The sequence below is a fragment of the Enterococcus raffinosus genome, from assembly GCF_018917525.1.
In the GTDB taxonomy this organism is placed as follows: domain Bacteria; phylum Bacillota; class Bacilli; order Lactobacillales; family Enterococcaceae; genus Enterococcus_A; species Enterococcus_A raffinosus_A.
The window spans coordinates 1-104622 of sequence record NZ_JAHLOS010000013.1 but is presented as its reverse complement, the minus strand read 5'-3'; the positions used below and the strand labels follow the sequence as shown (position 1 = coordinate 104622).

Annotated in this window: 91 protein-coding genes and 1 pseudogene; 75 read left to right on the top strand and 17 right to left on the bottom strand. The window is 40.3% G+C overall.

The genetic code is table 11. The features are described 5' to 3' along the window. The first annotated feature begins 121 nt into the window (after window positions 1–121). The 4 genes from KQI58_RS10525 to arcC are packed head-to-tail and all read left to right on the top strand — an operon-like array spanning window position 122 to window position 3870. Window positions 122–799: an amino acid permease gene (locus tag KQI58_RS10525; protein WP_367397930.1), complete on the top strand. Its 678-nt coding sequence runs from the start codon at window positions 122–124 to the stop codon at window positions 797–799. A 21-nt stretch (window positions 800–820) separates the two neighbouring features. Beyond that, window positions 821–1915 (top strand): agmatine deiminase, encoded by a 1095-nt coding sequence (gene aguA, locus KQI58_RS10520; RefSeq protein ID WP_216408962.1) that lies wholly within the window; start codon window positions 821–823, stop codon window positions 1913–1915. A gap of 12 nt (window positions 1916–1927) precedes the next feature. Beyond that, complete coding sequence (gene ptcA, locus KQI58_RS10515) at window positions 1928–2935, top strand: putrescine carbamoyltransferase (RefSeq protein WP_216408961.1); 1008 nt, start codon at window positions 1928–1930, stop codon at window positions 2933–2935. 11 nt (window positions 2936–2946) lie between these two features. Further along, complete coding sequence (gene arcC / locus KQI58_RS10510) at window positions 2947–3870, top strand: carbamate kinase (RefSeq protein ID WP_216408960.1); 924 nt, start codon at window positions 2947–2949, stop codon at window positions 3868–3870. Here the strand turns inward: arcC and KQI58_RS10505 are convergent. Beyond that, window positions 3857–4636, bottom strand: a complete 780-nt coding sequence (locus tag KQI58_RS10505) for a MurR/RpiR family transcriptional regulator (protein ID WP_216408959.1) — start codon at window positions 4634–4636, stop codon at window positions 3857–3859. The genes arcC and KQI58_RS10505 overlap by 14 nt on opposite strands. 87 nt (window positions 4637–4723) lie before the next feature. Between KQI58_RS10505 and argF the strand changes: the two genes are divergently transcribed. The 3 genes from argF to KQI58_RS10490 all read left to right on the top strand — a co-directional run bounded on the left by argF (window position 4724) and on the right by KQI58_RS10490 (window position 7853). Further along, the gene (gene argF / locus KQI58_RS10500; protein WP_216408958.1) at window positions 4724–5776 is read left to right on the top strand and encodes an ornithine carbamoyltransferase; all 1053 of its coding nucleotides are present in this window, start codon (window positions 4724–4726) and stop codon (window positions 5774–5776) included. A gap of 18 nt (window positions 5777–5794) precedes the next feature. Then, the gene (locus tag KQI58_RS10495; RefSeq protein WP_216408957.1) at window positions 5795–7171 is read left to right on the top strand and encodes an APC family permease; all 1377 of its coding nucleotides are present in this window, start codon (window positions 5795–5797) and stop codon (window positions 7169–7171) included. 151 nt (window positions 7172–7322) lie between these two features. After that, window positions 7323–7853, top strand: a complete 531-nt coding sequence (locus KQI58_RS10490; RefSeq protein ID WP_216408956.1) for a 5' nucleotidase, NT5C type — start codon at window positions 7323–7325, stop codon at window positions 7851–7853. 25 nt (window positions 7854–7878) lie between these two features. Here KQI58_RS10490 and KQI58_RS10485 read toward each other — a convergent pair whose 3' ends face one another. After that, window positions 7879–8754, bottom strand: coding sequence for a hypothetical protein (locus tag KQI58_RS10485; protein ID WP_216408955.1), 876 nt, complete (start codon window positions 8752–8754; stop codon window positions 7879–7881). A gap of 150 nt (window positions 8755–8904) precedes the next feature. Here KQI58_RS10485 and KQI58_RS10480 point away from each other — a divergent pair, with 150 nt between their 5' ends. After that, window positions 8905–9273 (top strand): MoaF-related domain-containing protein, encoded by a 369-nt coding sequence (locus KQI58_RS10480; protein ID WP_216408954.1) that lies wholly within the window; start codon window positions 8905–8907, stop codon window positions 9271–9273. A gap of 139 nt (window positions 9274–9412) precedes the next feature. On the opposite strand, the gene KQI58_RS10475 is transcribed toward KQI58_RS10480, so the two are convergent. Both KQI58_RS10475 and KQI58_RS10470 read right to left on the bottom strand, forming a co-directional pair. Beyond that, a complete protein-coding gene (locus KQI58_RS10475) occupies window positions 9413–10387 on the bottom strand; it encodes a 1-phosphofructokinase family hexose kinase (protein WP_216408953.1) in 975 nt (324 codons plus the stop codon). Beyond that, complete coding sequence (locus KQI58_RS10470) at window positions 10384–11145, bottom strand: DeoR/GlpR family DNA-binding transcription regulator (RefSeq protein WP_216408952.1); 762 nt, start codon at window positions 11143–11145, stop codon at window positions 10384–10386. The genes KQI58_RS10475 and KQI58_RS10470 overlap by 4 nt, the downstream gene beginning before the upstream one ends. A 291-nt stretch (window positions 11146–11436) precedes the next feature. Between KQI58_RS10470 and KQI58_RS10465 the strand changes: the two genes are divergently transcribed. The 7 genes from KQI58_RS10465 (at window position 11437) to KQI58_RS10435 (ending at window position 18388) form a co-directional block, all read left to right on the top strand. After that, window positions 11437–11895, top strand: coding sequence for a PTS sugar transporter subunit IIA (locus KQI58_RS10465; protein ID WP_216408951.1), 459 nt, complete (start codon window positions 11437–11439; stop codon window positions 11893–11895). A gap of 45 nt (window positions 11896–11940) precedes the next feature. Next, window positions 11941–12240, top strand: a complete 300-nt coding sequence (locus tag KQI58_RS10460) for a PTS sugar transporter subunit IIB (protein ID WP_216408950.1) — start codon at window positions 11941–11943, stop codon at window positions 12238–12240. Window positions 12241–12273: 33 nt separating this feature from the next. Further along, window positions 12274–13665: a PTS galactitol transporter subunit IIC gene (locus tag KQI58_RS10455; RefSeq protein ID WP_216408949.1), complete on the top strand. Its 1392-nt coding sequence runs from the start codon at window positions 12274–12276 to the stop codon at window positions 13663–13665. Window positions 13666–13693: 28 nt separating this feature from the next. After that, a complete protein-coding gene (locus KQI58_RS10450) occupies window positions 13694–13957 on the top strand; it encodes a hypothetical protein (RefSeq protein ID WP_216408948.1) in 264 nt (87 codons plus the stop codon). 17 nt (window positions 13958–13974) lie between these two features. Beyond that, window positions 13975–14727 (top strand): class II aldolase/adducin family protein, encoded by a 753-nt coding sequence (locus KQI58_RS10445; protein WP_216408965.1) that lies wholly within the window; start codon window positions 13975–13977, stop codon window positions 14725–14727. A 150-nt stretch (window positions 14728–14877) separates the two neighbouring features. Continuing rightward, window positions 14878–15630 carry a DeoR/GlpR family DNA-binding transcription regulator gene (locus tag KQI58_RS10440; RefSeq protein ID WP_216408947.1) on the top strand — a complete coding sequence of 251 codons (753 nt, stop codon included), beginning with the start codon at window positions 14878–14880 and terminating at the stop codon, window positions 15628–15630. An 808-nt stretch (window positions 15631–16438) separates the two neighbouring features. After that, window positions 16439–18388, top strand: coding sequence for a GH25 family lysozyme (locus KQI58_RS10435; protein ID WP_216408946.1), 1950 nt, complete (start codon window positions 16439–16441; stop codon window positions 18386–18388). Between the two features lie 125 nt (window positions 18389–18513). Here KQI58_RS10435 and KQI58_RS10430 read toward each other — a convergent pair whose 3' ends face one another. From KQI58_RS10430 to KQI58_RS10420, 3 genes are read right to left on the bottom strand one after another with little or no spacing between them, the layout of a single operon-like run. Then, window positions 18514–19974, bottom strand: a complete 1461-nt coding sequence (locus KQI58_RS10430; protein ID WP_216408945.1) for a PTS galactitol transporter subunit IIC — start codon at window positions 19972–19974, stop codon at window positions 18514–18516. Between the two features lie 21 nt (window positions 19975–19995). Beyond that, window positions 19996–20298, bottom strand: coding sequence for a PTS fructose transporter subunit IIB (locus tag KQI58_RS10425; protein WP_216408944.1), 303 nt, complete (start codon window positions 20296–20298; stop codon window positions 19996–19998). 41 nt (window positions 20299–20339) lie between these two features. Then, window positions 20340–20831, bottom strand: coding sequence for a PTS sugar transporter subunit IIA (locus KQI58_RS10420; RefSeq protein WP_216408943.1), 492 nt, complete (start codon window positions 20829–20831; stop codon window positions 20340–20342). Between the two features lie 155 nt (window positions 20832–20986). On the opposite strand from KQI58_RS10420, the gene KQI58_RS10415 reads away from it, so the two are divergent. From KQI58_RS10415 to KQI58_RS10350, 13 genes are all read left to right on the top strand, one after another. Further along, window positions 20987–21760 carry a DeoR/GlpR family DNA-binding transcription regulator gene (locus tag KQI58_RS10415; RefSeq protein ID WP_216408941.1) on the top strand — a complete coding sequence of 258 codons (774 nt, stop codon included), beginning with the start codon at window positions 20987–20989 and terminating at the stop codon, window positions 21758–21760. A gap of 35 nt (window positions 21761–21795) precedes the next feature. Beyond that, entirely contained in the window at window positions 21796–22224 is a 429-nt protein-coding gene (gene lacA, locus KQI58_RS10410; protein ID WP_216408939.1) for a galactose-6-phosphate isomerase subunit LacA, read from the top strand. A gap of 24 nt (window positions 22225–22248) precedes the next feature. Then, complete coding sequence (lacB, locus tag KQI58_RS10405) at window positions 22249–22764, top strand: galactose-6-phosphate isomerase subunit LacB (RefSeq protein ID WP_216408937.1); 516 nt, start codon at window positions 22249–22251, stop codon at window positions 22762–22764. A gap of 12 nt (window positions 22765–22776) precedes the next feature. After that, window positions 22777–23703 carry a tagatose-6-phosphate kinase gene (locus KQI58_RS10400; protein ID WP_216408936.1) on the top strand — a complete coding sequence of 309 codons (927 nt, stop codon included), beginning with the start codon at window positions 22777–22779 and terminating at the stop codon, window positions 23701–23703. A 12-nt stretch (window positions 23704–23715) separates the two neighbouring features. Next, a complete protein-coding gene (gene lacD / locus KQI58_RS10395; RefSeq protein WP_216408934.1) occupies window positions 23716–24702 on the top strand; it encodes a tagatose-bisphosphate aldolase in 987 nt (328 codons plus the stop codon). Between the two features lie 455 nt (window positions 24703–25157). Then, window positions 25158–25826, top strand: coding sequence for a response regulator transcription factor (locus KQI58_RS10390; RefSeq protein WP_216408932.1), 669 nt, complete (start codon window positions 25158–25160; stop codon window positions 25824–25826). Beyond that, window positions 25817–26911, top strand: coding sequence for a sensor histidine kinase (locus tag KQI58_RS10385; protein WP_216408930.1), 1095 nt, complete (start codon window positions 25817–25819; stop codon window positions 26909–26911). The genes KQI58_RS10390 and KQI58_RS10385 overlap by 10 nt, the downstream gene beginning before the upstream one ends. A 54-nt stretch (window positions 26912–26965) precedes the next feature. Continuing rightward, window positions 26966–28219, top strand: a complete 1254-nt coding sequence (locus tag KQI58_RS22680) for a hypothetical protein (protein ID WP_253295884.1) — start codon at window positions 26966–26968, stop codon at window positions 28217–28219. Further along, window positions 28216–28890 (top strand): ATP-binding cassette domain-containing protein, encoded by a 675-nt coding sequence (locus KQI58_RS10370; protein WP_216408927.1) that lies wholly within the window; start codon window positions 28216–28218, stop codon window positions 28888–28890. Before KQI58_RS22680 ends, KQI58_RS10370 begins: the two co-directional genes overlap by 4 nt. 51 nt (window positions 28891–28941) lie before the next feature. Continuing rightward, window positions 28942–30417, top strand: coding sequence for an ABC transporter permease (locus KQI58_RS10365; RefSeq protein WP_216408925.1), 1476 nt, complete (start codon window positions 28942–28944; stop codon window positions 30415–30417). A 12-nt stretch (window positions 30418–30429) separates the two neighbouring features. After that, complete coding sequence (locus KQI58_RS10360) at window positions 30430–31104, top strand: ABC transporter ATP-binding protein (protein ID WP_216408922.1); 675 nt, start codon at window positions 30430–30432, stop codon at window positions 31102–31104. After that, on the top strand, window positions 31097–32515 hold the full coding sequence (locus KQI58_RS10355; RefSeq protein WP_216408920.1) for a PASTA domain-containing protein: 1419 nt from the start codon (window positions 31097–31099) through the stop codon (window positions 32513–32515). Before KQI58_RS10360 ends, KQI58_RS10355 begins: the two co-directional genes overlap by 8 nt. A gap of 204 nt (window positions 32516–32719) precedes the next feature. Next, on the top strand, window positions 32720–33100 hold the full coding sequence (locus tag KQI58_RS10350; RefSeq protein ID WP_216408918.1) for a hypothetical protein: 381 nt from the start codon (window positions 32720–32722) through the stop codon (window positions 33098–33100). Between the two features lie 7 nt (window positions 33101–33107). Here the strand turns inward: KQI58_RS10350 and KQI58_RS10345 are convergent, their stop codons facing one another. After that, the gene (locus KQI58_RS10345; protein WP_216408916.1) at window positions 33108–34520 is read right to left on the bottom strand and encodes a PLP-dependent aminotransferase family protein; all 1413 of its coding nucleotides are present in this window, start codon (window positions 34518–34520) and stop codon (window positions 33108–33110) included. 113 nt (window positions 34521–34633) lie between these two features. On the opposite strand from KQI58_RS10345, the gene KQI58_RS10340 reads away from it, so the two are divergent. From KQI58_RS10340 to KQI58_RS10320, 5 genes are all read left to right on the top strand, one after another. Further along, entirely contained in the window at window positions 34634–35515 is an 882-nt protein-coding gene (locus KQI58_RS10340; protein WP_216408914.1) for a DMT family transporter, read from the top strand. 214 nt (window positions 35516–35729) lie between these two features. Then, window positions 35730–36590 (top strand): PRD domain-containing protein, encoded by an 861-nt coding sequence (locus KQI58_RS10335; RefSeq protein WP_216408912.1) that lies wholly within the window; start codon window positions 35730–35732, stop codon window positions 36588–36590. Between the two features lies 1 nt (window position 36591). Beyond that, window positions 36592–38436, top strand: coding sequence for a beta-glucoside-specific PTS transporter subunit IIABC (locus KQI58_RS10330; RefSeq protein WP_216408910.1), 1845 nt, complete (start codon window positions 36592–36594; stop codon window positions 38434–38436). Window positions 38437–38454: 18 nt separating this feature from the next. Continuing rightward, window positions 38455–39888 (top strand): family 1 glycosylhydrolase, encoded by a 1434-nt coding sequence (locus tag KQI58_RS10325; protein ID WP_216408908.1) that lies wholly within the window; start codon window positions 38455–38457, stop codon window positions 39886–39888. 2 nt (window positions 39889–39890) lie between these two features. Next, on the top strand, window positions 39891–40670 hold the full coding sequence (locus KQI58_RS10320) for a histidine phosphatase family protein (RefSeq protein WP_216408906.1): 780 nt from the start codon (window positions 39891–39893) through the stop codon (window positions 40668–40670). Between the two features lie 122 nt (window positions 40671–40792). Here the strand turns inward: KQI58_RS10320 and KQI58_RS10315 are convergent, their stop codons facing one another. Then, the gene (locus tag KQI58_RS10315; RefSeq protein WP_216408904.1) at window positions 40793–41410 is read right to left on the bottom strand and encodes an isochorismatase family protein; all 618 of its coding nucleotides are present in this window, start codon (window positions 41408–41410) and stop codon (window positions 40793–40795) included. A gap of 237 nt (window positions 41411–41647) precedes the next feature. Next, a complete protein-coding gene (locus KQI58_RS10310) occupies window positions 41648–42514 on the bottom strand; it encodes a LysR family transcriptional regulator (RefSeq protein WP_216408902.1) in 867 nt (288 codons plus the stop codon). A 107-nt stretch (window positions 42515–42621) separates the two neighbouring features. Between KQI58_RS10310 and KQI58_RS10305 the strand changes: the two genes are divergently transcribed. Then, window positions 42622–43182 carry a DapH/DapD/GlmU-related protein gene (locus KQI58_RS10305; protein WP_216408964.1) on the top strand — a complete coding sequence of 187 codons (561 nt, stop codon included), beginning with the start codon at window positions 42622–42624 and terminating at the stop codon, window positions 43180–43182. A 53-nt stretch (window positions 43183–43235) separates the two neighbouring features. Continuing rightward, complete coding sequence (locus KQI58_RS10300) at window positions 43236–43706, top strand: cyclophilin-like fold protein (protein ID WP_216408899.1); 471 nt, start codon at window positions 43236–43238, stop codon at window positions 43704–43706. A gap of 58 nt (window positions 43707–43764) precedes the next feature. On the opposite strand, the gene KQI58_RS10295 is transcribed toward KQI58_RS10300, so the two are convergent. Beyond that, a complete protein-coding gene (locus tag KQI58_RS10295; protein ID WP_216408897.1) occupies window positions 43765–44676 on the bottom strand; it encodes a WxL domain-containing protein in 912 nt (303 codons plus the stop codon). 349 nt (window positions 44677–45025) lie between these two features. Between KQI58_RS10295 and KQI58_RS10290 the strand changes: the two genes are divergently transcribed. Continuing rightward, window positions 45026–45715 (top strand): response regulator transcription factor, encoded by a 690-nt coding sequence (locus KQI58_RS10290; RefSeq protein WP_216408895.1) that lies wholly within the window; start codon window positions 45026–45028, stop codon window positions 45713–45715. Between the two features lie 3 nt (window positions 45716–45718). Continuing rightward, window positions 45719–46756, top strand: coding sequence for a sensor histidine kinase (locus tag KQI58_RS10285; protein WP_216408893.1), 1038 nt, complete (start codon window positions 45719–45721; stop codon window positions 46754–46756). Window positions 46757–46790: 34 nt separating this feature from the next. On the opposite strand, the gene KQI58_RS10280 is transcribed toward KQI58_RS10285, so the two are convergent. Further along, entirely contained in the window at window positions 46791–47387 is a 597-nt protein-coding gene (locus KQI58_RS10280; RefSeq protein WP_216408890.1) for a histidine phosphatase family protein, read from the bottom strand. Between the two features lie 570 nt (window positions 47388–47957). Between KQI58_RS10280 and KQI58_RS10275 the strand changes: the two genes are divergently transcribed. The 5 genes from KQI58_RS10275 to KQI58_RS10255 all read left to right on the top strand — a co-directional run bounded on the left by KQI58_RS10275 (window position 47958) and on the right by KQI58_RS10255 (window position 54415). After that, window positions 47958–48629 carry a DUF2922 domain-containing protein gene (locus KQI58_RS10275; RefSeq protein WP_216408888.1) on the top strand — a complete coding sequence of 224 codons (672 nt, stop codon included), beginning with the start codon at window positions 47958–47960 and terminating at the stop codon, window positions 48627–48629. Window positions 48630–49024: 395 nt separating this feature from the next. Beyond that, window positions 49025–51007 (top strand): HelD family protein, encoded by a 1983-nt coding sequence (locus KQI58_RS10270; protein ID WP_216408886.1) that lies wholly within the window; start codon window positions 49025–49027, stop codon window positions 51005–51007. Beyond that, the gene (locus KQI58_RS10265) at window positions 51007–51753 is read left to right on the top strand and encodes a MerR family transcriptional regulator (RefSeq protein WP_216408884.1); all 747 of its coding nucleotides are present in this window, start codon (window positions 51007–51009) and stop codon (window positions 51751–51753) included. Before KQI58_RS10270 ends, KQI58_RS10265 begins: the two co-directional genes overlap by 1 nt. 195 nt (window positions 51754–51948) lie before the next feature. After that, window positions 51949–53367 carry a glycoside hydrolase family 1 protein gene (locus tag KQI58_RS10260; protein WP_216408882.1) on the top strand — a complete coding sequence of 473 codons (1419 nt, stop codon included), beginning with the start codon at window positions 51949–51951 and terminating at the stop codon, window positions 53365–53367. A gap of 229 nt (window positions 53368–53596) precedes the next feature. Continuing rightward, window positions 53597–54415, top strand: a complete 819-nt coding sequence (locus KQI58_RS10255; RefSeq protein ID WP_216408880.1) for a histidine phosphatase family protein — start codon at window positions 53597–53599, stop codon at window positions 54413–54415. A gap of 41 nt (window positions 54416–54456) precedes the next feature. On the opposite strand, the gene KQI58_RS10250 is transcribed toward KQI58_RS10255, so the two are convergent. Beyond that, window positions 54457–56493 carry an FAD-dependent oxidoreductase gene (locus KQI58_RS10250; RefSeq protein ID WP_216408878.1) on the bottom strand — a complete coding sequence of 679 codons (2037 nt, stop codon included), beginning with the start codon at window positions 56491–56493 and terminating at the stop codon, window positions 54457–54459. A gap of 167 nt (window positions 56494–56660) precedes the next feature. Between KQI58_RS10250 and KQI58_RS10245 the strand changes: the two genes are divergently transcribed. Then, entirely contained in the window at window positions 56661–57629 is a 969-nt protein-coding gene (locus KQI58_RS10245) for an AraC family transcriptional regulator (RefSeq protein WP_253295883.1), read from the top strand. 54 nt (window positions 57630–57683) lie between these two features. Here KQI58_RS10245 and KQI58_RS10240 read toward each other — a convergent pair whose 3' ends face one another. Beyond that, the gene (locus tag KQI58_RS10240; RefSeq protein WP_216408876.1) at window positions 57684–58298 is read right to left on the bottom strand and encodes a GNAT family N-acetyltransferase; all 615 of its coding nucleotides are present in this window, start codon (window positions 58296–58298) and stop codon (window positions 57684–57686) included. Window positions 58299–58403: 105 nt separating this feature from the next. Between KQI58_RS10240 and KQI58_RS10235 the strand changes: the two genes are divergently transcribed. The 22 genes and pseudogenes from KQI58_RS10235 (at window position 58404) to KQI58_RS10130 (ending at window position 90916) form a co-directional block, all read left to right on the top strand. Then, window positions 58404–59384, top strand: coding sequence for a helix-turn-helix domain-containing protein (locus KQI58_RS10235; protein WP_216408874.1), 981 nt, complete (start codon window positions 58404–58406; stop codon window positions 59382–59384). Window positions 59385–59697: 313 nt separating this feature from the next. Next, window positions 59698–60141, top strand: a complete 444-nt coding sequence (locus KQI58_RS10230; RefSeq protein WP_216408872.1) for a PTS sugar transporter subunit IIA — start codon at window positions 59698–59700, stop codon at window positions 60139–60141. A gap of 86 nt (window positions 60142–60227) precedes the next feature. Then, entirely contained in the window at window positions 60228–60512 is a 285-nt protein-coding gene (locus KQI58_RS10225; protein ID WP_216408870.1) for a PTS sugar transporter subunit IIB, read from the top strand. Between the two features lie 26 nt (window positions 60513–60538). After that, the gene (locus KQI58_RS10220) at window positions 60539–61801 is read left to right on the top strand and encodes a PTS ascorbate transporter subunit IIC (RefSeq protein ID WP_216408868.1); all 1263 of its coding nucleotides are present in this window, start codon (window positions 60539–60541) and stop codon (window positions 61799–61801) included. 59 nt (window positions 61802–61860) lie between these two features. Then, on the top strand, window positions 61861–62481 hold the full coding sequence (locus KQI58_RS10215; protein WP_216408866.1) for an SIS domain-containing protein: 621 nt from the start codon (window positions 61861–61863) through the stop codon (window positions 62479–62481). Then, window positions 62481–63381: pseudogene (gene dapA, locus KQI58_RS10210) on the top strand (4-hydroxy-tetrahydrodipicolinate synthase). Before KQI58_RS10215 ends, dapA begins: the two are co-directional and overlap by 1 nt. Next, complete coding sequence (locus KQI58_RS10205; RefSeq protein ID WP_216408864.1) at window positions 63378–64001, top strand: bifunctional 2-keto-4-hydroxyglutarate aldolase/2-keto-3-deoxy-6-phosphogluconate aldolase; 624 nt, start codon at window positions 63378–63380, stop codon at window positions 63999–64001. The pseudogene dapA and the gene KQI58_RS10205 overlap by 4 nt, the downstream one beginning before the upstream one ends. 36 nt (window positions 64002–64037) lie before the next feature. After that, window positions 64038–66107 (top strand): BglG family transcription antiterminator, encoded by a 2070-nt coding sequence (locus KQI58_RS10200; RefSeq protein ID WP_253295889.1) that lies wholly within the window; start codon window positions 64038–64040, stop codon window positions 66105–66107. Between the two features lie 170 nt (window positions 66108–66277). Continuing rightward, window positions 66278–66679, top strand: a complete 402-nt coding sequence (locus KQI58_RS10195) for a VOC family protein (protein ID WP_216408860.1) — start codon at window positions 66278–66280, stop codon at window positions 66677–66679. A gap of 137 nt (window positions 66680–66816) precedes the next feature. Further along, window positions 66817–68343, top strand: a complete 1527-nt coding sequence (locus KQI58_RS10190; RefSeq protein ID WP_216408858.1) for a helix-turn-helix domain-containing protein — start codon at window positions 66817–66819, stop codon at window positions 68341–68343. A gap of 113 nt (window positions 68344–68456) precedes the next feature. Beyond that, window positions 68457–74645, top strand: a complete 6189-nt coding sequence (locus KQI58_RS10185; RefSeq protein ID WP_216408856.1) for a SpaA isopeptide-forming pilin-related protein — start codon at window positions 68457–68459, stop codon at window positions 74643–74645. Window positions 74646–74756: 111 nt separating this feature from the next. Then, complete coding sequence (locus KQI58_RS10180; RefSeq protein WP_216408854.1) at window positions 74757–75527, top strand: Cof-type HAD-IIB family hydrolase; 771 nt, start codon at window positions 74757–74759, stop codon at window positions 75525–75527. A gap of 263 nt (window positions 75528–75790) precedes the next feature. Continuing rightward, window positions 75791–76561, top strand: coding sequence for a Cof-type HAD-IIB family hydrolase (locus KQI58_RS10175; protein ID WP_216408852.1), 771 nt, complete (start codon window positions 75791–75793; stop codon window positions 76559–76561). Between the two features lie 103 nt (window positions 76562–76664). Then, a complete protein-coding gene (locus tag KQI58_RS10170; protein ID WP_216408850.1) occupies window positions 76665–77909 on the top strand; it encodes an MFS transporter in 1245 nt (414 codons plus the stop codon). Window positions 77910–78107: 198 nt separating this feature from the next. Further along, window positions 78108–78512, top strand: coding sequence for a pyridoxamine 5'-phosphate oxidase family protein (locus KQI58_RS10165; RefSeq protein WP_216408848.1), 405 nt, complete (start codon window positions 78108–78110; stop codon window positions 78510–78512). Between the two features lie 226 nt (window positions 78513–78738). Further along, a complete protein-coding gene (gene kdpA, locus KQI58_RS10160) occupies window positions 78739–80415 on the top strand; it encodes a potassium-transporting ATPase subunit KdpA (protein ID WP_216408846.1) in 1677 nt (558 codons plus the stop codon). 15 nt (window positions 80416–80430) lie between these two features. Further along, complete coding sequence (gene kdpB, locus KQI58_RS10155) at window positions 80431–82461, top strand: potassium-transporting ATPase subunit KdpB (RefSeq protein ID WP_216408844.1); 2031 nt, start codon at window positions 80431–80433, stop codon at window positions 82459–82461. A gap of 16 nt (window positions 82462–82477) precedes the next feature. Continuing rightward, window positions 82478–83008: a potassium-transporting ATPase subunit C gene (locus tag KQI58_RS10150; RefSeq protein ID WP_216408843.1), complete on the top strand. Its 531-nt coding sequence runs from the start codon at window positions 82478–82480 to the stop codon at window positions 83006–83008. Window positions 83009–83073: 65 nt separating this feature from the next. Next, window positions 83074–85635 carry a sensor histidine kinase gene (locus KQI58_RS10145; RefSeq protein ID WP_216408841.1) on the top strand — a complete coding sequence of 854 codons (2562 nt, stop codon included), beginning with the start codon at window positions 83074–83076 and terminating at the stop codon, window positions 85633–85635. Window positions 85636–85644: 9 nt separating this feature from the next. Continuing rightward, window positions 85645–86334: a response regulator transcription factor gene (locus tag KQI58_RS10140; RefSeq protein ID WP_216408838.1), complete on the top strand. Its 690-nt coding sequence runs from the start codon at window positions 85645–85647 to the stop codon at window positions 86332–86334. Window positions 86335–86575: 241 nt separating this feature from the next. Further along, window positions 86576–88759 (top strand): C39 family peptidase, encoded by a 2184-nt coding sequence (locus KQI58_RS10135; RefSeq protein ID WP_216408836.1) that lies wholly within the window; start codon window positions 86576–86578, stop codon window positions 88757–88759. A gap of 360 nt (window positions 88760–89119) precedes the next feature. Beyond that, window positions 89120–90916, top strand: coding sequence for a heavy metal translocating P-type ATPase (locus KQI58_RS10130; protein ID WP_216408834.1), 1797 nt, complete (start codon window positions 89120–89122; stop codon window positions 90914–90916). Window positions 90917–90969: 53 nt separating this feature from the next. On the opposite strand, the gene KQI58_RS10125 is transcribed toward KQI58_RS10130, so the two are convergent. Genes KQI58_RS10125 through KQI58_RS10115 form a run of 3 tightly spaced genes read right to left on the bottom strand, consistent with a single transcriptional unit; the run spans window position 90970 to window position 93743 of the window. Continuing rightward, window positions 90970–91569 (bottom strand): hypothetical protein, encoded by a 600-nt coding sequence (locus KQI58_RS10125; RefSeq protein WP_216408832.1) that lies wholly within the window; start codon window positions 91567–91569, stop codon window positions 90970–90972. A gap of 57 nt (window positions 91570–91626) precedes the next feature. Further along, a complete protein-coding gene (locus KQI58_RS10120) occupies window positions 91627–93063 on the bottom strand; it encodes a sensor histidine kinase (protein ID WP_216408831.1) in 1437 nt (478 codons plus the stop codon). Continuing rightward, window positions 93060–93743, bottom strand: a complete 684-nt coding sequence (locus tag KQI58_RS10115) for a response regulator transcription factor (RefSeq protein WP_216408828.1) — start codon at window positions 93741–93743, stop codon at window positions 93060–93062. Before KQI58_RS10115 ends, KQI58_RS10120 begins: the two co-directional genes overlap by 4 nt. Before the next feature lie 348 nt (window positions 93744–94091). Here KQI58_RS10115 and glpO point away from each other — a divergent pair, with 348 nt between their 5' ends. The 10 genes from glpO to KQI58_RS10065 form a co-directional block, all read left to right on the top strand. Then, complete coding sequence (glpO, locus tag KQI58_RS10110) at window positions 94092–95903, top strand: type 1 glycerol-3-phosphate oxidase (protein WP_216408827.1); 1812 nt, start codon at window positions 94092–94094, stop codon at window positions 95901–95903. 19 nt (window positions 95904–95922) lie between these two features. Then, window positions 95923–97431, top strand: a complete 1509-nt coding sequence (gene glpK / locus KQI58_RS10105) for a glycerol kinase GlpK (protein WP_216408825.1) — start codon at window positions 95923–95925, stop codon at window positions 97429–97431. 97 nt (window positions 97432–97528) lie between these two features. Beyond that, window positions 97529–98251: an MIP/aquaporin family protein gene (locus KQI58_RS10100; RefSeq protein ID WP_216408823.1), complete on the top strand. Its 723-nt coding sequence runs from the start codon at window positions 97529–97531 to the stop codon at window positions 98249–98251. Between the two features lie 62 nt (window positions 98252–98313). Further along, the gene (locus KQI58_RS10095) at window positions 98314–98841 is read left to right on the top strand and encodes a GNAT family N-acetyltransferase (RefSeq protein WP_216408822.1); all 528 of its coding nucleotides are present in this window, start codon (window positions 98314–98316) and stop codon (window positions 98839–98841) included. 47 nt (window positions 98842–98888) lie between these two features. Continuing rightward, the gene (dhaK, locus tag KQI58_RS10090; protein WP_216408819.1) at window positions 98889–99872 is read left to right on the top strand and encodes a dihydroxyacetone kinase subunit DhaK; all 984 of its coding nucleotides are present in this window, start codon (window positions 98889–98891) and stop codon (window positions 99870–99872) included. Window positions 99873–100058: 186 nt separating this feature from the next. Continuing rightward, window positions 100059–100637, top strand: coding sequence for a dihydroxyacetone kinase subunit DhaL (dhaL, locus tag KQI58_RS10085; protein ID WP_216408817.1), 579 nt, complete (start codon window positions 100059–100061; stop codon window positions 100635–100637). Beyond that, window positions 100630–100998 carry a dihydroxyacetone kinase phosphoryl donor subunit DhaM gene (dhaM, locus tag KQI58_RS10080; RefSeq protein ID WP_216408816.1) on the top strand — a complete coding sequence of 123 codons (369 nt, stop codon included), beginning with the start codon at window positions 100630–100632 and terminating at the stop codon, window positions 100996–100998. Before dhaL ends, dhaM begins: the two co-directional genes overlap by 8 nt. 158 nt (window positions 100999–101156) lie before the next feature. Further along, window positions 101157–102332, top strand: a complete 1176-nt coding sequence (locus KQI58_RS10075) for a M20 metallopeptidase family protein (RefSeq protein ID WP_216408814.1) — start codon at window positions 101157–101159, stop codon at window positions 102330–102332. Window positions 102333–102335: 3 nt separating this feature from the next. Further along, window positions 102336–103550, top strand: a complete 1215-nt coding sequence (locus tag KQI58_RS10070; RefSeq protein WP_216408812.1) for an MFS transporter — start codon at window positions 102336–102338, stop codon at window positions 103548–103550. A 160-nt stretch (window positions 103551–103710) separates the two neighbouring features. After that, the coding region (locus KQI58_RS10065) for an IS91 family transposase (RefSeq protein ID WP_216408810.1) at window positions 103711–104622 on the top strand (912 nt) is incomplete at its 3' end.

The window sequence follows — 104622 nt, the reverse complement described above, 5'->3', positions numbered from 1 at the left end:
ATGTATCCAGAATATTATAAGAACGTACTTGGATACGAATTTAGAATCAGTGATCGACAATAAAATGATTCATCTAAACAAAAAGTCCTCAGGAGCGGTTTTCTCCTGAGGTTTTCTTACCATCATCTTTTACATGTTAGCAGCTTCTGCGATTTTACTGGTCTTGCCTTCTAGTGCCATTAGCGAAACATCGGGGCTTTTTGACACGATCGTTGTGATGTTTGGCAGCAAATGGCTGGTTAATTTTATTGGAATGGTCACCTTTATCGGTTTCTTAGGGTATGTCTTTGGTTGGGCATTAGGCGGAAATAAGGTAGCACTTGAAGCCGGCGAAAGCGGAGAACTTCCCAAGATTTTTGCGAAGACGAATCGTGCGTATGCACCGGTGGGTTCGGCTATATTGCTGGGAATTGTATCAACAGGCTTGCTGATATTTTATGGAATCACTGCCAGCACGAGTGAAAATCTATTTTGGACCTTATTAGCTTTTACCTCGATTATCTTTTTCTTGCCTTATATCGTATTAAGTTTTACCTTTTTGAAATTGCGAAAAATGGACCCTGAGATCACCCGACCGTTTAAAGTACCTTTTGGAAAGAAAACGGCTTACTTGGTGGCCATTGTTCACAGTGTGTTCTTAATTTTCGGTAGTATTTCATTTTTAATCCCGCCGGAAGGAGAAAATCCTCAGCTTTATGTGATCAGTTTAGTTGTGGGCTTGATTCTATCAATCGGGTGTGGTGAAGGCCTGATCCATATGGCGATGAAACAGCAAAAAGCATCAGTTATCGATGCGTAAAAATAAAAGGAGTGTTTTTAAATGGCAAAAAGACTTGCTTCGACCCCTAAAAAAGATGGCTATCGGATGCCAGGGGAGTTTGAACCTCACAAGCAAATTTGGATGATTTGGCCGGAGCGTCCAGATAATTGGCAGCACGGCGGCACCGATGCGCAAAAAGCATTTACCGATGTAGCAAATGCGATCAGTAAGTTCACCCCAGTGACAATGTGTGTCTCTGCTAGACAATATGAAAACTGCCGTAATAAGCTGCCGGAGAATATCCGTGTGGTTGAGGTAGCGAATGATGATGCGTGGATGCGGGATTGCGGATCGACTTTTGTAGTCAATGACAAAGGCGATGTTCGGGCAGTTGATTGGGATTTCAATGCGTGGGGCGGTTTGGTGGACGGCTTGTACTTTCCATGGGCAGAGGACCAGAAACTAGCGCAAAAGGTTTGTGAGATTGAGTATATTGATACGTATCATACGCCGGATTTTGTTTTAGAGGGCGGTTCGATTCATGTGGATGGTGAGGGAACGGTGATGGTCACGGAAATGTGTCTATTATCGGAAGGCCGGAATCCACACATGAATAAAGCAGAAATCGAAGACATGCTGAAGGACTATTTGAATTGTGAAAAAGTCTTATGGATCAAAAATGGGATTGATCCGGAAGAAACCAACGGACACGTGGATGATATTGCTTGCTTCGTTCGCCCAGGAGAAGCGGCGTGTATTTACACAGATGACAAAAAGCATCCATTTTACGAAGTGGCCAAAGAAACCTACGACTACTTAAGCAGTCAAACTGATGCCAAAGGCCGAAAATTAAAAGTCCATAAGCTTTGTACCACGATCGATCCGGTGACGTACGGAGAAGAATATGAAGTCGATACTGTGGCAGGTAGTATCCCAAGACACGCGGATGATATCTGTATCACCTCTTATATGAACTTCTTGATCACAAATGGTGCAATCATCGCACCGCAATACGGCGATAAAAATGATGCGCTGGCATTGGAACAATTGCAGGAGATGTTTCCTGATTATGAGATCGTCGGCGTGCAAACAAGACAGGTCGTATACGGCGGTGGAAATATTCACTGTATCACACAGCAGCAGCCAAAGGGATAAGGAGAGAACAGAATGAGACACTTTATTGATACGAATGATTTTAGCAAACAGGAACTGATAGACATTATCGACTTATCATTACTGATCAAGGATTGTGTAAAAAAAGGCTATTATCCACGATTGATGCGGCGGAAAACGTTGGGAATGATCTTCCAGCAAAGCTCGACCCGGACGCGGGTTTCTTTTGAAACAGCGATGGAGCAATTAGGCGGACACGCGCAGTATTTAGGGCCGGGAATGATCCAATTAGGCGGACATGAAACCATCGAGGATACCGGGAAAGTTCTCTCTCGTTTAGTCGATGTGGTAATGGCGCGGGTGGTGGAACATCAGACGGTTGTTGATTTGGCTGAGGCAGCGACGGTTCCAATCATCAATGCCATGAGTGATTACAATCATCCAACGCAGGAAATTGGTGACCTGTGTACGATCGCGGAAAATTTGCCGGAGGGAAAACGACTGGAAGACTGTAAAGTAACTTTTGTTGGAGATGCGACACAGGTATGTGCGTCCTTGGGATTCATTACTACCAAATTAGGGATGCACTTTGTCCATTACGGACCAAAAGGTTATCAGTTGACTGAAGAATATCAAGCGATTTTAGAAAAGAATGTTCAGGAAAATGGCGGCAGCTGGTTGGTCACGGATGATCCAGAGCAGGCGCTGCCGGGGACGGATTTTGTTTACACGGATGTTTGGTATGGGTTATACGAAAGTGAATTATCACCGGAGGAACGGAATCGGATCTTTATGCCGAAATTCCAGGTCAATCGCGAGTTGTTGACACAATGCAGCTTAGGCGTGAAGTTCTTACACTGTTTGCCAGCAACTAGAGGAGAAGAGGTTACGGATGAAGTGTTAGATTCCTCAAGTTCATTGGCTTTTGATGAGGCAGAGAATCGGTTAACGGCGATGCGCGGTTTGCTAGTCTATTTGACTAAGTATCAACGTGATGGCAGCGAATATGAACAATTGGCGGCTAAAGAGAAGTTAGATGACTTTATGAAAAACTTAGAATAGGCGGGATTAGTATGGCAAAAATCGTAGTAGCGTTAGGCGGCAATGCATTAGGCAACTCTGTCAATGAACAATTATCACGTGCGCAATTAGCCGCAAAATCCATCGCAGACCTGATTGTTCAAGAACATAAGGTGGTAATTGCTCATGGTAATGGTCCACAGGTTGGGCAGATCCGTCTAGCTTTTGAGAAGAGCGGTGAAAAGGAAGTCATGCCGTTAGCGGAATGTATCGCTATGAGTCAGGGCTATATCGGCTATCATTTGCAACAAGCGATCGATGAGGAGCTGGTTAGTCGCGGTGTGGAGGATGTACCCGTGATCTCGATGCTGACACAGGTTGTAGTTGATGCACAAGACCCTGCATTTCAACAACCAGCCAAACCAATCGGTGGCTACTACACTGAGAAAGATGCGCAACGGTTAATGGCAGAGACCGGTATTTGTTATCGAGAGGATGCCGGCAGAGGTTGGCGCCGTGTCGTTCCATCACCGAAACCGGTGGATATTTATGAAAAGGTTAGTTTAAAAACATTGGTCGATGCTGGACAGGTCGTTATTGCCTGCGGTGGCGGTGGAATTCCCGTTGTCTATAAAGGAACCAGATATGAAGGAATCGATGCGGTAATTGACAAGGATTTTGCCGCAGCAAAAATGGCAACATTGATCGAGGCGGATGTCTTTGTAATTTTGACAGCTGTGGATTATGTCTATGTGAACTTTGGTAAGGAAAACCAACAAGCGCTGAAGGAAGTTTCCTTAACTGAGATGCAGCAATATATCGCTGAAAAGCAATTTCCAGCCGGCAGTATGCTGCCAAAGGTTGAAGCCGCTTGCGAATTTGTCAGCAGCGGCAAAGAAAAAACTGCCATCATTGCCAATCTCGAGCAGGTGGCTCAGGCAATCACAGCAGAAACAGGGACGATTATTCGTTCGTAAAGGGACGCTTCAAACGCTTATAAAGAATCAGCTCGACAATCGCGATCATGGAGATGCGGGAGGTCATGTCTAAGCTGTCATAAATGATCTCATCAGTGAAAATGTAAAAATCAATGTCGCATAAATTCTGTACGATATTGGTGACAGCTCTAGTAAAGGAGACGATCGTTGCCTGTGAGGATTGTTTGACAAGCTCGATCGTTTCAATAATCGCAGGACTATCTCCCGTATAATCAAAAACAAAGAGAATATCCTCATCTTTGATATTATGGATTGCATGACGAATCGCAGCTCTATCTGATAACAAGATCGAATGGAAGCCTTGAGCGGTAAATAACCAATCAATATAATGCAGAGCCTGCAAATCTAATTCTTCACCGATCAAATAAATGATTGGATTGTGATCCAGCAATTGATTAAAGGTTTCCATCCGTTCGCGGTCAGCCACGCGGATGGATTCCAACACATTTTTTAAATATTCTTCACGATAATCCTTTTGCTTCACAGAGTGGGGAATCGTTTGTGGTGCTTCAGGGGTATTCAACAGGCTATCAACGAAATCACTGTAGCCCTCAAAGCCCAATTTTTTAGTAAAGCGGAAAATAGTTGCCGAAGAGACAAAGCATTTTTTTGCCAATTGGCGAATACTGTAGTGCTTGGCTTCATCAAAGTTCTTCAGTACATATTGAAAAATCCGCTTTTCGGATTCATTGAGATGCGAAATGTTTTGATTGGCTGCGGTATAAAAATTTTTCGTTTCTGTCAAAAAACCACCTACTTTCTTAGTAACTCTATTATAACCTAACTTTTGATCATTAATTAATGCAATCTGACTAACTGGAGGTCTATCAAAATGAAATTGTCTCATGATAAAAACTACCCAACCAAGCATTTTTTAGATAACTATGATCTGTCAAAAGAAGAAATTCAAAATATTCTAAGTACCATTATCCAATTAAAGGAAGCCGCCTACCAAAATGCGATCCCGCAATTATTAAAAAGTGCGACTTTAGCGATGATTTTTGAGGAGCCATCCACTCGGACAAGGGTATCCTTCGAGACCGCCATGACTGAACTAGGCGGGCACGCACTTTATTTGAAGCCGGGGGAGATCCATTTTGGCTCACACGAAGCCATCAAGGACACTGCTCAGGTATTGTCTAGTATGTGTGACGGCATCATGTTGCGGACGGAGGATCATGAGTTGGTCTTAAATCTGGCTAAACATGCCACGGTTCCGGTATTTAACGCGATGACCTACTACATTCATCCAACACAAGGATTGGCGGATGTTTTGACGATGATGGAGCACCTGCCTCAAGGAAAAACCTTGGATGATATTCAGGTCGTCTTCGTCGGCGATTCAGGTGAAAATGGCATCATGTCGATGGAGCATGCACATTTAGCGGCGTCATTAGGTTTGAACTACACGATCGCTTCACCGGCGAAATATTCCATTAGCCAAGCGGAAATTGAGAAAGTAAACAAGAAAATGGCACTTACTGGCGGTACTTTGACTGTGACGGAAAATGTTGAAGAAGCTGTAAAAAATGCGGATTTTATTATTCCGGATGTTTGGTATTATTATGGGTATGAAGATGAAAAAGAGGAGCGGACAGAAGCTTTTTATCCCCGCTACCAATTGAATATGGAGATGTTGAAGATGGCACCTGAGCATTGCAAGGCGATGCATTGTCTGCCGGCCAATCGTGAAGTCGAGATCACCAGCGAGGTGCTGGATCATCCGACACGTTCCTTGGTTTTCCAGGAAGCGGAAAATCGGCTGCATGTCCAAAGAGGTCTGCTGGCCTGGTATTTGTATCCTCGGTTGAAAAGAGCCGATGAACAAACCAAGATCTATTATGAAGGAAAAATGCGGGCCTTTCTCGATCAAAAACTGAATTAGAAAGGGGAGTGACAAGCTATGGAAAATGTCAAAAAATTAGGTTTTATCGATATCGTTTCACTGTCATTTGCAGCGGTTTTCTCGCTTGAACTGATCGCATCGCAAGCATCGATGGGACCCTCATTGATTTTCTGTTTTATCGTACTTGGGGTGACATTCTTTCTTTCACACAGGTTGATTTGTGCGGAGCTGGGTTCGACTTATCCCGATCAAGGCGGAATCTACGTCTGGATCAAGCGCGCCTATGGCGATCGCTGGGCCGCGCGAACGACTTGGTGGTATTGGATCAACGTTGCCGGTTTTATCCCTTCGACCTTAGTGGTGATGGGCTCGATCCTGCAAATGCTGTTCTTCCCGAACCTTTCCGTTTGGGGTATGGTTATTTTCTGTATTATCTGTACCTGGTTTATCGTTGCTTTTAACTGTATCGACCTGCAAGACGCCAAGTGGCTGACGATGATCAGTACGATTTGCAAATTGATCGCTTGTCTGGCATTGATAGTTGGCGCCGTTATGACGCTGACTTCAAAAGGATCACAAACAGACTTTTCATTGAAATCGATCATTCCAAATTTTGATTTGGGTTTCTTTTCACTTGTGCCGGTTTATGTCTATGCCTTGACTGGATATGATTTGATCAGCTGTTCTGCGGGCGAGATGGAAAATCCCAGTAAAAATGTACCGAAAGCTGTTTTCTCTAGCGGTATATGTACGATCGTTTTATATATCATCGCCGCAGTATCGATGCTGATTATTTTACCAGTTGATCAAATTGATCCTGATTCTGGTCTGTTCACCGCTTTTGGTAATGTTTTTGGAACGCAGGTGATGGTGGGCGTGGCAATCATTTCTTTCATCGCTTTCTTAGGCTACATTTTCAGTTGGGCACTTGGCGGAAACAAGGCGGCGCTGGAAGCAGGATTAGAAGGTGAACTACCGAAAATTTTCGCGAAAACAAATAAAGTACATGCGCCAATTGGATCAGCGATTCTTTTAGGATTGTCCTCCACTGCGTTGTTGGTCTTTTATGGCTTGATCGCTTCTAGTAACGCCAACTTGTTCTGGACACTGCTTTCCTTCACATCAATTATTTTCTTTTTACCGTATATCGTTCTTTCCTTCGCTTTTGTTACTCTACGGAAGAAAGATCCAGACATCGAAAGACCATTTCGGATTCCTGGGGGTGATGGTGTTGGAAAGGTAGTTGCAGGTGTGCAATTCATTTTCTTTGCCTTTAGTACAATTTTCTTCTTTCTGCCGCCAGAAGGTGAGAATCCTGTTTCCTATGTGCTATTTTTAGTAGTTGGAGTTGGTTTGGCTGTAGTGGTCGGTGAATGGTTAATTGATAAGTCCATCAAGGAACGCACGTTGAGAGAAGCTAAGACAGAAGAATAACTTTCATAAAGAAAAACAGATCATTTAAGGATCAGTTTTCTTTTGTGGTTTATTATGAGGAAATTATAAAAAGACATCCCGTCAAGGCAACTTTTTAGTATAATGAGCAGTAAAGATGAGTGAAGATTAGAGAATTTTAGGAGGATAAAGAATGGTTCGAATCGCAATTGATATGGATGAGGTTATTGCCGATTTTACGGCAAAGCTTTTGAGACTGTACAATGAAAAATACGAGGCCAGTTATACGAAAGCTGATTTAGAAGGGATAAATTTACGGGATGTTCGCCCTGAACATGCCGAAGCTATTCGGGCGATGATCCGGGAAGAGGACTATTTTTCTGATCTGCCTGTGATTGAAGGGGCCCAAGAAGCACTGAAAAAATTATCTGAGAAGCATGAACTGTTCATTACCACGGCGGCGATGGATTTTCCGACTTCCTTCAATGCAAAATATGAATGGTTACAAGAGCATTTTCCATTCATACCAGATACTCATTATGTTTTTTGCGGCGACAAATCCATCATTTCTGCTGATTACCTGATTGACGACCATTCCCGTCATTTAAAATCGTTTAAAGGGCAGGGGATTCTTTTCGCAGCTCATCACAATGCCAATGAATCCTATGAATTAAAAATGGATAACTGGGCAGAAATTTCCAACTACTTTGAAAATAAATATTAGCAAACTTAAAGCTTGAGAAACGAATTTATTCGTCGCTCAAGCTTTTTTCAATTGGAGAATAGAGATAGGTCAACCATTCGGAATCTTTGCGACGATCATTGAAAGGCAGGTAGCCGGCATATTTATAGATATATTCAATTTTCCAACCACCTGTTTTGGTTTGTTTTTGCTGAATTAGCTGTAATAAATCTTGGGCACGTGGGTCTGTAGAACACTGACTTTTTTGAAGAATATATACTAAGTCCGTTAAAGAAAGAACGTAGCTTTGCGGAAACATACTTTCTGTAATGTGCGGGCTGATCGGCTGGGCATTGGATAATCGGCGATAGAGATTGTGCTGCAGCATGTACTCCACACCCTGATGAATTAGAGCATTGACTTTTTCATCTTGCTGATCAACTTTTTCTTGGTATGTCAGTAGCGCTCTCACGGTCTTTCCAATACCGATGTAACAGGGAACAGTCCTCATACAACCGCCAAATTTACAGATGCCTTTGTGGGGCCAAGGTGTTTTCTGCTGACGATCAAACACTTGATACTGTTTGATCCAATCAAGTGCATTTTGTGCGGCGTCTGATTTTCCCAATCCGAGTCGACAATAGGCTTCAAAGAGCATGGCGTTATAGCAGGGAACGATCTCTTCTAATTTTCCCGTGAAAGCGAAACCCTCTGGTGTTGCCAGATATTGATTCACAAAAGCGAGCAATTCCTGAGTGAGCGGGAGCTTTTCGGCGTAGGGAATTTCAGCTAGGCCGACTAACGCAAAAATTTTTTCTAGTGGTTTTAACTGGGTTAACTGACTGTATTTTTTGATGATTTCAGAGTGATTAAGATAGTCGAGAGGGTCTTCAATTGTTTCATTTTTTTCCACCTTCATCCGTAATTCCAATGCACGATCCATTTCGATTGCCGCCTTTCTTAGCTGTATATAAGTATTATCTCAAAACTAGAAATATTTAAAAGCTATTTTCAAATAAAACAGTGCAATTCAACACGAAAACCTGTATGTTAGAGCTAGTAGAAAATAACAGCGAAATGGGAAGGTGTAGTGATGAAGAAACATCCACTAGAAGGCAGAATAGCAAAAATACTATTTAATTCGGGACTGCAATTTCGCATTGATTTTTTAGCAGACAATCAATTGCGATGGACATCGATTCGAGAAGAAGATGCGGGGGCAACAGACGTTGAGACCATTCATATTGAAGAATATCCGGGCGGGATTTTTTCGATCGATTGGGTGGAAAAAGACGGTTTGTGTGTTTCGTATACCGTCGATACAGTCAATAATTACGTGAAAAGCTTTATGACGTTTACGGATGCTGCATATCGCGGTGGCCGCCGACCTTCTGTTCATGAAGGTCCGTTTCAGCTTATTTTGGAAAATGGCGAACCAGATTTAGAACCACTACAGCATTAATTCGATACTAGTAAGTCCGGTCACTGATTCAAGTGATCGGATTTTTTATTGCGTATTTCTTGTATAAGAGGAAGAGGGGGAAACGAATAACCCACACACTGAGCCTAAAAAATGCTTGGTGTGTGGGTTTGCTTTATCATTACGATCGATTCGTACTTAATGCTTCTACTTCAGTTATTTGAATACTCTCAATGAATTGACTTACTTGTGATTTATCAATCGTCCCGTTCGTTTCGAACAACGAGTTGGAAATGCCGCAGGCCATGGCATATTTGAGCGCTTCCTCGATGGAGTAGTTTTGACTTATCGCGTAAGCCATACCACCGACTGTAGAGTCGCCGCAGCCGGTTGTATTGACAATATCAACCTTGGGAATTTGGACATCGTAAATAATCATTCCGTGTTTAACGAGTGCGCCATCACCGCCTTGAGAGATCATAATTGTTTCTACATTATCAAAAATCGGTTCATGCAGGATGGTGATCAATTCTTCGGTTGACTGAATCCTTCTACCCATCAATTCCTCCAATTCATGCGTATTTGGCTTAATAAAGCTTGGTCGGACAGTTTGCTGAGTCAAGCAATACTCTAGCTGTTCCCCCGAAATATCCATTAGGATCGGGAAATTGTCGCCTACGATTGAGCGAATAAAACGAAGTAGCTTGTAGTGGAAGTAGGCGTCGTCTGAATTGACCGATCCAGAAATACAAATCACATCAACACTGTATTTTTTTAAGAGACTACCAATATGCTGGAAGAACAGGTGCTCATTGGCTTTAGAAAGATAAAGCCCTTTTTCTACTAGCTCAGTATGGGTGTTTCCATCATGCATGATCGTTATCGCATTCCGAGAGTTCCCTTCAACTGTCAGGAACTCAAGCTGATAGCGATCCTCAGCGATTAAGGTATCCAAAATCATTTTTCCGACAGGCCCGCCTAAAATACCTGTCAATATGACCTCTTCACCAGATTGTGCAATGACTCGGCCGGCATTGATACCTTTCCCACCGATGGAAGTATGCGGATTTTCAACACGATTAACTTGATCCAAATTCAGTGAAGAAACAAGATAATTATAATCCATCGAAGGGTTGAGTGTAATCGTCAAGATCATGCCTGTTCCTCCTTAATGATTTTTGTATAGGAGCTATAGTAGTCAAATTGTGTTTCCGGCAGCTTGTTATCGGTCACCAAATAATCGACGTCTGATAATGAGTAGAAGGTGTAGACATCGGATCGATTAAACTTAGAGCTGTCAGCAACTACGCATTTCTTGCGAGAGTGGGCAAATGCCACTCGTTGAATCGAGCCTTCAATTGAATTTGCGGTGGTGACATTATTATCAAAGACACCATTTGTTGCGGCAAAGGCAATATCGATGTTTAGGTTATCAAAGCTCTTTTCAGCAATTTCACCGTAAAATTCCTCAGTTGTTCGTGAAAACTCGCCTCCCGTCAATAGTACGCGGTAATCCGTATTATAAATTAAATAATTAAATGCTATCAGACTATTTGTGATCACAAATAAGTTTGCTTTTTGGATCTCTGGCAACGCATGAAGCATGGTTGTTCCTGCACCGATATAGATCGTGTCGTTATCAGAAATAATACTGTTCATGACTTTTCCAATAAACTTTTTCTCAAGAACATTAGTATCAATTTTTTCTTGGGTAGACAATTCCTGCTCGATTTTTTCAAGTTTTTGAGCTCCGCCGTAAATTTTTACGAGTAAAGATTTTTCGGCGAGCTCATTAATATCTCTGCGAATCGTCATATCGGAGACACCTAAACTTGAAGATATTTCTGGAATGGATAAGTAGTCATTTTCATGTAACAAATCCAAAATTCGTTCTTGACGCTCTTTTTTTAACATGAAATCACCTCTAATTAAGTAAGCTCTTACAATAAACCACGAATCTGCGGTTATGTTTATACATTAATTAATAGCATTTAAAGAAAGAAAAAGCAAGAGAAAAATGTTCATATGTGTTCAAGTTTGTTAAAAAATATAAAGTAGCAATCGAGAGCTACTGTTGCGAAGTGAAATCAATTGTTAAGTAAGCGTTGACAAACAAATTGAAGCGTTGTATATTTACATTATGAAACACATGTTAACAAAGTTTAACAAAATATTTCAATTTGTTTTGGGAAGGAGTGCAACATTGTGGACTATAAAGAAATGTTCGACAAGCAGCTGATCAGTTTAGAGGTTGAAGGTGAAAGTGAAGAGCAAGTGTTCGAACATGTCGCTGAACACTTAAAGGATCTAGGTTTTGTCAATGAAGGGTATTTAAAGGGAATCACGACGAGGGAGCAAAAATTTCCGACAGGACTGATTACGCAGTACCTAAATATTGCCTTGCCTCATTCAGATCCAGAGTATATTGAGAAACCGTTTGTTTACATTGCCCGTTTAAAAAATAAGGTAAAGGTCAAGCAAATGGGAGACAGTCAGGAAATGGACGTAAAAAACTTGTTCTTTCTTGGTATCAAAGATCCTAAGGGACAGGTAGGCTTGCTTCAAGCATTTATGGAACTATTTATGAAGGAAGAGTTTGTTCAAGCCTTTAAGCAGGAACAGGACAAACAGAATATCTATCAATTATTTACACAAAATATTTAATTACGGTTTTTAAACATTAAATTATAGAAGCTGGAGGAATTTAGGATGAAAAGAAGACTAATTGTTGCATGTGGAAGCGGAGTGGCTACAAGCCAAACGATCGCTAGTAAAATTGCTGGATTATTGGAAGATGACGGTATTGATTTTCCTGTTGAGGCAGTAGATTATAAGTCTATTCAAAATGAACTGCCATCTACCGGGATTTATGTATATGTTGCGCAGCCAGATGATGAGGTTTTAGAAAAAGCTGAGGAACTAGGAGTGAAGGTCTTTCCAGGAATTCCGTTTTTGACAGGTATGGGTGCAGATCAAATTTATGAGGATATCAAAGCGTTAGTTGAATAACGATAAAAATAATTAAGGAAAGAAGTGGAAAGCGTGGAAATATTTCAGGACATTATCAATTATATTTTAGGGTTAGGTTCAGCAATTTTTGTTCCATTGATTATTTTGATTTTAGGATTGGTCGCGGGAATGAAATTCAAAAAGGCCTTTATGTCAGCGATTACTTTAGGAATCGCCTTTACCGGGATGTCAATGGTCATCGGTTTTATGTCCAATGCCGTAAGTCCAGCTTCAGAAGCGCTGGCGAAAAATACTGGGCTTAATTTACCAGCATTAGATTTAGGCTGGACAGGAGCCGCAAGCATCACCTGGTCTTGGTCTTACGCCTTTGTTTTCTTTGCAGTTGTACTTGGTGTGAATTTCGTGATGCTGATCTTGAATTTAACGAAAACATTGAACGTTGATATGTGGAATGTTTGGGGGAAAGCATTAACTGCTTATCTTGTCTATTTTATTAGCGGAAGCTTGTTGGCCGGCTTTGCGACAGCGATTGTTCAGGTCATTTTAGAACTGAAAATGGGTGATATGTTCCAACGTCATATCGAAGATTTGACTGGCATTCCTTTGGTAACAGTAACGCACTTAATGAATATTTCGGCGGTATTACTGCTGCCAATCAATGCGCTTATGGATAAGATTCCATTCTTTAATAAACGGGCAGATACGAAGGCCTTGAAGAAAAAAATCGGTGTTTTCTCTGAGAATTCCGTTATGGGCTTCATCATTGGGTTAGGTCTAGGACTGGCAGCCGCTTACGGCGTTTCCGGGTCATTAAATTTGGCAATTCAAATCGCCACAGCAATGGCTTTGTTCCCAATGATCTCAAAAATGTTCATGCAGTCGCTTTCGCCGCTAGCAGATGCCATGTCAGAAATGATGAAGAAGCGCTTCAAGGATCGCGAAGTTTACATTGGCTTAGACTGGCCGGTCCTAGCAGGTCGCTCCGAGATTTGGGTAACTGCGATTCTACTTGTACCAGTATTTATTGGTTATGCAATCATCTTACCAGGGAATGCGGTATTGCCTTTGGCAGGCATTATCAATTATTCAATCGCTGTGGGTGGCTTGCTGTTAACGGGTGGAAACCTTGTTAGAATGCTGATTATGGGTGTGATCTCGATGCCGATTTATCTGTATGCAGCTACTTATCTAACGCCGATCTTAACCGGCTTGGCAGATAAAACTGGGGCAGTTGAAGGTATTAAAAAAGGTCAGCAAATTACTTGGTCATCCATTGAAGGACCGGAATTCCGAATTCTTTTCGCGGAAGCCTTTAAAGGAAATATTTTAGCAGTCGTTGGTGCGATCATCTTTGTCGCAATGTTTGTTTGGCTGTACAAATACATGAACAAGGCAAAAGTACCGAGTCAAAGATATGAGGAATTAGCAGACAAGAAAGTCAGTGGGATGAAAGTCGCTGGATAAGAGCCAGTAATGAAGGTGGGTAAGAGGAATGATTAAAAGAGAGAATAAAGAAAAAATGAAATGGCTGTTTGTTTTGTTTCTTGCGATCGTCAGTTTTATCCTAGCCTTCATGACACAGCAGCTGATCTTCAATTTTATCACTATCGGGTTAGCAATCTGTGTTTATAAATACGGTAATCCTATTCTTTTCAAAGAATATGACGAACGCCGGAAAAAGAAACACGAAGCTGTAATGCAAGTTAGGAATGCGGCTCAAACAGCAATTACGAGTAAACGAGTGTTCAAAAAATAAAAAAGGTGGTCTCGATGATGTCAGATGGACGGATGATTTTTGAAAGAGAGCGCGAGGATTTAGCGCGGATTGTGAAATTGATTTTTGCACGAAAAAATACGAATGTCGCTGGAGGTAACTTTTCGTTCAAAACAACAGATCAAGAAGGTAAAGAATATATTATCATGACACCGACAATGATGTCGGAAGCTTATTTGGGCGAGGTATCACCAGCTCAAATTTTAGTAGTTGAACCACATACTCGTCAGGTAATTGACGGTGTTGGCAAACTAACGCGAGAAATCAATTTACATGAAGCAGTGTACGATACAAACCCAGAAATTAAAGCTGTTTTACATGCTCATGCACCAAATTCCATGTTTTGGGCAACAGCTGGCTTGGATATGCCCAATTTAACCGAGGCAACACAAAAAATCGGTTACGTTCCAGTATTAGATTTTGAACCAAATTGTTCACCTGAATTAGCTGAATTAGTTGCCAACTACATGGAAAGCGAAAAGCTGGCGTTGCCAAATATGCTGCTGCTAAACAGTCACGGTGTTTTGATTAGCGCGCCAGGTGAAACGGGCATCGAGGCGATTCACAAAGCTCTACAGATTCTAGATACAACCGAATGGAACGCAGAAATTGCCTATAAGCAAACAATTTTTCAATCTTTAGGTTTACTAGACGGCTACTATTCAAAGGGCAAACAAATCGGTACGATTGAGGACTTAAAGGATCATACCCCAATCTATAATCGCGAAGAGATCTTTGCGGGTGGGGATTAAATTAGTTAAAGGTTCCTTGAATGGAAGAGGAGTAATCCTTCTTCTGTTCAAGGTTTTTTGTTTTTGTTTATTTTGGTGTTAGATTTAGTGAATTATCTCTAGTACATTTATCAAAAATTTGATACGCTAAGTAAGAAAAGAGGCGATGAAATGTTAAAAACGGATCGGTTTCAAGCAATCATGTCGTTGTTAGAGGTTAGTGGAACTGTACGAGTCAGTGATGTCATGGAAAAATTATCGGTATCTGATATGACGGTACGGCGTGATTTGGATGAAATGGAAAAACAAGGACTATTAGAGCGTGTCCATGGCGGTGCAAAATTGAAGGATTTCTATCGTCATGTCGAGCTTTCTCATACAGAAAAACAGATTATGCTGCAGGAAGAAAAGCAGCGAATTGTTGAAAAAGCCAACGAGATGATCAATGATGGTGATACGATATTTCTTGGCCCAGGAACAACGATCGAGCTAATGTCTAAGATCATTCGAGCGGATTCATTGCGGATCGTTACGAATTGTTTGCCTGTTTTTGAGGAATTGAATAAGCATAAGGGAAATCGGAAAATCTATTTATTAGGTGGCGAAATACGTGAAACGACACAATGTTTCGTTGGTGAGATTACAAATAAATCGCTAAATGATATGAATTTCCATAAAGCTTTCTTCAGCTGCAATGCCTTAAATGAGCAAAAAATTATGACTTCGACTTTTGAAGAGGGGCAGACCCAACAAATCGCGCTAAACAATTCTGTTGAACGTTTTTTGTTGATCGATCATTCGAAAATCGGGAAAAGAGATTTTTCAGTGTATTATAATCTGAATGATGTGACCGCAGTGATTACAGATGACGATGAACAAAAGCATTTTGAGAAGATTGAAAAAGAAGAGAAATATATTGTCTAAATGAAAAGCTGCTAAAATCTCAATGATTAGATTTCAGTGACTTTTTGCTCGGGATTTAATGGAAATAAAATAGCTAAATTTATTTCTAAAACTAAAAGGTTAGAATTCTTTGTACTTTTTTCTAGTCTTTATCATAGTACTATTTAAGAAAAAAGAGATTGTTTGTAATCGTAGAGGAGGATAAAAACTGTAATTAGTTAGGATTTTTTAGATGAAATTGTCTCGCAAATACGCGTATGGAAGTCTATCCTATAAAATGAAGTGATAAGAGAAAACTTTACTATGGATGACTTTAGTGTGCCTGAAGAAGTTCTTCGCTGATACACAAGATATAGAGTTCGCTAGCGGGGGATAATTTTCATAGTCAAAGAATCATCGGAACCTGCCATAAACAAAGCACAACATTCCATTATCAATTTATAAGAGGTCTAAAAGAGATAAACAGAAAGAACAAGATTATAAAGAAGGGTTATTAAATAAAGCCGATAAAAGAAAACCAATGAAAAGAATGGAAGTGTAAGCGGCAACTGGAGATCTGTGACTGTCAGACTATTATCTTTTAATTTTGAAAAATATAATTGGTATAATATAAAATATAGAGGCAACCTGTCGCTTGCAAAGCAATAGTAATGATTATTCGTTTTTTAATAACTAGTTTTGGCGTTTTTTTATTAAAACGCTACAAGTCAAAAAAGTCATTTTTGTCTTAGAATGACTTTTTTTATATTTCTATAGTTTAAACTTCTTTTAATATTTATTTTTTGTTAAAATAGAATTATGTTTTAAATAGAATTTAGGGAGGCACTCGATGAAAAACAAAAAAATTTTCTTAACTCTAATGATTGGAGGAATGATACTTTTTCCTATAACTACTAAAGCTTTAGAAGAATCAACTGAATCCATTTCGTCTACGGAAAATAAATTAAAATCACAAATTAGTTCAACTGTAGAATCAACAAGTAATTCTACAATGAGTGATAGTTCAACACTAGAAAAAAACGAAGCTACGGGAGAGTCTGACAACACGATCTCTAGTACTGAAGAGTCTAGTGATACGGAACAAGAAATGATTTTACCGACAGAAGGCGAGGCCGATTTTGGTGGCTATTCTTTACCAAGAAATCGATCCGATTTATCTAGCGCTGTTAACGGAAGAATGACTAGGGCTTCGATACCATCAGTACTAGCTTCAAATAAGAATACGCCAACTAAAAGTTTCGTAGATATCTCCTCTCATAACGGGACACTTTCGGTCAATGATTTTAATAATATGAAAAAATACGGAGTTACTGGAGTTGTTGTAAAATTAACAGAAGCAACAAGTTATAAGAATCCCTACGCGGCTTCACAAGTGAAGAATGCAAAAGCAGCTGGATTAAAAGTTTCCGCCTATCATTACAGCTGGTTTAAAACTGATAGTCAAGCAAGAGCCGAAGCTGATTACTTCGCGAACTTTGCTAAAAGTATTGGATTAGATAGTTCAACTGTAATGGTCAATGATATCGAGGAACCTCAAATAGCTGGAAAGGGAAATCATACCGCAAATTCTGTTGCCTTTGAAAACAGATTGAAGCAGTTAGGGTTTCCATCAATACGACACTATTCTTCTTTAAGTTGGTTTAACGGACTAATTAATGCTAATACTATTGGTAAGCAAAAGATTTGGGTCGCAGCTTACCCTTATACAATAACGAATAAAAATTACTATACGGATTATAGTTCATGGCAATGGAATTCGCGCTTGCGTTTTCCAGAAATAGCCAATAAGGAATTTGATATTTCCGCTGATTATAATAACTCATTTACAGGTTCAACTTCTACTCCAAAGCCTGATCCTAAACCGGATCCACAACCCGATCCCAATGCACCAGTATCTTATTCAAGTCATGTGAAGGATAAGGGGTGGCTTAATTTTGTCTCAAATGACAATGTTTCTGGAACTGTTGGTGAGGCTCGAAGAATTGAAGCGTTAAAAATGACTATTTCAAACAAGTTTTCAGGAAATATTGAATACCAATCCCATATCCAAAATATTGGGTGGGAATCTACTTGGAAAACAAATGGGCAAATATCCGGAACAACGGGACAAGCGAAACAAATTGAAGCTTTAAAAATAAGACTTACAGGTGAAGTTTCCAAGCAATATGATATTTATTATCGCGTTCACTCTCAAGCCTTTGGATGGTTAAACTGGGTAAAAAATGGAGAAGCTGCTGGAACAGAAGGGTTCGCTTATAGGTTAGAGGCTTATCAAGTGAAACTTGTACCCAAAGGTCAAGCTGCTCCTTCTGGACAAGGTAGAGGATTCTTCAAATATCAAGATGCGAGTGTTTCTTATCAAAGCCATGTTCAAAATAAAGGTTGGATGCCATCAGTGAATAATGGGCAGATTTCTGGTACGGTAGGAAATTCTCTGAGATTAGAAGCATTGAAATTGAAGATTTCTAATAACCCATTGGCTTTTTCAGGGAATGTTGAATATCAAACACATAGTCAATATATCGGTTGGCAAAACTGGAAGAGTAACTTTAATATGGCTGGTACTGAAGGACAAGGATTGAGGTCAGAGGCCGTAAAAATTCGCTTAACTGGTGACCTAGCTCTTCACTATAATGTTTATTACAGAGCTCATTGTCAAACATATGGTTGGCAAAACTGGGTAAAAGATGGAGAAGTAGCTGGTACTACGGGAAAAGGAAAACAAATGGAAGCCATTCAAGTGAAAATTATTCGTAAAAACAGTGCTGCTCCCAAATAGTTTGAAGTTTGTTCATGAATACAACGTAGAATAAAAGCCGTCAATAGGACTAGTCTATGTATATTCTTAGAAGATATGAATTAAGCACACTCGATTGTCTGTGATCGTCGAGTGTGCTTCTTCATTTATTTAGCTTCTGCTGCATAAGCAACATTCTTATGCGCTGTTGCTGGAGCAGCTTTTTCTTCTTTTTCAGCTGCGTAAGCGGCGTTGCGTTTTTTCATTTGACGTGCGTACCAGATAAAGATCAATAGGTAAGCGGCTAGTGCTAAAGCTGCGTAAATGACAAATTCGATTTGTCCTTGAGAAGCATTACCGACTAAATAGCCTAGGAATTTTTCAATCGGGCCTTCCATCGTGGTATGAGAGATCATGGCAGACCCGCTCAAGCCGGCTGGAAAGGCGCCTACTGCTTTGGCTGTTTGAGTGACGAATGGGGCGATCAAGGTACCTGACCATAAGAATAATGGTAATTCGATCGCACCGATCACGATCATTCGGATCAATTTGCCACGCGTGACAACAAGCAAAGCTGGGGTGACACCCATAGCGATAATTCCGCCAAGTGGTAATAATTTATTGCCGGGTAGAATGATTGCTTCCAATAACATGATTGGCGCTAAAACGTTAGCGGCAGCCCAGATTTCTGCGCGGCCAGCTAAGAAGGGCCAGTCCAAACCGATATTGATAGTACGCCCCTTTAAGCGTTTGTTGGCAAAGTCGGTGATTCCTTGTGATAAAGGTTCGACCGCAGCGATGAACCATGCGCCGATCAAAGAGAACAATTCCAAACAGACTGCAGCTGTAAAAGCGAGTGAAAAGATTTGTGTTGGTGTTTGTCCTGCTAATAACCCAACAAAAATCCCCAAATAGATTCCAATCGCAAATTTCGATCCCCAAAAACCGATTTTGCTGTTTAGTTTTGCAGCATCAAAATCGTATTTATCCAACCAAGGAAAGACTTTGTCAAAAATCTTGTCAAAAACCATGATGATCGGATTCATCATATAGTTCATATGTGTTGTCGTCATCGGGTTGCTATCCGGTGCGTTCAATAGGTCATTGAAGGTTGGTTTCATTAAGTCAGAGTTCCAGATTTTAAGAACCCCAATGAAAATAACTAATGCGGAAGCGATAAATAGGTTCGCACCGCAGAAAATCGCAAATAGTCCCACGATCGCTAAATGCCAGATGTCAAAGATATCAACATCTAAAGTGTTGGTTTTTTTCATTGCCAGCATAATGATATTGACGATCACCATTATTAATAGGAAGTAAAGGGTGTAAGGGGAGCCCCAAGTAATTGTCGCTAAAGGTGCCCAACCCACATCTGTGATGTTCAATGAGATGCCTGTTCGTTCAACAAAGGCAGTCATCGCGTCCGAAAAGGCAGTGGTTAAAATTCCAATAATGGCTCCGATCCCAGTTAAGGCGATCCCAAGTTTGATCCCGCCTTCGAGGGCACGTGACGGCTTCACTTTAAAAAATAAGGCAATAACAGTTAGTACGATGGTCATTAACGGCGCCGCCCCTAAATCAATTAGGGGGGTAAATACTTTATTGGCGATATCAATAATTGTATTCATATGCTTTTCCTTTCTTGGGTCCTATTTATTGATTGATTGGATTGCACTTTCCATGCTTTGGTATACAGGTTCAGCCATTGCAGGGATACGATAAAGGATAGCACCCGCATCAACGACAGGAATATTTACGTTGAAGCCTAAGTCAGTGTTGGCGATTTGTGCGAAAATGTCATAATGAGACAGCATTTCTTCATTGATATCTTTGATCATTACGGCGTCACAGGTGACTTGATAGCCACGATTTTTCAATTCAGTTTCCAAAGCGCTTTTGATTTGATGACTTGAGTTAACTCCTGCTCCACATGCTGCTAAAATTTTGATCATGATGATTCTCCCCTTAAAATAAGTTTATTTTTATTCTGCAGTTATGCAGAAACTTCCATAGTAAAGTGTTCATTTAAAAACTGGTAAATCGCTTCAGTGTCTTCTAATTTGAAGAAGGCACAAAGTTCCTCTTTATTGACTGAGTTAATAAAATCCATAATATCCGCTAACATGCCTGCCTGTGCTTCACCGTTTTCATTTAAGATCATAAAAAGAAAATGAACGGAGAGTTGATCGCTTGGCGAAATCATATTATGAAAGGTAATTTCATTTTTCAACTTGATTGGAATGATCCGGGTTGTTCGAACATATTCGCTTTCCGTATGGGGAATAGCAATGTCCGGCAATCCTTTAGAAACAGGGCTAAGATCCAAACCTGTCGGGTAATTGCGTTCTCGCTCCAAAAGACTCTCAAAAAAATCCTCAGTAACTAATTGTTTGTTTAGTAGATCCAAATAAACTTCCTCAAAAACTTCTTCCTGTGTGTTCCCACTAGAAACATAGATTGTTTCCTTGAAAAAAAGCTTTTTCAAACAAAACAGCTCCTTTCTAAGTTCGTTTGTGTTTGTTTATATGTTGAGTATAATCGCTTACAATTGCTTTGTCAACATAAAACAAAAATAAATAAACATATTGTGTTGAAAAATGTTTGATAATGTTTTATTATAGGATTGTGGAGGGACAACATATGCTGAAAACTGAGCGTCAACAATCAATCTTGGCTATGTGTGATCGCTATGGGACGATCACCGTGAAGTTTATTCAAGAAGTCTTAGATGTTTCTGATATGACCATTCGCCGAGACTTAGAGGAACTTGCTCAAAAGAAAAAGCTTCTACGGATTCATGGCGGTGCACAGAAAATGGGTAACGAAGAACCAGTTGCCTTTTTAGAAGCAAACGAACTATCTCATAATGAAAAGAAAAAGCTACATACTAAGGAAAAGGAATATATTGCAAGAAATGCAGCGGCTCATATTAAGAAAGCGGATGACACGATTTTTCTTGGATCGGGAACCACGATTGAGCTGATGACGCAGTATATTGAGTCTTCTTCATTGCGAATCGTAACCAATAGCCTGCCCGTTTTTAATCTATTAAGTGAAACAAAACAATTTGAGCTGTATTTGATCGGTGGATTGTATCGAGAAAAGACAGGTGCATTTGTTGGTTCGATCGCCAATGAGGCGGTTCAGAAAATCGGGATCAAGAAGGCCTTTATTGGAGCGAATGGTCTAAAAGGTGCTGAGGTTTCAAATTTCAGTATTGAAGAAGGAACGTTGCAGAAGATCGTGTTAGATAACGCGGCCGAAAAATGTTTGGTTTCGGATGCCAACAAATTCGATCATAGTGATTTTTATACGTTTTATGATCTGCGCAAGATCGATACTTTATTTACGGATTCTACTCTTTCAGCCGAACTGAAGAGTTATTATCAGCAATACACCAGGATTATTCAATAAGAAACGATGGATACAATCATAAGGAGGAAACAGAGATGCGTGTAGTAATTGGTTCAGACAGTGACGGGATGAGATTAAAGGAACTGATCAAGGCGGACTTGATCGAAAATGGCTTTACAGTAGTGGATAAAAGCGAGACAGCTTCGGAGGATTTTGTGGAGTCAACCTTAGCGATCGCTAATGATTTAAATGAAAACGAAGGCAGCTTAGGTATTGCCGTGGATGGTTATGGAGCAGGTAGTTTTATCACGGCGGTGAAAGTCAAAGGAATGGTGGCAGCAGAAGTCTCGGATGAACGTAGTGCCTACATGACTCGCGAACACAACAATTCCCGCATGATTACCCTCGGCTCAAAAATCGTTGGTGATGAATTAGCGTTGAACATTGTCAGAGAATTTCTGCAAGCGAGCTATGATGGCGGCCGTCATCAAGTTCGGGTCGACATGTTGAATAAAATGGCATAGGAAAAATGAGAGAGGATGAATGACATGAAAATCGCAATCGGCTGTGACCACATCGTCACAGATACAAAAATGGCTGTATCAGATTTCTTAAAAGCAAAAGGACATGAAGTATTGGATATGGGGACCTACGACTTTACTCGAACACATTATCCAATTTATGGAAAAAAAGTAGGTGAAGCGGTAACCAGTGGTGAAGCAGATTTAGGTGTTTGCTTATGTGGAACGGGCGTTGGGATCAATAATGCGGTTAATAAGGTTCCAGGCATCCGCAGTGCGTTGGTTCGCGACATGACGACTGCCATCTATGCCAAAGAACAACTAAATGCGAATGTGATCGGTTTTGGTGCACGGATCACTGGGGAATTTTTGATCTGTGACATTATTGATGCCTTCATTAAGGCCGAGTATCAGGAAACAGAGGAAAACAAGAAATTGATCGCGAAGATTGATCATGTTGAAAAAGCCCGTGCTGACCAGTCCGATCCTCACTTTTTCGATGAATTCATCGAAAAATGGGATCGCGGCGAATACCACGATTAAGAGGAAAAGCGAATGATTCTAACAATTACAATGAATCCTTCCATCGATATTTCCTATCCCCTGGAGGAATTCAATTTGGATACCGTGAACCGCGTTAAAAATGTTCAAAAAACTGCTGGCGGGAAAGGCTTAAATGTCACCCGAATCTTGAAGCAATTGGATGCGGAGGTAACTGCCAGCGGTTTGATTGGCGGATTTTTGGGCGAAGAAATCAAAAAGGATTTAGAGAAAAGTGGGATCACTCATAACTTTCTGCCCATCAGCGGGGAAACCCGCAATTGCATCGCTATTTTACACGAGGGTCAGCAGACGGAAATTTTAGAAAGCGGACCGATCATCACTGAACAGGAGGCGGCAGCTTTCTTACGACATTTTAAAAAGCTCGCAGACAAAGCGGATATTCTTTCTTTTTCTGGAAGCTTACCGAAAGGGTTACCCGTGGATTTTTATAGTCAAATGTTGCAGGCCTGCCAGCCAAAGCCAGTCGTTTTAGATTGTTCAGGGGCAGCACTAGCGGAGGTGCTTAAGAGAGATGCCAAGCCACGGCTAATCAAACCCAATGTCGAAGAGTTAGCTGGACTGCTAGGACGAGAAATCTCAACGGAATTATCAGAATTAAAAGCTGTTTTGTCTGATCCAATATTTGTAGGGATCGAGTGGGTAGTCGTTTCAATGGGTAGCGATGGAGCATTTGCCAAACACCACGAGAAGTTCTATCACGTGAGCATTCCAAAAATCGATGTCGTCAATCCAGTCGGTTCTGGCGATGCAACCGTTGCCGGCTTGACCGCCGCGATCGAACAAGGTCTCTCTGATGCGGACGTATTAAAGCAAGGGAATGTTTTAGGCATGTTGAATGCGCAGGAAGCGACTACTGGTTATGTTCAATTAGTCAATTATCAAAAACTATATGATCAAATTTTAGTGGAGAAAGTGTAGGAGGATACGGAAATGAACGAAGAAAAGCGTCAATATATCAAGCAATTATGCAATGAAGACGGAGTGATCGGAGCGTTAGCGATCGACCAGCGCGGAGCTTTGAAGAAAATGATTACGAAATTCAAGGGCAGCGAAGCAGAAGAATCAGAGATCGTGGAATTTAAGGAAATCGTCTCTTCGCAATTAACGAAATATGCTTCATCGATTTTACTAGACCCAGAATATGGCTTGCCAGCCGCTAATGTCAGAGCAGAAAATGCCGGTTTACTGTTAGCTTATGAAAAGACTGGTTACGATGCGTCAACTCCCGGACGCTTGCCAGATTTATTATCGATCTGGTCAGTTAAACGCTTAAAAGAAGCAGGTGCCGATGCTTGTAAATTCCTGCTTTATTACGATGTAGACGAAGCAGAAGAGATCAACGACCAAAAACATGCCTTCATCGAACGGATCGGTTCGGAATGTCAGGCTGAAAATTTACCCTTCTTCTTGGAGCTTGTTTCTTATGATGCGAATATCTCTGATGCGACTTCAAAAGAATATGCCATTAAGAAACCTCATAAAGTCAACGACATGATGAAGGAATTTTCTGATCTGCGTTATGGTGTAGATGTGTTGAAGGTGGAAGTGCCCGTCAATATGAATTATGTGGAAGGTTATGCGATGGGCGAAGCCGTGCATACAAAAGCCGAAGCCGCTAATTTTTTTAAAGAACAAGCTGAAGCTACCAACCTGCCATTTATTTTCTTAAGTGCCGGTGTAAAGGCAGAGTTGTTTCAAGAAACCTTGCGCTTTGCCAAACATTCCGGCTCAACCTTCAACGGCGTACTTTGCGGCCGTGCGACTTGGGCAGATGGTGTAGAAAGCTATATCGTTGATGGAAAAGAAGCAGCGATTGAATGGATGAATACGCAGGGGCGTAAAAATATTGAAGAATTAAATGCCGTATTGAAAGAAACTGCTACACCGGTGGAAGTGTTAACGAACTCTTTATCATAAGAAATCAGACTGTGAAGCACAATTGCTTGCAGTCTTTTTTTATACATAAAGCATAAGATCATGCTGCATTATTATGGGAACGAATTCAAAAATAGAAAGTGAGTTAAAACGAAGGGTCATTTCTTTAGATAGGTTTTCTTGCATGTGGTACTTGGGGACTTGATTACAATTTTCAGTGTTCTAACGAGGCTTATTGGTCATAGACCAACGAACTTTGAAAAGTATATACAAGAAAACTAAGCAAATAGAAAGTAGTGAGATTGGAGGAAAGGTTCCAGTCTTTTTCTATTCTAGATATTTTCAGACAGTAAAATCATTCTTAATTATGCGTTTTTTAACAGAATGTATGAATTTCTTCAAATCTTCACAAAAAGAGCGTGGACTTTGAAGAAGAGCGTGTACTATGCTTAAAAGCATAAGAGGAATTACTAAATCCATACGAGGAGTGAATATACATGCGTGTACTGGTGGTTGAGGACAATCGTGAGCTGGCTTTATCCGTAAAAAAGGGGCTAGAGCAGGAAAATATTTCTGTAGATGTAGCTTATGATGGCGAGTTAGGAGAAGAGAAGGCCTTCATCAATTCATACGATGGGATACTACTAGATTTAAATCTGCCTAAAAAAGATGGATTATCTGTTTTACAAAGTCTCCGTGCTGAAGAAGTCGAAAGTCCAGTTATCATTATTACCGCACGTGATGAGATTGAAGAACGAGCAAAAGGCTTGGATTTTGGAGCGGATGATTATTTAGTCAAACCTTTTGAGTTACTAGAATTAAAAGCACGGATACGCGCGGTTATTCGTCGTTATCATGGACGTGCACTGCCGCAGATTTCAATTGGTGCTTTGAAGATTGATCCATTAGGTCGAAAGGTCAGCTATCAAAAGACAGAGGTGCTCCTGAAACCCAAGGAATTTGATATCTTGCTGTGCATCGCTCAGCGTCATCCAGCAGTTGTTTCGTCTGAGGAAATTTCTGAACATGTCTACGATGAAGATTTTGATCCTTTTTCATCGGTTCTGCGAGTGCATCTGGCTCGTCTAAAAAAGAAACTGGCCAAAGCAGCTGAAAAAGAGGTTTTAAAAACCATTCGAGCAAAGGGGTACCAGCTATGCGATTAAATTTTAAAATGACGTTAACGATGCTGGCTTTTTCACTGTTGGTGACAGGCGTGATTTTAGTGAGTTTCTTCTTTCTGAGAAATAATTTGGAGGGAATCAGCATCGCATCTACCTTAGGTGAAGATGTTTATTTTATGGAAGAGGGTAAGACGGTTCAAGCAGAGACGCAGATGGAAGCTTCCAAATCTTCCAACAATCAATTTATGACTATTTCGATGATAGATAAAGCTTACCAGGATGAACTGTTTAAATATTTACCAGCGATGGTGCTGGTTATTTGTTCTGCCATCATGTTATTAACGTTTATTCTTTGGTTGGTTTTACGCAAAATTTACAGCAATCAAATCTTAGCGATTACGCGTGATTTAACGTTTATTGATCAAGTACCTAAAAATACTGTGAAGGACGAGGCGTTAAATGCGGCTTTTAATAAGCTAAAGGATAAGTTCGATGGCCATTTGGAGGATTATCGACGATTAAATAGTTATCTGACCCACGAGCAGAAAAATGCCATCGCTATTTTACGTACGAATCTGGAAATAGAACGGCAACATGCTGATCAAGGAAATTTAATGCTTTTAGATCGGATGACCGACAGTATTGACGATATTTTGACATTATCCAATAACTCAGAGGATCTTAGCACAGAAGTCGTAGACGTTTCACTGATCTGTGCGGAAGTTTGTGATGCCTACAAAAAGAATTATCCGAATCTTTTGTTTGCGTTTACTGAAGATCAACCAACCCTGATTTATGGTCGAGATCGTTGGATTTATCGAGCGGTTTCGAATTTAGTCGACAATGCAATCAAATATGGTGAAGGAAAACTGGTAACTGTCACCATTTCAAACCAAAAGGGCAGCGTGATTATTGAAGTAAAAGATCAGGGAATTGGCATTCCTCAGAAGAAACAGGCATCAATTTTTTCTCATCAGTACCGAGTGCATGGGCTCAAGCAGGATGGCTATGGTATCGGACTTTCTGTGGTGTCTCATGTTTGTGATCTCTGTCGCGGGTTTGTCTATTTGGAAAGTGAAGAAAAAAACGGCTCGTCATTCTATTTAAGTTTTCCTAGTATTGGTTAACATTCAGTTAACACTGGATTTGCTAAGATACGCTTATAGGAGGAGAAGTAAGCGATGATCATCATCCGACATGCTTGGCTAAATCTTAAACGCAACCGCTTCAGTCATCTAAAAAATGGCTGCTTCATTTTAATGATCTTGCTGTTTGTATTTTTGCTGCTGCAGGTTTATTTAACCGCTTCAGCCTATTTTTCAGATTATCAAGAGCAGACGGCAGCGATAATAAAAGGCGTGCAAGATTTAAAAAATGAACAAGCAAACAAATTTAATATGACCGATTACGAAACATTAAAAGCAAAGCCTTATGTAAAAAAGAGTCAATTAACGAGGCAGGGAATCATCCCAACTAGTTTGCAGCAACCGGAAGATCAAATGTTCGGCAGCTTTTCCAGCCCTTCATCGGAGCCAAATCAGGATGACTACTTATCAGTGTCAATGTTGGAGGATGATGCGTTAAAAACATTGTTGTCCACTAAAAAGGCTGAACTCCAAGGGAATATTCCTTTAAAAAAGAACAGCTGTGTGGTTAGTCGTTCTTTGGCTAAGATTAACAAGTTGAAACTAGGAGATACAATTATGCTGGGAGCAAAAGGGCAAGAGCAGAAGATTGAGATTGTCGGGATAGCTGAATTTTCAACGATGGAATGGGCGTCAGCACCAAGTAGCATCTTAATCAGCTGGGAAACAGGGTTAGAGGTGGAACAAAACATGGTTTCGAATTTTTCTAGCGTAATGTATCAATTGACCGATAAAAAGGAATTAAAAAATTTTGTAAAAGACTTTAAAAAAACAAAATCTTTTAAAAATTATTCTCTAATTAATCAAAGTTGGTCGCAAGGAATTTTAAAGTCATTTAAGGATACGCTTGATCTGTTGTTTAACGGAGTAGTTGTTGCACTGATTATAGGGCCTTTAGTGATTGCTGTTTGTTACACGTTAGCGATTAATCAGCGACAAGATTTTTATACGTTGCATTTGATGGGGATGAATCTCAAGCTATTATCGGCGAGCAGTTCATTAGAAAATAGCCTGCTTATAATTGGGCTCGGAGTGATTGCATTTTTAAGTTCTCGACAATTGAGCGGCTGGATTACTGGTGAGTGGCTAATCAAGCTGCAAAAGAGTTTGACTGAACAAGAGCCATTTGCTGACTGGACGATCCCCCATTTAGAGCAAAGTATGGACAGTTGGACAAATTATTCAGCAGTTCTTTTTTTAGGAGTCTGTCTATTTATGATGTTGATAATAACCAATCTTCGAATTGCTAAAATTGTTCGTGCTCCCTTACAGGTGGTGGCAAAGCCATGACAAAATGGAACTTGGATCAGGTTAACTATCGCTATAAACATTCAAAGATCCAGACATTTGAAAAGATTCGAGGCAGCTTTCAAACAGGAAAAAGCTACCAAATTTCTGGTGATTCTGGCAGTGGCAAGTCTACGCTTTTGGCCCTATTCGCTGGTTTGATCACTTGCTCTAGCGGTTCCTTAACTTACGATCATCAAGAAATTGCTAAGATTGATCGAAACCACTATCGAAGCCAAGAGGTCGCTTGCTTATTTCAAGAGGGCAGTCTCCTGAAGGACTCAGCCTTGGCCAATCTGGAAATGGAGACACTATTATCCGGTAGAAAGGTTGATAAGGACGTGTTAATACGCGGCTTGTTATCGATAGGTCTATTGGAAAAACAGTTAAACATTCCCTTGACTAAATTAAGTAAGAAAGATCAACAGCTCGTTGCTTTAGCAAAATTATTGCTGAAAAAGCGGGCGCAATTGATTTTAGTCGATGAGCCTGAAAAGGTTTTTAGTGAGTGCGGAGTATCTTTTGCCATGAATAAGCTTAGAAGTCTTAGTCTGCAGGAAAAGAAATGTTTCATTTTTACGACACAATCTACGCAATCGGTCAAATTTGCGGATGAGCTATGGGGGCTTAATGGAGGGAAGTTACTCTTCATCAAAGAGCAAGTCGAACTGTAGCATGATCTCGCTTTCCAACCATCTAAGTTCTTTGATAGGAAGGATGTTACGATGAATTTTTGGAAACGAGCAAAAAACAGTATCTTTAGAACAAAAGGGAAATCATTGATCCTATTTGCGGTCATTTTTGTATTAGGAAATGTCATTGCCGGAGCAATTGCGATCCAGCAATCAACAACCAATGTTGAAAAGAAGATGAAACAGGAGTTAGGAGCAACGGTCTCTGCCGAACCGGATTTAAACAAATTACTGGAGCAAAATGAAAATGGTGAGATACAGGCGTCCTCCCAGAACGAACGATTAAAGGAAGAAACCATTAAAAAAATGGGCGCGTCACCTTATGTAAAAGATTATGATTATAGCTATATGGCTTACTTGTATGTGAAGAAGTTCAAAACCTATGAACTTCAAGATCAAGGAGACATTCATTTCGCTACCCCCTACAATTCAATGACCTTAAAGGGGAGTAATAGCACCGAACCAATGGATTTCAAAAATAAAAAAGTTAAGCTGGTTGATGGCCGTATGCTGACTAAAGAAGAACTGGCGGGCAAAAAACCAGTAGCGTTGATTTCTAAGAAGGTGGCCGATGAAAATGGCCTATCCGTTGGTGACCAAATGGTTTTAGATACCGTTACTTTGCTTCCGAAAGAGGACGGCTCAATGGATACTCAGGATTCCACAGAGCATGGCATCAAGATCGTGGGCTTGTTTGAACCAATCAAGCTTGAAAAAAAGAAAAAAGAAGGACAAAACGGACAAGACGCTCTGAACCAGCAGATTACTGAATTGGAGCAATACAACACCGCTTTTGTTTCCAACGGTTTAGTACGGGAAATCAATAAGATCGAGATGGACAACCAGCCGGAAGAATTGAAGGAAGATTCTGAGGGGGAAGTGTCGCCGATTTTTACTCTGAAATCACCGGATGATGTGGCTGCTTTTAAAAAGGAAATGAAGCCGTTATTGCCAGATGGCTATAAAGCGGTTGCTTCCACGGATGAGTTTGACAAGGTAGGGGCAAGTGTTAAGCGCCTTTCTAAAATCTCTGGTTATGTTGTACTGCTGGCGATTCTAGCCTCCTTATTGATCATTACTCTCGTAGTCGTGTTGTTTATGAAGGATCGCCGACATGAGTGGGGGATTTATTTATCACTGGGAGAGCATCGAAAGAATATCATGAAGCAGGTCATTGCTGAATTGTTAGTGATTAGTCTAGCTGCTTTACTGATTTCCTTAGTATCAGGAAATATTTTAGGGAAAATGGTCTCTGAATCATTGATTGCAGGGGATGCGATGGATCAGTCTGCACAGGACATCGGTTCGCAAATGATTTCAATGGGCGGAAATGCTTCGGTTTTAGCTTCCTCGTTGTCAAATCAAGATGTCTTAAATAATTACGAAGTACGTTTTTCTATGACATACATTGCGACCTATCTGATCGCTGGTATCGGAACGATACTTTTAGCCGCTGTTTTACCTTTAACGTATGTGATGCGGTTGAATCCGAAGAAAATCATGATGTAGGAGGAATGGACAATGACGATTTTAGAAGCAAAAGACTTAAGCTATTTCTATCAAGATGGTGAAAAAAGACGGATGATCCTGCAAGATACCTCAGTGAAATTTGAAAAAGGGCAATTCTATACGATTTTAGGTGAATCAGGGTCAGGAAAAACCACCTTTTTATCCTTAATCAGTGCCTTAGATGCTCCGACAGCAGGTGAAATTTTATATAATGGTGAAGATATCAGGCACATTGGTTACGACCGTTTTCGCAGAGACGATGTCAGTATTATTTTTCAAAATTACAATCTGGTTCCTTATTTGACAGGATTAGAAAATGTATTGGTAGCCATGTCCATCACGGATAACGAAATGCCTAAAGATACGACTGAAATTGCCTACAATCTTTTGGATTATATTGGAATTAACAAGGTTAAGGCGGATCGATTAGTCAATCAGCTTTCAGGTGGTGAACAGCAACGGATCGCAATCGCACGAGCCTTAGCGACCAACGTAGACATCATTTTAGCGGATGAACCAACGGGCAATCTAGATGTTGGGATGGAAGAGGAGATTGTGACGATTTTCAAGGAATTGGCTTCGATTCATAATAAATGTGTAATCGTCGTGACGCATTCCAGAGAAATCGCGGAACAGTCTGATCAGACTTTTTACTTAAATCAAGGTGAGCTGCTGCCGTATGAGTGATTTTTTATCAAACTTTAACGGAGATAATTATGATCGCCGCAAGCAGGAAAAAGAACCGCGAGAGCCCAAAAAGGAAGCTCCTAAAAAAGTGAAGCAGGAAGTCTCGTCGGAAAAACAAGAGAAGGCGCCCGAACCAAAGCTTAGAAGTAGAAATAAAACAAATGAGGCTTCTGTCGAGATTGATCCTTCCTATAAAAAACAGAAAAGGAAGAAACGTCGCTGGGTCATTCTGGGAGCAATCGCCGCTGTTCTAGCTTTAGGGGGATTTTACTATCAGCAAACCCATGTTAAGGTTCCGAATTTTATCGGAAAAAGTTTATCTGATCTACAGGTTTGGGCTTCGGAAAATAAAATCAAAACCAAAATCAAGGAATCCTATGATTTAGCTAAAGATGCGAATACTATTCTTGCACAGGAACAAAAAAGTGGTTCACGGATTAAAAAAGGCGGCATTTTGAACGTCACCAACAGTCTGGGGGCAGACCCTAAAGAAAAAATTCCATTCCCTGATTTTATGCAGATGAACAAGCAGCAGGTGGAAAGATGGATCAAAGAGAAAAAAGCGGATAATCTTTCATTGATTGAGGAATACAGCGATACGATTGAAAAGGGACGGCCGATTCGCTTTGAAATTGCCAATGCTGAAGTGACACCAGAAACCTATCAACGAAAAGATGCTGCGAAGGTTTATTTTTCTAAAGGCGAACAAACCTATCAAAAGGATATCAAGGTTCCCGATTTTCTGCGTAAGCCGCGTAGTGAAGTTGAAACCTGGGCCAAAAATAATGAAATCGATATGACTTATGAGGAAAAAACCTCAAACGATATTCCAGCCGATAGTATCATGGAGCAAAGTATTGCCAAGGATGAAAAAATTGCCAAAAAAGAAAAGATGAAGGTTACTGTTTCTTTGGGCAAGGGCTATGTCGTACCTAATTTTTCAGAATACAGTTTGGACGATGCAAGCTCTGCCTTGGAGGGGGTACAAATTCAGGCAAAAGGCATCTACACGGAAAATCTGCCTTATGGTCAATTGGTCTCCCAAAGTGAAGAGGCTGGGAAGGTACTAAGCGCGAAGGATAATTTAACGATCAAGGTGTTGTATTCCTTGGGGCAACCTTATATGAAAGATTTACGCGGCACGATGGTGGAAGGCGGACTGCAAAAATACTTCCACGATGAGTTTCAATCCAAAGGTGCCAACATTAATTATGTCATTCGGCGGGTTGACTCCGATCAGCCGAAAGGGACTGTTGTGGGAATGAGTCATTTCAGTGATTATGTTCCGCTGAATCTTACGGTTTCCATCGATATTAGTTTAGGTAATTTGGGCTCCGCACCAACTAGTTTTCCTAATAATACGAACGGTGACAGTACAGATGACGGGAATCAAGCAACGCCTAATGAGTAGTTGTTGAGAAAATCCTCAAGTATCAGTCAAAGTCACTGTTTTAATAAAAAGTGAATAAAATGTATAAACCTATTCGATAAATCATCGGATGGGTTTATTTATGAATGTTTAAAAATAATTATTTGCAAAATAACAACTATTATATTAATATTAAATTATAGAAAATGTCATTTATTTGTTTTTGTTAAAATGGAGGCTTTAATAATGGAAGGGACTACACAGGAGCAAGATAAGATTCGTCGTGTGACACTGCTTATTTCAGTGCTGCTGCTATTGAGCAGCGTCGGAAGCTACCTGCTTTACCAACAATTTTATCAGCCTGAACTTCAAGTAACCTTTGTCAGCAAGAAAGTTTTACCGAATACTGGAACCATAAAGAAAAACGCTCAACAACCAAAGAAGACTCAAGTGAACAACAAGAATACGACGCAGAGAACTGTATCAAAGGATTTAATTCATGATCCTCTAGTACAAAGTTCAGATAAAAGGAACACTCGGATAGCTCAAATGAATTCAACTGGTGCGTCACCAACAATTTTCAAATTAAGTGATAAAATTGGTACTTTTCCAATAGTGAATGAGTAAGCTTGACTTATAGCCAGTTTGTCCAGGCCTTCTTTAGACGAGAGACACAATCTGGAATATCTGTTAGGTCGATTTTGCTAAAGCCTAGAAATAAGGTGTTGGGCGGGCAATCCGCTTTTTCCTGCCAAAATTTCATGGTGGAATAGACTTTTACACCATGATTTAATGCGCACTCAATCAATTGTTTCTGTTGAACGGGCTGTGTGAAGGTTAGAAGAAAGTATTGCCCACTCCCATTACTAGATATTTTAATTTTGTCTTTGACATCGGCCAGTTCTTTTGAAAATTGTTCCAGCCGCTTTCGAAAGGTCTGATTCAGGCGGCGAATGTGGCGCTCATAATGGCCTGTTTCAATCAAACGTGCGACAACATACTGATTAATTAATGGAACGGTACTATTGTAAGGTTCGAATAGTTCTAAATAGCGTTGATGTAATTGCGACGGCAATATCATGTAGCCCATCCGAATAGAAGGAGATAGCGTTTTAGAAAAAGTCCCCAAGTAAATCACCCGATTATTTTCATCAATCGATTGCAAAGCAGGAATCGGTTTAGCGTAATAACGTAATTCGCTATCAAAATCATCCTCAATAATGAATGAATCGTTTCTTTCTGCCCATTCTAATAATTCATAGCGACGATCAATAGTCAAGGTTGCTCCTGTCGGAAATTGATGCGAAGGGGTTGTGTAGATTGCACGAGCGTTTTTGTCGTAAGGAAGATCCGCAACAATCAATCCACTTTCATCAATCGGAACAGTTTTAATCTTAATCTTGTTCAACTTAAACACCGCACTTGCTCGATCAAAACCTGGTTCCTCCATCAAGAATGTTTGCTGTTCACAAGAGAGCAATTTACACAAGTAGTCAAGCGATTGCTGCAGCCCACAGGTAATAATGATTTGACGTGCATCACAGTGGACACCTCGTATTTTCCTCAAATAAGTAAGCAAGTTTTCCCTTAAATAAAGTTCTCCCTGCTTCTCCTGATAGGAGGTTAATTTTGATTCATCGGTAAGAAAGTCAAGGCATTCCATGGTATAACGCTTCCAAAGCTTTTTTGGAAATAGATCGCTAGTTTGACTGCTGTTAGTTAAATCGTAAATGATCTCGGGGGTTGCTTTCTGATCATCTCTAGACTTTGCTTTGCTTGTTTTCGTCATTTCTGCTTTAGTCGAGAGCGTTGGTACCTGCTTGATGCGCAGGCCGATTCCCTTTATTGAAACGACATAGCCTTCCGCAATCAATTGACCGTAGGCGGTATTCACCGTATTTCGACTAACCCCTAGCACATCCGCAAAAGCTCTGCTGCCAGTCAGGAGCTCATCTTCTTTAAGAGTTCCATTTAGAATTTCCAGTTTGATTTGATCGTATATTTGTGAATACAAAGGTATGTTACTTTCGCGATCTAAGTAAATCATCGTGATTCTCCTTTAGTGGACCCATACTTTTTTTCATTAGTGGGTCTTCTTATAGTACCAATGACAGTATATCATACTCTGTAAGCAGTTCAGATTATGATGGAGGGGAAACAATGATTCGTATAATTGACCGTACCAATGATACAAAAGATGTTTTTATTGAATTAATTGCGATTGCTTTTTTAGCGACAGGAGGAATTTTTGTAAAGCTAAGTAGTTTGCCGCCGATAAGCACAGGGTTTTATCGAATTTTATTTTCGCTGCCCTTGCTGTTACCATTCGCTTATAGGCAGTTAAAAACATTGACTAAAAAAGATATTTGGATCTTAGGCATGGCAGGAGTTTTCTTAGCAGGAGATATCGCTCTTTGGAATCTTTCCTTTAGTTATACTTCCGTCGCTAATGCCAACTTGCTGACAAATTTAACACCTTTTACCGTTATTCCAGTATCGTATTTTCTGTTTAAAGAACGAGTGTCGAAATTTTTTCTAGTGGGAGCCAGCATTACATTGATCGGTGTCTTTATTCTTTTAGGCGGGAAACTTGATCCTACGCCAGAAAGTTATGTAGGCGACCTGTTAGCGTTTTGCGCATCGATTTTCTACGCAGGCTTTTTATTGATTTCCTACCGTTTGCGGGATCGTTATCAAAGCAGCGTCATTATGTTGATCAGCGGAATCGGTAGTGGAATCACACTTGGTGTCGTAGCTCTGGTAACAGAAGGGATTCAGGTGCCAAGAGGAGCGATTGAAATTGCTCCATTGTTAGGACTAACATTCTGTTTGCAGGTGATTGGTCATAATTTATTGGCCCATTGTCAAGGGAAGCTAAGTGTAAATTTATCGACGGTTATTTGCCTGTGCCAGCCTGTTATTGCCTCGATTTATTCGTTTTTTATTTTTTCTGAATACTTATCTTTGAAGGAAATCGTTGGGATTATCATTGTGATGCTAGGGGTGTTTTTTGTTAAGGGGCATTACCAGACAAAACGATAGCCTTTTTAAGCGAGCTGCGAAATGTAGCCAAAGAAAACGTTGACATTGGAAAATTTCTCCCTTACAATGATGGTGAGAAAACTTAAATCAAAGCAACGGTGGTAGTTGCTGCTTTGAGTATGTTACTGATAATGCAGGCAGAACTCAAATTACCCTAGGATAAATACGCTATCCTTAGGTAATTTGAGTTTTTTTGTTTGAAAGGAGGGAAAGCATGATTATCAGTCAAATTTTGAACAATAATGTAGCCATTGTAAAAAAAGGAAGCAATAACCAAACTCGGGGAAACGAGGTCATCGTCTATTCAAAGGGTGTCGCCTTTAAAAGAAAAGTCGGAGATACCATCGAGGAAAAGGATATCCAAAAAACCTACGTCCTGGATTCTCATGATAAATTGGAGCATTTCAGCTATTTACTTTCTAATACCAAAGATGAATACCTTCAGATCGTCACCGAAACGATTGAATATGGGGAGAAAGTCATTCAGCAGGATGTTTCAGATTATCTGTATTTAGCCTTGCTAGATCATATTGATTTTGCTATTAAGCGCTTGAAAAAAGACCAAATTGTCAAGAGTCCGCTGGATTGGGAGGTTCGGAAATTCTATCCAGATCACTATAAGATCGGGCTTCATGCAGTGGAATTGATCGAAAAAGTCACAGGATTGAGCTGTCCGAACGAAGAGGCGGTGTCCATTGCATTGCATTTTATCAACCTGCAAACCAAGGGTAGTGAAGACGACAACATGATGAAAATGATGGAAGCTGTTCGAGATATTCTATCAATCATTAAATACCATTATCGCTTGGATTTTGAAGAAGAAAGCATCAACTATATCCGATTAGTGACTCATTTACAGTATTTCATCGTCCGAATGTTTAAAAACGAGGCGTTTACATCAAATGAGACTGAGCTCAATCGACAAATTCGCAAACTTTATCCAGAAGCTTACAGCTGCGTCAATAAAATACGCATTTATGTCAGAGACACGTTTGAAAAGGAATTGTCCGATGATGAGGAGGCCTATTTAATGCTCCACATCCAACGAGTCACAAAACGAGAAGAGGGGACTTAATATGAAATATCAAGAATTTTGTAAGCAGCTGATCGAACTGATCGGCGGGAAAGAAAATATTCAAAGTGTTACGAATTGTATGACACGTTTACGTTTTAAATTAAATGATCGCAAGCTTGCTAAAACTGAAGAAATCAAAGAACTGCCAGATGTGATTGATGTTGTTTCCAATGATGTCGCTTACCAAGTCATTATTGGTACACAGGTGCAGGATATTCGTCCTGAGATGAATCAAATTTTAGGGTTAAGTGGGGAAAGTAAAAAATCTGAATCTGCTGAAAAAGAGAAATTCATTACGATGGCACTTCGGATTTTATCTGAATCGATGGGGCCGATTTTAATTCCCATTATGGCCGCCGGATTGCTAGCGGGTATCTTATCCCTGATTTCTTTGACTGGACTAGTTTCAGCTGAAAGCTCGACTTATCTGATTCTGGATGCGATTCGCCAATCAGTCTTCTTCTTTTTGCCGGTCTTGATCGCTATCTCATTTGCTCGCCGGCTAGAGGTGAATGAATACCTAGCCGTTACGATCGCCTTAACCTTAATGTCAGATACGATCAATGGTGCGAAGGGGTTGGATTTTCTTGGTCTAAGTTTACCAGAAACCACTTATTCTAACTCCTTCTTTCCAATTATTTTAAGTATCATTTTTATGAAATATGTTGGTAAACTACTGGAAAAGATTATGCCAAAAGCGCTGCAATATTTCTTTAATCCAGTATTGATTTTGATTATCACCTTGCCAATTACCTTGATCCTTTTTGGACCTTTAGGAACATATATTGGTGATGGCCTAAACTTTGTTTTTGATTTCATCGGCAATACCTTCGGCAGCTGGAGCGTCGTGATGCTGTATGCAGCTTTGCAGCCGTTCCTGATTACAATTGGAGCCGGTAATTTTATTATTCCAATCTTCATGAATTCTTATGCGACTTTGGGCTACGATCCCGTCTTTACTGCTGCGTGGATTATTTCTGATATCGCTGTTTGTGGGGCCGTAATGGGGTATTTCTTCCGTTCAAAAGACAAAAAACAAAAGCAATTATTCGGGACAACTGCTTTCAGTGCTTTTATGGGAGTTACTGAGCCGGCAGTATACGGGGTATTTGTTAAGTATCGTCGTCCATACGTAGCGGTGATGATCGGCGGTGGACTTGGCGGTTTGTTCGCTGGTTTAATGAAAGTCGTTGGGTATGCGCCGGTAGGGTTATTTGGACTAGCTTCATTTATTGGAAAAGACAATTACCAAAACTTTTACATGATGCTGATTGCTGTGATCATTGGGTTTGTTGGCGCTGCTATCGCGGCATTTATCCTAGGAATTCCTGATGATGAAAAAGTCGAAGAAAAGCAAGCAGAGCCTGTTGAAATGAATGCAGAGGCAGTCACAAAATTATTGATTAAAGCGCCAGTTAAAGGGAAAAATGTCGCGTTAAGCAATGTGAACGATAAAGCCTTTTCGTCGTCTGCTTTAGGCAAAGGGCTGGGAATCGAACCGGAAGAAGACTTGATTTCTGCTCCTGTAAATGGCGAAGTTGTCAGTCTGTTTCCAACCAATCACGCAATCGGAATCAAAACAGAATACGGCGTGGAAATCTTGATTCATATTGGGATCAACACTGTCGAACTCGATGGCAAATATTTCGAAACATTCGTCAAACAAGGCGACAAGGTTTCAGTTGGCGATGCGATCCTAAAAGCTGATATGGCTGGGATTCGCAGTGAAGGGTATGATCCAGTCGTGATTACGGTAATTACTAATACGGCTGATTATCTAGATGTGTTACCGTCAAGTGACAGTAGCTTAAACAGTAAAGAAGACTGTTTGACAGTTGTCGTTTAGAAAAGGGAGGCAGAAACAGTGACAAAATTAGCGAAAGATTTTTTATGGGGCGGCAGTATCGCAGCTCATCAATTAGAGGGCGCGTGGCAGGAAGGCGGCAAAGGACCGGCGATCATGGACTTTGCCACGTCAGGATCAGTAACGACACCCCGAGAATATACCCAAACAATCGAAGCTGGCAGACATTATCCATCTCACGAAGGAATCGACTTTTATCATCGTTATAAGGAAGATATCAAGCTATTTGGCGAAATGGGCTTTAAGAGCCTGCGTATCTCCATTGACTGGTCACGAATCTATCCCAATGGTGATGATGTGAAACCGAATCAAGCGGGGATCGAGTTTTATCAAAGCGTTGTTGACGAATTACTGAAGTATAATATCGAACCGATCGTTACCTTGTATCATTTTGAATTGCCGATGAATCTGGTAACCAAGTATGACTCATGGAAGAACCGTCAAGTTATCGATTTCTATTTGAAATTTGTTGAAACAATGGTTGGTGCTTTAAAAAGCAAAGTCAAGTATTGGGTAACCTTCAACGAAATGAACCACATCGATCCGCAAACGGAAGCGTCGGATATGTTCACTTACATTTTGGCAGGACTAAAATACAGTGAGCTGGAAGGAAATAAAAAAGAAACGCTAGCGGTGATCGGATACAATATGACTTTAGCTGGTGTCAAGGCGACAAGGTTAATCCATCAGCTTGATCCAGCGAGTCAAGTCGGCTGCGTGTTTGGCATCACACCAAAGTATCCGGTGAATTGTGATCCAATCAATGTTATGAATGCTTTCAAGGATATGGATCGTGATTTCTATCAGATTGATGCGATGTGTAATGGCGAGTTTCCTAAATACAAGTTAAGAGAATATGCGGATATGAACATCAATATTGGAATAACTGAGGAAGATAAACGAGCTTTTGCTGAGGGCAAGCTGGATTACATCGGCATGAATTACTATATGACAGAGGTTACTCGCTATGAAGACGCTGAGGTTAATGAAGAATCATTGTTTGGCGGTGTTCAGAATCCCTATATCGAAAAAAGCAAATGGGGCTGGGGGATTGATCCGATCGGACTGAGATATTTGTTGAACTATACTTACCGCAGGTACGGGCTGCCGATCATTATTTGTGAAAATGGTTTAGGGGCTTACGATGAAGTCGGAGCGGACGGTGCGGTTCATGACGATTATCGAATTGACTTCTTGCAAAAACATTTGAGCGAGCTGAAAAAAGCAGTAGAAGAGGACAAAGTTGATTGCTTTGGTTACCTGATGTGGGGACCGATTGATTTGGTTAGTGCGACGACTGGTGAAATGCGGAAGCGATACGGTTTTATTTACGTCAATAAACATGATGACGGAACAGGAGACCTGGCTAGATCGCCAAAAGAGTCATTTTATTGGTATAAAAATCTGATTGAAACCAACGGGGAGGAACTTTAAAAATGAAAAAAGTATTTGGGGCGTTATTAACTTGTTTGTTGGGATTAGCATTAATAGGATGTTTTGCAAAGGGAGAAGAAGCTGACGCTGCGAAAAAAAATGAAGGAGTTACGATTTATCTAATCCGCCACGGCAAGACTTTCTTCAATACAACTGGGCAAGTACAAGGCTTCGCAGACTCTCCTCTGACCGATAAAGGCATCAGCCAAGCGAAAAAACTGGGGACTGGTTTGAAGGATATCAAATTCGATTTGGCTTATTCCAGTGATTTAGGACGTCAAAGAAATACTGCCAAATTAATACTCTCAAAAAACAATAATAAAAAACCGAAATTGATCGAACATGATGGCTTCAAAGAATGGAATTATGGCGGCTATGAAGGCAAGACCGACAAGGAAATGTGGACGCCAATCTTTGAAGCGAACGGCTTTAAATTAGATGATGACTGGTCTGATTATGATAAGTTAGTAGAGAAAATCGGGGATGAGGGAATTGCTAATGCGATTGCTGAAAATGATCCTTTGAATGCTGCGGAAAATTATGACGAAATCACCACTCGCGGTCAGGCAGCAATGGACAAAGTAGTCAAAGACGCCAAAAAGAAGAACGCGAAGAATGTCATGATTGTATCTTCCGGCGGAATGATCCCAACCTTGTTAGAAATGCTAGTTCCAGATGCTTATAATGGTGAAATGATGGAAAATTGCAGTGTGACGACGTTGAAATATAAAGATGGTAAATATACCTTAGATAAGATCGGTGACACACAATATATTGAGTAGGCGTTTCTTTATCTAAGTAATCTGTGAAAAGCTTCAATAGGACAAGATGAACATAGGACATCAATCAATAAGCTTAAAAAGTAGCTATGCCAAATATCGGCGTAGCTACTTTTTGTGTAACGCTATCTTAAGTTAGAAAAGGCACCGAATTTGGTCATCAATTCATCAAATCCTGGAACGGTGTCTTCACGATTCCAATCTCGTTGTAATTCGCAAGCGAGCTGGGCGATGGAGGTTAATTGTGCACCTGCCTGTTCGACACGACGTAAAGCAGTTTCATGCGCAATAGTTGAAGTTCCGCCGACTGCATCGACAATTGGGTAGACTTCATAACCTTCTTTTAGCGCATCTAAAGTTGGGAAGGTCAAGCAAGCTTCTGTCCATAATGCCAGGATCAGGATTTTTTTCCGTCCCGTTGCTTTGATCGCTTCGTTATATTCTTTGTCTTCCCAGGCATTGATGGAGCTGCGATCATAAGAAGGGACATCTTCACCAACAGCTTTTTTCAAAACAGGGATCGTATCGGTGTTCCAGCCTTTTTCAACATTTACGGTAGAAAGGACGATCGGGATATTATAAAGTTTTGCCAGCTCGATAACGATTTCTGTGTTACGTATCAATTCTGAGCGATTCATGGAATTGATCGAGTTGATTTGTGTCGGTTGATAGTCGATCACTGTCAACACAGTATTTTCTGGTGAAAGTAATTCGTCTTCGGTTCTTTTAGCATAGCTAGTCATTCTGTCCACTCCTAATTTCTAGTGATAGATTTAAATTTTCCTCTTCAGAAAAATTTAAATCGGGTGTTTTCAAGAAAATCTGGCTGATTAACGATCAAAAAGGCTTGAGAACGATTTTGCCGTTTTTTCTACGATTCCACAAATGATAATTAAGCCGTTGTGTGGATTTCGTAAACAGATTCTCTCATTAACACCACTATTGTACTGCTTATACAAAAAAATCACGAAGATTTCGTTTTATTGGTTCACTAGTATTTCAAGAAAAAGGGCGGCGGCGTTTGAAAAAACTTGCTTCTTTTTCCAAATGACACTAATGGTCGAAGTTAATGCAGGTTTGAGTGGGATAAAGACTAGTCCGCTGTCTTTCGTATTAAGAATCCCATCAATGCCAAAGGCGATGATAGCTCCTTCTTTAACTAAAAGAGAAGCATTGTAGAGTAAATTGTAGCTGCCGACAATAGTAAAATTGTTTAGGTTTCCACCTAGCCATTCTGATAGTTGATTGTTTACTAAGGTTTGGCTGGATATCATTAGCGGTTGCTTCTTCAAATCTGCTGGAGTAACGTACCCTTTTTTTGCTAACTTGTGCTCCTGATTAATTAAGATACCCCAGCGGTCAACAACAGGCAGCGAAACGTACTCGTACTTTTGCTTTTCAACTGGATCGATCACTAAACCAAAGTCAAGCAGTCCCTTATCGATTTTGTCCTTCACATCGTCAGCGTTCCCGCTATACATATGAACCTTGATATCGGGGTAATTTTCCATTAAATCGTTCAAAATAGCAGATAAAAATTGAAAGGCTTGCGTCTCACCGCCACCAATCATAATATCGCCGCCAATCACTTCATTTTTTTGGAGATTTGACGTGGTCGTAGAGACCAATGACAAAATTTCTTTGCCGCGATTTTGCAAATAAACGCCATCCTCCGTCAGTGAAATTTCACGATTTCCCCGAACAAAAAGCTGTACACCTAATTCTTCTTCTAGATCCTTCAACTGTTTTGACAGGGTGGGCTGAGAAAGATGCAGGACCTCCGCGGCCTTACTAATCGTTCCTTCTCTAGCAACCGTCAAAAAGTAATTCAGCACTCGTAATTCCATGGTTTCCTCCTATAACTAAAAGCGATAGTTGGGTATTCTGTATAAGTATTAGTCATCGTTAGTATAGCGAAGTATACTTATTTCAGCAACAATAGGAGGAAAAGATGATGATCAAGCATGAACTATTAGCGAAGATCCAAAAAATCGAGATTTTACAGGAATCAACTATTTATAATGAGATCCATGAGTTGAAAGCCAATAATGAAGAGCTAGTAATGGAAATGAATAGCGATTATCTCACACCTAAAGAAATGAGGAGGTATTTAGAAAAAATTACCGGTAGGAACGTTGACGAGTCTGTGACAATCTCTCAGCCTTTCTACACTGATTTTGGAAAGCACATCTCATTTGGAAAAGATATTTTTATTAATCAGAATGTGACGTTTGTTGATTTAGGCGGTATCGTAATCGAAGACCATGTATTGATTGGCCCCATGAGTCGAATTATTTCGATCAATCATTTAACTGATCCAAAAAAACGGCACGGCCTTTCGGTAGCTTCTGTTAAAATCGAAGAAAATGCATGGATCGGTGCCAATGTCACGATCTTACCTGGAGTAACCGTAGGAAAGAATGCTATTGTCGCTGCGGATTCGACGGTTACCAAAGATGTGCCCGATAATACAATCGTAGCGGGAACTCCCGCAAAAGTGATCAAGGAAATTTAGCTAATGTATAGTTATAGTTAATAGAAGCTTTTGACCGATACGAGGTGATGAGGATGAAATATTTCCACATTTTTCTATTCATGAGCCTGTTAAGTATTTTACTGTGTGGCTGTTCGCAAGAGGGAGCTCGAAAAACAACTACAAGTCAAATAACCGAAGACAGTGAAGAGAAGAGCTATAATCGGATGCGATTACGCATGAACGGGGAAGTATTTGAGCTAGAATTAGCTGACAATTCGACTGCAAAAGAACTGTTGTTGATAGTACCAGATAGATTTACGATGCGTGATCTCCATCAAAATGAAAAATACTATGATCTTCCTCAAAGTCTGCTGATGCACGAAGAGCAAGTTAACAGGATTGAAATCGGAGATGTGATGTTATACGGCAAGAACACTTTCGTAATTTTTTACCAATCATTTACAACAGACTATTCATATACTAGGATTGGCCACATAAGAGCCGCAGAAAAACTGGCGGATCAGTTAGGGAATGACGAAGTAGTAGTTGAGCGAGTTGATTAGTGAGAGAAAAATAAAAAAGTGTCCGTCTCAATGAGAGTCGGGCACTTTTCTGTAACTATTATTGGTTGTTGATGGCACCACGATTAGCATTGGCATTTGCCATGTTTGCTTGTGCGTCGGCATCATTGGCTAACGTCCAAACAACATTTGCTTGATAGACACCTGCTTGGATGTTTTCATTTTTATTGATCTTCAAGGTTGTGGTCTTTTGATCAACCATCACTTTAGTTGTGTTCATACCAGTACCTTTAGCTGCCGTTAAGACTGTTTTTGCTTCACCGTTTATACTGTCAAGGCCGGTTGATGTTCCTTCCACACCGTTGTCGCCGGTTAATTTAAGATTCAACGTAGCGTTCAGTGTATCACCGTCTTTGTCCATTAAGGGAGTGATAGCAGCAAATAAGGACCAACCCATGCTTTTATCGCTCATGGTCTTATCGTTGATTTCGATCAAACCATCTTTGTTGCCATCGAAGGCCATTTTTTCAGCGCTTGTGCCTTTATCGACTTTGTAGCTATCAGCCATTAAGGTAACATCGCCTTTTTTGATGTCTTCTTTTTTAGTATTGCTGAAAGAGATATTTGGTACGCCATCTAGACGAAGGGTTGCAGCATCCGGTTGTTTGCCGGCCTTTGCTGGTTCTAATTCAAAGGTCGTTCCTTTAGACGTTTTTGAAACTTTTACTTGAATCGTAGAAGTTGCACCAGCGGCACTGGTTCCAACACGGGGGCCGATGTACATTGAACCACCTGAGAAGTAACCTTTATTTGTTTCTGGCATTGAGATATTGTATTTCTTCGCCATTGTACTTCCAAGGGCTGCACCCATTGGATTACGCGTTTCTTTTTCTCCTTGTGTGAAGTTAGCCGCAGCGTGAACAGTAGTTGAATCAGTTTTGATAAACCCTCCCAATGCGATACTGCTTAGGATCGTGACAGCTGCCACCGTTCCAAATTTTCTTGTCGTCATAGTAAAGACTCCCTTTTTGTTTTGTGTGTTTCTCTTAACGGGTATAACTGTACTTCTGAGGAAATAAAAAAACAACGATGCTGTTCCTTAATCAAATCATAAGTCACAGGAAGAAAAAATTTCCAGCTATATAATTTGCCCCTTTTCGTTATTTTTTATCATATACTATAACTATTTACCCCTTTTGTTGACAAAAATAAGCGCTTGTTTTTTTATCATGAAAATGATCATTTAAGGATTGTTTATCATCCACTTAAGAAATAGTTAAGCCTTAATTTAAACTAATTTACGAATCAATTGAGTGCTTTTTTAGCACGTCTGGATTACTATAGGGCGAGAGGTGGATGTTATGCAAAAAATATTAGTAGTGGATGATGAGAAGGCCATTTTAGACATCGTATCACGTTATTTAGTAAAAGAAGGATACAAAGTTTTTTCTGCTAATAATGGTAAGGAAGCCCTGGCTTTCTTTCAAAAAGAATCGTTGGATTTGATTATTACGGATATCATGATGCCAGAAATGGATGGGTATGATTTTATCGAAAAGGTCCTTGAAAAAGCTGACGATACGCCATTCATCTTTGTGAGTGCGAAGGATCAAGAGAAGGACAAGATTTTTTCTTTAACCCTTGGTGCAGATGATTTTATTACGAAGCCCTTTAGCCCGCGAGAATTGACACTACGGGTGAAAAATATTTTACGGCGTGTTGGAAGAAAGGAAGACCGCCTATCAAATACTCTTGAAGCAGGTCCATTTAAGATCGATGAGGAAAAATTTCAAGCCTTATTGTATGATCAAAGACTAGAGTTATCAATTAAGGAGTTTCAATTGCTTCTATTGTTTTTACAAAATATTGGGAAAGTTTTCCCTAAATCTGAATTATATGAAAAAATTTGGCAAACAGAGTATTTTGATGATGCGAATACATTGAATGTCCATATTCATAGTTTAAGAGAAAAGTTGGAGACGACAGCAGATGGTTTACCTTATCCTCATATTCAAACAGTTTGGGGATTGGGCTACAAGATGGAGGGATAGACGATGAAATTAAGGAATATGTTAGTTTTATCCTTCTTATCGTCAAGTTTAGTGGTTATTCTGATCGTTTGGTTTAGTATTAGCAAAATGTATTTAACGGATCACGATGGCTACTTGATTATTGGTATCACGATCTTGGCTAATATTTTAGGAACTGGGTTAGGCTTATTCTTGCTTCGCAATACGTTTTCCTCCTTAAATAAACTTAGTCAGCAGACCAAAGTAATTAAGGAGAATCAGTTTACTGAGATTCAACTGCAACATGCGCCAAAGGAACTACAAATATTGGCAGATGACTTTAATGAAATGGTCGCTGCTTTGGCCGACAGCTTTACTGCGTTAGAGAAAAGTGAACAGGATAAGAGCAATCTGGTGTCTCAGTTAGGGCATGATATCAAAACACCGATCACCGCGGTCAAAAATCAGATTGAAGCGATCCAAGATGGGATCATCTCAAAGGATGAGATTGACAAAACACTGGAACAAATGGCGTTTCAAATTGATCGTTTGAGTTCATTAACCAAACAATTGATGGAAGTAGCGGCAATGGAAAGGGCATCGACACAAAGTTCGGTTAACCAAGAGCAGGTGATCTGGCTGGATCAATTTTTGCTGACGCTGTTATCTAGCTTTGATTATATTTTAAGGAAAAAACAGCAGAAGTTGACACTTGAAGTTGATCCACAGTTGAAAACTTTGACAACAGATGAGGACAAGCTGAATCGGATTCTAACCAATTTGATTGAGAATGCCAGTAAGTATTCTCCCAAAAATACAACAATCTATTTAAAAATAGAAACCAAAAAAAATCAAATTCTTTTTGCTATCAGAGACGAAGGACTAGGAATAAAAAAAGCCGATCAGCAGAAAATTTTTGAACGATTATATCGGGTCGAAAAATCACGAAATCCAGAGACAGGCGGCTCGGGATTAGGACTTTATATCAGCAAAAGCCTAGCCAAACAGTTAAAGGGCAACCTGGATGTACAAAGTGAAAAGGGAGAAGGCAGTATTTTTCGTTTGGTTTTACCAAAACACTAAAAAGCGGCGATCATTTTACGATCGTCGCTTTTTTTTAGAATAAGATGCTTTGCTTTGTTGATGGATCAATAATATCTTCTAACTCGAATTGTTTTTCCGCATAATTAAAAATAAAAATTGCGCAATTTGGATAAGCCCGAATCAACGCATCCTTGTTTTCCTGCTGGAGTGTTTGTAGAAAAGCGATGCATGCGCCGTTATGGGAGACAGCTAAGACCTGTTGATGATCCTCAATTGCCATAATTTGATGCAAAGTAGCGCTCACTCGCTTTTGAACAGCTGATAAGGATTCCCCGCCAAATTGTGAATAAAATGTTTCAAAATATTCGGCGCCATCAGGCTGTAAAAATTGTGGCTCTCCTTCATATAATCCATGATTCATTTCCTTAAGGCCCTTCAGTCGTTGATACTCTTTATTTTCAGTAATAACCTCTAACGTGTCGCAAGCGCGCTCCTGGGTAGAGGAGTAGGCATGATCAAAATTAATGCCATGTTCTTGAAAAAAGTCTCGGGCCAGCTGTGCCTGTTGAATTCCTTTTTCAGTTAGGGGTGAATCACAGGCTCCCTGAACTTTTTTCAAGACATTAAATAGCGTTTCTCCATGGCGCATCAAATATAGTTTTTTCTTCATTTTCGACCTCCGATCATTCACTAGTTAATAGTATCAAAATGAATCTGAAAACGCATTATTTTTTTAACTCAAACCAAGCTGGAGGTGGAGGACGCCATTACTTCATAAAAATTATGATCGGCAATATCGGTAGGAAAGCTTCTTATATGACGATTTTCAGCCTGTGGATAACATCAATTCGACTGTTTGGAAGGAACTTTCCAGTAAAAAATCGCCTTCAGATTTTTTGACTACGCATTTTTTTCGAAATTATTTTTTTATTTTTTTAACGGAATCGGCTAAAAAAAGTTTTTCTTCCCCTTAATGGTCAAACGATCCGCTTTGTATCGCTTTTGTTCATTTGTGAATTTCTCTTTTTGGTAGACATAAAAAAATTACGCCGTTGACAACGCTTGCAGGTTCGTATTAAATTCTATTTGTCAGTAAGCAAGAAGAAGCTGTGGAAACCATTAGTTGTTGTAATAAAACGGTTCTATTCATTAAATTACTTTACTAAGTTGAAAATATATTGTGGGTAGAAGTTGTTCAAGACGACGCCCTAAAAAAGACCAGATTGAGAGGAGAAAATTTATGCGCATGCTAATTGCTGTATTTGAAAATAGTGAAGGAAAAAATCATCGCTGGAGATTCAATAATCCTGATCCAAATAAATCTGCCGATGAAATCAAAGCCTTATTAGAAAAAATGACTAAATTAAATTTATTTGAAAAAGATGGAATAAAGTTATTCCAGAAAGTTGTTAGCGCGAAAATTGTGGAAACAACTGAAAAGCAAATTTTCGATGTAAATGAGGGAGTAACAGATGCCACGGAGGAGTCTGCCCAAAATCCAACAGGGGTTCAAGATGAGGTTGAGTCTGTCGAGGATGGTTTAATGATGAAAGTTACCGAAGAATCAGATGATGGTATCAAACAAATGGAAGTCCTTTTACCTAAAGGGCTAGATATTGCTGCGCTGTCCGACGAAGAGTTGCAGAAAATGTTTGCGGATAGTTTGACAGAAGATATGCTCTTGGAGGAGCTATATTATGATGAGGCGTATGAAGAGGTCGAGACACCGCCGAAAATTCAATCAATAGCAGAGGAAAAAAATCTGCCCTCTAAACATCTGGAGTCCTCGGAAAAGAAAACATCCTCTGAGCCCGAAAACGCTGCTAAAAAGAACGACATACAGAAAGAACAAAAGAAAAAAATCAATAAGAAAAAACGCCAGCTGTTAGAGCGTTTCAAAAAACACAAATAGCAAAGTAAAGGCTTAAATGGATCGGATAATCCAACGTTGGTATCCATCCTAGGCGAATGAAAAAGAGAAATAAAGATTAAATAAGTGAGTCGCAGTTTCGTGCTGCTCGCTTATTTGTGTTGGTTGTCCTCTTAATGCGAAATGTTAAAAAGAAAAAATTTGATCAAACAGACCTGTTTAAAATTTCAGGTCTGTTTTGTTGTAACTGCGTACTGCGTTCTAACAATGGTTTAGGAACTTGAATTCTCATTCATTCACTATTTTTTTGTCTGATAATGCCTTATCAATGACCGATAATTCTATTTCTCAATGTTTTTTTATTTTTAAACCCTCCACTATAACACCAACCCTGATCAGATTTGTTAAGATCAAATCTGATGAAAGGGGAGGATTTAATGAACACGACTACTGAAAAGAATTATTTAGCAGAAGTGACACACCAGCTTAAACAAAAAATCACAGAGGTTGAGGCTGCCCTGAACACCAATGAAGACAATTATAAAGAGTTGAAGCATTATACAATTGATTACAAAAATGAGCTAGATAAATATGAGGTCTACAATCATCAGCAAAATTTAAAATTTCTCGATAGCCGTAGTGTTTTAGAAGCAAATGTATTAAAGAAACTGAATTATCAAAAGGAGACTCCTTATTTTAGTAAAATTGCGTTTCAATTTGACGACGAAGAAGAGGTAGAGGACTTTTATATTGGTCGGTATGGATTTGCGGATCGCTACGGCGAACAACTGATCTATGATTGGCGGGCACCAATTTCTTCGCTTTATTATGATTTTTCGCTTGGTGAGGCTTTTTACGAATCTCATCAACGTAAATTTTTCGGACAATTACGTTTGAAACGACAATTTGAAATTAAAAATGGCGTGATCAGCTTTGTGGTAGATACAAATGATGCGATCAATGATGAACTGCTGATGCGGGAACTGGGGAAGAGTACCTCCAATGAAATGAAAACCATCATTCACACGATACAAAAGGAACAGAATCAGGCGATCAGAGACACGAAAACTAAAAATTTGATTATTCAAGGGGTAGCCGGTTCAGGGAAAACTTCTATCGCGCTTCATCGGATGGCTTATCTACTTTATCAGAAAAAAGAGGAGCTTGATGCTTCCGATATTTTGATCGTCTCTCCTAATCAAGTATTTGCCGATTACATCGCAACGGTTTTACCAGAATTAGGGGAAGATGAGCTGCCGCAAATTGATATCGTTAAATTAGGGTCCATGTTTATTGAAGAAAAATATCAGGTCTCCGATCGCCACGATGAACTGAAGGCCGCACTAGAACAGCCCAATTCCAAGCTGGCTGAAAATTACAGATTTAAGCAATCCAAGGAATTTTATGAGCTGCTGCAAAAGTATCTGGAACAATTGAAGGCACAACTGTATTCAGCAGAAATCAAGATTGACAATTATCATATTTCAGCAGCAGAAATCAAACGTTTCGTCGATCAGCAGTCAGAAATGAGCTTCGTTGAGCTGATCCAGGAAATTACGAAGCTTTTGAGCGAACGTATTCCGGCATTGAGCCGTGAACCCTTTGCCAAAAAGCTCGATCAGCTTTTCAAGAAACGCCTCAATACTACCGGAAGTTTAACAGATTATTATCACTTTCTGTCCGCAAACAATTTGTCGCATGCGTCTGAAAAAAATAGCATCAGGTATTCAGATCTATTTCCCTATTTATTTTTTAAATTAATGATTGCCGGGATTAAGCCGAACAAACAGATTCAACATTTAGTGATTGATGAGATGCAGGATTACTCCTTGCTACAGTTAGCCATGATCGAGCGCCTGTTTCCCTGTCCGAAAACGATTTGTGGAGATATTCATCAATCGTTGATCACGAGTGATTCAGATTTTCTAGCAGATATTCAAAAAAATCTGCCGCAATCACGAGTGCTGAAGTTTCAGACTAGTTATCGCTCCAGCTTTGAGATCATGAATTTTGCCAAACGTTTTATTGATGAGGAGGAGATTCAGCCGGTACAGCGTCACGGCAAGGAAGTTGAACTGCTTGAGTATAGTAAGAACACGCTCGCACAAAAGCTAGCTGATTTTAAATCAAGTACGTTCAAATCTTGTGGTATAATTTGTCAGAACTGGCAGGAAGTAGAAAAAATTGAGGCAGCTTTTCCCGATGAACAGCTGATTCGCTTTGAGAAAAATACCAAAAAAATTGCGGAAGGCATCATCGTGACCACTACACAATTTGCCAAAGGATTGGAATTTGATCAGGTTATTTTACCGGATATTCGTTCGAGTCAACTAACACAAAAAAGTACACTGCTTTACACCAGCTGTTCGAGAGCTCTGCATGAGCTGACGCTTTTAATAAATGATGGAAAGGATTTCTAATGAAAACCTATCGCACTTCCGAAGTAGCCGCTATTGTCGGGCTGCATCCCAACACGATCCGCCGCTACGAGGAATGGGAGCTGATTCCTATTCCTCCCAGAGCGGCCAACGGCTATCGTGTGTTTACCGATTATCACATTGAGACGATCAAAATTGCTCAGGTTGCCTTTCAGATTGAAGTCCTGCAATCGGGGCTGCGAATTTTGATGGTTGATATGGTCAAAGCTGTGGCTCGTTATGATTTTGCTGAGGCACAGGTCTTGCTTGATCGCTATCTTAACTTGGTTGATCAAGAGATAGCAAATGCTAACGATGTGATCCATGTAGTAGAAGATATTCTGGCTGGAAAAGCTGAAGAAGATGCTGTTTGTTTCACACGCCGAGAAACTGCCGAGTATCTAGGCGTTACTTCTGAGGCTCTGCGAAACTGGGAGCGCAACGGATTATTGTCGATCAAAAGAAGTAAAAATAACTATCGTGTTTATGATGCTGAGGATATAAAGCGTTTGAAGATTATTCGAACCCTGCGTTCAGCGAAGTATTCTTTGGCGGCGATTCTGCGTATGCTGAATGCGATTGATCAAGAAAAGCAGGATATCAAGCGATTATTAAACCCAACTGACCCGGATGACAGCATTATTACCGCCTGCGATAACTTGATTGATTCATTGGAAAAGGCCAAATCCAATGCCTGTGAGCTGAAAAAGCAGGTGGCTGATATGCAAAAGCGTTTTTTTAATAACTAATAGTAAAAAAGCGTTTGCATTTTTTGAAAGCGTAGTGCTATAATTCTGATAGAAAGAAAACCAAATGGATAGTGATTGCATCTAGCAAGCTAAACCTGTTGATAAATCAAGCGTGAGGAACGCTTATTTGTCGACAGGTTTTTGACGTTTTTAGGCTGCAATTACACCAAATTTAAATGAAACGAGGAAGCACAAATGACTTTTCCAAAAGATTTTTTATGGGGCGGGGCAACGGCCGCAAATCAATGTGAAGGTGCCTGGGATGTTGACGGAAAGGGTGCGAGTATTCAGGATCACATGCGTTCAGGTGGAAGAAAACAGTATCGAGTGATGACGCCAACAATTGAAGCGGGTAGTTATTATCCAAGTCATGACGGAATTGATTTTTACCATCGTTATAAAGAGGACATCGCATTGTTTGCGGAGATGGGCTTCAAAGTCTTCCGTTTAAGCATTGCCTGGTCACGGATTTTTCCAAAAGGAGATGAGCAGGAGCCAAATGAAGCAGGCTTAGCTTTTTACGACAAGGTCTTTGATGAATGTAAAAAGTATGGGATCGAGCCATTAGTAACGATCAGTCATTTTGAGTTGCCTTATGCGCTAGCTGAAAACTATGGCGGTTTTGCAAATCGTCAGACGATTGATTTTTTTGTGAAGTATGCGACGACGTTGTTTGAACGTTATAAAGACAAGGTCACATATTGGCTAACCTTCAATGAGATCAACTTTGGTACGCTGCCTTTAGGTGGTAGAAATTTATTAGGGATCTTAGACGAAGAAGACAATGAAGAGCGTCGGTTCCAAGCGCTTCATCATATGTTCATTGCGAGTGCCAAGGCGGTTAAAGCCGGACACGAAATCAATCCTGATTTTCAGATCGGCTGTATGCTGGCTTATATGACGATGTATCCGCTGACCTGTAAGCCAGAAGATGCGTTAGCCAATCAAGAGCTCGTAAAAAAATTAAATTGGTTCTGCGGGGATGTTCAGGTTAAGGGCAAGTATCCTTATTATATGAAGAGTTATTTTGCCAAGCACAACATTGCCGTTAAATTTGAAGACGGAGATGAAGAGATTTTAAAAGAAGGAACGGTGGATTACTACACCTTCTCTTATTACATGACCAGCTGCGTGACTGCCAACATTGAAGAAAGTGATGATCGAGTTGGTGGAAATCTTTTTGGCGGTGTGAAAAATAATTATCTGGAGACCAGTGAATGGGGCTGGCAGATTGATCCAGTTGGTTTACGCTTTACCTTGAACGAATTGTATGATCGTTATGAAATTCCATTGATGATCGTGGAGAATGGATTAGGCGCAGTGGACAAAGTGGAGGAAGACGGAGCGATTCATGATGATTATCGGATCGATTATATTCGTCGTCACATTGAAGAAATGAACAAAGCAGTGGAAGACGGTGTCGATTTGATCGGCTATACACCGTGGGGCTGTATTGATTTGGTTTCTGGCGGAACGGGTGAAATGTCAAAACGCTATGGGTTCATTTATGTTGACAAAGATGATGAAGGCAACGGCACCTTTGAGCGTAGCCGGAAGGACAGCTTTAATTGGTATAAAAAAGTGATTGCGACAAATGGAGCAGATTTAACGTAGTTTTTTTATCAAGTTTTAGTTCAATACTGCTGAAAATTTCGTGTTAATTAATAATTTCTGATGGATAGTGATTGTCTATGTGCAAGCTAAACCTGATGATGTGTACGCTTATTTGTCGTGCCGTCATCGGGTTTTCTTTTTTTGGAGAGGGGGAAGAAGTGGGATATTCATTCCATTGGAAACTATTAGTGATAAAAATCAATTAGCCATGTAAGGAGAGAAAAAAGAAATGCGCAAGAATTTCAAAGGGATTTTTAGTTTGTTGGCGATCATTTTATTGATGCTGACTGGCTGTAGTACCAGTGGAGCCAAAACAAGCGATTCAAATGCGAGTACAGATAAAACAGACGAAGTAGTGTTATACGTGACACGTCATGGGAAGACCATGTTCAATACGGTTCATCGGGCGCAGGGCTGGTCGGACACACCTTTAACAGAGGACGGAGTGAAGGTAGCGGAACAATTAGGAAAAGGGTTAAAGGAAAAGAAGATTACCTTCAAATCCGCGTATTCAAGTGATGCTGGTCGTGCTCGTGAGACGGCAAGACTAGCACTTAAGAATAATGGGCAGTCTGATTTGCAAGTGACGGAAAGTAAAAATTTGCGAGAAGTTTGTTTTGGGTCTTATGAAGGCGAACACGATGAGGTGATGTGGGGAGATGCTGGGAAAGAATTAGGCTATGATTCATACGAAGACTTCATGAAAGCTATCAGTTCTGGAGAAGCGACTGTTCCAGAAATGCTAAGCGCATTGAAAGAAATTGATGAGTCTGGCATGTCTGAAGATTGGGATGATGTCAAGCAGCGGATGCAAAAGGAATTAAAAGAGATCGCCGAAGAAACAGCCAATGATGGCGGGGGAAATGTTCTCGTTGTTGCTCATGGAATGTCGATTCTTTCAATGATCTCCGATATGACGGATGAAACGCCAGAAGGTGGACAGTTAGCGAACGCTAGTGTGACGAAGATTTCTTATAAAGATGGGAAATTCAAAGTAAAAGAAGTTGGCAATATGGACTATGTTGAAGCCGGATCAGGCGAAAAATAATCAAAAAGGGAAGTCATCATGACTTCCCTTTTCTCGTCTATCTACACCTTCATTGCCGCTTCATAGGCTTCCCAAATGGCATCCATTACATTGGTCGGTTTCTTGGCATCGCCTATCAAATGAACATTCTCTGCTTGGATTGCTTGATACAATGCATCATCTGGTGTATAGCCGACAGAAACAATAATATCGTCAGCCGGAATTTCATGCGCTTTTGGCATGCCTTGAACACCCAAAGCAAACATGTGCTGTGCTCGATTTGCAACATTTGGATAGTTCTTGATCGTTTCTGTCACATAAGCTGTGCCATCGGCAAATTTGTCGACCACTGAATTTTTCAAAACAGTTACTTGATAATAATCTAGCAGCTCCATCATCATATTGTAGTTGGCTGCTGACAAACCAAAGGCGTTCAAAATGGTTTCGCTGGCTTCGACGATTGTCACTTTCTTTCCTTTTTTAGCCAGATCATAAGCAATTTCGCAACCGGTTAGACCGCCACCAACGACCACTACATTGTCACCTGTGATTTCTTTGTGGCGTAACGCCTCAATAGCGTAAGTCACCTGTTCGCTGTCAAAGCCTGGTGTATCCAATCGTCGTTCATTCGCACCGGTAGCTACAAAGACTTCATCATATTCTCTTGTTTGCTCGGGCGTGATTTCACTATTCAATTGAACACGTACGATCAAATCATCCATCTGTTTCTTGTACCAATCTAACAAATGGCGATCGTCTTCCTTGAAATCAGGGGTCGCTGCCGCCACAAAGACACCGCCTAATTGATTGGTTTTCTCATATAAATCAACGGCATGACCACGAATTGCTGCAACCCGAGCAGCTTCCATTCCACCGATCCCGCCACCAACGACTAGAACCTTTTTCCGTGTTTTCGCAGGAGTCAATGCATAGCTTTTTTCTCGCCCGCAAGCGGGATTGACTGCACAGGAAATATCTTTAAATTGGAAAATTCGTCCTAAACAGCCTTGATGGCAATAAATACATGGGCGCACATCATCTAAGCGGCCTTGAGAGAATTTTTCAGGTGCGTATGGATCGGCCAATAATGGTCGGCCCATTCCCATAATATCCAGCTTTCCATCGGCAATCACTTGATCGGCCAATGCTGGGTCATCAAATCGCCCAGCACAAGCGACCGGAATCGAAACGACTTCCTTGACCTTCATCACGTCTTCTAAATTGCAGGCCTTTGGCATATACATTGGCGGATGAGCCCAAAACCAAGAATCGTAGCTGCCGTTGTCGCAGTTCAGCATATCGTAACCGAATTCTTCTAATTTTTTGGCAACGATGAAGGATTCCTCATAGTCACGTCCTTTTTCTTCAAATTCTTCGCCAGGGATCGCTCCACGATTAAAGTCCTTCACATAACTTTTCACACTGTAACGCATCGAAACAGGGAAATCTTGACCGCAAGCAGCTTTGATGGCTTCAACGATTTCTCGGATGATCCGTAGGCGATTTTCCAAGGAGCCGCCATATTCATCGGTCCGTCGATTAAAAAAGGAGATCGCGAACTGATCCAATAAGTAGCCTTCGTGAACTGCATGGATTTCGACACCATCACCGCCTGCATCCTGGACTAGTTTTGCACCTTTCGCAAAGTTTTCAACGTAGGTTTTGATTTCTTCTTTGGACATGCCGCGATCCGTTTTGGTCGGGTCCCAGACATTTTGAATCGGTGCAGGGGCAGGGCAGATTCCAACTAGGCCGTGATTTGCTCGTCCGGTCAGAGCGGTCAATTGCACAAACACTTTTCCACCGGCTTCATGAACCCCATCCATTAAATATTTCATGTCTTTGACGTAGCCTTCAGGATTACTCAAAATGCAAAAGCCCATATTGTCCACGACCGGCATCAAGCCAGTAATGATCAGTCCGGTGCCGCCCTTGGCTCTTTCGATATAATAATCAGCACCCTCTTTGGTATAAGCGATGGTTTCCATACTTAGCAGGCGTGGGGAAAAGACCCCCATCGGCATCATGGCGATTCGATTGGGAATTTCAACAGGACCAATTTTCAAAGGGGAAAACAAACTTTCAAATTTTGCCGTCATACAACTATTCCTCCTTTTTATCGAGTTATTATTTTGTTGTATACCAATCCACAAAATCAGGTTGTGAAATGCTAAACAACTTGTATAATTTAAGTATAGGATATCTGATCAAGATCACTATGATTTTAGCGCCCGAGGAATATAACTATTACGCGAGGGGAGCGGAAATGCCGATGACAGAAAAAGGAATTCATTGTTCTCAATTTTCCAAGTCACAGGATTATTCGTATGGTCTGTCTCAATTGAACTTTCAATATACGATCAATAGTCCCAACGAAACACTGTCCGTCTCTAGAATCTATCAATTGGATCATTTCGTGTTGACTCATAGTATTATCGATCGCTCGCAGGGTATTTTCACTCGTTGTTCCGAAGCGCAAAAGGATTACTTAGGCTTTCGATTTATCAAAAAGGGCTATGAACGTCATTCAGATGGGGAAAAGACCAGTATTCTAAAAGATTACACCATTGGTATTTTTGATTTGCGGGCAACCAGCCGCTATCAGCGAGAAAAACTGACCGAAGGGATCAATCTTTTTATTCCAAAGGATTGTCAGACGGAAAAGCTTTTCGCTCCTTCCAGCCGTATCATTGATGCGGAAAAGGGGATGGGCAGGGTCTTATTGGATATGATTTTCCAGCTTGCCGAGCAGTTTCCTTTTTGCTCTGAAGAAGAAAATTACCTCTTACTAAGGCATTTCATTCAGCTTTTTTGTGATTGGTTGCCGGAAACAGAGCCCTTTTTAGAGCGGAAAAATTACAATCAGCTTTTAGTTAGTGCCACGGATTTTATGCGCAGAAATTTGCAGGAAGCTGGCTTAACGATCGAGCAAACCGCTGCTTATTGCCAGACCTCTATTCGAACGTTGCAAAAGGTGTTTCAAACCGTGGATTTATGCTTTAGTCATTACTTGAATGATTTACGTTTGACCAACGCAGCCATTCTTTTGTATCAAACTAGTTGGCCCGTTACGACGATTGCCTTTCAATCTGGCTATAATAATTCCGCTTACTTTAGCAAACGCTTCAAACAAAAATACCATCTTTCGCCAATGGCTTATCGGAAGAAAACCCAACTCATGCTAAAAAGAGACGCGACAGAAGCCTATGACTGTCCTTTGTTGACCAAAATATAGTAATCAAAAAGGAATGGCTCTCATTTTAAATCTGAGAGCCATTCCTTTTTTACGTCAATCTACGTTTTTAATAAAACAGTATTCATCATAAGGAACATTCTCACTTTGATGGATCTCGGCCAATTTAAATCCGAAATGCTCATAAATCGGAATGTTCGCCTCGGTCATTGTTTCTAGCACGATATCCATGTTCTTCTCCTGACATTCCTCAAAAATCGGTGTCAGCAGTTTACGCATTACCCCGGTTCCTTTCGCTTCCTCTGCCACAGCAATTTGGGCGATATAATAGCTGTTTTTCGAGTATTTTCTGTGCCAAGGGAGCGCGTGATGGATTTCAGCAACTAGCTTATTTTTTTGTAAAAGCTGTTTCCGATCCTTCTTAGGAAGTTCCTTTAAGACTTTTCTGGTCGGCAAAGAATAGACAAACTGACGAAACAAGGTGAATTTTTTTGCTGGAATGCTACTGATCATGCCTATGATCGGTTCACCATAAACGCGAATCTCGCCATGCTCTAGAAATAGAAGCAATTCAGCTTTGAGAAATTTCTTTAAAATCTCCTCAGACTGCTCCATATGTTCAGTCAAAAAAGTAAAATGCTCCAAATTTGAAAATCGTTGATAGATAAAATCGATTATTTCAGGTAAATCATCCATTGTTGCGCTTCTCATCGAAATCACTCCTTTAATTGCTCCTTGTTCATTTAGTATAGTTAATTTAAACTAAAGATAATCAGGAATTCTACTATAGTGGAATTTAAAAAGGAGGGAATACGAATGGATGGAGAAATCTTTCGCCAATTACGTAAGGATCGGGGATTGAGCCTGCAGGATGTGGCGGATGAAGTAAACAGTGTCTCCTTTATCAGTAAATTTGAAAAAGGGGCCTCGCATATCAGCTTCTATCGACTGGAGCATTTGCTTGAGCGGATTAATGTTTCCTTTGAAGAGTTCCTTTATTTACGTATTCCCGCTGCAGATTCTAACATGTATGATTATCTGTCGGATCAGCCCTTTTTCATGACGGGAAAATTTATCTTCTATTTAAACCAGATTTTCAAATACAATGATGAAGCGAATGAAACACGTAATTTTAAAAAAGCTATTAATCAAATGGAGACGTTGAAGAAAGAACTCTTAGGAGAAACAAGAGATGAGAAATTTCTAAAACTGTTGTGCCAGTTATTAAGGTTAAACTATCAATTAAATGAGCGGGATCAAGAGCAACCTAGAGATATTGATAAATTTTTTGCTACGCTTCAAGAATTATCAGCCCCTGTTGTAAAGTATTTATACAATGTTGAGAACTGGGGCGTTTTTGAGGTATTGCTTTTTCGTTATTTTCAGTTCAGCTTTCCAGTTGAGACGGTTCATCAGTTATTAAGAACGGCCGTTTCGCGGATAGAAAAAGAGGCCGGAGTCCAGTTGATGCAGCGAATGAAATTTGAATTATTGTTCGGTACCTGCACGACATTTATCAATTTTCGCAAGCTTTCTTGGGCGAAAGAAGTATTGGCGGAAACGGAAAAACTGCTTCACAATCAAGGTGACCTGTCCAATAGTACAAAATTACTTTTTTACCAAGGCTGGGTAAAAATTATTTCAGGTGCGGTTGATGAAGGAAAACAAAACTGTCAGCAGGGCATCTCGATTTTTCGTATCTTAAAACAGCCCGCTATGCAGCGGATGTATGAAGAGCTGCTTCAAGGGATCATGATCAATCAGCAGAATCACAAGGATTTTTTTATTTTTTCATAGATTTACAATTTCAATTGAAGTGTACTCAGAAAAAAGGCTAGCTAATAGATGATTAGTTAGTCTTTTTGCTTGTAGCTGAAAAAGTTAGACCAGTCTTTCTGAGCAGTTGAAAAAAATATGAACTGAACTAGAAACGGAATCCTCAAATCTAAAAGAAAAACCTGATTTTCCAGCTAGCTTTCTGAGAAAGGCCTCGAACAGTTCAGTTCTTATTTACTTTCCAAAATAAAGCGAACCGACTCGGCATTGCGGATGTATCCGTTGTCAAATATAGTGAAGATGTAAAGGAAATACGAAAAAAGAGGTGAAAGAAGTGCTGCATGAAAGTATTGACGAATCATTTATTCAGCTTGATGTAGAAGTTGAAGATTTCGAAGAGGCCATTAGAAAAGCCTTTGAACCATTAGTTGAAAAAGCGACAGTCACACAAGGATATGTTGAATCGGTCGTTCAGATCTATCAAAAAACCGGTCCTTACATCGTGATCACAAAAAATATCGCATTGCCCCATGCGCCAGTAGCAGAGGGTGCGAAAAAGCTCGGCTTAGGATTCGTTCGATTGAAGCAACCCGTTATTTCGGGGCATGAAACCAACGATCCCGTTAAATTTCTTTTTCCTCTCAGTGCCAAAGAGAGCAACGAACATGTTGAGCTATTGTCGAAGTTAGCCGAATTGTTAAGTCAACCAGCGTTTATTACATTTTTGGAAAAAGTTTCAACTAAAGAGGAGTTCCTGAATTATTTTAGAGAACACTAAGAACCACTAAGCAACAGTACAAATCGAAAAATAGTTTTCGCGAAACTAATTTTAGACACTGCATCATAAAAAAGGAGAGAATAATTATGTATAAAGCATTAGTAGCCTGTCGAGCTGGAGTGGGTTCTAGCCTGATGTTAAAAATCAAAGTAAATGAGGTCATTAAAGCCAATGATTTTCCAATTGAGGTGGAGCATTCTTCTTTGGATGGAGTCCAAGGGTTTGGCGGACAAATGATTATCACGTTACCGGACGTTGCGGAAGAATTGGCTCAGAAAAATTTGCCCTATAAATTAATCGGGATCGGCAATATCGTCGATAAAAATGAGATCAAATCAAAACTAGAAGCGGTCCTAGCCGAATTAGGGTAAGGAAGGTTATGGGAGGAAAATAGAAAATGGACTTTTTGATCAGTTTTTTAAGTACACCGGCGGTCATGCTAGGGTTAGTGGCATTTATAGGGCTTGTCGCTCAAAAGAAGAGCGGGACAGAGGTGTTAACAGGAACCTTTAAAACGATTATCGGTTTCTTAGTTTTCAGTGCGGGTGGTTCAATCATGACGGCTGCATTGCAAAACTTCAATCAGTTATTCCAAAGCGGGTTTCACATTCAAGGCGTGGTGGCTTCTCCGGAGGCCGCAACGGCTTTAGCGCAAACTGAATATGCGTTTGTTACTAGCTGTACGTTGATTGTTGGGTTCGTCATGAACTTAGTGATTGCTCGGATCACGCCATTCAAAAATATCTTTTTCACCACAGGGCATAGTTTATTTTTCGCGTGTGTACTCTCATTGATTTTAAAGGCACATCATGTAGCTGACATTCCTGCGATCGCTATTGGGGGATTATTATTAGGCTTCTTCTCCGCCGCATTACCAGAATTGTGTCAGCCCTTCATGCGGAAGATTACCGATAGTGATGCAACGGCGATCGGGCACTTTAATATGATCGGTTACGCCTTATCCGGGTATATCGGAAAATTATTCAGTAAACACAAAGAAAAAACAACGGAACATATTAATTTTCCTAAGTGGCTTTCTTTTTTCCGTGATTTTCTAATGGGCGTTTCGGCAGTGATGCTGATCTTATTCTATGTTTCTGCGTTAAAGGCTGGACGTCCTGCGGTTGAAGAACTTGCCGGTTCCCAGCATTGGTTAGTGTTCCCATTTGTACAAGCCTTTACGTTTGCGGCTGGGATGTCGATTTTGATGACAGGTGTTCGGATGTTCTTAGGAGAAATTACGGCTGCCTTCGTTTCAATTTCAGAAAAATTTATCCCAAACTCTCGTCCTGCACTAGACGTGCCAACGGTATTTCCTTTTGCACCGACTGCGGTTATCGTGGGCTTCCTGTCTTCTTATGCAGCGGGTCTGATTGGTGTCTTCATCATGGTGGCACTTAAGTTTCCTGTTGTGATCATTCCTGCAGCGCATATCTGCTTCTTCTCTGGCGGAACAGCGGGTGTTTTCGGAAATTCCACTGGCGGTTGGCGTGGAGCAGTTGTCGGATCGTTTGTTATCGGATTGTTGCTGGCTTTTCTTCCGACGGTCCTTTATCCCTTGTATGGCACATTGGGGATTGAAGGCTCTACGTTCCCGAACATTGATTACAACGTAATGGGCATTTTGTTAGATAAGCTATTGTCATTATTTGGTAGGTAAGACGAACAGACCTAGTGGAAATCTGCTAGGTCTGTTTTAAAAAAAGTGAGGTCAAACTGATGGAAATTACTACAAAAAAATTGGATGCATATATTGAGATCCTTCAACCGGAGATCAATGATTATATCAATCGTTTAGACAAAAGAAAGGTCGTAGAAGCCTGTGGAGTGATTTCGGAAGCCAAGCGCAACCACGGACGTGTTCATATTACAGGAGTTGGCAAACCTAGTCATGTAGCAGAATATATCGCCGCTTTAAATTCTTCTGTTGGAACACCTACTTACTACTTGGATACGACAGAGGCAATTCATGGGTCAGCCGGACAAGTGTTACCAGGAGATGTTGTTATCGCTATCTCAAATAGCGGGCAAACCGAAGAATTAAAGCGAACAGTAGAATCCTTAAAACGGTTAGATGCCAAGATTATTGGTGTTAGCGGCGGTGAAAATTCATGGTTGAAGGAACATTCAACGGTCTTTCTTTTAGCAGGCGTGAACAGAGAAGGAGACGATCTGAATAAACCTCCGAGAATTTCGATTATTGCCGAGATCATCGTCTTGCAATGTCTTTCGATTTTATTGCAGCAGGAGGAGCAATTAGATCTGGATAAATACTATCAGTGGCATCCGGGTGGTGCGTTAGGGGAGTCAATTAAGAATTTAAAGGAAGTAGGCAGCTAATGAAAATTAAAGGAATTATTACTGCAATGGTAACGCCGTTAACGGATGATGGAATTAACGAAGCTGCAACGCGAAAGCTAGTGAGTAAGCTGATCGCAGACGGCGTGCATGGTCTATTTGTTCTTGGAACAAACGGAGAATTCTATGCCTTGAGTGAAGCAGAGAAACTGGAATTGGTTAAAATCGTTGTGGATGAGACAGCCGGACGCGTGCCAGTTTTTGCCGGTTCGGGTGGTATCTCGACCGAAGAAGTCATTAAGCTGACGAATCAATTTGCGGAGCTGGGCGTAGATGCAGTTTCTGTGATTACTCCCTAATTTAATTAAGGTTAGTGATGAAGAGCTGATCCATCATTATCAAACAATTGCCCGAAATACCGAACTGCCAATTATTCTTTATAACATTCCCGCCAATACGAAAATATCCATCAGCGAGTCGGTCTTTAAAGAGCTGATCAGACTCCCGCAGATTATCGGAATCAAAGATAGCAGTGGGCAATTAGAAAATATTCAACTGTATTTAGAGTTGAATCAGCGGGAGGATTTTTCGGTTCTAGTGGGTTCGGATTCGTTGATTTTACCAGCTTTGTAAAAGGGTGTAGATGGTGCTGTCGCAGCGACCTCTAATGTCCTAACAAAAACGGATCTAGGTATTTATCACGCCTTTATTGAAAATAAAAGCGAAGAAGCACAGGTGCTTCAAGAAAGTATTAATGACTTTCGGCGGATTCTGAAGCTGGCGACGGTACCAAGTGTTCTTAAACATAGTCTAGAACTTATAGGAATTCCTGTCGGTGCACCGAAGTCGCCGGTTTGCAGAATTTCTTCCACGTTTGATTCAGAGATCCGCAATACGTTAGCAAAATATCGAGAAATTGAAGGGATGAATGAACTACTATGAAAAGAATAGAAACCTTGTCTCGAATTTGCCAAGAAAAATTAATGGCAATCATTCGAGTGGAAACGATCGAACGGGCACAAGAAATCGTCGACGGCTGTCTTGAAGGCACTATTTCCTGCTTAGAAATCAGTTATACGAATAATAATGCCGGTGAGATTATTGAGCAATTAAAAGAAATTTATCAAGAAAAAATCGTGATTGGTGCAGGAACGGTGCTTGACAGCGAGACGGCACGTCAAGCACTATTAAAGGGAGCAGAATTTATTATCGCACCTAATTTCAACTTAGAGGTAGCAAAAATGTGTAATCGCTATCAAATTCCTTATATGCCAGGCTGCACCTCAATGACCGAAATCGTTGAAGCTCTGGAAGCAGGTGCGGATATGATCAAGGCTTTTCCGACCTCTTCTTTTATTGGTCCGAAAGTTATTTCAACTATTAAAACGCCTATGCCGCAGGTTCCCGTTCTTTCGTCAGGCGGTGTCACAGTGGAAAATGTAGCTGACTGGCTTGAAGCTGGTGTTGATTGTATGGGGATCGGTACATTATTGTCAAAAGGAACAAAAGCAGAAATCGCAGAAAATGCGAAACGGTTGCGTCAAAAAGTTCCCGTAGAATAACATTTATTTTAGACAGGAGGAATAGACGTGTACAATATGGATCAAAGAACACGACAAGTACTGATAAAACTGATCGAAAAACCCGTTCGTTCTCAAAGCAATCTCACGAATCAGCTTCACTTATCACGCGTTCAAATTGAGTACGTCATCAACAAAATCAATGAATCCTTATCTGATGAAGAGCTTCCTCCTGTTTGCTTTGACGGTAACAATTTCCATTTATCAGAAGCAAGTCGACTGTTTTTTGTTGACTTTTTTTCTGGTGAGAATGTCTATCGTTATTACGAGATGGATATCGAGGAGCGAAAAAAATATATTTACCTGATGCTTTTCTATCATTATGAGGAATATTTATCAGTGAATCATTTTTTAGAGGCGCTAAATATTGGTAAGACCACCTTCATCAATGATTTGAAGAAAGTGGAAAAGGAACTGGAAGTTTTTGATATCCAGATTAAATACAATCGTAGAAAAGGGTATTATCTGGCGGGAAATGAATCTGTTTTGCGCTATCATTTGATGAAGCTGGTATTGGAGGATCTACGTTCAGACAACGGCAGCTTTCTTTGGGACTACTTTTTGTTCAATGAAAGCACGATCGAAAAGGAGCAGATGTTCGAACAGATTGCCGCAGAATTGGATCGTTATTCAATCGTTTTAGTAGAAAATCGATTGTTGGAGTTTAGCTATATGCTGATTTTTTTATTGCCGCATCTCTCTAAAGAAGGCTCTGAATTTCATGAGCGGTACAATTTTCAGAAGCTCTACCAAATGAAGGAATATACATTTTCTCAAAGTTTACTTGAAAAATTCTCAATCGATAACGAGTATGCGATTCTCTATATTTGCGGGTGGATGCTGGGAATGGCAATTGGAAATGCCGATGAAGAAGCTCCCGATTCCTCAATCATCAATGAGTTGGTCGAACGAATTTTTGATCGCTTTGAGCGCTTATCGGGGATTCGTTTTAAGGATAAAGTGGCGGTCAAAAAGCAAGTATACAGTCACTTTCGACCGGCATATTACCGTTTGTTTTTTCATTTGCCAATCATTAATCCCTTAAGCGAAAAGATGATCCAGGAGTATCCTGATTTATTCCAAATCGTTAAGGAGACAATGAAGCCGATCGAGAATTTATTTGGAACAATGATTCCTGATGAAGAGATCGCCTTTTTAACCATCCATTTTGCTTCCTTAATCGATAATAATGATGAATATCAGGTGAAGCGAAAGATAGGTGTCATTGTTTGTCCGAATGGTATCGGCAGTTCTGCAATTATTTATAATGAATTAAAAAATCTTTTCCCTGATATGATTTTTATTGGGCCGATTGAAACGAATGAAATCTATCAAAAAAACCAGGATTACGATATGATATTCACCACGGTTCCCAATATGCGACTCTACTCCTTGAAAAAACCTGTTTACACAGTCAATCCTATTATGACGATCGATGAAAAATACAATTTGGTTCAAGAGGTTCAAAGCGGGAACAGAAATTTATCAGGTGATTACCAGTTTGAAGAGCTGTTTTCGATTATGGGTAAGTTTGCGACAATCCATGATGAGGTCGGGCTGCGAAAAGAGCTGGCACGACATTTAAGACAACCTAAGAAGAATTATTTGAAAAACCAACGATCAACAAATGCTGAGAAAGGTGATCTCAGCTTAACCGATATTTTATCTCCAGCATTTATTCAGTTAAATCTTTCAACCAATAGTTGGGAAGAAGCTTTCTATGTAGCCGCCACTCCGCTGATCGAGGCGGAGATCGTCAGTCGCCGTTATATTGACACGATCATCCAGACCACCTACCAGGAAGGACCTTACATGGTCATTTCAGAAAATGTCGCACTCCCTCATGCTCGTCCAGAAGATGGTGCAAAAGATGTCGGATTAGGAATCACCGTACTTAAAACACCAATAAACATTTTAGGTCAAACACCGATGAAATATATTTTTACTTTAGCAGCAGTTGATAGTAAAAAACATTTAACCGCCTTAGCTGAATTAGTGTCCTTGATTGATCGAACTGATTTTTTCCAAATGCTGGATACCGCGACATCACCAGAAGAAGCCTATCAATGGATAGCAGCGTTATTCTAGATGAATAGTCATAGAAAACAGTCGTGCTCGTAGTGAGTACGGCTGTTTTTAAGTGATTAAATAGTTCAGAGCTACAACAAGTAAGCTTCGTTAAGTTTTATACAAGCGCTTTCTTTGCTTTGTGTCCAACATTCTTGCATAATAGACGAAAATTTAAAGGAGTGGACAAGATGGCAACGATGGTGTTTACAAATTTTCCGGTGAAGGATGTACAGGCAGCGACTGAATTTTACGAGAAATTAGGCTTTAAGAAGAACGCAGAGTTTTCCAATGAGCAAACGAGCTCAATGGTATGGGACGAAACATTTTGGATTATGTTGTTGGAATATGATTTCTACAACCTATTCCTAAAGAATAAAAGGATCGCGGATACAAAAAGCGAAAGCGGGGCATTGACAGCCTTTTCTGTTGAAAGTCCTGCTGCGGTGAGAAAAATTGCGGAAGCGGCGAAGGCCAATGGCGGAGATTATTTCTCCGTTGATATGAATGTGCCGGAGGATCAAATGTTTAGTCTGGAAGTCACCGATTTGGACGGCAATCAATTTGAACCAGTTTGGATGAATATGCCTTAATAGCGAAATCACGGAGCGATCCGTGATTTTTTTTGAGCTTATTGAGCGTCCTGATACCTTTTTACTCATTTATTTACTATTCTAAAAGAGAGGAAACAAATGACCGAAGAATTATTATCAAAAAAAGAGGGATTAGTATGCCAACAACGCAAAAAGATTATTTTGAAGAGCTATTTGATCGAGAGACCTTTCTTCAACGGCGAATGATTTTATTATTGAATGAGAAAAATGGTTATTGGGTCACGCGTGAATGGTTAAGTGAAGCTTTAGACTTAAGCAAACGGACCACGCTAAGCATCATAAATAGTCTAGCTGAAAAAGTTGCAGACCTTCATTCAGAGAATTTTTCTTTACAATTATCAAAGGGAAAAGGGGTTCGTCTGACGGTTGCAATAGATGCAGATGTATACAATTTAGTAACAGAGATCGTAAAAGGCTGTTCCACAGTCGTTCTCTTAAAAACGTTGATTCTGGATGAGTTTCAAAGTGTGCGACATTATGCGCTTACGCACTTTACCAGTGAATCGACAGTGAGAAGAGATTTAGCGAAGGTTCGTCGGATGCTAACTCGTTATAAGGTTAAAATTAGCCGTGATACTTTTCAGTTGGAGGGAGAAGAATATCAGATTCGGATGATTATGGTGATTTTCTTCTGGAGTATTTATCGTGGAAGCAGCTGGCCCTTTACCTATATCGATGAGCAGTTGCTTGAAGGCTATGTCGAAGAAATCTTGGATAGTGATTTTACTGTTTATCCAAATATTCCTTATGCCTATAAAAAGCAGCTGGTTTATATTTTTGCGGAAGCGATCATTCGCACGCGTAAAGGCAATATTCTCCAGATGCCTACGGAATTAGAAAAGAAGATTACTTCTAATACACTGTATCCTATTTTTGAAAAACAGCTTTGTATCTCTCAAGGCGTGATCAACACAAAGCAGTCTGAGATTCCTTTCTTTTTCCTTGTTTGGCTCTCCATGTCCAAAACGATTGATGTTTTTAAGGAACCATTAATCAATGCTCTGTATCAGCAGCAGGCGCAACAGAACACTCAAATTTTTTCAGCGACAGATTTGATGGTCAACAGATTTCAAGACGAATTCTTTCCTATTGAAGAAGATGAATTTCTGCGTTTCCGAAATTACATACTAAGCGGTCATTTTTTTGCGCGATATTTTAAAGGCTTCAATACCGATATGACAGGTAATACGTACAAAGCAATTTTCAAAGAACGCTATCCGCGAATGACAGAAAAAATGCGCCGGTTTATTGAAGTGTTACACGAAGAGTCAAATAATCCAATCTTTTTAGAAGCCGATTTTTTAATGATCCCCTATTTGAAAAACGCGTTATATTTAGATGAACCGTGTAAATATGAGGTGCCTATTACGGTCTTAGTAGAAAGTGATATGCCTAGTTTGATGACCAAAAACTATATTGAACAGTTGCAAGGGCACTTTAACTATCTATACAACGTAACATTCACCGATGTCTTTTCAACAGATACGAAAGAGGTGGATGTTTTACTGACTACGGGAACCTTTAAGGATCTAAAAAAAGCCTACCCCAAAGCTCGACTAGTAGTCATCGGCAGACGCTTAGGGCTTAATGATTTGGATCGGTTAACTCAGGTGTTAAAAGAGGTTTCAAAAGAAAAGCAATAAATTTGCTCTTCCAAAAATCGTTCTATGAAAGCTTCGTTTTTGAAAATTTCTGAAAAATTATTCTGTTATAAATAGAAATACAGTGTAAGAAAACAGAAGTAAGAGGTGTAAAAATGAAGCGGAAGAAACGATTAGATCAATTTATTTACGGTTTTATGACCTTGTTAATCTTGATCAATTCACTGACTCCTTTGACGGTATTTGCCGAGGAGCTGAATGAACCTGAACTAAAACTTGAGAGTATCACAGCAGGACAGAACGCTAGTCAACTAGACGTTCAGCTCATGCTAGAGGAGGGGCAAGATGATCGAAAAATTCAGCTTTCTCAACCAGTGATTCAGCAAGCGACTATCGAAATGGTTGGTAAAACAACAGCGTTAAAAGTAGAGAACGATCAAGAGATTATTATTCCTGGTGATGTTGCTGGATCAGGCACTATCCATTTCAATCTAAAGGATACAACTGAATTAGCTAGCTTGGACGTCACGTATGAGCAGCAGAAACTAACTTATACGTTTGAACAAGCAGCTAACTCTGATTCAGTGAATTCAACTGAAACAGCAACTAGCTCTTCAGAAACAGCAAGTAAAACAGAAAACACAGAGCCTGATTCATCGAAAGAAACAATGAAAACGACTGAATCAGCAACAGTAGCGACAACAGAATCCACTCAGTCAGACGCAGTTGAGAACGAAAAGGCGCGGGCTAATGGCCCTACCGATATTCGAGAATATTTTCCGAATGGTGAAGGTACGATTTTGACGAGCTCGAATTTAGTTTATTTGGACGAGAATGGCAATGTTGTCACCCCGCCAATCACCTTTAACACGACAGTCCGAGCGTTCTATACCTGGAATATTCCAGAAGATGTGCGTCAGCAAATCGAACCAGGAGATTACTTTGATTTCAAATTACCCGAAGAATTGAAACCCAAGCAAGCACAAACCGGTGAATTAAAAAATGAAGCGGGCGAAGTTTATGCTAAATATACCATTGATCAAGACGGAAATATTCGTTTTGAATTTACTGAAGAGGTAAAAAATCAAAGTGATATTAATGGCAGCTTTTATTTTGATACGGAGTTCAAAAAAGAGCATATTGATGGCCCCGGTGATATCACCATTCACTATCCGGTGGAGGATGATTTGCCGCCTGTCAATGTTGAGATCCGTCCTGATACGGAGCAATCCATTGACAAGCAGGGACACTTCGATCGGACACCTAATCCTAGCAGTGTCGAGTGGACAGTCGACTTTAATCAATCCATGAACCATTTAGAAGATCCGAAGATCACGGAAAAATGGCCTGAAGGAATTGACTATAAATCTGTAAAAGTAATGGAATTAGAAATGAATCTAGACGGAACCATTAAAGAAGTAGGTCGAGAACTCAGCTCAAATGAATATACTGTTGATAAAAATGGCAATGTCACGATTTTAGGTGAGACCAACAAAGCCTATCGTTTAGTTTATCAAACAGATATTGAAGACTCAGCGAAGCCAGAAAACGGTGGAAAAGTCAGTTTTACCAATGTCGCACAGTTGACGGATAAAAATGACGACGATGGAATCGATGCCAAAGCAACAGTGACAAACACATTTGGGAAACCAGTTGAAAAAAATATGGTCGGCTATGATCCCAATAATCAGGAATTCAGCTGGGCGATCAAATACAACTATGACGAGAAGAATATTGCTAAAGGTGATGCCGTAATTACGGATACCATCAGTAAAAATATGGATCTTGTCGATGATTCAATCAAGCTTTATCCAATCACCTTCGATAAAAAAGGAAATGAAGTTAAGGGAGAAGCTTTAGTTGAAGGAAAAGATTATGTTTTGGAGCCCAATCCTGATGGCGAAGGATTTGTCATTAAATTTTTAAATGATGTCGACGGAGCGGTGCGAGTCGAGTACAAAACCAAGGTTAATGGTATCGTCTCCGATCCTACTCAAGTAACAAATAATGTAACAACAGGCACGGGACAAACAGATGGTGACAAAGGAACGGCGCAGCAACAAAACGTGATCAAAAATATTACAGATATCGATTACGCGGACAAAAAAGTTGGCTGGAAGATTAATGTCAATAAGAATCACTATTACATGGAAAACCTAGTATTAACCGACACCTATTCTCCAATACCCGGCCTATCAATGGCGATCAAAGAAGATTTAAAGCCAGATTTTGAAATTCGTGATGTAACGAAAAATCGTGTCTTGGTGCCGGGACAAGATTATGATCTTGAGTTATTAAGTGATAGCTCAGGAAAAAATGAGATTGGTTTTAAAGTCGTTTTCAAAGGAGATTACAATCCAACGGAGTCCGAATTAGAAATCAACTATCGGACGAATTTTGATGTGAGCTTATTGGACCCTAATAATCCTGAGTTAGATCATTTTAAAAATAAAATGCAGGCTGATTGGGAAGATGAAAATGGCGGAAAGCATACTTCTGATGACGACAAAGACTTCAAACCTCATGATCCATTCCAATTAAATGCTCAAAAAAGTGGGATCTATAATGCTCAAACGAAGCATATTACTTGGACGATTGCAGTGAATCTCAGTCATAATATCCTCACGCACGCACAGCTGCAGGATAAAATAAAAGAGAATCAAGACTACGTCGATGGCTCATTGAAAATTTACAAAGCTGAGGTCAAGAAAGATGGCACCGTTACGAAGAAGCAGCCTGAAGAAGTCGTAAATGACGAGATGAAGAAGATTGTTGAACCTAGCACTTCCAATGATCAGCTGCTGCAAATTGATTTTCCTGAAGGATCAGACGAAACGTATCTAATCGAATTTGACACCTCTGTGGAAGGGAAGATCGTCGAAGGATCGAATCAATACACCAATGTCGCACGCTATGAAAACAATGACGATGACCGTGACGTCACCGGAGAGGTCGGCGTAAAATATGGCGGTAAATATGCCCAAAAGACCGGTGAACAGGACAGTAAAAATCCTGATTATGTCAATTGGCATGCAGTGATCAATCCTTCCCAATCAACGCTTGATCATGTGGTGATCAAAGATGAACCTTCCGATAACCAGGTGATCGATCAGGATTCCATCCAACTTTACGAAACAACCGTCGCAGAAGATGGCACCGTAACGCTGAATTATGATAAACCTTTGAAATTAAATAAGGATTACACCGTAGAAATCACCACCGATAATGTCACGGGTAAACAAACCATGACCATCAAGCTGAATGACAAAATCGATACTGCTTATCAGCTAGAATACCGCAGCTATATCACCTCCTCTTCTGAGGGAAGTAAAGATACTGTTTCAAACAAAATTACGGTAACAGGCGACAATGAGCAGACGGTTTCTGGTGGTGATGGCGAAGATGTCACGGTAGAACTGAATCACAGCGGCGGTTCAGCGTCTGGTAAAAAGGGGAAACTAGTGATCCAAAAGACAGAAGCAGACGGAAAAACACCTTTAACAGGGGCTAAGTTTGAACTTTGGAATACCTCAAAAACTCAATTATTGCGTAAAGGTGAAGTTGATGAAAATGGACAGCTTATTTTTGGTAATCTGCCTTATGGTGAGTATTTATTAATCGAAACAGCTGCGCCTAAAGGCCATACTATTCCAGATGATTTAGCCGATGGCCAGCGAATCACAATTGACGACAGTACCTCAACTGAAAATGCAGGTGTGATGACGATTCCGAATGAGCGCAACAAAGTCATCCTGCAAAAGACCGATGCTGATGGAAATCCCATCAAGTTTGGCGGAGATATTCAAGAAGGTGCTCGCTTTAAACTAGAACATTTTAGCAATTTGATGCCGAATCACTCACTTTGGGAACCAGTTGAATTGAATCCTGATCGCTTAAATAGTGAGGGGATTTTAGAAATTGATAGTTTGCCGCTAGGACTGTACCGGATTACCGAGATTGAGTCACCCAATGGCTATATTCTGAATAATGATCCTGTAACCTTCGTGGTCTATCGAAACAGCAACCATCAAATCCCGACGATCAATGTGAAATATAAAAATTATCAAGGTTCTGCTGAATTAATCAAAACGGACAGTGAAGGCAACCCGCTGCAAGGCGCCGAGTTTGATGTTTTAGACAGTAATGGCAAGAAAGTGAATCCACAGCCTTTAGTCTCACAAGCAGATGGAAAAGTTACCATAACAGGACTTGCACCAGGAGACTATAAATTTGTCGAAACCAAAGCACCACAAAGCTATATTCTTAACAACAAGGAAGTCCCTTTTACGATAGATGAAGTTGCTCATGGAAAACCAAAAACAGTGACGACACAATCAAATGGTTCTCCTTTAGAATTAACGAACTATCAAGGTTCTGTTGAATTTGTGAAGAAAGATAAAGAAGGCAAGGCGCTTGCAGGAGCCGAGTTTGATTTATACAATGCTACGAACCAAAAGGTAAATCAAGAACCAATTAAATCAGGTGAGGATGGAAAGGTTCATTTCGATCACCTGGCGCCAGGGAATTACACGCTTGTCGAAACGAAAGCACCAGAGGGTTATCTCTTAAATGAAAAGAAGGTCACATTTACGGTGAAATCGTCGCATAACGGCAAGGTTCCAGTCATTGAGTTAGCTGACTACATTAACTACAAAGGGTCTGTCCAATTAACGAAACGCAATACCGATGGAGAAGGCTTATCCGGTTCAGAATTTACTCTTTATAAAGATGATAAGAAAACCGTGGTAAAAACAGCTAAAAGTGATAAAAACGGCAACGTACTCTTTGAGGATTTGGCACCGGGAACGTACTATTATCAAGAAACAAAAGCACCAACCGTTACCGAAGGCTCTGATTATGTTATCAATCCAGCCTTGATCAAAGTAGAAGTACCTAAATCAGCCGATGGAAAACCCGCGACTATTGATGTCGGTGATTTCCAAAATTTCCGCGGAAAAGCGCAAATCACAAAAGTGGGTGAGGGCGGTTCGATTGCAGGCGCAGAATTTGAGCTTTACAGAATCGTTGATGGCGAAGAGCAGCATGTACGAAAAGTGATCACTCCTGAAAATGGGATTCTTGATATTTCAGACCTTGGAGCCGGAAATTATAAGCTTGTTGAAACCAAAGCAGCACCGGGCTATATCGTCAATGACCAACCCATCTATTTTGTGGTTCAGGAGAATGATGATCAAAATCCGATCATCGACAATCTAGATTTTGAAAACTATCAAGTAGAAGTGATTGGCCGGAAAATCAATGAAGCAAAAGAAGCTCTAGCCGGGGCAGAATATCAAATCTATAAGGCAGATGATCAGGATCAGCCAATAGGAGATCCGGTCTCTGTCACCAATCGAGACGCTCAATCTACAACAACCATAGTTACTGATAAAAACGGTGAAATATACTTTAAGGGAATTAACCTAGAAGGAGAAGCCTCGCAAAAATATGTACTTGTTGAAACGAAGGCACCTAAAGGTTATATCTTGGACACCAAACCTCATCCATTTGAGATTCACGAACAAACAGGAAAACCAGAGCCAATTGATTTAGGTGATTTTATCAATTATCAAGGCTCAGTCGAATGGCTGAAGAAGGATGAAGCTGGTAAGGCACTCCAAGATGCAGAGTTCGAGATTCGCGATGAAGCAGGCAAGGTTCAAACGGTGATGAATGCATCAGGAAAAGCAGTTGAAAAGCTTATCTCAGATAAAACAGGAAAAGTTTTTGCGACAGGACTGACTCCTGGTAAATATGAACTCGTTGAAACCAAAGCACCAAAGAATTTTATCTTGAATAAAAAGATCGTTTCATTTGAAATCAGCAATAAAGCTTCAGGGAAACCTGAAACCATCATACTTGAAGACTTTATCAATTATCAGGGCAGCGTCAAAATGACAAAGGTTTCAGATCAAGGGAAACGCTTGTCAGGATCCGTCTTTGGATTGTATCACGCTGATGGAAAACAAGTCGGAGAGTATACTTCTGATAAAAATGGGCAACTCTTAGTAGAAAATCTTTCACCAGGGGATTATTACTTTATGGAGAAAGAAGCTCCAGCTGGCTATACAATCAATAAAGAGAAACGAACATTTACGATTCAATCAGCTGAAGATAATAAACCCGCAATCGTTGATGCTGGAGAGTTTGTGAATAAGAAACTCCCTAAAATACCTGATGTACCGAAATCGTCAAATCAATCAAACAATTCTAAGCATGATTTAGGAACAACAACAGGAAGTTACCCGAAAACCAATGATACTCGCAACCCGTGGTTATTGGTGATTGGTGTAGCAGTTCTTATCATTGCTGGAACCATTTATTATAGAAGAAAAAAAGTGTAATTCTAAAGACCTAAACAGTGAAATATCTGCTGTTTAGGTCTTTTTCTCATTGCTTAATATGTGAAAGCGCTATATGATTTGGTCAAAGAGCTTTGAAGAAAGGATGAGTTGATGAAAAGAATAGCGTTTTTTGATTTGGATGGGACACTTTGCCAAGGCAACACGTTGGTATTGGGTGAAGGACTTGTTGAAGCATTTGATCAGCTGCGGAAAAATGAAATCCATCCTGTCATTGCTTCGGGACGAAGCTTATATGAAGTGAAGGAGTTGTTTCAGAAACTAAAAATTGAAAACTTCATTTTAGCGGGTGGCGGCTATGCTCATTTTTCTGGGAAAACAATCATCAACAAAACCTTTTCGAACCCAGAGATCGAGATGATTTTGGCGCTGACAGAAAAGCATGATTCCCCCATTGGGTACTTCAATCAGCAAGGCTATGCTGTGACGCGACTTTCAGAAATGGTAAAAGCACACGCAGTCCATATGGAAATCAAGGGATTGACTATTTCACCAGACTTTTATCAAACCAATGCGGTCAATTATATGAATTTGTATCTGGATGAGCAGACAGAGGCTAAAATCGACACCGAGCTCGAGGAATTCGTCGATCGCATGCGTTTTTCGCCTTTAGCATTGACCGTCTCACCTAAAAATGTTTCAAAGGGCAAGGCCGTTCAAAAAATGCTAGAGCAACTTTCCGAGTCAGCCGTCGAGACCTATGCCTTTGGCGATAATGATAACGATGTATCCATGTTTCAAATCGTCGATCATGGGATTGCCATGTCGAATGCTACCGAACAGTTGAGAAATCATGCGACATATGTAGCGCGATCCGAACACGGTGTGTTGGAGGGATTGAAGTATTACGGGCTGATTTCCTAGAAAATGACTATTGCAACCTACTTTCGAACAATGGTATGATTTATTGTGAACTGGAAAACTGGAGCTAGGGTTCCGCTCAGTAGAGGACTGTGACCGAGGGCTTCATCTTTTACTAATCTGTAAAAGGCACCTATTGATATAAAAAATCCGAGGGGAAAGGTTCAGTGTATTTGTGATGCACTGACTTTTCACTCGGATTTTTTCGTCTGAGAAAATCGTCTGTGTATCCATAAAAATCAACAACAATTGAAAGGATGACAGGAATGATGAAACTTGCTTTTTTTGATTTAGACGGGACATTGTGTTCAGGAGGAAGCCTGCAGGTAGATCAGGAGACGATCGCTGCCTTTGAGCAGCTGAGAAAAAATCAGGTACTGCCAATCATTGCCACGGGACGCAGCTATTATGAGGTAAAAGAGTTATTGAGGACACTTCAAGCAGAACATTTTATATTATCCAATGGCTGCTATGTTCGTTTAAATGGAAAAGTAATTCAAAATGCGAAATTTTCAACACCAGAAATCGAAAAAATAGTAAGGATTGCCAAGGAAAATCAGTTAGCTGTCGGCTACTTTAATCAGCGTGAGTTTGCGATCAATCAGCTATCAGATGTTGTAAAAGAGCACATCGCGTATATGGGAATTCAGGAGATTCCAATCTCACCCGACTTTTACCAAACGAACACGGTTAATTTTATGAATCTCTATTTAAATGAAGCGCTGGAGGAAAAGATTATTGGAAAATTAGCATCGGTAGCTGATACTGTTCGCTTTGCTCCATTAGCGATTGATGTTCTGCCAAAAAAGGTCTCAAAAGGAACCGCCATTCAAAAGCTCTTATCTTCGATGGCGGGGACACAGATAGAAACCTATGCCTTTGGTGATCAAAACAATGATTTAAGTATGTTTCAGCTAGTGGACTATGGAGTAGCGATGCGCGACGGCACAGAACAGTTGAAATCCCAGGCTTCCTATGTGGCGAAGACTGAAAATGGTGTATTGGAAGGGCTAAAGCATTATGGATTGCTCTCATAAGAAAAGACTGAAAGTATGATAAAACAATGAGACTTAAGGCGGATGTTCAAAGTTTAAGAATTCGTTAAGCTAAGTATATCAATGAAAGAGAGTAGGAAAGAGTGTGAAAGGGAATAAGAGAAATATTATCTATTTGATGTTAGGGCAATTTATCTCTGTGTTTGGTGGGGCGATTTTACGTTTTGCATTGTCATTATTTGTTTTAGATGTGACAGGAAGAGCCGACGTATTTGCAACCGTTCTAGCAATCTCAAGCGTACCTGTCTTGTTTGCACCAATTGGCGGAGCGATCGCGGATCGTTATGACCGAAAAGTCTTGATGGTGTTAATGGATGTTGCGAACGCCATTATTGCGGCATTATTATTCTTGGTTGTGGGAACTTCAGAATCTGTCTTAGGCATCGGAATCTTGATCTTCATTTTAGCGATTGTCGGCAGCTTTGATACGCCAGTTGTGGGCGCGAGTATTCCGTTATTGGTAGAAGAACATGAGTTGGAAAAAATTAATGGATTATCCAATGGAATTTTACAATTATCGAATGTGGTGGCACCGATCATTGGCGGGATTTTTTATGGGTTGATGGGAGCGAAGATGCTGGTTGCCAGCAGCATTATCTTCTTTGTGCTTGCTGCAATCATCGAAAGCTTTTTGAAAATTCCTTTTGAAAAACGTGAACAAACACCGGGAACTGTTATGGAAATATTAACCGCTGATTTAAAGGACGGGTTTAAAGAAGTCAAAAATAATCAAGTGATTTTTAAATCAATCGTGATTGCTGCTGCCATCAATTTTGCCTTAACCTCGTTCTTTATCGTTGGTTTGCCAATCATTCTACGGATGACTTTACAGGTTAATGACACAATGTATGGTATTGGGATGGGTGTCTTTAGTCTTTCCAGTATCGTTGGAGCGATTCTAGCTGGACCATTGACGAAAAATCTGAAGTTCAATAATTTTTATCGTGTGTTTACTTACTCGGGCATTATCTTGGTAATTACGAATATCTTATTGAATATGACCAGTGGTGGTGTAGGGTTTATGGTTGTTCTCATTATGGAGATCATCATTGGAATGATGCTGAGTGCAATCTCGATCTACCTAATCTCACTCGTTCAAAAAATTACACCAAAGGCAAACCTAGGAAAGGTTATGGCAACCATTATCGCAGTGGCACAATGTGCGGTTCCGTTAGGACAACTGGTGATGGGGTTAGTATTTAGAAACACGACGACCAGTGTTTTTGTTCCATTACTTATGATTAGTGCATTCGTTTTATTAATCTCTTTTGTGTGCTTCATGATGTTCAGAGAAACGAAGGAAAGCGATATTTATTCAGTAAAAGAGTAAGCAGAAAAATACGCTGGTCATTTTAGGCTGGCGTATTTTATTGTTTAAAAATGATAAATTTTAATTTTAAAAGCTAATTATATCTTTCTGTTCTGACGAAAATGGCTAATATTAACAAACGAGAATAAAATATACCTATTAAATTTCTTGCTTTTTTAATTGTTTTTTGAAATACTAAATTAAAAAGGGTGAATGATAATGAATGCTCAAAAAGAATTACAAGCATTGGTTGATAAACAAGAACTGTGTTTTTTAGGTTCTATTACTGAAGAGGGATATCCAATGATTCGTGCAATGCTAAAGCCGATAAAAATCGATGAGAGTTGTTTGTATCTGCATACGAATACGTCATCGAATAAAGTTCAACAATTTTTGGCTAATTCAAAAGCCTGTGTATATTTTTATGATGCAAAAAATTTTACTGGTATCTCGCTGATTGGAGAGATGGAGGTACTTTCTAAAGAAGCGGATAAAATTGAGTTTTGGCAGGATCAATACCACATTTATTATGAACAAGGGGAAGGGTTATCAGATTTCGCCGTACTAAAATTTACTTTTGATCAGGGAGAGTTTTATCAAGATTTTCAAGTAACCACCTTTTAAAAAAGGAATTCTTAAAAGACCATATAAAGATAGTGTAAAGAAATGGACGCAAGTTTCACACTATCTTTAGGTCTTTTTTTTTATGCTTAAAAAGTAAAGAAAGTAAGCCTTGTTACAACAGAAGTAAGGCTGATAAGGAGAGAAATGAAATGACGATTATTTTGGGAATCATTGGACTCTTATTAATGATTTATCTTTTCTGGTTTTTATTTAAGGGGGAAGAAATATGAGTAGTGTCATCTATCAAGGATTATTTTTCTTGTTTACTTTATTAGTATTGGCGTTGCCATTGGGCTGGTATATCAAAGAAATTATGCAAGGAAACATTCCAAAGGGTGTTCGATTCCTTCAACCTTTGGAGCGATTGTTTTATAAAGTTATCGGACCAATTAGTAAAAAAGAAATGTCCGCAAAGCGTTACGGAGCAAGTGTTTTATTATTAAGTATTTCATCAATCATATTGTTGATCGTTATTTTAATGACACAACACTTTATGCCTGGCGGCTCATCTGCGAAAAATTTATCGTTGCCGTTGGCATTGAACACGGCTGTTAGTTTTGTAACGAATACTAACTGGCAGGCATATGCTGGAGAGACGACCTTATCAAATGCTTCGCAAATGTTCGGATTAACGGTCCAAAACTTTGTTTCAGCAGGTGTGGGACTTTCAGTTTTAGTTGCATTGCTTCGGGGACTTTCACAGGTTAAAAAGAAGGCGCTGGGAAATTTTTGGCAGGATTTGACCCGTAGTTTGGTCTATATTTTATTGCCGCTAGCGATCATTTTCGCGGTTCTACTGATTTCTCAAGGAACCGTCCAAACTTTCAAATCAGGTATTTCTTATGAGGGATTAGAGGGGAAAAATCTCTGGCTTCATTTAGGACCAGTAGCTAGTCAAGTGGCGATCAAACAGCTTGGAACGAACGGTGGTGGCTTCTTTGGTGCAAACTCAGCCTACCCGTTTGAGAATCCGACAATTTTCTCGAACTTTTTAGAAAATTTGGCAATTTTACTGATTCCAGCCGCATTGATCTTTGCTTTTGGTTTTTGGGTCAAGGATTGGAAACAAGGTCGAACAATTATGATTGTTTCACTATTTTTCCTTTTGTTGGCTTTTATTGGTGTGGCATTTAGTGAGTACTATGGACCGGAATTTACTCATGTACTTGGTTCGACGAATTTAGAAGGGAAAGAAATGCGTTTTGGTGTCGGTTGGTCAAGCTTATGGTCAGTCGGAACGACAGCGGCTTCCAACGGGTCCGTGAATGCGATGTTGGATAGCTTTACACCGTTAGGCGGTGCGATCCCAATGTTCTTGATGCAACTAGGAGAAATCATCTTCGGCGGAGTTGGCAGCGGGCTTTATGGCATGTTGGCATTTTTACTGTTGGCAGTTTTTATTGCTGGATTGTTAGTGGGACGCACGCCGGAATATCTAGGGAAGAAGATTGAAGCTTTTGATATAAAAATGGCGAGCATCGTGATTTTAACGCCGTTGATGTTGACGCTTTTTGGAGCAATGATATTCGTTTTGCATCCAGAGGTGCTGACTTGGCTAAGAAATCAAGGTCCCCATGCGTTTAGTGAGTTGCTGTATGGAGCGACTTCACTAGCAAATAATAATGGGAGTGCTTTTGGCGGATTATTAGCTGATACGCCATTTATCAATCTTTTAGGTAGTTTATTGATGCTTGTATCAAGATACCTGCCAATCATAGCTATTCTGCTCTTAGCTGAGAATATGGGCAGTAAAAAGAAAGCGGCTTTAAGCTCAGGTACATTATCTACTGTTAGTCCAACGTTTGTATCTATGTTGATTATTGTTATTTTAGTGATTGGTGCATTGAGCTTTCTTCCAGCCTTAGCATTAGGCCCGATTGCAGATTATTTTACGATGAAATAGATGGAGTGAGTGAAAATGAAGAAAATCTATCAATGGGCTGTGGGTCAATCGTTTAAGAAGCTGGACCCTCGCCAACAAATCAAAAATCCTGTGATGTTTGTTGTCTATTTAGGTGCGATCATTACTACGGTGTTATGTTTTTATCCCATGGGCGTGCCATTATGGTTCAGTATTTCTGTCACAGTCTTTCTATGGTTGACCTTGCTTTTTGCCAATTTCGCTGAATCTGTGGCAGAAGGTCGCGGAAAAGCACAGGCTGATAGTTTAAAGCAGGCCAAAAAGGAAGTTATGACTTATAAAATACAAAGCTTAGCAGATATTAAAGAAGAGAATTTTACTGAGTTGAGATCGTCTGATTTAAAACGTGGTGATTTGATTTATGTGCGTGCTGGAGAACAAATTCCAGCCGACGGGGATGTGATTGAAGGAGCGGCTTCTGTCGATGAAAGTGCTATTACAGGTGAATCCGCTCCTGTCATCCGTGAATCTGGCGGTGACCGCAGTGCGGTGACAGGTGGAACCACCGTTGTTTCTGATTATCTAGTGATTCGAGTGACCTCAGAAAATGGTCAATCCTTCTTAGATAAAATGATCGCGATGGTAGAAGGAACGCAGCGTAAAAAGACGCCTAATGAGGTCGGACTGCAGATTTTCTTGATTACTCTAACAATCATTTTCTTAACGGTTTCGATTACTTTAGTACCGTTTACTGATTTTAGCAGTCAGTTATCTGGTAAAGGTGAAGCCTTATCGATGATTATCGTCATTGCCTTATTGATCTGTTTAGCTCCGACAACTATCGGTGCGTTGATTTCCTCGATCGGGATCGCCGGTATGAGTCGCTTAACGAAGGAAAATGTCATCGCTATGAGTGGTCGTGCGATCGAAGCTGCCGGTGACGTGGATGTTCTTCTACTAGACAAAACAGGAACCATAACGCTTGGAAATCGTCGCGCCAGCGAATTTTTACCAGTGAATGGTGTCAGAGAAGAACAGCTTGCAGATGCAGCACAATTATCTTCTTTAGCCGACGAAACGGCAGAAGGTCGCAGTATCGTGATTTTAGCGAAGGAACGATTCAATTTGCGAGAAAGGGAGTTTCAGCAATCTGAAGTGACCTTTATTGATTTTAGTGCAAAGACTCGGATGAGCGGCATCAACTATCGCGGGGATGAAATTCGTAAAGGTGCAGCGGATACGATGAAAAAATACGTTCAGTCAAAAGGTGAACAATATCCAGCTGATTGTGATGAGATTGTTGATAAAATTGCTCGTGCAGGCGGGACCCCTTTAGTAGTAGTAAAAAATAAGCGGGTGATGGGCGTTGTCTATTTAAAAGATATCGTAAAAAATGGTGTGAAAGATAAATTTGCAGATATGCGAAAAATGGGCATCAAAACAATTATGATCACTGGTGATAATCCATTGACAGCAGCGGCAATTGCGGCAGAAGCAGGAGTAGATGATTTTTTAGCTGAAGCCACACCAGAAAATAAAATGGACTTGATTCGCGATTATCAAGAAAAAGGCCATCTGGTCGCCATGACAGGTGACGGGACGAATGATGCACCAGCACTAGCACAGGCGGATGTGGCCTTGGCGATGAATACAGGTACTCAAGCTGCCAAGGAGGCCGGAAATATGATTGATTTGGATTCCAGTCCAACCAAATTAGTACAGGTTGTACAGATCGGAAAGCAATTGTTGATGACTCGCGGCGCTTTGACGACCTTCAGTATTGCCAATGATATTGCCAAATATTTTGCGGTGATTCCAGTTTTATTCTATAGTATTTATCCTCAACTGGATCGACTAAATATCATGGGTTTAGGTAGTCCGCTGACAGCAATTTTATCTGCCGTTATCTATAATGCATTGGTGATCGTAGCGTTGATTCCATTAGCACTCAAAGGGGTCAAATATCAGGAAAAGCCAGCTAGTCAGATTTTACGCCATAACTTGCTGATTTATGGTTTGGGCGGAATCATTGCCCCATTTATTTTTATCAAAATCATCGACCTGATTCTTTCGATGATCATTTTATAAAGAAGGAGCAGGGATAATGAAAAAAAGTATTTTAGGTAGTGTACGATTTCTGATCTTTAGCTTAATTGTTTTCGGCGGATTCTATACGGTAGTGGTTACTGGCGTGGGCCAATTGTTATTTTCCAATCAAGCGAATGGCAGCCAACTAATGAAGGATAATCAGGTAGTTGGTTCAACCTTGATTGGACAACCTTTTGAACAGGATAAATATTTTTCAGGACGCAGTCAGCAGGTGAGTCAATTGTCGCCAGTTTCTAATGAACAAAAACAATTAGTTGAAAAACGTACCCAAGCGGAATTAGCGAAAAATCCAGCGGAGGAAAAGGTTCCCAACGATCTTATCACAGCCTCTGCTAGTGGTGTTGATCCGGATATCAGCTTGAAGGCAGCTGAATTTCAAGTATCTCGTATCGCTAATGAACGTGGACTGTCTAAACGAGTGATTCAAAAGGTCATCCAGGAAAAAGTACAAAAGGATTGGTTTTCTGATCGACAATATGTCAATGTTTTGCAGTTAAACCTAGCATTAGATAAACTTGATGTATAATTGGAATGGATTCTCTAACTATCTAGGTGGTTAGAGAATTGTTGTGCATAGAAAGGAGGGGAAAAATGGAGAAAAAGCAAATGGGAGATGGACGTCGCGGACGTTTGCGCGTGTTTTTTGGTTTTGCGGCGGGAGTCGGTAAAACCTATAGTATGCTTTCGGAAGCCCATGAATTGTTGCTGATGGGAAAAGATATTGTCGTTGGTTATATCGAACCCCATGATCGACCAGATACGAATCGCTTATTGAAAGGGCTGCCGCAAATCCCACCTAAAAAAATTCTTTATAAGCAAATGCTTTTAACGGAACCGGATATCGATCATATCATCCAACAAAGGCCAGAGATTGTTTTAATTGATGAGCTGGCACATACAAACGCTGAAGGATCAAGAAACCGTAAACGATATCAGGATGTAGACGAGTTGCTAAACGCTGGAATCGATGTCTTTACAACTGTCAATGTTCAGCATATTGAGAGCTTGAATGATATTGTTGAGGAGGTCACTGGCGTTGAGGTCAAAGAAACTGTACCAGATACGTTTTTGCAGCAAGCAACTATCAAGGTGGTTGATGTGGAGCCAGATGAGCTGATTGATCGTTTAGAGCAGGGGAAAATTTATGCCAGTGAAAGTGCGAAGCGAGCTTTGCAAAATTTTTTCATTCCTCAAAAGCTAGATCAGTTGCGGGGACTGGCAATACAACGTGCTTCTGACCATATTAATCGAATCAGTGCTAAAACAATTAGGATTCAAAGCAAATTGCTAACGGTGGTGAATGATGCTTTTCCTAAAATGACGGAAAAATCGATTCGTTGGACCGCGCGTTTAGCGCAAGGTTTAGGAGCAGAATGGACAGTCATTCAGGTCCGTACTCAGGAAAATACGCCCACTAATATACCCTTAGCAGAAAAGCTGGGTGCTGAAGTAATTAGTATTGAAGAGGATAATAGCTTTGAAACAATCGTCGAATTCGCAAAAATGACGGGTGTCACAGATATCATTATGGGAAAAAATCTCCGTCAGCCTTGGTATGAAAAAATTTTCGTTGAGGCATTTGATGATCGCTTATTGAAACGTTTAAATGACACGGAGCTCCATTTGATTCCCTTTAAGGAGGAGAAGCAATCCCTCTTTCTTAGAACACGTAAGGTCATAGAAGGTGGCGGGAAAGATTTGTTGATCGCGCTAGGAGGAGTCTTCTTGGCAACGATCGTAACTGAATTGATGCAGTATATCCATATTGGTGATCAAAACCTGATGTTGATTTATATCTTTTTCATTTTATTGGTTGCAAGAACTACATCTGGTTATTTTTGGAGTTCACTTGCGTCGATTTTAAGTGTTTTGTCCTTTAACTGGTTTTTCGTGGAGCCTTTGTATTCCTTGACTGTCTACAAGCAAGGATATCCAATCACCTTGCTGATCATGTGTTTAGTCGCGATCCTAATTAGTAATTTAATGGTTCGTTTAAAAAAACAAGCAGAAAGTTCAATGGAAAAGGAACATCAAATGGAACTGCTTTACGAACTGAATAAACAGTACGTTTTGGCCGACAATCGTAATCAACTTCTCGACATTTCAGCGACTTATTTATCTAGATTACTGGAACGTGAAGTAATCTTGTTTGATTCTCAGGCAAAGGTAGAAAGTGTTCATTGTATTAGTGGAAAACCGTCGATTTTAAGTACCAAAGACGAAGCCGCTGTTGCTTTCTGGACGGCTAAAAATCAAAAGGAAGCAGGCAATGGCACCGATACGCTGATTGGGGCTAAAGGATTTTATTTACCCATCATCGCAAGCGGAAAAACATTGGCGGTATTAGGGATTGAGCGTAATGCCGGACTTGATTTAGAAAACAATCAGCTCAATTATTTAAAGTTAGTTTTGACTCAACTTGCTGTTATTTTAGAGCAAACAGAATTAAAGAATGAAAAAGAGCAGATCGAAATGGAAAATGAAAGAGAAAAAGTCCGCAGCAACCTTTTACGGGCAGTCTCTCATGATCTTCGAACACCTTTGACTGTTATTTCTGGCATTGCTGAAACGTTAGGCAATAGCGCCGACTTAAAAGAGACTACGCGTCAAAAGTTACTAAAGGATATTCAAGATGAATCTCAGTGGCTGATCCGAATGGTGGAAAATCTATTATCTATCACTCGTATCAATATGGATACGATGAAAGTGAACAAAACAGCTGAACCGGTAGAAGAAATAGTTGAAGCGGTCTATCAGCATTTAAAAAAGGTCTATCCGGATGGACAGATCGAGATTTCTTTACCAGCTGAAGTAACTTTTATCCAAGTGGATCCTATTTTAATTGAACAAGCGTTGTTCAATATTATTGAAAATGCCTTTCGACATGGAGAAAAAAATCAATCAGTAAAACTAACTGTTTATCAAAAAAGAGATCAGACGATCTTCGAGATCGAGAATGATGGGGAGATTCCCTTAAAACAATTTGAGAAAATCCAGACGAATTTATCCAGCACAAACGAAGTACCGGTGGATTCAAAAAATGGGCTGGGAATTGGTTTGAGTATCGTAAAAACAATCATCCATGCCCACAATGGAAAGATGGAAATGATGGTTGGTGAAGGCAAGACGCGAGTTAGAATTTATTTGAAGTGAGGAATTTTTATGAAAGCGACTATTTTACTGATTGAAGATGATCCGAACATCACAGATTTTATGGAGGTTGTCTTAGACCAAGAACGTTATCAGTTAACGATTGCCAGTACAGGAATGGAAGCATTAACTGCGTTTCAAACAACTTCCATTGATTTAGTCTTACTAGATTTAGGGTTGCCGGATATTGATGGCATTGATTTACTAAAAATTCTGCGGAAGCGAATTCATTTGCCAATCATTATTATTTCTGCTCGAAGCAACGAGGAGGAAAAAGTAAAGGCCTTGGATTTAGGCGCTGATGACTATGTGACAAAGCCATTTGGCACAAATGAACTGTTGGCCCGCATTCGAACCGCTTTACGCCATCAAAATGTTCAAACCGAAGCAACAGCGATTATCGAAAATAAGGCGTTAAAGATCGATTTTGAGAAACAATTAGTTTATAAGAACGACCAGGAAATACATTTAACTAAAAATGAGTATCGTATTTTAGCCTTGATGTTTCGACAGTTAGGCAAAGTTGTTACCTACCAAACCCTGATGACAGAAGTCTGGGGCCCCTATAGTGACGACTCCCAAACATTACGAGTGAATATGTCTAATATTCGAAAAAAAATTGAGAAGGAGACGTTGAAACCAGAATATTTGATTACTGAAATTGGCGTGGGCTATCGTTTGCGTGATCATCGATCAGAATAGAATTTTTGAATTTTAACAAAACAAATGAAGGAACTATCTGATGATCATTTATTGCTTATCATTGGAAGTTCCTGTTTGTGTTTATAAGCGTTAAAGAAAATAAATCAACTGTGCTTGATCTCATTCTAAAATTATATACAGGTTAATTAGTAAAATATGAGAAAATAATGTATAATTTCTTTGATAAAAGTGATTAAATCATTTGCTATATGTTTTGATTTAGAAGAATGGAGATTATAAAATGAAAAGAGTAAAAGTGTTGGTGTTATTAACGTTGCTTTTTATTTTTGATGGGAACAGCGTGTTAGCAGAAAATCTGTCTGCTAACAGCACTTCTGAAACTATTCAATCTGCAGAAAGTCTAATGGAATCTGAGAGCATCCCTAATGAAACTGAAAATAGCAGGATAACAAGCGAGACTAATAGTACAATTGAATCTTCAGACTTAACCCAAAGTGTATCCTCAGAAGAAAGCTCTAGTAGTCAAGAAATCAATAGACAACAAAAAAATGGTCCACTTTCGATTGATTATCGTAGTTACCTTAATGGTACTGGCTGGCAAGCGTATCAAAAGAATGGCGCAGTAAGCGGTACAGAAAAACAAAATCAGCAAATAGAGGCCATACAAATAAAGTCCAATGATATACCGGAAGACAGTTGGATCGAATATAGTTCGCATATTGAAGGAAGTGGTTGGGAGACAATAGTTAAGAAGGATGGTGAAACTTCAGGTAAAGCCGGAAAGCGTGTAGAAGCTTTTCGAGTGTCACTTAAAGGCGAGCTGGCAAAAACGCATCAAATTTATTACCGCGCTAAGGTTAAAGCTTTTGGCTGGCTGAATTGGACTACAGATGGAGAAATAGCGGGCAGTTCAGGTTGTGCGTACCCAATAGAAGCATTTCAAGTGATGTTAGTTGAAAAAAATGAAACGAAGCCATCAGGTAGCGGGCTAGCTTATATTGAAAAACCGAAAATCAGTTATTCCACTCATGTTCAATCGATCGGATGGCAAAGCGCAAAGCAAGACGGACAAACGAGTGGGACAACAGGCCAAGCGAAACGACTTGAAGCTATCAAAGTTTCTTTCAGTAATCTATCAGGAAATCAAATTGAGTATAAAACACATATTCAGAACATTGGTTGGGAATCAAATTTCAAAAGCAATAACCAGATCTCAGGTACATCCGGTCAGGCTAAGCGCCTTGAAGCAATTCAAATTCGATTAGCATCCTCGTTAAACCAATATTTTGATGTATATTATCGTGTCCATGCACAAAATCTTGGCTGGATGGACTGGGCAAAAGATGGTGATTCTTCTGGAACGACCGGATTTGCGTATCGCTTAGAGGGAATTCAAATTAAGATAGTACCTAAAGGTCAAGCAGCTCCAGGAAGCACCAGCCGTCCACATTTAGCGAAACCAGTACTGAGCTATCAGACTCATGTTCAGACCTATGGTTGGCAAGGATATAAAAATGAAAAAAGTACTAGTGGTACAACGGGCCAGGCGAAACGATTAGAGGCGATTCAAATGAAACTGAATGCGTCTGGTCTATCGGGAACTGTTCAATATCGCACGCACATTTCTAATATTGGATGGGAATCAAGCTATCGACAAGCCGGTCAAATTTCTGGGACTACAGGTCAGGCAAAACGATTAGAAGCAATCCAAATCAAATTGACAGGAGAGTTAGCCACTTATTTTGACATATATTACCATGTTCATGCTGAAACGTTTGGTTGGATGGGCTGGGCGAAAAATGGTCAGTCGGCGGGAACTTCTGGTTATGCCAAACGATTAGAGGCCATTCAAATTGCGCTTGTACCTAAAGGACAAGCGGCACCAGGGGGAACATCTAATGCATTTAGAAATGGTAAGGTTTTATTAAATGTTCCTTTTTACGATCAATACAAGGCAGGTGCTCCATACGGTTGTGAGGCGGCATCTTTACTTCAAGGTTTACATTATAAAGGAAAAGCTAAAAACTATAATTTGCAAAGTTTTATAAAAGTAATGCCGATTGATCCTTCAAACAATCCTAATAAGGGATTTGCGGGAAGTCCATACAAATCAATTTATGGAATTTATCAATCAATCTACCCTAAACCTTTAGCCGCATGGGGTAAAAAATATGGAAATGTTGTGGATATTTCAGGAGCGACAGTTACTTCTTTGAAAAGCGAAATGGCAAATGGAAATCCCATTGTTGTTTACGTTACAAGTGGTTTCAAGGACCCTGTATACCATCGTTATTTCTTTGGTGTGGGAATTGACAATGCTCATGTGATGACCCTGGACGGGTATGATGAGAGAGCAGGCAAGTACCATGTTTCTGATCCAGTCAGCGGGAAATACTGGGTAAATAAAGGAAGTTTTGAAAAGATTTATAACCTGAAACACTATGCAGTGGCGATAAGAGGATAATTATTAATTAACTTAGACTACAAGAAGGCAATGGTGTGCTAGCTGTCATAACTGCTAGTACAACCATTGCCTTCTTTATGTAAACTAAACCCAATTTCACTAGCCAATTCGCCATTGCTTTTTCATTTTGAAAGTCTGATTATGAATAACATCTTCGTGCGTCTGCAGAGAATAATAATTTTAGATTATGGGTAATGCAGTAAAATGACTAATTCCAAGGGGAATTAATTATAGTAATTCTAAAATAGAACCCCCTTTCATTGAATGTTAATGATTATTATTATCATTTAGATGTTTCTATTTTCAATTAGTAGATTAGGGTGCTAATCTGATATTGAAGTTAGATGGAGGCGTAAAGGTATGAGTAATGCAAGGAAATTTTTGTTAACCGTAATGATTGGAATTGTCGCGTTGATTCTGGAATTTGGATTTCATCAAAAGCGACTCGCTTTTTGGCTGGTTGCCATTGTTGGAGGAATCATGGCGATTACTATGTTGATTGGTATGGTTAAAACGCTTCGTTCTGGGAAATATGGGGTTGATATTTTAGCTATCACAGCTATTATCGCTACCTTATTGGTGGGAGAGTATTGGGCAAGCTTGATGGTATTGATTATGTTGACAGGCGGGGACAGTTTAGAGGATTATGCGAGTCATCAAGCAAGTCGTGAGTTACGCTCTCTCTTAGATAATTCGCCGCAGATTGCTCATCGCGTCACCGGAGAAGAAGTAGCCGATATAGAAGTAGAGGATGTTCAAGTTGGCGACACGATTTTAGTTAAACCTGGCGAATTGGTCCCAGTCGATGGTCGAGTTATCGCTGGGGAATCTTTTGTTGACGAATCTTCATTAACAGGTGAATCCAAGCCAGTCGAAAAAGAACTGAATGACGAGCTGATGTCAGGCTCGATCAACGGCGATGCAGCATTACGCTTCAAAGTTACAAAAGCTGCAAAAGATAGCCAATATCAAACATTGGTAAAATTAGTCAAGGAATCTGAAGCTAAGCCTGCTCATTTTGTCCGATTGGCGGATCGTTATGCAGTTCCTTTTACTCTTATTGCATATATTATTGGCGGAGTTGCCTGGTTTGTGTCAAAAGACCCAGTTCGTTTCGCAGAAGTGCTAGTAGTGGCTTCCCCTTGTCCTTTAATTTTAGCTGCACCGGTAGCTTTAGTCGCCGGGATGAGTCGCTCGAGTCGAAACGGAATTGTGGTGAAAACAGGTACGACAATTGAAAAGTTGGCGAGGGCGAAGAGTATCGCTTTTGATAAAACCGGGACCTTAACAGAAGGAAAGCTATCTGTTGAAGAGATTCATGTAACTTCGGAAAGCTTCTCTAAGGAAGAGCTTATGACATACGCGGCTAGCGGGGAACAGGAATCTAGCCACATTTTAGCTCGTTCTTTAGTTGCTTATGCAAAAGAAGAAAAGCTTTCTCTGTTACCAGTAACGAACTTAGAGGAAGTCACCGGTCAAGGAATACAGGCAACCGTTAAAGGTAAAAACATTCGTGTCGGAAAAGCTTCATTCGCTGGGACGACTGCTCAGCTGAATAGCGAGAAAACGGCAGTTTATATCTCAATCGATGATCGCTATATTGGCTACATTACGTTTACTGATATTGTTCGCAAAGAATCAGCGGAAACGATTCAGGAGTTAAATCAACTCGGCATTACAAAGACGATTATGCTGACGGGTGACCATGAATCCATTGCCAAGCAAATCGCGGACGAAGTGGGAATCGCTGATGTTCACGCAGAATGCTTGCCAGAGGAAAAAATCAATGTGATTAAGACTTTGAGTGATACGGATCGCCCGGGAATTATGGTAGGCGACGGGGTTAATGATGCACCGGCGCTTGCAGTTGCGGATATTGGAATAGCGATGGGTGCACATGGCTCGACCGCCGCCAGTGAGAGTGCTGATGCAGTAATATTGAAGGATGATTTAAGTCGAGTTTCAGCAGCCGTTCGCTTGTCTCAAGACACGATGCGGATCGCGCGCCAATCCGTGCTGATCGGAATCGTGATCTGTGTGGTTTTGATGTTGATCGCAAGTACTGGTGTGATCCCGGCGTTACTGGGAGCTGCTTTACAGGAAGTGATCGACACTGTTTCGATTTTATCGGCTTTGCGGGCGAGAAAAGATCGGTGAATATATAATAGAAGAAACCAGCAAAATTTCACTCTGAAATTTTGCTGGTTTTTTTAATGATGACGGCCGTGATATCCGCTAGACTGTGGTTGTGTATTGCTATGATGGATACGTTTTTGCTGTTGAGCTGGTGAGTTGGTTTGTGGCGTTTGATTTGTATATTGCTGATGCTGACGAACTTGCTGTTGTTGGACTTGCTGTGCTTGAGTGGCTTGTTGATTCGCACTAGTTGTTGTTTGCGCTGCATCATAATTATTTTGCTGGCCGTATTGATTGCCAGTACCATCCTGTGGCTGCGTATCGTGAGCTGTTGCAGCTGGTTCAGAAGTTTGTTCAGGGGTCGCTTGTATTTGTTTGGTTGAATAATTTGGACAATCAGAGATTCTTGGTCGATCAGTGCGTCCTGATCCAGTACCGTCTTGTTTACCATTTTGTGGTCTAGTAGCCCCGTCCGCATCTAAACGATTGAGAATATGATCTTGACGCAAAAGGCAATCTGTTCTTGTCGTTTTATAAATGTTATTAATCGTACAGTAGCGCAGATTCTGAACATTTTGATCTGTTATGGCGGCATCCGCTTTTAACGTGTTGAAGCTCATGATACCAATAAACAATATTGAAGCTGATACCAATTTCCTTTTATGACTCATCATGAGTAATCTCCTCCTTCAACTGTAGTATAGGAGGAGAATGTGGCAAAAGTATGACAATTATGAAGAAGGCAATAAAATTTTGACCAAAAATTGTTTTCCATCTACCTCTGCCGTGATTTGTCCTTCATGACGCCGAATGACCTGCTTAGCAATGGCTAACCCCAGACCGGTTCCATTGATATTAGTACGGTTCTGTCGCTGAAAGGATTCAAATAATTGCTCGGGATTTCTAATCGGATCGTGCCATTCGTTACTTACAACAATTTCCAGCATAGCCGTTCTTGCTGCTATTTGAACAGTGATTGTTGAATGTCCCGGTGCATATTTTGTTGCGTTATCAAGCAAAATTTTAATAACTTGAGTAATCCGCAGATAGTCGGCATGGATCATTTGCGGATTATTCAATTGGTTTTCTAAATGGATTTCTTGGTCTTTTTCCTTCAAGACTAACCGATAGCTGCGTAGGGCATCATTGACACAATCCAATGGATCAACAAGTTCCTTCTGCAGATGAAATTCAGTTGATTGCAATCTGCTTAGTTCCAGTAAATCGTTGATCAGTCGTTCCAAATCAGTGCTTTCTTTTAATAACTGTAGTAAATAATCTTTTTCTTCCCGTGTACTCAAATAGTCGTCAGTAATGGCTTCTAGCGAGCTTTTGATCACCATGACGGGAGTCCGAAGTTCGTGGGAGATTTGCGATAGAAAATCTTTTTCTGATTGCTCTTTGCGGTCACGGGCTGAGCGGGCCTCTGCCAGTCGTTGGCTCAACAAAGTCAACTGATCGCCTAATTGCTGTAGTTCGTCCTTTGTTTGGATCGCTAAAGTCTCTTCGTAGTTTTCATTTGCCAGTTCGTTTACGTATCCTTGCATCATTTCGATTGGTTTGACGAATCGTTTGGATAAACGCCAAGCTAGAAAACTTGCAATGATCACAGCACCAACAAGACTCAGCAGAAGCATCAAGTAGCCGGATATTTGGTTTTGATGAATGACATCGACCTTTGAACGCATCAGGACTACAGCCGCAACGGAATCATTGGCCATAACAGGCGTTGCAATTGTTAATTCTTGTAACTGAAACAGATTTCGTTTTTTTGCCACCTGAATTTTTTCCGCATCGAAGGTAGCGGTGACGAGCTTTTTCGCTTCATTTGGCGGATCAGTCTGTTTACTAGGACTATCGTGATGAGAGGAAATGATCGGGTTCATTTGTGTATCTAGAACCCAAACCTCTTCACCTGCGATTTGATTGAGGAAGCGTAAAAAGGCGCCGTATCCACCCATGCCGCCGCTTTGTCCCATTTCCGTACCGGAGCTGAAATAATCCGTTAAGGTTTCACTAATCAGTTGACTGCGATGGGTCATTTCTTCTTGATGTAAATCCTCAGTCTGCTTGGCAAACAACACACCAAAGAAAAGAGCAATCATGGTAGCAAAAATCAACAATAAACCGACAAATTGCTGGATCAGACGAGTCGTGATTTTTTTCATGAACGAACCTCGATTCGATAACCTTCACCCCAAACGGTTTCAATCTGACAATCGGCAATGCCAGCTTTCTTCAATTTTGCTCTTAACCGCTTGATATGGCTGTCGACGGTTCGGCTGTCACCATAGTAGTCATAGCCCCAGACAGCATCCAGCAAATTATCACGAGTAAACACTTTATTCGGATATTTTGCGAAAAGGACCAATAATTCAAATTCTTTTTTCGTCAATTTGATTTCTTGCTCATTAACGATTGCTTGCCGTTTTTCTAGGAATAAACCGAGAGACCCCAGAGACAATTGATTGCTCGTCGGTTCTTTTTCAAAATGGATGCGTCGCAGAATCGCTCTGATTCGTGATAGGACTTCTTTGGGTGAAAAGGGCTTGATGATATAATCATCCGCACCGACCTCCAGGCCCAAGATCCGATCAGCATCCTCTGATTTGGCGGTGATCATAATGATCGGAACCGTTGATTTTTCGCGAATTTGCTGGCAGATTGTAAAACCGTCGACATTTGGCAGCATAATATCCAAAAGAACGAAATCAACTGGATGTTTTTCGAAGTAGGGGAGTGCTTCTTTGCCGTCGTGGATCACAGCGGTCTCATATTCCGCCTTTTTCAAATAACGCGTCAGGACATCAACGATTTGTTCATTATCTTCAATAATCAAAATTTTCATACAAATCCCCCGTTATTCTGCATTTACCGCAATTATATCTTAGAAAGAGAGCAAAAATAAAGAACGAAAGTAGTTTCTTTGCATGGTATCATAAAAGGGAGGTACAAGAAGGTATTGGTTGAGAGATCATCGATGATTCTTTGAACGAATCAAGAATAACAAAATACTAATCAATTTTTTACGTTTCTGTATCAATCGACCAAACTGTAAAAGTAGGAGGAATGGGTGATCAGGTTTCTTGCGATTCAAATCTTTTGAAAGCGTTTTTTGTTGTGATACACTGATTCTGTAATGATTAATCGCCATTTTGAAGAAAAATATTACATGAATAAGGGTGAGGTGTAAAGCATGTTTTCTTTTAAAGAGCGGAACCAAATGATACAACAATTAAAGGAGGGTGAGTTTGATTTAGTAATTATTGGTGGTGGGATTACAGGAGCCGGAGTTGCACTGCAGGCAGCTGCTTCAGGGTTATCTGTGGCGTTACTGGAAATGCAAGATTTTGCTGAAGGGACGTCCTCTCGGTCGACCAAGCTTGTTCATGGAGGCCTCCGTTATCTCAAAACCTTTGACGTCGAGGTAGTCGCTGATACAGTTAGCGAACGTGCGATTATTCAAGGAGTTGCTCCGCATATTCCGAAAGCGGACCCAATGATTTTACCGATTTTTGATGAACCAGGCTCTACCTTTAATCTATTTTCCGTTAAGGTAGCCATGGATCTTTATGATCATTTAGCTGGCATCACAGGCGGCAAATACGCGAACTACATGTTGAGTAAGGAAGAAATTTTAGAACGGGAACCTCAGCTGGCATCAGATGGCTTACTAGGTGGGGGCGTTTATTTGGATTATCGCAACAATGATGCTCGTTTAGTAATCGAGAATATTAAACGAGCCGTTGCCGATGGTGCGATTGCAGTCAGCCGAATGAAGGTCGAAGAAATTATTCACGATGATCAAGGAAAAGTTTCAGGAGTAAAAGCCAAAGATGTGTTAACAGACAAAACAATTACTGTTAATAGTAAGCTGGTGATCAATACAACTGGACCGTGGTCAGATTTGGTTAATAAGCTTGATAAAAAAATTGATCACAAATCCTATATGCGACCAACGAAAGGTGTGCATTTAGTTGTCGATGGCGAGAAGCTTAAAGTGCCGCAGCCGACTTATTTTGACACTGGAGAAAATGATGGACGGATGGTTTTTGTCATTCCAAGAGAAAACAAAACGTATTTCGGTACGACCGATACGGATTACCAAGGGGATTTCAATCATCCAACTGTCGAACAGGCAGATGTTGATTATTTGTTGAAAATTGTTAACCATCGCTACCCTGAGGTGAACCTAACAATTGAAGATATTGAGGCTGCTTGGGCGGGATTACGACCATTAATTAGTGAAGCTGGCGGCGATTATAATGGTACAACCAAAGAAAAAATCAGTGATGAAAATTTCGAAAGAATTATTAACGCGGCTGAAGATTATGTCAATGGTAAACAATCTCGGCCGGAAGTCGAAAAAACAATCACCGATGCGGCAAAGGAAGAGCCGAAGGACAATCCTTCAGCCGTTTCTCGCGGCAGTGATTTGACGATTGCTGACGATGGGTTATTGATTTTATCCGGTGGCAAGCTAACAGACTACCGTTTAATGGCCACAGGAGCGATGAAGAAAATTATTGAACTATTATCTGACAGTCAGTTTAAACTTGTGGACTCAGAAAATTATCCCGTATCCGGCGGAGAACTCGATCCGAAAAATGTCGATGAAGCCTTAGAGGCTATTGCTAAAAAAGGCGAAGATCAAGGCTTAAGTGCTGAAGATGCGAAATTTATTGCTGAACTATATGGTTCGAATGCAGAAAAAGTCTTCGCACTTCAGGAGCAAGGAAGCTTTAAAGGGCTTTCTTTGGCAGAATCAATGTCATTACGTTATGCAATGGAAGAAGAGATGACACTAACACCAGTGGATTACTTATTACGCCGAACGAATTATATGCTGTTTATCAGCCATCGTTTAATGGAAATCAAAGACGCTGTCGTTGATGCTATGGCTGATTACTTCGATTGGAACGCTGCGACAAAAAAAGCGTATCAATCAGAATTAGATCAACAGATCAAGGAAACTCAATTAACGGATTTAAAAAAGCACCAAATATAATATAAAAAGGAGTGGGAACATGGAGTCTTATATCATGTCAATCGATCAAGGAACAACGTCAAGCAGGGCAATCGTTTTCGACAAAGCAGGGAAGGAAGTAAGTTCTTCACAGAAAGAATTCACACAGCATTTTCCAAAACCGGGCTGGGTAGAACATGATGCGAATGAGATTTGGAACTCGGTTCAATCAGTTATTGCAGGTTCATTAATTGAAGGCGGTTTAAAACCCGATCAAATCGAAGGGATCGGGATCACCAATCAACGTGAAACAACGGTCATTTGGGAAAAAGATACAGGACATCCAATTTATAACGCGATTGTCTGGCAATCGAAGCAAACGAGCGACATTGCAGATGAGTTAAAAGAGCAAGGACACTCTGAAATGATTCAAAAGAAAACAGGCTTATTAATTGATTCTTATTTCTCTGCAACCAAAGTGAAATGGATCTTGGATCATGTTGAAGGCTCACGTGAACGGGCAAGAAATGGTGAGTTGCTATTTGGAACAATCGATACTTGGCTCGTTTGGAAATTAACAGGCGGGGAAGTTCATGTTTCTGATTATACCAATGCTAGCCGGACAATGATGTATAACATCTATGACCTGAAATGGGATCAAGAAATTTTAGACTTGTTAGAGATTCCGAAAGAAATCCTGCCGGAAGTAAAATCTAACTCAGAAATTTATGGATATACGGCTGATTACCATTTCTATGGCAACAAGGTTCCAATTGCAGGTATGGCTGGGGATCAGCAAGCAGCTTTAGTCGGACAGTTGGCCTTTGATAAAGGGATGGTTAAGAATACCTATGGAACCGGCGCCTTCATCGTGATGAATACAGGGGAAGAACCAATTCTTTCTGAAAGCGGATTATTGACGACGATCGGTTATGGTATTGATGGCAAAGTAACTTACGCCTTAGAAGGTAGTGTGTTCGTTGCTGGTTCTGCGATCCAGTGGTTGCGTGATGGTTTACGAATGTTTACAAAAGCTCCGCAATCTGAAGACTATGCAAAACGAGTTGATAGTAGTGAAAATGTTTACGTAGTTCCAGCATTTACTGGACTTGGCGCACCTTATTGGGATCAGCAAGCACGTGGTGCGATCTTTGGATTAACTCGTGGAACAACCAAAGAACATTTCATCCGTGCAACCTTAGAATCATTAGCCTATCAAACAGCAGACGTTGTGAAAACAATGAATAAAGATTCTGGTACGGATATTAAATTATTGCGTGTGGATGGCGGCGCATCGAAAAATGATCTATTGCTGCAATTCCAAGCAGATATTCTGCAAACACCAGTAGAACGTGCACCATATCTGGAAACAACAGCGCTAGGTGTGGCTTATCTGGCAGGTTTAGCGGTCGGTTATTGGAAAGATATTGATGACATTAAGAAATTTGCTGCTGATGGTCAACGCTACGAACCAGCGATGGATCAAGACGTGACAGATGATCTTTACGCAGGCTGGCAAGAAGCAGTTCAAGCGACGATGCAATATAAACATCAACCTAAAGAAAAATAAGTGATTAAATCAGCTGCACAGCGCAACTAAATTTTTATGAGAGAAAAAATTTACTGGGCAGCTGATATAGTAACAAAAATTTAAAGGGGATGAGTTTATGGACACGAGTATGTCAACGCAGGTAATTGGAGAAATTATTGGAACGATGGTCTTAGTATTATTGGGAGATGGTGTTGTAGCTGGAGTATGTCTGCGTAAAACGAAGGCTGAAGGAGCTGGTTGGATCGCCATCACGCTCGGATGGGGTGCCGCTGTAACAATTGGCGCTTATGCAGCAGGCTATATGTCATTTGCACATTTGAATCCTGCCGTAACGATCGGTATGGCGATTGCTGGGAAAATTGGCTGGGATATGGTTGTCCCATATATTTTAGGACAAATGATCGGTGCTATTATTGGTGCGGTTTTGGTATACATTCATTACTATCCGCATTGGAAAGAAACCAAAGATCAAGCGACGATTTTAGGTGTATTCGCAACCGGACCGGCGATTCGTAGTTTAGGCGCCAACTTGATTAGTGAGATCATCGGGACCTTCATGCTGGTTTTTGCTTTATTAGCTTTTGGAATGAGCAAGTTTGGTGATGGATTAAATCCAATCGCGGTGGGTATCTTGATCTTAGTTATTGGACTTTCGCTTGGCGGGACAACGGGTTATGCGATCAATCCAGCTCGAGATCTTGGTCCGCGAATTGCCCATGCGTTTCTGCCGATTCCAAATAAGGGAGGCTCTGATTGGGGCTATGCCTTGGTTCCTATCGTTGGGCCAATCATCGGTGGAATTTTAGCTGCATTGCTATTTATGATTTTACCAATGTAAATTTTATGGGGTAATAGAATTTTCTATTACCCTAGTATGCTTTAATTTTAGGATAAAATGGTATGAAAAAGACGAAGAGTATAAAAACAAAACGACTAATAATTAGGAAATTTATGCCTAGGGATTGGCTGGATTTGTGGGAGTACCTGTCAGATGAACGCGTAGTGAAATATGAACCTTACGGACCGATTAATCAGCAGCAGAGTAAGGAAATAGTAAAAAGTCATAGCGAATCTGACGAGTTTTGGGCAGTCTGTCTTGACGATAAAGTGATTGGGAACATTTATCTTGAGGAGGTAGTGGAAGCCAGTTGGGAATTAGGATTTGTTTTTCACTATGATTTTCAACATCAAGGCTATGCGTATGAAGCAGCTTTCACAATGATTGACCAAGTTTTCGCACAAGGAGCGCATCGGATTTTTGCGGAGTGTCATCCTGAAAATCAGTCTTCCTGGAAATTATTAGAAAAATTGGGATTCATTAAAGAGGGACATCTGAGAAAAAATATTTATTTCAGTAAGCAACAAGACGGCACGCCGCTTTGGCAGGATACACTTATCTACGGGCTGCTTAAAGAAGATTGGACATAAGAGTATAAAGGATAAAGGTTATTTTTATTTACAAGGAGGAAGAGCAAGTGAAAAAAATTATCAATGATCCAAAGAATGTCGTGGAAGAAATGGTAAGCGGATTAGTTGGCGCTTATCCTGACTATGTCAAACAGGTTCCTGAAACGCTTGTAGTGGCTCGAAGTGATGATTATGATCAAGTAGCGCTAGTCAGCGGCGGCGGAAGCGGCCATGAGCCTTCACATGCAGGTTTTGTCGGAGACGGCATGCTAAGTGCGGCGGTTTGTGGGCAGGTCTTCACTTCGCCAACGCCAGATCAAATACACGAAGCAATCAAAGCAACCGATAAAGGAAAAGGTACATTAATGATCGTCAAAAACTATTCAGGCGATGTGATGAATTTCGATATGGCAAAAGATTTGGCTGAAATGGATGGCATCGAAGTTGATTCTGTTTTAGTAGACGATGATATTGCTGTAGAAGATAGTACCTATACACAAGGACGTCGTGGTGTTGCTGGGACAGTCTTAGTGCATAAAATTATCGGTGGTATGGCTCGTGAAGGAAAATCTGTAGCTGAGTTAGCCAGCTACGGGAAAGAGTTAGTCAAAGATATCAAAACTGTTGGGATCGCCTTATCGGGTGCAACGGTTCCAGAAGTTGGCAAGCCTGGATTTGTATTAGCTGAAGATGAAATGGAATTTGGTGTAGGAATTCATGGTGAACCAGGCTATCGTCGTGAAAAAATCAAAGGATCAAAAGAAATCGCAGAAGAGATCATTGGAAAGATCAAAGGAGAATTCGATTGGAAATCCGGCGATAAATATGGCTTATTCGTCAACGGGATGGGAGCTACTCCATTGATGGAGCTATTCATTTTGTTTAACGATGCAAAAGCGATCCTTGCTGATGAAGGGATTGAGCTTACCTTCAATAAAGTCGGAAATTACATGACTTCCCTTGAAATGGCAGGCGCATCGATCACGATGATCAAGCTAGATGACGAGCGGTTACGCTTATTGAATGAACCTGTTCATACAATTGCTTGGTAAAAAAGAGGTTTATATTAAAAAAATTAAGCTGGTTGATTTATAATGATCACAAGCTGAACAAAAGAGTATTCAAGACTGCCAGTTTTTTCAAAAGTAAAAAAAATTACTGGAGGATGCCTGGCATAGAAATGCAACTAATTTTTCTAAAGGAAAGTTAGTAGGTTTTTACGAATAAGGAGGCCCATTATGTTTACACCAGAAAATTTGCGAAAAACACTAGAATTATTCAATGAAAAAATTCAAATCAAGAAAGACTATTTGAGTGAGCTGGATACACCAATCGGTGATGGTGACCATGGAAATAATATGGCCCGAGGCATGGATGCGGTAATGGCTGCAGACTTGTCTGGCGATTTGCCAGACATCTTTAAAGCAACCGCAATGGCGTTGATCAGCAAAGTTGGTGGAGCTTCCGGCCCTCTCTATGGCACAGCGATGATGGAAATGATGAAAGCCAGCAAAGAGTCGAATGATCCAGAAATTTTATTAAGAGCAGCGATTGCCGGTATTATGAAACGTGGTAATTCAACTGTCGGTGAAAAAACAATGTTAGATTTGTGGGGACCGGCAGTAGACAATTTAAATAACGGTACTCTAAACTCGGCTACGTTGGAAATTCTCGTTGAACAAACGAAAAACATCAAGGCAACTAAAGGGCGTGCCTCATACGTTGGAGAGCGTTCGATCGGTCATATCGATCCAGGGGCGATGTCATCCGCTTATTTCTTTGAGTCAATGATTGAGGCAGGTGTTTTCAGTGAGTAGAGGTGTTGTATTAGTTTCTCATACAAAAGAAATTCCTGAAGGCTTGAAACGTCTGATCGGCGAAGTAGCTAAAGATGTCCCAATCACAACTGCTGGAGGATTGGAAGATGGCGGTATAGGTACATCGATGGAGCGAATCTCACAGGCAATCGAAGAGAATTCAGCAAATGAATTGCTAGCTTTTTATGATTTAGGCAGTGCCAAAATGAACCTAGAAATGGCCATCGAAATGACAGATAAAAAAGTGACATTGTTCGATACGGCCATGGTTGAAAGTGCCTATACTGCTTGTGCATTATTAGCGGCAGATGTTGGCGAAGAGGATATTGAACAGCAATTAGCTGCATTAAAAGTAAAATAAAAGAATGAAACATCGAGGAGTCAATCGAAATTGACTTCTCTTTTTTTATTTAAAATATCACTGAAACTGAAAAAACACTGTTTTTGTTTAATGACTTTTAAAAAGAAAAAAATTACTTTTTCCTATGTTGTGCTATCATTTTTCTCAAAGGGGGAATCATGATGGAAATGATCAAAGAAACAACGTTGCAAACAGAATTAGTAGAGATTCGCAGACACCTTCACCGAAATCCAGAGGTGGGAATGGAACTGCCAGCCACCAAGGATTTTGTTTGGCAGAAATTGGTGGAGTATGGCTATAAGCCTCAAAGTTGCGGTAAAATGGGTGTTACCTGTACGGTTGGTCAAGGAGAGAGAGTCTTTTTATTGCGCGGCGATATGGATGCGCTTCCACTTGTAGAAGATACCGATTTGGAGTTTCGTTCTGAAAATGGCGCAATGCACGCCTGTGGCCATGACATTCATACAACCATGTTATTAGGGGCGGCCAAGCTTTTGAAAGAACGTGAAAAGGAACTGCCGGGAGTAGTGAAGCTTCTATTCCAACCAGGCGAAGAGATTTTGCAAGGGGCAAAGGATTGCTTAGACGCAGGAATACTGGAGAATCCTAAGGTCGATGCAGGAGCGATGATCCACGTCTTTCCTTTCAAGGATTTACCATTAAAAAATGTATTTGTCGCACCTGCTGGTACGTTTATGGCTAGCGCCGATTGGTTCGAAATCAAGATTGAGGGTGTTGGCAGTCATGGTTCGATGCCGGAAGTTTCAATTGATCCGATCAACGTCGCGACTAAAATTTATGAGGCATTACAGACCCTTTCTGCTCGTGAAATCAGTTCAGCTGAGCGCTTTGTTTTAACAATCGGTGAGTTTGTCGGTGGAACACCTGGTTCATCAAATGTAATTCCAAGTTCCGCATATATGAAAGGAACACTGCGTACTTTGAAAGAGGAGGTTCGCCAGCAAATTAAGAAACGAATGGTCGAGATTTCAGCATCTATTGGTCAAGCCTTTGGCGCGAAGGTAACCATTGATTTTACTAACGGCTGTTGTAGCAATGAAATTGACCAAACAGTGACAGGAATGGTCAAAGAAGGACTAGAAAGAGTTTTTCCTTCGAATGTTCTTCAAGAAGCACCATTGGCAGTCCCAATGATGGGAAGTGAAGATTTTGGTGAAATCAGTCATCGAATTCCCACGACGACGATGTTTATTACGGCTGCTGATACAGAATTAATGCTGCACAATCCGAAGATTGTTTTGGATGAATCCATTTTGGAATTTGGCTCAAATGTCTATGTTGAAGCTGCATTAGCCTATTTAGAAAGTGTTTAGTTTATGGGAAATAACAAGATTAATCGATCATTAATCCTAATATTTCTCGGATATACCTGTGTATATTTGGACAAGAACATCATTAGCTTATCAGTCATCCCAATCGCACAGGATTTAGGAATTGATGCAGGACAAAAAGGATTGATTTTAAGTGCTTTTTTCTTGGGCTATACCCTGTTTCAAATTCCCTTTGGCTTTTTAGGCAATCGTCTAGGCAGCCGTAAAATCATGATTTTTGCGATTTTACTAATTGGTGTATTGATGATTTGTTTAGGATTCGGCTTTTCACTTATTTATTTGCTGTTAGTTCGTTTTATGGCGGGCTCATTTGCTCATGCCGGTTATCCTTCGGCAGTCAGCGCGTTTGTCACAAAAGAAGTTGAACCTGAAAAACGGGGCTCCGTGCAATCGTCCATGATCGCTTCCTCAGGCTTTGCAGGGATTGTCGGACCTTTGCTAGTTGCACTATTGCTAACATTGGTTGGCTGGAAGATGACGTACTTCATTTATGGTGGGATCGTGCTGTTGATTGGTTTCTTAATGATTCGAGGTATTCCTAAAACGACTGGAAAGCCGATCGTTTCTGCGAATCAAGCCAATATCTCTTTCTTTGAAGTGATCAAGGATCGAAATGTTTGGATTATGGTTTTAGCGGCATTTTTCATCAATGCGGCGGTCTATGGGATGACAGGATGGATTGCTTCCTATTTGGTAGACGAATTCAGTTTGACGATGAATAAAATGGCGATGATGAGTGCATTGATTGGGTTAGTCATGATGCTCAGTGCAATGTTCGCAGGTTCGATGATCAGTCGCTATTTTAAGGATCGTGAAAAACTGGTGATTTTCGTTGCTTCCGCATTGGGTGGAATAGTCGCCTTCCTATTATCGAAAAGCCACTCATTATTGTTAAGTATGCTCTTTTTGGCGGTGGCAGTAGCGGCAGCAAGTGTAGGCTTTGCTACTTTAATGAGCTTGCCAGTGAAGCTGTTTGCTGAACGGGAAGTTTCGACCAAGTATTCAATTATCAATGCAATTGGGGTTTCTGGCGGCTTTTTCGCGCCAATGATTATCGGTTGGTTAGTGAATACCAGCGGGTCATATGGCGGAGCCTTTACTTTTATTGCGCTAGTCTTTGTTTTGGCAGGAGGAGTTTCACTGGTTATTCAAACAAGAGATAGTAAGCAACAAATAGGAGAGTTAGAAAAACAAAAATAGAGAGCATGCTATTGTAGTTAAAAACAGCAAATCATCGTATTTTGATGATTTGCTGTTTTTTTAACATTAAAGGAAGTATAACATTTTAAGCGGTCAAAGGATTGATACATCAATCTTTTGACCGCTTTTCATCTGGTCTTTTTCCTATTAAACTAGAGAGATGAAACCCAATATTTTACACGCCATTTTCTTTGATGAATATCAAAACTGGGAGAAATTCAATCAAAGGTACACGAGAAGGATTCGATCCGTTGTGAAAAGAGAAGTGAAGAAGTTTCGCGATTGTGGTGACCTTAAAAAAGGTTATCGTCTATTTGTCTGTGAAGGATGCCATGATGTAAAGAAAGTGGCTTTTCGTTGTAAAGGGAAATTTTGTCCAACTTGTGCAACTGGGGAAAGTCAACGGTGGGCAGAGGTTGCGGCGAATGATCTGTTTACAGTGACGCATCGACACGTCATCTTCACGATCGATGAAGGTTTACGTGAGATTTTTCTGAAGGAGAAGTATCGTAAGGAGCTTTTAAAAGGATTAATGGACGAAGCTGCACGGATACTATTAGATTTTTTTAGAAAGCACCATATACAAGCTGGGGTTGTGGCAACACTCCACACCTTCGGTTCTCAGCTAGAATACAATCCGCATGTTCATTTAGTCGTCACCATGGGTGGACTGACGACAGATGGAAAATGGAAGGACTATGACTATTTTCCGTTCGCAATGTTGAGGAAATATTGGCAGAATGCGGTCCTAAAGCTCATTCGAAGAACCTTATCCCAATGGGATAAGGCACGAGTCCAGCCACTTTTACAAGCGGCGTACACGAAAAATGCAGAGGGTTTTTACGTGCATGCACCCAAAAGGAGCCGAACTTCTCTCAAAAAGATATTAGAATATATCAGTCGTTATATGAAACGTGGTCCCATTGCTTTAAATCGTATCCTTTTGTACGATGGGAAAATAGTGATGTTTCAGTATCATGATAAACGAACTAACACGGATAAGATAAAGACGATGTCGGTAGAGGAATTTATTGGTGCACTGATTCGTCATATTCCAGAGAACCAGTTCAAA

What these genes read in the sequence shown, in the direction of transcription:
- KQI58_RS10100 (WP_216408823.1), top strand. Translation starts at nt 97,529, where the DNA reads ATGGACACGAGTATGTCAACGCAGGTAATTGGAGAAATTATTGGAACG.
- KQI58_RS10185 (WP_216408856.1), top strand. Translation starts at nt 68,457, where the DNA reads ATGAAGCGGAAGAAACGATTAGATCAATTTATTTACGGTTTTATGACC.
- KQI58_RS10415 (WP_216408941.1), top strand. Translation starts at nt 20,987, where the DNA reads ATGCTGAAAACTGAGCGTCAACAATCAATCTTGGCTATGTGTGATCGC.
- KQI58_RS10450 (WP_216408948.1), top strand. Translation starts at nt 13,694, where the DNA reads ATGATTAAAAGAGAGAATAAAGAAAAAATGAAATGGCTGTTTGTTTTG.
- KQI58_RS10245 (WP_253295883.1), top strand. Translation starts at nt 56,661, where the DNA reads ATGCCGATGACAGAAAAAGGAATTCATTGTTCTCAATTTTCCAAGTCA.
- kdpB (WP_216408844.1), top strand. Translation starts at nt 80,431, where the DNA reads ATGAAGAAAATCTATCAATGGGCTGTGGGTCAATCGTTTAAGAAGCTG.
- KQI58_RS10200 (WP_253295889.1), top strand. Translation starts at nt 64,038, where the DNA reads ATGGATCAAAGAACACGACAAGTACTGATAAAACTGATCGAAAAACCC.
- KQI58_RS10280 (WP_216408890.1), bottom strand. Translation starts at nt 47,387, where the DNA reads ATGAAGAAAAAACTATATTTGATGCGCCATGGAGAAACGCTATTTAAT.
- KQI58_RS10355 (WP_216408920.1), top strand. Translation starts at nt 31,097, where the DNA reads ATGAGTGATTTTTTATCAAACTTTAACGGAGATAATTATGATCGCCGC.
- KQI58_RS10490 (WP_216408956.1), top strand. Translation starts at nt 7,323, where the DNA reads ATGGTTCGAATCGCAATTGATATGGATGAGGTTATTGCCGATTTTACG.
- KQI58_RS10265 (WP_216408884.1), top strand. Translation starts at nt 51,007, where the DNA reads ATGAAAACCTATCGCACTTCCGAAGTAGCCGCTATTGTCGGGCTGCAT.
- KQI58_RS10225 (WP_216408870.1), top strand. Translation starts at nt 60,228, where the DNA reads ATGTATAAAGCATTAGTAGCCTGTCGAGCTGGAGTGGGTTCTAGCCTG.
- KQI58_RS10175 (WP_216408852.1), top strand. Translation starts at nt 75,791, where the DNA reads ATGATGAAACTTGCTTTTTTTGATTTAGACGGGACATTGTGTTCAGGA.
- KQI58_RS10130 (WP_216408834.1), top strand. Translation starts at nt 89,120, where the DNA reads ATGAGTAATGCAAGGAAATTTTTGTTAACCGTAATGATTGGAATTGTC.
- KQI58_RS10190 (WP_216408858.1), top strand. Translation starts at nt 66,817, where the DNA reads ATGCCAACAACGCAAAAAGATTATTTTGAAGAGCTATTTGATCGAGAG.
- KQI58_RS10295 (WP_216408897.1), bottom strand. Translation starts at nt 44,676, where the DNA reads ATGACGACAAGAAAATTTGGAACGGTGGCAGCTGTCACGATCCTAAGC.
- KQI58_RS10335 (WP_216408912.1), top strand. Translation starts at nt 35,730, where the DNA reads ATGATTATCAGTCAAATTTTGAACAATAATGTAGCCATTGTAAAAAAA.
- KQI58_RS10115 (WP_216408828.1), bottom strand. Translation starts at nt 93,743, where the DNA reads ATGAAAATTTTGATTATTGAAGATAATGAACAAATCGTTGATGTCCTG.
- KQI58_RS10435 (WP_216408946.1), top strand. Translation starts at nt 16,439, where the DNA reads ATGAAAAACAAAAAAATTTTCTTAACTCTAATGATTGGAGGAATGATA.
- KQI58_RS10215 (WP_216408866.1), top strand. Translation starts at nt 61,861, where the DNA reads ATGGAAATTACTACAAAAAAATTGGATGCATATATTGAGATCCTTCAA.
- KQI58_RS10400 (WP_216408936.1), top strand. Translation starts at nt 22,777, where the DNA reads ATGATTCTAACAATTACAATGAATCCTTCCATCGATATTTCCTATCCC.
- KQI58_RS10360 (WP_216408922.1), top strand. Translation starts at nt 30,430, where the DNA reads ATGACGATTTTAGAAGCAAAAGACTTAAGCTATTTCTATCAAGATGGT.
- glpO (WP_216408827.1), top strand. Translation starts at nt 94,092, where the DNA reads ATGTTTTCTTTTAAAGAGCGGAACCAAATGATACAACAATTAAAGGAG.
- KQI58_RS10315 (WP_216408904.1), bottom strand. Translation starts at nt 41,410, where the DNA reads ATGACTAGCTATGCTAAAAGAACCGAAGACGAATTACTTTCACCAGAA.
- lacB (WP_216408937.1), top strand. Translation starts at nt 22,249, where the DNA reads ATGAAAATCGCAATCGGCTGTGACCACATCGTCACAGATACAAAAATG.
- ptcA (WP_216408961.1), top strand. Translation starts at nt 1,928, where the DNA reads ATGAGACACTTTATTGATACGAATGATTTTAGCAAACAGGAACTGATA.
- KQI58_RS10125 (WP_216408832.1), bottom strand. Translation starts at nt 91,569, where the DNA reads ATGATGAGTCATAAAAGGAAATTGGTATCAGCTTCAATATTGTTTATT.
- KQI58_RS10235 (WP_216408874.1), top strand. Translation starts at nt 58,404, where the DNA reads ATGGATGGAGAAATCTTTCGCCAATTACGTAAGGATCGGGGATTGAGC.
- KQI58_RS10260 (WP_216408882.1), top strand. Translation starts at nt 51,949, where the DNA reads ATGACTTTTCCAAAAGATTTTTTATGGGGCGGGGCAACGGCCGCAAAT.
- KQI58_RS10440 (WP_216408947.1), top strand. Translation starts at nt 14,878, where the DNA reads ATGTTAAAAACGGATCGGTTTCAAGCAATCATGTCGTTGTTAGAGGTT.
- KQI58_RS10305 (WP_216408964.1), top strand. Translation starts at nt 42,622, where the DNA reads ATGATCAAGCATGAACTATTAGCGAAGATCCAAAAAATCGAGATTTTA.
- dhaL (WP_216408817.1), top strand. Translation starts at nt 100,059, where the DNA reads ATGTTTACACCAGAAAATTTGCGAAAAACACTAGAATTATTCAATGAA.
- KQI58_RS10330 (WP_216408910.1), top strand. Translation starts at nt 36,592, where the DNA reads ATGAAATATCAAGAATTTTGTAAGCAGCTGATCGAACTGATCGGCGGG.
- KQI58_RS10485 (WP_216408955.1), bottom strand. Translation starts at nt 8,754, where the DNA reads ATGGATCGTGCATTGGAATTACGGATGAAGGTGGAAAAAAATGAAACA.
- lacD (WP_216408934.1), top strand. Translation starts at nt 23,716, where the DNA reads ATGAACGAAGAAAAGCGTCAATATATCAAGCAATTATGCAATGAAGAC.
- KQI58_RS10320 (WP_216408906.1), top strand. Translation starts at nt 39,891, where the DNA reads ATGAAAAAAGTATTTGGGGCGTTATTAACTTGTTTGTTGGGATTAGCA.
- KQI58_RS10340 (WP_216408914.1), top strand. Translation starts at nt 34,634, where the DNA reads ATGATTCGTATAATTGACCGTACCAATGATACAAAAGATGTTTTTATT.
- KQI58_RS10475 (WP_216408953.1), bottom strand. Translation starts at nt 10,387, where the DNA reads ATGATCTTGACGATTACACTCAACCCTTCGATGGATTATAATTATCTT.
- KQI58_RS10145 (WP_216408841.1), top strand. Translation starts at nt 83,074, where the DNA reads ATGGAGAAAAAGCAAATGGGAGATGGACGTCGCGGACGTTTGCGCGTG.
- KQI58_RS10270 (WP_216408886.1), top strand. Translation starts at nt 49,025, where the DNA reads ATGAACACGACTACTGAAAAGAATTATTTAGCAGAAGTGACACACCAG.
- KQI58_RS10120 (WP_216408831.1), bottom strand. Translation starts at nt 93,063, where the DNA reads ATGAAAAAAATCACGACTCGTCTGATCCAGCAATTTGTCGGTTTATTG.
- KQI58_RS10370 (WP_216408927.1), top strand. Translation starts at nt 28,216, where the DNA reads ATGACAAAATGGAACTTGGATCAGGTTAACTATCGCTATAAACATTCA.
- argF (WP_216408958.1), top strand. Translation starts at nt 4,724, where the DNA reads ATGAAATTGTCTCATGATAAAAACTACCCAACCAAGCATTTTTTAGAT.
- KQI58_RS10495 (WP_216408957.1), top strand. Translation starts at nt 5,795, where the DNA reads ATGGAAAATGTCAAAAAATTAGGTTTTATCGATATCGTTTCACTGTCA.
- KQI58_RS10310 (WP_216408902.1), bottom strand. Translation starts at nt 42,514, where the DNA reads ATGGAATTACGAGTGCTGAATTACTTTTTGACGGTTGCTAGAGAAGGA.
- KQI58_RS10195 (WP_216408860.1), top strand. Translation starts at nt 66,278, where the DNA reads ATGGCAACGATGGTGTTTACAAATTTTCCGGTGAAGGATGTACAGGCA.
- KQI58_RS10445 (WP_216408965.1), top strand. Translation starts at nt 13,975, where the DNA reads ATGTCAGATGGACGGATGATTTTTGAAAGAGAGCGCGAGGATTTAGCG.
- KQI58_RS10135 (WP_216408836.1), top strand. Translation starts at nt 86,576, where the DNA reads ATGAAAAGAGTAAAAGTGTTGGTGTTATTAACGTTGCTTTTTATTTTT.
- KQI58_RS10290 (WP_216408895.1), top strand. Translation starts at nt 45,026, where the DNA reads ATGCAAAAAATATTAGTAGTGGATGATGAGAAGGCCATTTTAGACATC.
- KQI58_RS10140 (WP_216408838.1), top strand. Translation starts at nt 85,645, where the DNA reads ATGAAAGCGACTATTTTACTGATTGAAGATGATCCGAACATCACAGAT.
- KQI58_RS10300 (WP_216408899.1), top strand. Translation starts at nt 43,236, where the DNA reads ATGAAATATTTCCACATTTTTCTATTCATGAGCCTGTTAAGTATTTTA.
- KQI58_RS10075 (WP_216408814.1), top strand. Translation starts at nt 101,157, where the DNA reads ATGATGGAAATGATCAAAGAAACAACGTTGCAAACAGAATTAGTAGAG.
- KQI58_RS10205 (WP_216408864.1), top strand. Translation starts at nt 63,378, where the DNA reads ATGAAAAGAATAGAAACCTTGTCTCGAATTTGCCAAGAAAAATTAATG.
- KQI58_RS10345 (WP_216408916.1), bottom strand. Translation starts at nt 34,520, where the DNA reads ATGATTTACTTAGATCGCGAAAGTAACATACCTTTGTATTCACAAATA.
- KQI58_RS10285 (WP_216408893.1), top strand. Translation starts at nt 45,719, where the DNA reads ATGAAATTAAGGAATATGTTAGTTTTATCCTTCTTATCGTCAAGTTTA.
- KQI58_RS10350 (WP_216408918.1), top strand. Translation starts at nt 32,720, where the DNA reads ATGGAAGGGACTACACAGGAGCAAGATAAGATTCGTCGTGTGACACTG.
- KQI58_RS10365 (WP_216408925.1), top strand. Translation starts at nt 28,942, where the DNA reads ATGAATTTTTGGAAACGAGCAAAAAACAGTATCTTTAGAACAAAAGGG.
- KQI58_RS10470 (WP_216408952.1), bottom strand. Translation starts at nt 11,145, where the DNA reads ATGTTAAAAAAAGAGCGTCAAGAACGAATTTTGGATTTGTTACATGAA.
- aguA (WP_216408962.1), top strand. Translation starts at nt 821, where the DNA reads ATGGCAAAAAGACTTGCTTCGACCCCTAAAAAAGATGGCTATCGGATG.
- KQI58_RS10095 (WP_216408822.1), top strand. Translation starts at nt 98,314, where the DNA reads ATGAAAAAGACGAAGAGTATAAAAACAAAACGACTAATAATTAGGAAA.
- KQI58_RS10390 (WP_216408932.1), top strand. Translation starts at nt 25,158, where the DNA reads ATGCGTGTACTGGTGGTTGAGGACAATCGTGAGCTGGCTTTATCCGTA.
- KQI58_RS10070 (WP_216408812.1), top strand. Translation starts at nt 102,336, where the DNA reads ATGGGAAATAACAAGATTAATCGATCATTAATCCTAATATTTCTCGGA.
- KQI58_RS10460 (WP_216408950.1), top strand. Translation starts at nt 11,941, where the DNA reads ATGAAAAGAAGACTAATTGTTGCATGTGGAAGCGGAGTGGCTACAAGC.
- glpK (WP_216408825.1), top strand. Translation starts at nt 95,923, where the DNA reads ATGGAGTCTTATATCATGTCAATCGATCAAGGAACAACGTCAAGCAGG.
- KQI58_RS10180 (WP_216408854.1), top strand. Translation starts at nt 74,757, where the DNA reads ATGAAAAGAATAGCGTTTTTTGATTTGGATGGGACACTTTGCCAAGGC.
- arcC (WP_216408960.1), top strand. Translation starts at nt 2,947, where the DNA reads ATGGCAAAAATCGTAGTAGCGTTAGGCGGCAATGCATTAGGCAACTCT.
- KQI58_RS10385 (WP_216408930.1), top strand. Translation starts at nt 25,817, where the DNA reads ATGCGATTAAATTTTAAAATGACGTTAACGATGCTGGCTTTTTCACTG.
- KQI58_RS10275 (WP_216408888.1), top strand. Translation starts at nt 47,958, where the DNA reads ATGCGCATGCTAATTGCTGTATTTGAAAATAGTGAAGGAAAAAATCAT.
- KQI58_RS10250 (WP_216408878.1), bottom strand. Translation starts at nt 56,493, where the DNA reads ATGACGGCAAAATTTGAAAGTTTGTTTTCCCCTTTGAAAATTGGTCCT.
- lacA (WP_216408939.1), top strand. Translation starts at nt 21,796, where the DNA reads ATGCGTGTAGTAATTGGTTCAGACAGTGACGGGATGAGATTAAAGGAA.
- KQI58_RS22680 (WP_253295884.1), top strand. Translation starts at nt 26,966, where the DNA reads ATGATCATCATCCGACATGCTTGGCTAAATCTTAAACGCAACCGCTTC.
- KQI58_RS10220 (WP_216408868.1), top strand. Translation starts at nt 60,539, where the DNA reads ATGGACTTTTTGATCAGTTTTTTAAGTACACCGGCGGTCATGCTAGGG.
- KQI58_RS10240 (WP_216408876.1), bottom strand. Translation starts at nt 58,298, where the DNA reads ATGAGAAGCGCAACAATGGATGATTTACCTGAAATAATCGATTTTATC.
- KQI58_RS10430 (WP_216408945.1), bottom strand. Translation starts at nt 19,974, where the DNA reads ATGAATACAATTATTGATATCGCCAATAAAGTATTTACCCCCCTAATT.
- KQI58_RS10425 (WP_216408944.1), bottom strand. Translation starts at nt 20,298, where the DNA reads ATGATCAAAATTTTAGCAGCATGTGGAGCAGGAGTTAACTCAAGTCAT.
- kdpA (WP_216408846.1), top strand. Translation starts at nt 78,739, where the DNA reads ATGAGTAGTGTCATCTATCAAGGATTATTTTTCTTGTTTACTTTATTA.
- KQI58_RS10480 (WP_216408954.1), top strand. Translation starts at nt 8,905, where the DNA reads ATGAAGAAACATCCACTAGAAGGCAGAATAGCAAAAATACTATTTAAT.
- KQI58_RS10150 (WP_216408843.1), top strand. Translation starts at nt 82,478, where the DNA reads ATGAAAAAAAGTATTTTAGGTAGTGTACGATTTCTGATCTTTAGCTTA.
- KQI58_RS10255 (WP_216408880.1), top strand. Translation starts at nt 53,597, where the DNA reads ATGCGCAAGAATTTCAAAGGGATTTTTAGTTTGTTGGCGATCATTTTA.
- KQI58_RS10165 (WP_216408848.1), top strand. Translation starts at nt 78,108, where the DNA reads ATGAATGCTCAAAAAGAATTACAAGCATTGGTTGATAAACAAGAACTG.